Annotated in this window: 107 protein-coding genes and 1 riboswitch (1 of these 108 running past the window's edge); of the genes, 91 read left to right on the top strand and 16 right to left on the bottom strand. The window is 52.7% G+C overall.

From position 1 onward, the window contains the following. Positions 1-718, bottom strand: partial view of a metallophosphoesterase gene (locus tag HYD27_RS10940; protein WP_219214821.1) — the beginning only. 746 nt of this gene lie to the left of the window's left edge; only the first 718 of its 1,464 coding nucleotides appear in the window; the start codon lies at positions 716-718; its stop codon lies off the left edge, out of view. Positions 719-804: 86 nt separating this feature from the next. Continuing rightward, a complete protein-coding gene (locus HYD27_RS10935; RefSeq protein ID WP_219214818.1) occupies positions 805-1,368 on the bottom strand; it encodes a hypothetical protein in 564 nt (187 codons plus the stop codon). Between the two features lie 243 nt (positions 1,369-1,611). On the opposite strand from HYD27_RS10935, the gene HYD27_RS10930 reads away from it, so the two are divergent. The 4 genes from HYD27_RS10930 to HYD27_RS10915 all read left to right on the top strand — a co-directional run bounded on the left by HYD27_RS10930 (position 1,612) and on the right by HYD27_RS10915 (position 3,937). Then, on the top strand, positions 1,612-1,851 hold the full coding sequence (locus tag HYD27_RS10930) for a hypothetical protein (protein ID WP_255596447.1): 240 nt from the start codon (positions 1,612-1,614) through the stop codon (positions 1,849-1,851). Between the two features lie 221 nt (positions 1,852-2,072). Next, positions 2,073-2,735 (top strand): ribonuclease H, encoded by a 663-nt coding sequence (rnhA, locus tag HYD27_RS10925; RefSeq protein ID WP_219214816.1) that lies wholly within the window; start codon positions 2,073-2,075, stop codon positions 2,733-2,735. A gap of 39 nt (positions 2,736-2,774) precedes the next feature. Continuing rightward, positions 2,775-3,479, top strand: coding sequence for a uracil-DNA glycosylase (locus HYD27_RS10920; RefSeq protein WP_255596446.1), 705 nt, complete (start codon positions 2,775-2,777; stop codon positions 3,477-3,479). Between the two features lie 53 nt (positions 3,480-3,532). Further along, positions 3,533-3,937: a hypothetical protein gene (locus HYD27_RS10915; protein WP_219214811.1), complete on the top strand. Its 405-nt coding sequence runs from the start codon at positions 3,533-3,535 to the stop codon at positions 3,935-3,937. Between the two features lie 109 nt (positions 3,938-4,046). Here the strand turns inward: HYD27_RS10915 and HYD27_RS10910 are convergent, their stop codons facing one another. Beyond that, complete coding sequence (locus HYD27_RS10910; RefSeq protein ID WP_219214807.1) at positions 4,047-5,147, bottom strand: AI-2E family transporter; 1,101 nt, start codon at positions 5,145-5,147, stop codon at positions 4,047-4,049. Between the two features lie 163 nt (positions 5,148-5,310). Here HYD27_RS10910 and HYD27_RS10905 point away from each other — a divergent pair, with 163 nt between their 5' ends. After that, positions 5,311-5,784, top strand: coding sequence for a general stress protein (locus tag HYD27_RS10905; protein ID WP_219214805.1), 474 nt, complete (start codon positions 5,311-5,313; stop codon positions 5,782-5,784). Positions 5,785-5,803: 19 nt separating this feature from the next. On the opposite strand, the gene HYD27_RS10900 is transcribed toward HYD27_RS10905, so the two are convergent. Further along, positions 5,804-6,082: a hypothetical protein gene (locus tag HYD27_RS10900; protein WP_219214804.1), complete on the bottom strand. Its 279-nt coding sequence runs from the start codon at positions 6,080-6,082 to the stop codon at positions 5,804-5,806. 393 nt (positions 6,083-6,475) lie between these two features. Here HYD27_RS10900 and HYD27_RS10895 point away from each other — a divergent pair, with 393 nt between their 5' ends. The 6 genes from HYD27_RS10895 to HYD27_RS33070 all read left to right on the top strand — a co-directional run bounded on the left by HYD27_RS10895 (position 6,476) and on the right by HYD27_RS33070 (position 13,457). Beyond that, on the top strand, positions 6,476-7,240 hold the full coding sequence (locus HYD27_RS10895) for a DeoR/GlpR family DNA-binding transcription regulator (protein ID WP_309242048.1): 765 nt from the start codon (positions 6,476-6,478) through the stop codon (positions 7,238-7,240). 31 nt (positions 7,241-7,271) lie between these two features. After that, positions 7,272-8,183: a 1-phosphofructokinase gene (gene pfkB / locus HYD27_RS10890; protein WP_219214802.1), complete on the top strand. Its 912-nt coding sequence runs from the start codon at positions 7,272-7,274 to the stop codon at positions 8,181-8,183. A gap of 38 nt (positions 8,184-8,221) precedes the next feature. Further along, on the top strand, positions 8,222-10,183 hold the full coding sequence (locus HYD27_RS10885; protein WP_219214800.1) for a PTS fructose transporter subunit IIABC: 1,962 nt from the start codon (positions 8,222-8,224) through the stop codon (positions 10,181-10,183). Between the two features lie 734 nt (positions 10,184-10,917). Then, the gene (locus HYD27_RS10880; protein WP_219214798.1) at positions 10,918-11,589 is read left to right on the top strand and encodes a YitT family protein; all 672 of its coding nucleotides are present in this window, start codon (positions 10,918-10,920) and stop codon (positions 11,587-11,589) included. A gap of 784 nt (positions 11,590-12,373) precedes the next feature. After that, positions 12,374-13,165 carry a TIGR00266 family protein gene (locus HYD27_RS10875; RefSeq protein WP_219214797.1) on the top strand — a complete coding sequence of 264 codons (792 nt, stop codon included), beginning with the start codon at positions 12,374-12,376 and terminating at the stop codon, positions 13,163-13,165. Then, the gene (locus HYD27_RS33070) at positions 13,101-13,457 is read left to right on the top strand and encodes a hypothetical protein (protein ID WP_483874574.1); all 357 of its coding nucleotides are present in this window, start codon (positions 13,101-13,103) and stop codon (positions 13,455-13,457) included. The genes HYD27_RS10875 and HYD27_RS33070 overlap by 65 nt, the downstream gene beginning before the upstream one ends. 134 nt (positions 13,458-13,591) lie before the next feature. Here the strand turns inward: HYD27_RS33070 and HYD27_RS10870 are convergent, their stop codons facing one another. Then, positions 13,592-14,323, bottom strand: coding sequence for a class I SAM-dependent methyltransferase (locus HYD27_RS10870; RefSeq protein ID WP_219214795.1), 732 nt, complete (start codon positions 14,321-14,323; stop codon positions 13,592-13,594). Between the two features lie 481 nt (positions 14,324-14,804). Between HYD27_RS10870 and HYD27_RS10865 the strand changes: the two genes are divergently transcribed. Next, positions 14,805-15,509, top strand: coding sequence for a response regulator transcription factor (locus HYD27_RS10865; RefSeq protein WP_219214793.1), 705 nt, complete (start codon positions 14,805-14,807; stop codon positions 15,507-15,509). Continuing rightward, positions 15,506-16,525, top strand: coding sequence for a sensor histidine kinase (locus tag HYD27_RS10860; RefSeq protein ID WP_219214791.1), 1,020 nt, complete (start codon positions 15,506-15,508; stop codon positions 16,523-16,525). The genes HYD27_RS10865 and HYD27_RS10860 overlap by 4 nt, the downstream gene beginning before the upstream one ends. On the opposite strand, the gene HYD27_RS10855 is transcribed toward HYD27_RS10860, so the two are convergent. The 3 genes from HYD27_RS10855 to HYD27_RS10845 all read right to left on the bottom strand — a co-directional run bounded on the left by HYD27_RS10855 (position 16,470) and on the right by HYD27_RS10845 (position 18,526). Next, positions 16,470-16,754 (bottom strand): PQ-loop domain-containing transporter, encoded by a 285-nt coding sequence (locus HYD27_RS10855; RefSeq protein ID WP_219214789.1) that lies wholly within the window; start codon positions 16,752-16,754, stop codon positions 16,470-16,472. The genes HYD27_RS10860 and HYD27_RS10855 overlap by 56 nt on opposite strands. A gap of 147 nt (positions 16,755-16,901) precedes the next feature. Continuing rightward, entirely contained in the window at positions 16,902-17,336 is a 435-nt protein-coding gene (locus HYD27_RS10850) for a MarR family winged helix-turn-helix transcriptional regulator (RefSeq protein ID WP_219214788.1), read from the bottom strand. A gap of 152 nt (positions 17,337-17,488) precedes the next feature. Beyond that, the gene (locus tag HYD27_RS10845) at positions 17,489-18,526 is read right to left on the bottom strand and encodes an NADH:flavin oxidoreductase/NADH oxidase (RefSeq protein ID WP_219214786.1); all 1,038 of its coding nucleotides are present in this window, start codon (positions 18,524-18,526) and stop codon (positions 17,489-17,491) included. Between the two features lie 188 nt (positions 18,527-18,714). On the opposite strand from HYD27_RS10845, the gene HYD27_RS10840 reads away from it, so the two are divergent. The 5 genes from HYD27_RS10840 to metE all read left to right on the top strand — a co-directional run bounded on the left by HYD27_RS10840 (position 18,715) and on the right by metE (position 27,207). Beyond that, positions 18,715-19,485, top strand: a complete 771-nt coding sequence (locus tag HYD27_RS10840) for an ABC transporter ATP-binding protein (protein WP_220101581.1) — start codon at positions 18,715-18,717, stop codon at positions 19,483-19,485. Further along, positions 19,460-21,409 carry an FtsX-like permease family protein gene (locus HYD27_RS10835; RefSeq protein ID WP_219214784.1) on the top strand — a complete coding sequence of 650 codons (1,950 nt, stop codon included), beginning with the start codon at positions 19,460-19,462 and terminating at the stop codon, positions 21,407-21,409. The genes HYD27_RS10840 and HYD27_RS10835 overlap by 26 nt, the downstream gene beginning before the upstream one ends. 14 nt (positions 21,410-21,423) lie before the next feature. Next, positions 21,424-22,047 carry a DedA family protein gene (locus tag HYD27_RS10830; RefSeq protein WP_219214782.1) on the top strand — a complete coding sequence of 208 codons (624 nt, stop codon included), beginning with the start codon at positions 21,424-21,426 and terminating at the stop codon, positions 22,045-22,047. A 210-nt stretch (positions 22,048-22,257) separates the two neighbouring features. Next, complete coding sequence (locus HYD27_RS10825; RefSeq protein ID WP_219214780.1) at positions 22,258-23,118, top strand: undecaprenyl-diphosphate phosphatase; 861 nt, start codon at positions 22,258-22,260, stop codon at positions 23,116-23,118. Positions 23,119-24,459: 1,341 nt separating this feature from the next. Next, positions 24,460-24,669, top strand: a riboswitch (cobalamin riboswitch). 231 nt (positions 24,670-24,900) lie between these two features. Then, positions 24,901-27,207: a 5-methyltetrahydropteroyltriglutamate--homocysteine S-methyltransferase gene (metE, locus tag HYD27_RS10820; RefSeq protein ID WP_219214777.1), complete on the top strand. Its 2,307-nt coding sequence runs from the start codon at positions 24,901-24,903 to the stop codon at positions 27,205-27,207. A 53-nt stretch (positions 27,208-27,260) separates the two neighbouring features. Here metE and HYD27_RS10815 read toward each other — a convergent pair whose 3' ends face one another. Continuing rightward, positions 27,261-27,413 carry a DUF1540 domain-containing protein gene (locus HYD27_RS10815; RefSeq protein WP_219214774.1) on the bottom strand — a complete coding sequence of 51 codons (153 nt, stop codon included), beginning with the start codon at positions 27,411-27,413 and terminating at the stop codon, positions 27,261-27,263. Positions 27,414-27,762: 349 nt separating this feature from the next. On the opposite strand from HYD27_RS10815, the gene HYD27_RS10810 reads away from it, so the two are divergent. Continuing rightward, positions 27,763-28,911, top strand: coding sequence for a DUF4349 domain-containing protein (locus HYD27_RS10810; RefSeq protein ID WP_219214771.1), 1,149 nt, complete (start codon positions 27,763-27,765; stop codon positions 28,909-28,911). A gap of 506 nt (positions 28,912-29,417) precedes the next feature. Here the strand turns inward: HYD27_RS10810 and msrA are convergent. Continuing rightward, complete coding sequence (gene msrA / locus HYD27_RS10805; protein ID WP_219214768.1) at positions 29,418-30,404, bottom strand: peptide-methionine (S)-S-oxide reductase MsrA; 987 nt, start codon at positions 30,402-30,404, stop codon at positions 29,418-29,420. Between the two features lie 97 nt (positions 30,405-30,501). After that, a complete protein-coding gene (locus tag HYD27_RS10800) occupies positions 30,502-31,119 on the bottom strand; it encodes a TVP38/TMEM64 family protein (RefSeq protein ID WP_219214765.1) in 618 nt (205 codons plus the stop codon). A 149-nt stretch (positions 31,120-31,268) separates the two neighbouring features. Between HYD27_RS10800 and HYD27_RS10795 the strand changes: the two genes are divergently transcribed. The 6 genes from HYD27_RS10795 to HYD27_RS10770 all read left to right on the top strand — a co-directional run bounded on the left by HYD27_RS10795 (position 31,269) and on the right by HYD27_RS10770 (position 36,233). After that, a complete protein-coding gene (locus HYD27_RS10795; RefSeq protein WP_219214763.1) occupies positions 31,269-32,204 on the top strand; it encodes a Gfo/Idh/MocA family protein in 936 nt (311 codons plus the stop codon). Between the two features lie 25 nt (positions 32,205-32,229). Then, positions 32,230-32,553 carry a hypothetical protein gene (locus tag HYD27_RS10790; protein ID WP_219214760.1) on the top strand — a complete coding sequence of 108 codons (324 nt, stop codon included), beginning with the start codon at positions 32,230-32,232 and terminating at the stop codon, positions 32,551-32,553. A gap of 125 nt (positions 32,554-32,678) precedes the next feature. Then, positions 32,679-32,996 (top strand): winged helix-turn-helix transcriptional regulator, encoded by a 318-nt coding sequence (locus HYD27_RS10785; RefSeq protein WP_219214758.1) that lies wholly within the window; start codon positions 32,679-32,681, stop codon positions 32,994-32,996. 375 nt (positions 32,997-33,371) lie between these two features. Next, entirely contained in the window at positions 33,372-34,094 is a 723-nt protein-coding gene (locus tag HYD27_RS10780; protein WP_219214756.1) for a hypothetical protein, read from the top strand. A 943-nt stretch (positions 34,095-35,037) separates the two neighbouring features. Beyond that, positions 35,038-35,451, top strand: a complete 414-nt coding sequence (locus tag HYD27_RS10775; RefSeq protein WP_219214754.1) for a hypothetical protein — start codon at positions 35,038-35,040, stop codon at positions 35,449-35,451. Between the two features lie 80 nt (positions 35,452-35,531). After that, positions 35,532-36,233, top strand: a complete 702-nt coding sequence (locus tag HYD27_RS10770) for a hypothetical protein (protein ID WP_219214752.1) — start codon at positions 35,532-35,534, stop codon at positions 36,231-36,233. A gap of 121 nt (positions 36,234-36,354) precedes the next feature. Here the strand turns inward: HYD27_RS10770 and HYD27_RS10765 are convergent, their stop codons facing one another. Then, complete coding sequence (locus HYD27_RS10765; RefSeq protein ID WP_220101580.1) at positions 36,355-37,074, bottom strand: Crp/Fnr family transcriptional regulator; 720 nt, start codon at positions 37,072-37,074, stop codon at positions 36,355-36,357. A gap of 479 nt (positions 37,075-37,553) precedes the next feature. Here HYD27_RS10765 and HYD27_RS10760 point away from each other — a divergent pair, with 479 nt between their 5' ends. The 29 genes from HYD27_RS10760 (at position 37,554) to HYD27_RS10620 (ending at position 78,355) form a co-directional block, all read left to right on the top strand. Further along, on the top strand, positions 37,554-39,857 hold the full coding sequence (locus HYD27_RS10760) for a glycoside hydrolase family 65 protein (protein ID WP_219214751.1): 2,304 nt from the start codon (positions 37,554-37,556) through the stop codon (positions 39,855-39,857). After that, a complete protein-coding gene (locus HYD27_RS10755; protein WP_219214749.1) occupies positions 39,857-42,151 on the top strand; it encodes a glycosyl hydrolase family 65 domain-containing protein in 2,295 nt (764 codons plus the stop codon). Before HYD27_RS10760 ends, HYD27_RS10755 begins: the two co-directional genes overlap by 1 nt. A 66-nt stretch (positions 42,152-42,217) precedes the next feature. Beyond that, a complete protein-coding gene (pgmB, locus tag HYD27_RS10750; RefSeq protein ID WP_219214747.1) occupies positions 42,218-42,847 on the top strand; it encodes a beta-phosphoglucomutase in 630 nt (209 codons plus the stop codon). A gap of 86 nt (positions 42,848-42,933) precedes the next feature. Further along, positions 42,934-43,731 carry an alpha/beta hydrolase gene (locus HYD27_RS10745; protein ID WP_219214745.1) on the top strand — a complete coding sequence of 266 codons (798 nt, stop codon included), beginning with the start codon at positions 42,934-42,936 and terminating at the stop codon, positions 43,729-43,731. Positions 43,732-43,951: 220 nt separating this feature from the next. After that, complete coding sequence (locus HYD27_RS10740; RefSeq protein WP_219214740.1) at positions 43,952-44,554, top strand: hypothetical protein; 603 nt, start codon at positions 43,952-43,954, stop codon at positions 44,552-44,554. After that, positions 44,551-45,075 carry an accessory gene regulator ArgB-like protein gene (locus HYD27_RS10735; protein ID WP_219214736.1) on the top strand — a complete coding sequence of 175 codons (525 nt, stop codon included), beginning with the start codon at positions 44,551-44,553 and terminating at the stop codon, positions 45,073-45,075. The genes HYD27_RS10740 and HYD27_RS10735 overlap by 4 nt, the downstream gene beginning before the upstream one ends. Then, positions 45,072-45,182 carry a cyclic lactone autoinducer peptide gene (locus HYD27_RS10730; RefSeq protein ID WP_219214734.1) on the top strand — a complete coding sequence of 37 codons (111 nt, stop codon included), beginning with the start codon at positions 45,072-45,074 and terminating at the stop codon, positions 45,180-45,182. Before HYD27_RS10735 ends, HYD27_RS10730 begins: the two co-directional genes overlap by 4 nt. Before the next feature lie 13 nt (positions 45,183-45,195). Then, on the top strand, positions 45,196-45,588 hold the full coding sequence (locus HYD27_RS10725) for a LytTR family transcriptional regulator DNA-binding domain-containing protein (protein WP_219214732.1): 393 nt from the start codon (positions 45,196-45,198) through the stop codon (positions 45,586-45,588). 963 nt (positions 45,589-46,551) lie between these two features. Further along, positions 46,552-48,345 (top strand): cache domain-containing sensor histidine kinase, encoded by a 1,794-nt coding sequence (locus HYD27_RS10720; RefSeq protein WP_219214730.1) that lies wholly within the window; start codon positions 46,552-46,554, stop codon positions 48,343-48,345. Positions 48,346-48,362: 17 nt separating this feature from the next. Next, positions 48,363-49,691, top strand: a complete 1,329-nt coding sequence (locus HYD27_RS10715; protein WP_219214729.1) for a response regulator transcription factor — start codon at positions 48,363-48,365, stop codon at positions 49,689-49,691. 142 nt (positions 49,692-49,833) lie between these two features. Beyond that, positions 49,834-50,727 (top strand): carbohydrate ABC transporter permease, encoded by an 894-nt coding sequence (locus HYD27_RS10710; RefSeq protein WP_228745081.1) that lies wholly within the window; start codon positions 49,834-49,836, stop codon positions 50,725-50,727. 1 nt (position 50,728) lies between these two features. Further along, positions 50,729-51,601, top strand: a complete 873-nt coding sequence (locus HYD27_RS10705) for a carbohydrate ABC transporter permease (RefSeq protein WP_219214725.1) — start codon at positions 50,729-50,731, stop codon at positions 51,599-51,601. A 237-nt stretch (positions 51,602-51,838) separates the two neighbouring features. After that, positions 51,839-53,302 (top strand): ABC transporter substrate-binding protein, encoded by a 1,464-nt coding sequence (locus HYD27_RS10700; protein ID WP_219214723.1) that lies wholly within the window; start codon positions 51,839-51,841, stop codon positions 53,300-53,302. Positions 53,303-54,977: 1,675 nt separating this feature from the next. Further along, complete coding sequence (gene adhE, locus HYD27_RS10695; RefSeq protein WP_219214720.1) at positions 54,978-57,599, top strand: bifunctional acetaldehyde-CoA/alcohol dehydrogenase; 2,622 nt, start codon at positions 54,978-54,980, stop codon at positions 57,597-57,599. A gap of 262 nt (positions 57,600-57,861) precedes the next feature. Then, a complete protein-coding gene (pflB, locus tag HYD27_RS10690) occupies positions 57,862-60,123 on the top strand; it encodes a formate C-acetyltransferase (RefSeq protein WP_219214718.1) in 2,262 nt (753 codons plus the stop codon). Positions 60,124-60,256: 133 nt separating this feature from the next. After that, positions 60,257-60,994 (top strand): pyruvate formate-lyase-activating protein, encoded by a 738-nt coding sequence (gene pflA, locus HYD27_RS10685; protein ID WP_219214715.1) that lies wholly within the window; start codon positions 60,257-60,259, stop codon positions 60,992-60,994. A gap of 337 nt (positions 60,995-61,331) precedes the next feature. Continuing rightward, a complete protein-coding gene (locus HYD27_RS10680; protein ID WP_219214713.1) occupies positions 61,332-62,732 on the top strand; it encodes an extracellular solute-binding protein in 1,401 nt (466 codons plus the stop codon). Positions 62,733-62,829: 97 nt separating this feature from the next. After that, positions 62,830-63,714 (top strand): carbohydrate ABC transporter permease, encoded by an 885-nt coding sequence (locus tag HYD27_RS10675; RefSeq protein ID WP_219214711.1) that lies wholly within the window; start codon positions 62,830-62,832, stop codon positions 63,712-63,714. Then, on the top strand, positions 63,714-64,544 hold the full coding sequence (locus HYD27_RS10670; RefSeq protein ID WP_219214709.1) for a carbohydrate ABC transporter permease: 831 nt from the start codon (positions 63,714-63,716) through the stop codon (positions 64,542-64,544). The genes HYD27_RS10675 and HYD27_RS10670 overlap by 1 nt, the downstream gene beginning before the upstream one ends. Before the next feature lie 28 nt (positions 64,545-64,572). After that, entirely contained in the window at positions 64,573-66,435 is a 1,863-nt protein-coding gene (locus HYD27_RS10665) for a cache domain-containing sensor histidine kinase (protein WP_219214707.1), read from the top strand. After that, the gene (locus HYD27_RS10660) at positions 66,413-67,195 is read left to right on the top strand and encodes a response regulator transcription factor (RefSeq protein ID WP_219214706.1); all 783 of its coding nucleotides are present in this window, start codon (positions 66,413-66,415) and stop codon (positions 67,193-67,195) included. The genes HYD27_RS10665 and HYD27_RS10660 overlap by 23 nt, the downstream gene beginning before the upstream one ends. A 387-nt stretch (positions 67,196-67,582) precedes the next feature. Beyond that, a complete protein-coding gene (locus tag HYD27_RS10655; protein ID WP_219214704.1) occupies positions 67,583-69,829 on the top strand; it encodes a copper amine oxidase N-terminal domain-containing protein in 2,247 nt (748 codons plus the stop codon). A gap of 746 nt (positions 69,830-70,575) precedes the next feature. Then, positions 70,576-71,025: a Fur family transcriptional regulator gene (locus HYD27_RS10650; RefSeq protein ID WP_219214702.1), complete on the top strand. Its 450-nt coding sequence runs from the start codon at positions 70,576-70,578 to the stop codon at positions 71,023-71,025. 1 nt (position 71,026) lies between these two features. Next, the gene (gene yidD / locus HYD27_RS10645; protein WP_219214699.1) at positions 71,027-71,290 is read left to right on the top strand and encodes a membrane protein insertion efficiency factor YidD; all 264 of its coding nucleotides are present in this window, start codon (positions 71,027-71,029) and stop codon (positions 71,288-71,290) included. A 351-nt stretch (positions 71,291-71,641) separates the two neighbouring features. Next, positions 71,642-73,666, top strand: a complete 2,025-nt coding sequence (metG, locus tag HYD27_RS10640; protein ID WP_219214696.1) for a methionine--tRNA ligase — start codon at positions 71,642-71,644, stop codon at positions 73,664-73,666. A 323-nt stretch (positions 73,667-73,989) separates the two neighbouring features. Then, positions 73,990-74,970, top strand: coding sequence for a metal ABC transporter solute-binding protein, Zn/Mn family (locus HYD27_RS10635; protein ID WP_219214693.1), 981 nt, complete (start codon positions 73,990-73,992; stop codon positions 74,968-74,970). Between the two features lie 32 nt (positions 74,971-75,002). Beyond that, positions 75,003-75,752, top strand: a complete 750-nt coding sequence (locus HYD27_RS10630; RefSeq protein ID WP_219214691.1) for a metal ABC transporter ATP-binding protein — start codon at positions 75,003-75,005, stop codon at positions 75,750-75,752. 1,022 nt (positions 75,753-76,774) lie between these two features. Then, the gene (locus HYD27_RS10625) at positions 76,775-77,578 is read left to right on the top strand and encodes a metal ABC transporter permease (RefSeq protein ID WP_219214687.1); all 804 of its coding nucleotides are present in this window, start codon (positions 76,775-76,777) and stop codon (positions 77,576-77,578) included. A gap of 63 nt (positions 77,579-77,641) precedes the next feature. Then, positions 77,642-78,355 carry a cytochrome c biogenesis CcdA family protein gene (locus tag HYD27_RS10620; RefSeq protein ID WP_219214684.1) on the top strand — a complete coding sequence of 238 codons (714 nt, stop codon included), beginning with the start codon at positions 77,642-77,644 and terminating at the stop codon, positions 78,353-78,355. A gap of 33 nt (positions 78,356-78,388) precedes the next feature. Here the strand turns inward: HYD27_RS10620 and splB are convergent, their stop codons facing one another. Further along, positions 78,389-79,465 (bottom strand): spore photoproduct lyase, encoded by a 1,077-nt coding sequence (splB, locus tag HYD27_RS10615; protein ID WP_219214682.1) that lies wholly within the window; start codon positions 79,463-79,465, stop codon positions 78,389-78,391. 192 nt (positions 79,466-79,657) lie between these two features. On the opposite strand from splB, the gene mntR reads away from it, so the two are divergent. From mntR to HYD27_RS10600, 3 genes are all read left to right on the top strand, one after another. Continuing rightward, positions 79,658-80,083, top strand: a complete 426-nt coding sequence (gene mntR / locus HYD27_RS10610; protein WP_219214680.1) for a transcriptional regulator MntR — start codon at positions 79,658-79,660, stop codon at positions 80,081-80,083. A gap of 217 nt (positions 80,084-80,300) precedes the next feature. Then, a complete protein-coding gene (locus tag HYD27_RS10605; protein WP_219214677.1) occupies positions 80,301-81,956 on the top strand; it encodes a family 10 glycosylhydrolase in 1,656 nt (551 codons plus the stop codon). A gap of 58 nt (positions 81,957-82,014) precedes the next feature. Further along, complete coding sequence (locus HYD27_RS10600; RefSeq protein WP_219214675.1) at positions 82,015-82,962, top strand: patatin-like phospholipase family protein; 948 nt, start codon at positions 82,015-82,017, stop codon at positions 82,960-82,962. Between the two features lie 128 nt (positions 82,963-83,090). Here the strand turns inward: HYD27_RS10600 and HYD27_RS10595 are convergent, their stop codons facing one another. Beyond that, the gene (locus HYD27_RS10595) at positions 83,091-83,432 is read right to left on the bottom strand and encodes a hypothetical protein (protein WP_219214673.1); all 342 of its coding nucleotides are present in this window, start codon (positions 83,430-83,432) and stop codon (positions 83,091-83,093) included. 7 nt (positions 83,433-83,439) lie between these two features. Further along, positions 83,440-84,387, bottom strand: coding sequence for a DUF1385 domain-containing protein (locus HYD27_RS10590; protein WP_375373909.1), 948 nt, complete (start codon positions 84,385-84,387; stop codon positions 83,440-83,442). A 208-nt stretch (positions 84,388-84,595) separates the two neighbouring features. Between HYD27_RS10590 and HYD27_RS10585 the strand changes: the two genes are divergently transcribed. The 5 genes from HYD27_RS10585 to HYD27_RS10565 all read left to right on the top strand — a co-directional run bounded on the left by HYD27_RS10585 (position 84,596) and on the right by HYD27_RS10565 (position 90,083). Then, a complete protein-coding gene (locus HYD27_RS10585) occupies positions 84,596-85,087 on the top strand; it encodes a YqhR family membrane protein (protein WP_219214669.1) in 492 nt (163 codons plus the stop codon). Positions 85,088-85,161: 74 nt separating this feature from the next. After that, positions 85,162-86,229 carry a M24 family metallopeptidase gene (locus tag HYD27_RS10580; protein WP_219214667.1) on the top strand — a complete coding sequence of 356 codons (1,068 nt, stop codon included), beginning with the start codon at positions 85,162-85,164 and terminating at the stop codon, positions 86,227-86,229. A 39-nt stretch (positions 86,230-86,268) separates the two neighbouring features. Further along, positions 86,269-86,826: an elongation factor P gene (efp, locus tag HYD27_RS10575; protein WP_219214664.1), complete on the top strand. Its 558-nt coding sequence runs from the start codon at positions 86,269-86,271 to the stop codon at positions 86,824-86,826. Positions 86,827-87,327: 501 nt separating this feature from the next. Next, positions 87,328-88,581, top strand: coding sequence for an aspartate kinase (locus HYD27_RS10570; protein WP_219214661.1), 1,254 nt, complete (start codon positions 87,328-87,330; stop codon positions 88,579-88,581). A gap of 1,229 nt (positions 88,582-89,810) precedes the next feature. Next, positions 89,811-90,083 (top strand): hypothetical protein, encoded by a 273-nt coding sequence (locus tag HYD27_RS10565; RefSeq protein ID WP_219214659.1) that lies wholly within the window; start codon positions 89,811-89,813, stop codon positions 90,081-90,083. 83 nt (positions 90,084-90,166) lie between these two features. Here HYD27_RS10565 and HYD27_RS10560 read toward each other — a convergent pair whose 3' ends face one another. After that, entirely contained in the window at positions 90,167-90,958 is a 792-nt protein-coding gene (locus HYD27_RS10560; RefSeq protein ID WP_309242049.1) for a YitT family protein, read from the bottom strand. Positions 90,959-91,345: 387 nt separating this feature from the next. Between HYD27_RS10560 and HYD27_RS10555 the strand changes: the two genes are divergently transcribed. The 29 genes from HYD27_RS10555 to recN all read left to right on the top strand — a co-directional run bounded on the left by HYD27_RS10555 (position 91,346) and on the right by recN (position 115,276). Beyond that, positions 91,346-91,609 (top strand): YqhV family protein, encoded by a 264-nt coding sequence (locus HYD27_RS10555; protein WP_219214655.1) that lies wholly within the window; start codon positions 91,346-91,348, stop codon positions 91,607-91,609. Positions 91,610-91,692: 83 nt separating this feature from the next. Further along, entirely contained in the window at positions 91,693-92,697 is a 1,005-nt protein-coding gene (gene spoIIIAA / locus HYD27_RS10550) for a stage III sporulation protein AA (RefSeq protein WP_219214651.1), read from the top strand. Then, the gene (spoIIIAB, locus tag HYD27_RS10545; protein WP_219214648.1) at positions 92,690-93,208 is read left to right on the top strand and encodes a stage III sporulation protein SpoIIIAB; all 519 of its coding nucleotides are present in this window, start codon (positions 92,690-92,692) and stop codon (positions 93,206-93,208) included. Before spoIIIAA ends, spoIIIAB begins: the two co-directional genes overlap by 8 nt. Before the next feature lie 13 nt (positions 93,209-93,221). Then, positions 93,222-93,425 (top strand): stage III sporulation protein AC, encoded by a 204-nt coding sequence (spoIIIAC, locus tag HYD27_RS10540; protein WP_020426549.1) that lies wholly within the window; start codon positions 93,222-93,224, stop codon positions 93,423-93,425. Between the two features lie 9 nt (positions 93,426-93,434). Continuing rightward, positions 93,435-93,824, top strand: a complete 390-nt coding sequence (gene spoIIIAD / locus HYD27_RS10535) for a stage III sporulation protein AD (RefSeq protein ID WP_039875230.1) — start codon at positions 93,435-93,437, stop codon at positions 93,822-93,824. Positions 93,825-93,873: 49 nt separating this feature from the next. Beyond that, complete coding sequence (spoIIIAE, locus tag HYD27_RS10530; protein WP_219214645.1) at positions 93,874-95,121, top strand: stage III sporulation protein AE; 1,248 nt, start codon at positions 93,874-93,876, stop codon at positions 95,119-95,121. Positions 95,122-95,156: 35 nt separating this feature from the next. Next, positions 95,157-95,948 carry a stage III sporulation protein AF gene (gene spoIIIAF, locus HYD27_RS10525; RefSeq protein ID WP_219214642.1) on the top strand — a complete coding sequence of 264 codons (792 nt, stop codon included), beginning with the start codon at positions 95,157-95,159 and terminating at the stop codon, positions 95,946-95,948. A 36-nt stretch (positions 95,949-95,984) separates the two neighbouring features. Beyond that, positions 95,985-96,626, top strand: coding sequence for a stage III sporulation protein AG (gene spoIIIAG, locus HYD27_RS10520; RefSeq protein WP_219214639.1), 642 nt, complete (start codon positions 95,985-95,987; stop codon positions 96,624-96,626). Positions 96,627-96,768: 142 nt separating this feature from the next. Beyond that, positions 96,769-97,629 carry a SpoIIIAH-like family protein gene (locus HYD27_RS10515; protein ID WP_219214636.1) on the top strand — a complete coding sequence of 287 codons (861 nt, stop codon included), beginning with the start codon at positions 96,769-96,771 and terminating at the stop codon, positions 97,627-97,629. Positions 97,630-97,906: 277 nt separating this feature from the next. Next, entirely contained in the window at positions 97,907-98,413 is a 507-nt protein-coding gene (accB, locus tag HYD27_RS10510) for an acetyl-CoA carboxylase biotin carboxyl carrier protein (RefSeq protein WP_219214633.1), read from the top strand. A 57-nt stretch (positions 98,414-98,470) separates the two neighbouring features. After that, positions 98,471-99,814 (top strand): acetyl-CoA carboxylase biotin carboxylase subunit, encoded by a 1,344-nt coding sequence (gene accC, locus HYD27_RS10505; RefSeq protein WP_219214630.1) that lies wholly within the window; start codon positions 98,471-98,473, stop codon positions 99,812-99,814. Positions 99,815-99,931: 117 nt separating this feature from the next. Continuing rightward, the gene (locus HYD27_RS10500; RefSeq protein WP_219214626.1) at positions 99,932-100,348 is read left to right on the top strand and encodes an Asp23/Gls24 family envelope stress response protein; all 417 of its coding nucleotides are present in this window, start codon (positions 99,932-99,934) and stop codon (positions 100,346-100,348) included. A gap of 73 nt (positions 100,349-100,421) precedes the next feature. Continuing rightward, entirely contained in the window at positions 100,422-100,961 is a 540-nt protein-coding gene (gene amaP, locus HYD27_RS10495; protein ID WP_219214624.1) for an alkaline shock response membrane anchor protein AmaP, read from the top strand. Between the two features lie 15 nt (positions 100,962-100,976). Beyond that, on the top strand, positions 100,977-101,210 hold the full coding sequence (locus HYD27_RS10490; protein ID WP_219214621.1) for a DUF2273 domain-containing protein: 234 nt from the start codon (positions 100,977-100,979) through the stop codon (positions 101,208-101,210). 202 nt (positions 101,211-101,412) lie between these two features. Then, complete coding sequence (gene nusB / locus HYD27_RS10485; RefSeq protein WP_219214619.1) at positions 101,413-101,862, top strand: transcription antitermination factor NusB; 450 nt, start codon at positions 101,413-101,415, stop codon at positions 101,860-101,862. 81 nt (positions 101,863-101,943) lie between these two features. Continuing rightward, positions 101,944-102,807 (top strand): bifunctional methylenetetrahydrofolate dehydrogenase/methenyltetrahydrofolate cyclohydrolase FolD, encoded by an 864-nt coding sequence (folD, locus tag HYD27_RS10480; RefSeq protein ID WP_219214616.1) that lies wholly within the window; start codon positions 101,944-101,946, stop codon positions 102,805-102,807. A 9-nt stretch (positions 102,808-102,816) separates the two neighbouring features. Next, the gene (gene xseA, locus HYD27_RS10475) at positions 102,817-104,190 is read left to right on the top strand and encodes an exodeoxyribonuclease VII large subunit (protein WP_219214612.1); all 1,374 of its coding nucleotides are present in this window, start codon (positions 102,817-102,819) and stop codon (positions 104,188-104,190) included. Beyond that, entirely contained in the window at positions 104,174-104,431 is a 258-nt protein-coding gene (xseB, locus tag HYD27_RS10470) for an exodeoxyribonuclease VII small subunit (protein ID WP_019909676.1), read from the top strand. The genes xseA and xseB overlap by 17 nt, the downstream gene beginning before the upstream one ends. Beyond that, positions 104,418-105,365, top strand: a complete 948-nt coding sequence (locus HYD27_RS10465; protein WP_219214609.1) for a polyprenyl synthetase family protein — start codon at positions 104,418-104,420, stop codon at positions 105,363-105,365. The genes xseB and HYD27_RS10465 overlap by 14 nt, the downstream gene beginning before the upstream one ends. Before the next feature lie 96 nt (positions 105,366-105,461). Continuing rightward, positions 105,462-107,366, top strand: a complete 1,905-nt coding sequence (gene dxs / locus HYD27_RS10460; RefSeq protein ID WP_219214606.1) for a 1-deoxy-D-xylulose-5-phosphate synthase — start codon at positions 105,462-105,464, stop codon at positions 107,364-107,366. Between the two features lie 45 nt (positions 107,367-107,411). Next, complete coding sequence (locus HYD27_RS10455) at positions 107,412-108,308, top strand: TlyA family RNA methyltransferase (protein ID WP_219214603.1); 897 nt, start codon at positions 107,412-107,414, stop codon at positions 108,306-108,308. 509 nt (positions 108,309-108,817) lie between these two features. Then, positions 108,818-109,225, top strand: a complete 408-nt coding sequence (locus HYD27_RS10450; RefSeq protein WP_219214601.1) for a hypothetical protein — start codon at positions 108,818-108,820, stop codon at positions 109,223-109,225. Positions 109,226-109,354: 129 nt separating this feature from the next. Further along, complete coding sequence (locus tag HYD27_RS32925) at positions 109,355-109,600, top strand: S-Ena type endospore appendage (protein WP_375373907.1); 246 nt, start codon at positions 109,355-109,357, stop codon at positions 109,598-109,600. A 585-nt stretch (positions 109,601-110,185) separates the two neighbouring features. Continuing rightward, on the top strand, positions 110,186-110,323 hold the full coding sequence (locus tag HYD27_RS31995; RefSeq protein WP_228745078.1) for a hypothetical protein: 138 nt from the start codon (positions 110,186-110,188) through the stop codon (positions 110,321-110,323). A gap of 51 nt (positions 110,324-110,374) precedes the next feature. After that, positions 110,375-110,527 carry a hypothetical protein gene (locus HYD27_RS31990; RefSeq protein WP_228745077.1) on the top strand — a complete coding sequence of 51 codons (153 nt, stop codon included), beginning with the start codon at positions 110,375-110,377 and terminating at the stop codon, positions 110,525-110,527. Positions 110,528-110,596: 69 nt separating this feature from the next. Beyond that, a complete protein-coding gene (locus tag HYD27_RS32660; protein ID WP_309242047.1) occupies positions 110,597-110,818 on the top strand; it encodes a transposase in 222 nt (73 codons plus the stop codon). A gap of 1,660 nt (positions 110,819-112,478) precedes the next feature. Next, positions 112,479-113,003, top strand: a complete 525-nt coding sequence (locus tag HYD27_RS10440) for a hypothetical protein (protein WP_219214599.1) — start codon at positions 112,479-112,481, stop codon at positions 113,001-113,003. 29 nt (positions 113,004-113,032) lie between these two features. Further along, complete coding sequence (ahrC, locus tag HYD27_RS10435; protein ID WP_220101578.1) at positions 113,033-113,482, top strand: transcriptional regulator AhrC/ArgR; 450 nt, start codon at positions 113,033-113,035, stop codon at positions 113,480-113,482. Positions 113,483-113,548: 66 nt separating this feature from the next. Continuing rightward, complete coding sequence (gene recN / locus HYD27_RS10430; protein ID WP_219214598.1) at positions 113,549-115,276, top strand: DNA repair protein RecN; 1,728 nt, start codon at positions 113,549-113,551, stop codon at positions 115,274-115,276. The last annotated feature ends 67 nt before the right edge of the window (positions 115,277-115,343 follow it).

Genomic DNA, 115,343 nt, shown 5'->3' with positions numbered 1-115,343 from the left:
CAATCTGTGCTCCGCTGCTTGCCGCAAGATTGCCGCATTCATCTATCCATTGCAGTGTGCCGGGAGTAACCCTCCCTTCCAGCTGCGGGTGTCCCAGCGCCTTGTTGCCGGCGTATTGGCTGGTGTCAAGCATAAGCAGCCACAGCTCGTCGGAAGGAGCCGCCAGATAACTGAGGGAAGCATTGTCCTGAAGCAGCGCTTCGTTATAGCCGAAAGCATTATAGATGCTGCGGAATTCCTTCGGAGTGACATTATCCGTCTCATATTGCCGTTTCCCTTTGAATTTGCGGGCCCACGGATTCAGAATGTCGTGGTTGCCGGGAATGACATATACGCGCGTTCCGGTATCCTGTTCGATGGTCTTCAGATGCCGGGCCAAATCCCGGTGGCTGCGCTTTTCGCCGTTGTTGCTGAGATCCCCGCTGATGATGACTGCATCCGGCTTGCGGATGGCGATGTCATTGCCGAGTGCGCCGATCATATCCGCGCTGTAGCCCAGCTGCTTCCCGTCTCCGGCGGCAAGAAACTGATTGAAGGCCGGACCGAAGTCGGTCAGGCTCGGGGACAGATAATGCGGGTCTGTCGTAGTCAGGATTTCCAGATCTTGACCGGATTGAATCCGGTACTGCGGAGGCTGCTGTTCAGCCTCTTGCCCGCTGCATGAGCCCAAGGCCAGCAGCAAGGGGACGAACACAAACCTGCCGAATGAAATATGCATAATGGCATCTCTTTTCCTTAACTCTCAAAAGAGGTGCTTCCCCGGTATGGATGCCTTAAGGGAAACACCTTTTGCAGAGACTTGAATTATTTCTTAACCTCGGTTACACCGGTTACTTTTCCCTGGTCCGATGCACTGTAGGTAGCCTGGTATTTTTCATCGGAGAAGTAGACATTGCCTTCGATTGTGGCATTGACGACCTTGAAGCCGTCCGCCTCTACATACACGTCTCCCACAAAGGTGCCGCCCTGAATCTGGGCATTTTCACTTTTAATCGTGATTGTGGGAGCTGTCAATGTGAACGAGTTGGTGATATTGTGGTCCGCATCCTGAGTATACAGGGCAATTTTACGGGCAGGGGCATCCTTATTGGTGAATTGGCCATCGACGACAAGCTCCTCCGTGAAGGTCAAATCATTCAAAATAGCGGCAATCCAGGTGCCGTCTTTGCTGATCGCCTTCTTGAAGTCCTCCCCGTTGTCAACTACGGAAGCCGAGGTTACAGCGTCAGGGGCAGCGGTGGCGTTGCTGGCAGTACCGTTGTCCGCAGGCGTATTTGTGCCTGCCGTATTATTGTTGTTGGCTGAGTTTCCGCATCCGACAAGCAGAGTCAGAACGAATACTGCCGCTATAGCTGCAAGCTTTTTCATGTGAATATCCTCCTTGGGGGTATGGGACTGGACGCTAATCCTTCAAAATTAATATAGAATGATTAGTATGGAATAAATGTGCGGCAACTCATAATCCGGGTCAATATTTACCGAGCGTTCTGTAAATGGTAAAATGGACGCTGAAAGGAGCCTGATTATGGCTACGAGCAAAGAGTTCGATGCGGATCATGTGCTGGGCAAGGCCATGAATGTTTTTGGCAGCAGGGCTATGAGAAAACCTCCATGCAGGATCTGGTTGCCGGTATGGGTATTCATAAGCGGAGCATGTACGATACTTTTGGCGACAAGCATACCTTATACATAAAGGTGATAGAACGCTTTGCGGACGTTACCGCGGGCAAGATGGAAGGGCGCGTGGAAGGCGTGGACTCCGCCAAGGCAGCCATCCGGCTGCTGTTCGGCATGATCATCCACCGGACATGGCGTTATTTCTGCATAATGCGCTGGTCGGACTGCGCGTGATGATAAAAACCGCCCCATCCGGCCAGGCTTCAAACCATTATCGACACCACGCTTGCGGTGCTGGATTAATTCCCCTGGGTATATTATGATCCCGCAGCGGATTAATTATCCGCGTGAATTGCGGCGTCTAATGCGGTTCGGATATTGGACTTCTAACCCGCTGCGGTTTGAATTACAATATTCTTTTGACCAGCTATTGCGGCAGAAGGGGGCAGTGTTCGATGGCCAAACAGAAATTTTATGTGGTCTGGGAAGGCAAGAAGCCGGGAGTGTACAGGACCTGGGCGGAATGTCAGGCACAGACAGAGCATTATACGGGGGCGAAATATAAATCCTACGAATCCGGGGCTGAGGCGGAAGCCGCTTACAAGGCTGGCTGGAAGGGGAACTGGGGAACCGGGGCGGCGGCGCCCGGGACAGGCAAAAGCAAAGCGGCAAGCCCTTTTAAGCGCAGCGCTGCTGCAGAAGCTTCGTCAGAGATTGATTATGACAGTATTTCCGTTGATGTGGGTACCCGGGGCAATCCAGGTCCGGTGGAATACAAAGGAGTGGATACGCAGACAGGGGATATCATCTTTTCCTGCGGGCCCATCAAGAAAGGCACCAATAATTTGGGCGAGTTTCTGGCTATAGTCCACGCGCTGGCCCTGCTGAACAAAGAAGGCAGCAGACGGACTGTGTACAGCGATTCCGTAAATGCCATGAAATGGGTCAAGCAGAAGAAGGTGGCTACGACGCTGCCGCGCGATGCTTCGACAGAGGAAATCTGGACGCTGGTTGACCGTGCGGAACGCTGGCTGCAGACCCATACATACACCAACAAGGTATTGAAGTGGCAGACCAAGGAGTGGGGCGAGATCAAGGCTGATTACGGGCGTAAATAATCTGCCGGGAGCAGGCTATATTTTGGGTGATAACAGGCAATGAATAATACGCATGGGAGCAGGAGGATTAAGGACATGTTCGGCAATGATTGGGATGAGGTACTGCAGGAGGAAACACAGAAGCCCTATTTTCAGGAGCTTCGCTATGCGCTGGCACGGGAATACAAACAGCATAAGGTCTATCCGCCCAAGGAAGATTTGTTCTCGGCGCTCAAGCTGACGCCTTACAGCAAGACGCGGGCAGTTATTCTGGGGCAGGACCCCTACCATGGGGCAGGACAGGCACATGGACTCAGCTTCTCGGTCAAACCGGGGGTGCGGATACCGCCGTCCCTGCGCAATATTTACACCGAACTGCACACAGACACGGGGATGCCTGTTCCGAACCACGGCTCACTGCTGCACTGGGCGGAGGAAGGTGTGCTGCTGCTGAATGCGGTGCTCACCGTGCGGGAAGGGCAGCCGAATTCCCATAAGGGACTTGGCTGGGAGACCTTCACCGATGCGGTTATGGAGAAGCTGAACGAGCGTCAGGAGCCGATGGTCTTCATTCTGTGGGGCAGCCATGCCCAGCAGAAAGGGGCGTATATCGACCGAAGCCGCCACCTGGTGATCCAGTCTCCGCATCCGAGCCCGTTTTCTGCACACCGGGGATTTCTGGGCAGCCGTCCATTTTCCAAGGCTAACCGGTACCTCGAATCACACGGCTTGCAGGGGATAGATTGGTCCATACCGAATATATAAGCATTCAAGCCGCTCATCACAGACAGCTCGGACACAGCGAAGGGGGTGGAGCCATGAAGCATTGGGTAGGCAGACTCGTTATTATGTACTGTGGCGAAGAGCCATACACGGTCATGAAGGGTGTTTTGCGCAAATGGGACCCGGCGGCCTCAGTGGCCGTGATCGGCCACCAGGAAATTGTGGTGCCATTTCGGGATATTGTGTTCATCAAGGCTCTGGCCCCTAAGGAGAGAGCCTTTGCTCCGGCGCTGCATGCTGTCGGATATGTCATGAGAGAACGCCAGCAGTTCGACAATGCCGTCTACTTCAAATCGGCGGTAACCGTCTGGAAGGGCGATCAGCTGATTGCATACAATACTGCCATTATTTCGCATACCAAGGGCTCCGTCACATTGAAGGACGGGCAGAGTCTGCTAAAAGGCACCCATGTCTTTGTAGTACGCTCCCTCCGGGGCTGAACGGTGAAGAACAGAGAAAACGCAGGGTTCTCCATGGAGAGTCCTGCGTTTTCTTTTGAAACATATGCTTTGTGGCTGTTTCCGCTTGGATAAAAAGCTGCGCCATGCCCTAGAGCTGTTCTTCTTTGACTACTGCAGCCTCTTCCACCCTTTCGGCAATGATAATCTCGTAGATCCGCAGGAATATAATTTTGAGGATCATGTAGACCGGCAGCGCAATCAATACCCCGATGATGCCGAAGAAATCGCCGCCCACCAGCACCAGCACGACTGTAGTCAGCGGATGCACATCCAGTGATTTGCCGTAAATAATCGGAGACAGCACATTATCCTGAATCTGCTGGGCGATCACAACAATAACCAGTGACCAAATCGCCATCGTCGGGGATTCAATGAAGCCCACGATTACCACCGGAACCGCAGCCAGCAGCGAGCCTACATACGGAATGAAGTTAAGCGGGATCGAGATAACCGCCAGCAGCAGCGAATAAGGCAGGCCGATAATCAGGAAACCCACATAGAGCATGGCCCCCAGAATGACGTTCAGCAGCACGCGTGTAACGATGAAGCCGCTGAGCGCGCCGTCGATATCCAGCAGCATGTCCTGCCCTTCCTTGCGGAACTTTTTTGGAACCAGACTGAGCAGGATCGGCGAGAGCTTGTGGCCGTCCTTCAGCATGTAGTAGAGGATAATCGGGAAGGTGGCAATCACTACAACAATGCTGGAAACCACGCCGATCAGATTGGACATGGAATTGGTAACCCAGGTGATGGCATCGCTTAAATATCCGGAAATCCGTGCAGACAGGTCCGTATTCCCCGTGAAGAAGCGCGAGAAGGTAGGATCATTCTGCAGCTTGTTGAACTGATTCTGCAGTCCCTGTACCAGATAAGGCGTATTGTCGATGAAATTCTGGATTTGCTCGCGCAGAGTAGGCCAGACCAGCACCCAGAAGAGCACGAACAGCCCGATGAACACAAGATAGATCAGCAGGATTGAAATCGTGCGGTTCAGCTTCTTGGTCTCCAGGAAATTGACCAGCGGACGCAGCAGATAATACATGAAGCCGGAGAGCATCATCGGCACTAGAAGGAGATTAAAGATGGCCACCAGCGGTGTAATAAGAAAAATGACTTTGGAGCCCAGATACAGAATCGTCAAAAAAGCGATAATGGCCAGGCTTGTTCTGAAATATTTGCTTTGAAGCACAGCAGCACCCCCCAATTCTCTCAATTATAACACTATGTATTCATTCTATCTTTATAACCGAAATCCGGAAGATTGATTCAAGACCGGCCGCCGGAGATCAGTCGTGCTTGGGTTTGGGTTCCTGTTGCGGCGGTTAATATCGGATTAACAGGAGGGATGACAGGTGAAGATACTGGTGCTGGGGATTTTTGAACACCGGAGTGATGCAGCGCTTGCGATTGAGGACTTGCGTAAGGGAGGAATCAAGGCGAAGCAGATCTCGGCTGTAACCAAGCAAAAGAATACGCTGGATATGATCAGCCACGACACGGGGATTGGCCGGACGGAATCCGGTGCAGGCAATGAAGGCTTGTTCGGAACCGCCAGAGGACTCGGGGCAGGGCTGGATATGGTGCCGGAGACTGCGGTGGCAGCCGGCCCGGCTGCCAGCAAGCTGGCGGGAGCGGATCTGGATATCGATGGTCTTGCCGTCAGTCTGATCAGCATGGGAATTCCGCAGGAAGATGCGGAAAGCTACGCCAGACATGCTGACATGGAACATATTATTGTCATAGTCGCTTTAGAGGAAGAGCGGCGTAAGGAACAGATAAGCACCTTGTTTGAACAGCATCATGCCATTCCGCTGGGCTCTCCATGAAGCCTGTTAGAACAGCAGATTAACGCGGTGGACGGTTTTTCCGTTTCGCCGCTTTTTTTTTCCTGGATTGGACGAACAGAACCGGATCAACGCCGAGCTCACCTCCGGTTTCTTTGGTTAATTGCTTGGCTTTAACGAGAGACATGAAGGCGAAAATTTCACCCAAGGCCGCCAGCCCTGCAGCAATGATGGCGTAGTCTTCAGCATCCAGTTCCTCGGCTTCGATCGGGTTGCCGCTATCGTCATAAGCCTTATTCCCGTTATTTCCGTACCCCAAGTTATTTTTGTTGTAGGCCATCTCCTGTTCACCTGCTTTTCCCCATATGTAATATAAAATATGTAAAACTGCACCAAGATGAAATAGGCGAATGAGAGGATATTTCATGAATCGGATTTCGCTGTATTTTGCGGAAGAAAACGAGCATAAATGAGCAGTGGCCGGAAACGGAATTCATCCCTAACGCAATGGGGATTTTCGGTATATTAATGCTGCTCCCAGGGGGGATTAACTCTGGAAAAAGAACTTTACAGAAGATGAAAACGCTGTTACACTCATAAATGAGCACAAACGAGTATAAATGAGCAAAGGCGATCAGCGCAAGCCGGGATCATTTATACCCCATGCAACCGATTGATTTGCGCACATTCTCTTCCGGCAGCCTGTGCGCAGTCCGCAAAGGAGTGAGCCACAGTGTTGTTTGAAGAAGAGCGCAAGCACAGCATCATTCAGATTGTCGAGAGGCACGGGCGAGCATCGGTTCAGGAGCTTGGCCAGGAGCTCGGTGTTTCCGAATCGACAATTCGCAGAGATCTCAAGGAGCTTGAAGAAGCCCGGCTGCTGAAGCGTACGCATGGAGGAGCGGTTTCTCTGCAGAGTGTGAACTTTGAAGCGGCGTTTCCGGATAAAGCGGACAGATTTCTCGATGAGAAGCTGCGAATTGCCCTTAAGGCCGTAGAGATGATTGAGGATGGAGATGCCATACTCCTGGACGGAGGAACGACTACACTGCAGATGGCCAAGGAGCTGAAGAGGTTCTCGAACCTTAAAGTGATCACAAATTCCATGATTGCCCTGAACGAGCTCAAGGATTGCCGCAATATCGAGGTCTCGATAACGGGCGGGCTGCTGCGGCCGGATACGCTGGCTTTTGTGGGGCCAATGACAGAGCGTTCGCTGGATATGGTAAGAGTGGATAAAGCTTTCCTGGGTACCAACGGGCTGGACCTGCATGAGGGCATAACGACTCCGAATATGCTGGAGGCTGCAACCAAGCGCAAAATGATTGCCGTGGCGAAGCAGGTAATTCTGCTGGCGGACCACAGCAAAATCGGGCAGGTATCCTTCTGCCGGGTAGCTGATCTGCGGGAGATTGATCATTGCATTCTGGATAAGGAAACCCCTGAAGGCTTCCTGCACGGGCTTGAGGGTATAGAGGTCGACTATACTTTGGCGTAAAGACATTAAAACATATTAATGAGGGATAACAATGATATATACTGTCACGCTTAACCCTTCCATCGATTATATCGTGGAAGTTGAGGATATATTTCTCGGCGGCCTTAACCGCATGAAGCGGGATCTCAAGCTTCCGGGCGGCAAAGGCATAAATGTTTCGCGCGTGCTTGACCAGCTTGGGGTGAAGAACACGGCAACAGGTTTTTTGGGCGGCTTTACCGGGAGATATATTCAGGAGTGTCTGTCAGCTGATGGGCTATCGAGTGATTTCGTAACGGTAGCAGGCGATACCCGCATTAATATCAAGCTCAAATCCGCTGAAGAAACTGAGATTAACGGGGCAGGCCCGGAGATCCGTGCCGGGGAAGCCGAAGCTCTGCTTCATAAGCTGGAGGCTCTGGAGGCAGAGGATATTCTTGTTCTGTCCGGCAGCGCCCCGCCTTCACTCGGAGGGGACTTCTACAGCAGGCTGATTGCTGTATGCAAACGGAAGAAAGCCGAATTCGTGATCGATACCACAGGGCAGGCATTGAAAGACGCGCTGGCTCTGGAACCGCTGCTTGTGAAGCCCAATCATCATGAACTGGCCGAACTGTTTGATGCCAGCATCGGTACGAGAGACGAGATTATTACTTACGGCCGCAGACTGCTTGCGTCGGGTGCACGTTATGTTCTGGTCTCGATGGCCGGTGAGGGTGCGCTTTTCATCTCGGATCAAGGCGTGTATTATGCCAATGCGCCAGAGGGCCAGGTAAAGAACTCGGTTGGAGCGGGAGATTCCATGATTGCCGGGTTTGTCGGCACGCTGTCTCTTACCGGGGATGTGCTGGAGGCATTCCGCACAGGCGTGGCTTCAGGAAGCGCGACGGCATTCTCGGACGATCTGGCGGACAGGGCGCTTATCGAGCAGCTTCGGACACAGATTGAAATTGAGCAATTATAAGCTATGCAGCACACATGTGATTAAGGGAGTGGGTTGTAATGAAAATTACAGATCTGATGATAAAAGAAACCATGATCATGAATCTTCAGGCGGTGTCCAGGGAAGCGGCGATTGATGAATTGATCGCCAGCCTTGCGGCCAGCGGCCGGATTAATGATCCTGTATTGTTCAAAGAAAAAATTCTGGCGCGCGAAGCGCAGTCCAGCACCGGAATCGGCGGGGGAATCGCGATGCCGCATGCCAAGACCAGGGCTGTCAATGAAGCGACTGTGGTATTCGCCAAAAGCGCAGCGGGAGTGGATTTTGCCTCCCTGGATGAAGAGCCTGCGAAGCTGTTCTTCATGATTGCCGCGCCGGAGGGGGCTGGAAATATGCACCTTCGCACTCTGGCGGCATTGTCCAGGCTGCTCATTGAAAGCGAATTCATTGAAGCGCTGATGGATGCCCGGACTCCTGATGAGGTTACGGCTTTGTTCGATGCCAAACAAGCCCAAGCCCAAGCCGAAGCCGAAGCTGAAGCTGAAGCCGGGCCTAAGGCTGAGGAAAATAAGGCAAGCGGCGCTGGCGCAACGAAGCAGGAAGCCCCTGAACGTGTCATTGTGGGCAATCCGGATTCCCGAGGCTTCGTTGTTGCCGTTACCGCTTGTCCAACAGGGATTGCCCATACGTATATGGCGGAAGACGCGCTGAAGAAAAAAGCGAAGGAAATGGGCGTCAACATCCGCGTCGAGACGAATGGCTCCGAAGGAGCCCAGAATGTGCTGACGTCGGATGAAATTGCCCGGGCGAGCGGTGTAATCATCGCCGCCGACAAGAATGTGGAGATGGCCCGCTTCGCAGGCAAGCCGGTGCTGCAAAGACCGGTCAGCGACGGCATCCGGAAGCCCGAAGAGCTGATTACCAAAGCTCTGAAGGGTGAAGCTCCGGTCTACCGCAGCGGGGGACGCGGCGGTGATGAAGCTCCGGCAGAGAAATCCGGCAGTGTCGGCAGCAAAATATACAAGGATCTGATGAACGGCATCTCGCATATGCTGCCGTTCGTGGTCGGCGGGGGGATCCTGCTGGCGATCTCCTTCCTGTTCGAGCAGATGGCCGGTGCCGACAATCCGGTCTTCGAGCTGCTGCAGTCCATTGGCGGCGGCGATGGCGCCTTCCATTTCCTGATTCCGGTCCTGGCCGGCTTCATCGCGATCAGCATCGGCGACCGCCCTGCCCTGATGCCGGGCATGGTTGGAGGTTATATGGCGCTTAATTCCAACGCCGGATTTCTTGGCGGCCTGGCTGCCGGATTCCTGGCGGGGTATGTGGTCATCATGCTCCGCAAGACCTTCGCCGGTCTGCCCAAAACGCTGGACGGCCTGAAGCCGATCCTGCTCTATCCGGTGTTCGGCCTGCTGATTACCGGCGGGATTATGTTCTACCTGTTCGATCCGGTGTTCAGCTGGATCAATGAGGGCATGATCAGCGCCCTTAACAACCTTGGAACCGGCAATGCGGTCTTGCTTGGCCTGGTGCTTGGGGGAATGATGGCGATAGATATGGGCGGCCCGTTCAATAAAGCAGCTTATACGTTTGCGATTGGCGTATTTACCTCCAGCGGCAACACCAACGGACTGATGATGGCGGCAGTAATGGCCGGAGGGATGGTGCCTCCGCTCGCCATCGCGCTGGCTACTACCTTTTTCAAGCATAAATTCAGCGACCCGGAACGCAAATCCGGCCTGACGAACTATGTGCTGGGACTGTCATTCATTACGGAAGGGGCCATTCCCTTTGCCGCCGCCGACCCGATGCGTGTCCTGACCTCGTGTATCGTGGGTTCAGCCGTTGCAGGCGGTCTGACCCAGCTGTGGAAGCTTAACGTTCCTGCACCGCATGGCGGCATTTTTGTGGCGGCGCTCTCCAGCAATGCCCTGCTGTTCATCCTTGCCGTGCTGATCGGCTCCGTGATTTCCGGCCTGGCGCTTGGCCTCTGGAAGAAGCCGCTCAAGACCGGCTGAGCCTAGCAATATTCTTTAGAGCTGCCCCAAGTCATTGTTTGACGGGGCAGTTTTTTTGAAAGAATTTATATGTTTTGGGGTCCCCGCAAAGTACATGAATAATCATCGAAGCCAAGGCCCCACTTTGTGGGGTTATTTTATACATGCTGAGAATATAAAGTAGAGAGCGGGATGATCTTGCACAAAAGGAGAGGTTTTGTTCCGCCGGGGGACCCCTGTCAGAATCTGTTCCGTTTGAAGAGCGGACTTCAAGGCAACACGCTGCATAAAAACGTAAATGTAGTGCTGCTCAATCTCTTGTATCCCGGGGAAAGCGGTCCCCCACCATTTCACTCATTTCACCGAAGGAGGCGAGGCGTATGGAACGGCTGCGGCAATGATGAGAAGCGGGTTTTACAGAAATTTTACAGAGTTCATTATGCTTTTTAATGGAAATCTGTTTAGACCGGTACCTCCGCGTGGTATAATCAATTCAGAACACATCAAATTAGAGAAAGGATCAGGATACCATGTGTCCCCGAAGGACGATTCCCCAAAGGACGATTTGGAAACGTTATGATCTGTCTTATACTTAGCTTCCCTGTAGAAAGTGCGCGAATCGTTATTCATTGACGGAGCCGCCTCTGCGAGGGAAGGGAGTATTGTATGCGAAGGAGCAACACATCCTCCGGTCAGACCCGCCGTAGAGGCTTGGCAGACGTCTAAGCCGCCATTTACGATAAGGGGAGACCTGTATGAGGAAACAAGACAGCGGCATGCGATTGCCGCTAAGACTCACCGTTATTTTGTCCGGAACATTGCTGCTTGCATTTGCTTACTATCACATTAATTATCAGAATCACTTGACCGAGGGCGGATTCGTAGGTTTGTCGCTGCTCGGCAAATATGTACTAGGCATTTCGCCATCATTATCTATTCTAATCTTAGACATACCGGTACTCTTAATCGCAATGATCTTCAAAGGAAGAGCGTTCGTTATGAACACCTTCATCTCCGTAGGAGCCTTCACGGCATTCTACAGCTTGATGGAACGTTATTCCGGATGGGTGATCAACCTGCAGGATAACCTGCCGCTTGCGGCGCTGTTGTCCGGTGTACTGACAGGTCTGGGAGCGGGAATGGTCCTGCGCGGCGGCGGGGCGAGCGGCGGTGACGATATTTTGTTGCTGCTGATCAGTGAATGGAAGGGAATTAAGGTAGGAACCGTATTTATCCTGATGGATGTTATCGTTCTGGCATTATCGCTTTTCTATATGCCTCTCAAGGAAACGCTGTACACAGTGATGGCAGTAGTCGTAGCCGGCTACGTTATTACGTTTACAACCTCACTTGGCAGACCTAAGCTGAGCAAAGCACCGAAAATTCAACCCACACTAAGCAAGCCGCATGATGGTACCGTAATGTGAAGAGTTCAAAATCAGCCCCTGTTCAAGGGATAAGCGAAAGGTCAGCCGGAATCTCATTCGGGCTGGCCTTTTTTGAAAGAGAATTTATATGTATTGGGGTCCCCGCAAAGTACTGAGTCATCATCGAAGCCAAGGCCCCGCTTTGTGGGGTTATTTTGAAAGATAAGACTTTATATGTTGCACGCTATACATTAACCTTATCTTTCTCGCTGAAACGGATACCGTCCTTATAAGGACGGCGAAGCCGTTTCCACTTGTTGTGCGGGGAAATTATGCGAAGTAAAACAAATGTATAGTTCCCACAGCAAAATACACATAGCGCGAGTCCGCCCTGACGCTAGCCCGCCCTGAAAGGTGAAATGAGAGGCAAAAATGCTTTTGATTTCGGCGAAAACGGGCTATGTGGTGAAATGTGAGGTGAAAAGTGTCTTCCTGAAAGTTGGTGTGGATACTGAAACCAGCGGAGCCCACGGAGCGTATATATCTCAGCCGTACAGGCATAGGATTACATAGCTAACAGGAAAAAAGCTTTTGAAGCAGTTTTTGATACGCGGAGAATAGCCGCACGTTGAGGCCTCATATCAACTCAAAGCATATTGCTTGGAAGCCAAGACCAGTCTCGAAAAACGTTAATTAAAATTTAGCGGATTTTTCCGGGGCCGGTTTTGTACGAATTGAGTTCAGGAAGCAGAAGCTATCCAAACTTCGTTTATGCTTCCGGTACGGCTTGTATGAAGCGATGGCAGAAAGTAAAGACTGACAAAATTTTTAGGAGGAATGGCAAATGAGCGCTCATGAGATTGACTACGCGATTATGGGTGAGGAAATCCAGTGTGTCGAGGTGCAGCTTGATCCTGGTGAGAGTGTCGTTGCGGAGGCCGGAAGCTTCATGATGATGGACCCGGAGATCACCATGGAGACGGTCTTTGGTGACGGAACCGGGTCGCGCGGCGGCGGGCTGATGGGCAAGCTGATGGGTGCAGGCAAACGTCTGCTGACCGGGGAAAGCCTGTTCATGACCGTTTTTACGCACAGCGGAGCCTATGGGCGCAAGAGCGTAACCTTTGCCGCCCCGTATCCGGGCAAAATCATCCCGCTGGATCTGCAGCAGCACGGCGGCAAAATCATCTGCCAGAAGGACTCTTTTCTCTGCGCAGCCAAGGGTGTGTCGATCGGGATTGAGTTTCAGCGCAAGCTGGGTGCCGGCTTCTTCGGCGGTGAGGGCTTCATTATGCAAAAGCTTGAAGGAGACGGTCTCTCCTTCGTTCACTCGGGGGGCTATATCATTGAGCGTACGCTGCAGCCGGGTGAGACGATCAAGCTCGATACCGGCTGTCTTGTTGCGATGACCTCTTCCGTGGATTACAACATTGAGTTTGTAAAAGGTGTGAAGACCGCGCTGTTTGGCGGCGAAGGCCTGTTCTTCGCGACTCTTCGCGGTCCGGGCAAGGTATGGGTGCAGTCGCTGCCGTTCAGCCGGATGGCGGACCGCATTCTGTCGGCTGCCGGCAATGCCGGACGCAAGGAAGAAGGCAGCATTCTCGGCGGCCTGGGCAATCTGCTGGACGGCAGATAGGCCCAGCGCGCAGTGCAGCAACAACGGCATTTCTGCCGTTATTTCCGGGCAATCCGTCCAGGCGGGCTCGAACAACGGCATTTCTGCCGTTATTGCCAGGCCAAGCCGCTTGCCCGCTCCAAACAACGGCATTTCTGCCGTTATTTCCGGGCAATCCGTCCAGGCGGGCTCCAACAACGGCATTTCTGCCGTTATTGCCAGGCCAAGCCGCTTGTCCGCTCCAAACAACGGCATTTCTGCCGTTATTTCCGGGCCAAGTCTACTTCCCGTAAGTTCTTCCCCCCACTGTTAGAAGTGTAGTGATTTTGTCGTGGCCTACGGCGATAGGGGTTTCCACTCACTGTTTTGGGCTCCTATCGGCTCTCCGGCCACTTTTTCACCACGCTTCTTAGGCTGCGCTGTTTGCGGGTTCAGCTCGCAGCACGGCTAATTTCGGATGGCCGAAAGCAGCAGGAACATCGGACGGCGCAGCTCCTCCTGCCAGGCAGCGTTCGACTTCAGCATGCCCGGAGTCGGCTGAAGCTCGGAGAGCTTCGTTACCGTGAAGCCGGAGTCAATCAGCGTATTGAGATAGGACGCCACATTGCGGTGATATTTAATCACATCATCCTCCAGGAATCTGGCTTCGCGCGGGCCTTCGTCGTGGTAATGGTCCAGCGGCCAATGCAGCTTGGCCCCGTCCGGGCCGTAGTGCCAATCCTGTGCGGCGAGCGCGGTGTAGATCGGATGCTCCACGGAGAGCACAAAGGCACCGCCGGGACGCAGGCAATGCTGCACCTCACGGCAGAGGAGATCAAACCGCTCGACATAGTGGATCGCCAAAGAGCTGATCACCACATCGAATTCGCCCGCTGAGAAATGGATGTCCTCAATCGCACCCCGGCGGTATTCAATGCCGGGATCGGTCATCGACCTGGCCCGTTCCAGCATATTCCCGGAAAGGTCAATGCCAACCACTGACTCCGCCTGCTGCTCCCGGGCGTACCGGCAATGCCAGCCGCAGCCGCAGCCAAGGTCCAGCACCCTTTTCCCGCGCAAATCCGGAAGCAGGCTGCGGAAGGTGCCCCATTCCCCGGCAGCCTCCAGTCCGCTAATGGAACGGGGTATTGCGCTGTATTTGGCAAAGAAGCCTGAATCGTCGTATTTGTTCTGCTTCACCTTGCTCATACCTCCTGGCTTGAAAGTGCTATTGTGCAGAGCTTGCCTGTGCAGCTTCGAATATTCGAATAGATGTACATTCTGATTATGCAGTTCTATTCTTTAGACAGGATGCTCAATCTGTTGTACTTCGTGCAGCCGATAGCCTCTCAAATCAACCGCAACAAGGATCTGATGCATATTGTACAGCAGAAATCCGGCACTAGTACCTAAGCAGCCAATATTAAGAAAATCAACTGCAGAAAGTACAACCAAATCCGGTTAGCACCGTATGATGAACAATCTAATGCAGAAAGTACAATCATCATGCTCCAAATCCTCTACAATTATAAACAGACCGGAATCCGACCCTGAAGATTTCATGTGACCTATTTTATTGGTACAGTGGAAATTATACTCCATATTTGACTAGTCTGCAGGGAGTGTATATATTATGGGGCAAACCCCTTAGCAGGATTATGCCGCAAACCGGAGGCCTGATATGTTCAGAATTTTCATTATCGAAGACGACCGTGGACTGGTAACGCTGCTCCAGAATTATTTACATAAGTTTGGATATGAGACACAGGCGGCGCAGGATTTCGAAGCGGTGCGGACCGAGTTCGAGCGCTTTGCCCCCCATCTGGTGCTGCTGGATGTGAATTTGCCCAGGTTCGACGGGTACTACTGGTGCCGCCAGATCCGCGGGGTCTCGACCTGTCCGATCCTGTTCATCTCCGCCCGCGAGGGCAAGATGGATCAGGTGATGGCGCTGGACAACGGTGCCGATGATTATATTACGAAGCCGTTCGACTATGAGATTGCCCTTGCCAAAATCAAAAGCCAGCTCCGCCGGGCCTACGGCTCCTACGCCGGAGGCGGCAATGATCGCAGCCTGACGGTGTCGGGGCTGATCCTGGATGTGGAGCGCCTGATCCTGTCGCGGGGCAGCTCCAAAATCGATCTCAGCCACACCGAAGCCAAAATTCTCGATGAGCTGATGCAAAAAGCAGGTACCATCGTCACCCGCGACCGGCTGCTGGAGAAAATTTGGGATGAACAGGCTTTTGTCGACGACAATACACTGAATGTGTACGTAACCCGTGTGCGCAAAAAGCTGGCGGCATTGGGGCTTGCGGACGGTCTGCAGACCGTCCGCGGTCAAGGCTACAGGCTGTGCGGCAATTGGGGGGAAGCGAAAGCATGAAGCTGTTTTTGCGGGAACAAACGCCGCTCATAGTGATTTATCTTGCCCAGCTTCTGATGATCACACTGGTCTACCGGCTGGATGGGGGCAGCGGAGTGAACGTAAGCCTGTATGCGGGGCTGCTCAGCACCTGCCTGCTGCTGGCCTATCTGGCGTACCGGTATTTCTCCAACCGTTCCTTCTACGAACGTTTGCAGAATTTGCCCTCTTCGCTGGATGATTCCGGCGGCCCTGCCCAGAGCACTCCCCTGGCAGACAGCCTGCGCCTCCTGCTGGCCCATCAGTTCCGCCTGTACCAGAATGATTTGCACAGCTACCGCCACAAGCTGGAGGAGCATATTCATTTCATCAACCAGTGGGTGCATGGGATGAAAACTCCGCTGTCGGTGATTCATCTGATCATACAGGACAAGGACGGCCCCCCGTTTACGGCAATCGGAGATGAGCTGGACCGGCTAAAAAAAGGGCTGGACACCGTGCTCTACACCGCACGCCTCGATACGTTCGAGCATGACTTTTACGTGGAGCAGCTGGACCTGGCAGCCATTGTGCGGGGGGTAACCTCGGAGCAGAAACGGCTCTTCATCCGCAAGCGCGTGTTTCCGGCCATTTCGGTGGACGGCGGCATCAGCATCACCTCGGATGAGAAATGGCTGTCGTTTGTGCTGACCCAGTTAATTACGAACGCCCTGCGTTATACGGTGGAAGAAGGAAGGTTCGTGCATTTTCATGGCTATATACAAGAACAGGGCAAGGTGGTGCTGGAGGTTCGGGATGAAGGGGTAGGCATTCCTCCGGGTGATTTGCCAAGAGTGTTCGATGCCTATTTCACCGGTGTGAACGGGCGCAGCTTTCAGGAATCAACGGGGATGGGCCTTTATCTGGTGAAGCAGATTTGCGGCAAGCTGGGGCATGAGGTGGAGATTTCGTCCGAGGCGGGACAGGGTACGGCGGTACGGATTATTTTTTCGGGACACGCGGTGACCGGTAGCGCAGAATCAGGAGCACGACCGTAGCAACAACGGCCAGGGACATCGTATTCGTCACCAGAAAAGCCAATCCGGTCCCCTCCACAGCCAGGCTTACCGCGTAAGCCTCCATCAGCCCAATGCCCGGCAGCATCAGCAGATAGGCTTTGAGGCTCAGATCAGAGACGGATTGTGTCTTGACGATCCGGACAATTTGCGGAATCCATCCAACAGAAAGAACAATGCCGCCAATCAGCTGCATCAGCGAAAAGAGCATGCATACACCCCGCGGTTCGTTTATTACTGGTGTATGCACGGGGGGGATTGCAGGTGCTTTTTTCTGTCAAAATCCATCAAGAAATAACCCGCCCCCCCAAGATTGGGAGGCGGGTTATTTGCTGCAGGCCGCAGGGCCGCAAGTAGGCTATTGCTGTTTCAAACGCGCAAGCTGCTCCAGCAGCTGCGCGGCTTCGCCAGACGGAAAGGACTCCGCCAAAACCCCGTTTACGGTTGCCCTTGCCCGGTCTACCTTGTTCTGCCCGATCGCAGTCAGCGAAGTATAAATACTTCTGCGGTCATCGTCGCATGACTTGCGTTCGAGCGCCCCGCAGCTCTTCGCTTCGAAGCGGCTGACCAGCCGGGAGACGGCGCTCTGGCTAAGCCCGACCATCGCCTCCAGTTGCTGCAGCTTCAGCTTCTTCTCCGGCGCTTCGGAGAGAAAGAGCAGCAGGTAGAATTCCTTAAGAGTGAGCTGGTAGTTCTCCTGCAGCTTGGCTTCGAGCTCACCCGCTACATTCATTTGTATATAAGTCAGAGACAACCAGCTGGCAATCAGGTCACCCTCCAGATTATTCTTCATCTGCAAAATCCTCTCCCGGTGTATGCCGTCGCATGATATTCTAATCCATTATATCATCATCGCACCGTAAGTTGCGAGAAAAGAAGCCGTCCAGCATGAGGCTTGCATACACTTGCGCACCCTGCGGATCAGAACTGTGCCTGACATTGGGCTTAGCTTCTAACCCGAGGGAACCCGAATTCATATTGCTTCGGAACCCCGGCTTCTTTGCCGAGCTGCACTCCGGCTTCCAGAGTCCAGTACGGATTACGCAGCATGCCGCGTCCTACCGCTACCAGATCAGCCTCCCCGTTGCCGATTACCGCGTTGGCCAGCACCGCTTCATCCAAACGGCCTACGGCGATCACCGGAACATCCAGCTCCTGCTTGAACGCGCGGGCGAGCGGAACCTGATAGGCTGCATGTGTACCCGGTCTGCCCGCAGCGGCAATCTCACCCTCACCGCCTGCACTGATATGGAATATATCTGCGCCGGCTTCCTTGTAGGCTTTGCCGATCTCCACACTCTCGCGGATGCCATAGCCGCCTTCTACATATTCCTGCGCGGAAATCCGCATAATGAGCGGCATGCCCTCCGGCATGACACTTTTGGCGGCTTGAATTACTTCTTTGCCGAACAGCGTCAGATCTTTTCCGTATTCATCGGTCCGGTGGTTGGTGAGCGGCGAATGGAACTGGTGGATCAGATAGCCGTGTGCGCCGTGCAGCTCAATCACATCGAAGCCCGCCTGAATGGCCCGCTGCACGCCCGCCTTGTATTTCAGCACCATGGCTTTGACTTCTTCAGCAGCCAGCTCATGCGGCGTTTTGAATTCGGCATTAAAAGGAATTGCAGAAGGGGCGACAGGCACAGGGGCATCCTCGGCCTTGCGTCCGGCATGGGCAATCTGGATGCCTACCTTGGCGCCGTAAGAGTGGCACGCGTCAACGATTCTCGCCAGTGCGGGAATTTGTTCATCCGACCAGAGCCCAAGGTCATAATCGGTAATCCGGCCATCCGGATCGACATCGGTCATTTCAATAATGATTAATCCCGCACCGCCGACCGCACGGCTTACATAGTGGTTATAGTGCCAGTCTGTGGCAATGCCATCCTTGCCCGTAACCGAATATTGGCACATCGGCGGCATAACAACACGGTTCTTCAGCTTCAAATCCTGCAGCTCATAGGGCGTAAATAAGTCCTTCATAACAGATCTCTCCTCCAAAAAAATAAATGTATGCTCATGCATGTAAATATAGCCTGAATGATGATGAATGTCAAACAGAATCTCCGGCTTACAATACTGTAAGGCAGTTGTAAGTTTCAGAAATAGCTGCTGCTGTTTACAGTTTGTATAATGAAGGCAATCCACGGGAACGAAGGAGCGGAAGCATTTTGCCCATATTAGATGTCCACAATCTATCCAAAATATATGAAGGCAAGGTATCGATCCATGCACTCAGCCATATCCGCTTTGCTGTGGAGAAGGGGGAATTCGTAGGCATCATGGGGCCTTCGGGCAGCGGCAAAACCACACTGCTCAACGTGATTGCCACCATTGATGAACCGACCTCGGGCGAGGTTATGATTAATGGCCGGGACCCGAAGAGTCTGGGACGCAAGGAGAAGGCTCTGTTCCGCCGCAAAGAGCTTGGGTTTGTCTTTCAGCATTTCAACCTGCTCGATACGCTTACCGTGGAAGAGAACATAGTGCTGCCGCTCACGCTCGCCGGAGCATCCGTTAAGGAGATGGAGGCCAGGCTGGCAGAGGTGGCGGAGAGACTGGACATCCGCCCGCTTTTGCACAAGCGGACCTATGAAATCTCCGGAGGGCAGATGCAGCGGGTAGCCATCGCCCGGGCAATGATCCACAAGCCCGCGCTGATTCTGGCGGATGAGCCGACAGGCAGCCTGGACTCAAAAGCCGCAGGCGAGGTCATGAACCTGCTGGCGGGTGTGAATGAGGCGGAAGGGGCTACGGTGCTGATGGTCACGCATGACGCGGTAGCCGCCAGCTTTTGCCACCGGGTGATTTTTATCAAGGACGGGCGCTTCCACAGCGAAATGTACCGGGGCAGCAGCAGAGCCGCCTTCTTCCAGAACATTATTGACATGCTGTCGCTGCTGGGAGGAGCGGGCCATGAACTTCCGGCAGTTCGCTTATAGGAATGTAGCGCGCAGCAAACGCAAATATGCCGCTTACTTTGTCAGCAGCGCCTTTTCGGTCATGGTCTTCTTTCTGTGTGCGCTGTTCATTTACCATCCGGAAATTTCAGGCGACATGATCCTGGGCACGGCGGCGAGCACGATGCTGATGGCCGAGGGGATCATTTATGTATTTTGTTCCCTGTTCGTGCTGGTATCCGTTGGCTCCTTCCTGCAATCGCGCAAGCTGGAGTTCGGCATCCTGCTGATGCACGGCATGACGAAGCAGCAGCTGAACATGATGGTGTTCCTGGAAAATATGCTGATCGGCGGCTCCGCCATCCTCACCGGGACATTGCTGGGCCTGCTGCTGGGCAAGCTGTTCCTGATGATCGGGTCCGGCTTCCTGGGCATTCCGCCGCTGGAGTTCCAGCTTCCGTGGCAGGCTCCGGTGCTTACAATCTGCAGCTTCGTCCTGCTGTTCATGCTGATCTCGCTGTCCACCTTTGCCTTCATCGGCAATGAATCGCCGCACAGCCTGCTCCAGGGCGGACACAAAGGGGAGGCAGAGCCCAAGATATCAAGTGCGCTGGCGCTCGTATCCGGTCTGCTGCTGCTGGGCGGGTATGGGCTGGCGGTTGTGACAACAGCCACGACCGTAGAGATTATGATGTTTCCCGTGGTGCTGATCACCGTTGCCGGGACTTATCTTTTTTACACACAGCTCAGCCTTTATATCGTAGGGCTGCTGCGGAAGCTCCGCCGCTTCTACTGGAAGCACACCCATATTCTTATGTTTTCAAGCCTGTCCTACCGCTGGAGGGACAATGGCCGCATGTTTTTTATGGTCACCATTGTCTCGGCGGTCTCCTTCACATCGGTGGGGGTCTTCGCTTCGATCCATACGCTGTCGCGGGAGCTGGAGCTGGATTATCCGGCCGCAGTCGGCTATGTGGCCAAAGGGGGCGAACGCGCGTCCCCGGAAGAGCGCGACCTGCGGGGGATTACCGCCGAACTGGAGCAGCTGGGCCTGCCCTACGAAATGTTGCGGATTCCGCTTAAAGTTGCGGCGGTGGCCTCCCAGACCGGTCCGGACCATACGCAGCAGCTGCCGCTGATGTCTTACAGTAATTACAAGCTTGCGCTGCAGCATGCGGGCTTCAGCTCGGATGAGCCGCCGCTTGCGGGAAACGAAGGGCTTGTGATGATCGGCTCCCAGCGCGACCGCAGCCTGACCGCCGAACGGGTCAAAGCCGCATACACTCTGGAGCAAGGCGTGCAGATCCGGGAGATTGGCTATACGCAGCATGTGCCGGTTGCCGAATATCTGCTTCCGGAGCTGGACGGCAGAGGCGGCGGTGATTTCAGCGGGCTGGTGGTCAGCGACAGCCTCTACAGCGGAATTGTTCCGGTGCAGCAGGACTGGTACACCGGCTTCTATGTCGAGGATTTTGCCCGGACAGTGGGGGTAGCCTCAGAGCTTGCCGCCAAGGGAAAAGTGCCATATGAAGAGAAGGCCGCTTATGCCGTCGTAATCAGCGGCACCCTGTTCGAGATTCAGCGTACGCTTTACAGCACCATGCTGTTCGCTTCGCTGCTGGTCGGGACGGTCTTCTTCATCGCGGCGGGCAGCTTTCTTTATTTCCGGCTGTATACGGATCTGGACCATGACCGCCTGCAGTATTCTACCCTGTCCAAAATGGGCCTGACCGACCAGGAGCTGGACCGCATTGCCACGCTGCAGCTGGCGCTCATGTTTTTTGTTCCGGTGCTGCTGGCAATTCTGCACAGCCTGTTTGCTTTTATCGCGCTGCAACGGCTGTTCTACTTATCTATCGCTGCCGAGACAGGGGCTGTGCTGGCCGGTTATCTGGCTGCCCAGACGCTGTATTTCTTCTTCATCCGCAGCCGCTATTTGCGCAACCTCAAGAAGAATCTGGCTTAACCGGAGGGATACGAATGAAAACATGGATTACGGATATTATGGAGCAGTTCGGCTATGCCGGCATCTTTCTGATGCTGGCCCTGGAGAATATTTTTCCGCCCATCCCTTCAGAGGTCATCCTGCCCTTTGGCGGTTTTATGACCACAACCTCGGGGCTTACAATTCCCGGGGTGCTGATTGCCTCTACGGCGGGTTCGCTGCTGGGCGCGGTGATTCTGTACTGGATTGGCCGGCTGCTCGATGTCAGCAGAATGGAACGGATCGTGGACCGCTGGGGCAAGTGGATCCGGATCAAGAAAAGTGATATCCGCAAAGCGGATGCTTGGTTTGACAAATATGGCTATTGGACGGTGCTGTTCTGCCGGATGGTGCCGCTGGTCCGCAGCCTGATTTCGATTCCGGCGGGAATGTCGGGGATGAAATTCGGCCTGTTCATGCTGTTTACGACAATCGGGACGCTGGGCTGGAATACCTTGCTGATCCTGCTGGGTGCTGCGCTTGGGGAGTCCTGGGAGGACATTGGAGGCTACGTGGAGGCCTATTCCAGCGTGGTCTACATCCTGATTGCCGGAGGGATTCTCGTCCTGGGCCTGCTGTACTTGCGCAAACGCCGTACCGCCGGCAAAGCCCGCGGCTAACAAACACACTGATTAGCATGAACTGGAAATGGAGCGGATAAGCACCGGTCTCCTTGCTTGAACTGCAGGTTATCTACGGCCGAGGCTTGCGCTCAGGCTCCTACTGTATCGGGTGCAGCTACAGCGATCCATTATTGTGCCGGGAGGGGGAGGAAATACAATTATCCGCTGTGCAGGTTACGCTCACAAGACTTTTAAGGAGGAGATAACATGGAGCTGCTGGCCATTATTAAAGCCATCATTCTGGGAATCGTTGAAGGGCTGACTGAATTTGCTCCGGTATCCTCCACGGGCCATATGATTATTGTCGATGACATGTGGCTGAAATCGCAGGAATTTCTCGGAAAATACACAGCGAACACGTTCAAGGTGGTCATCCAGCTGGGCTCGATCCTGGCCGTGGTGGTGATCTTCCGCAACCGGTTCATTGATCTGCTGGGCCTGAAGCGGTTCAGCCGCAAGGAGCTGGCCGTGGTGCCGGATGGACAGCCTGCAGTGGAAACAACGGGACGGCTGAAGCTGGCGCAGGTCATTGTGGGGCTCATACCTGCCGGTGTGCTCGGCTTTCTGTTCGAGGATTATATCGATGAGCATTTATTCTCCACCTCAACGGTGCTGATCGGCCTGGTTATCGGCGCTGTTCTGATGATCTGTGCAGACCTGTTTGCCCCCAAAAAGATCAAGGCGGAGAGTGTCGATCAAATTACATACAGGCAGGCGCTATCGGTCGGTCTGATTCAGTGCGTCTCGCTCTGGCCGGGATTCTCCCGGTCCGGCTCGACGATCTCCGGCGGTGTCCTGCTGGGAATGAGCCACCGTGCCGCCTCCGACTTCACCTTCATAATGGCAGTGCCGATCATGGCCGGAGCCAGCCTGATTTCGCTGCTGAAGAACTGGGAGTATTTCACGCTGGATGCCCTGCCGTTCTTCATTGCCGGATTTATCAGCGCCTTTCTGTTTGCGATGCTGTCCATGCGCTTCTTTCTGAAGCTGATTAACCGCATCAAGCTGGTGCCGTTCGCGGTCTACCGGATTGTCCTGGCCGCAGTGGTCTACCTGGTTTGGTTCTAACTATATAGAAACAACAATTAGGCGGTGCCTTCATTTGAGGGTGCCGCCTTTTTGGAAAATAATTTATCCTGAATTTCGAAAGCAAGTATCCACAAATCATCTAAAAAGCTCTACACGAAGCGATGTCTTGCTAAAAACAGCTTGCACCCAATGGGTGAAGGAAAAGAGGGTTTATCCCTTGTCCGATCTGGATGGGTTCAATTCACTTTCGAAATTCAGGTTTATATGTTTCACGCAATACATTGGCCTTATCTTTCTCACAGAAACGGATACCCGTCCTTATCAGGACGGCGAAGCCGTTTGCACTTGAAAAATCAGAATGTATATGTTTTGGGGTCCCCGCAAAGTACCTGAGTCATCATCGAAGCCAAGGCCCCACTTTGTGGGGTTATTTTGCGTAGGATATACGCAGGCTATTGGAGTGGACGCTCCGTGAACGGAGCGTTGTCCGGGTCGCTGTGCTCTGCAGATTTATTTCATTCCCCTTAGGAGCTGCGAGGAAATGAGTACCCGCTTTTGTTGACAAAATCTCCACGGTTTTGGGGGCTTTGTCAACAATGTAGCGGTACTTTATTTCGTCGCAGTCTCTTAGCGGTAAAAATCCGGAGACCCGGGCGGCCGCTGCCGCTGTTCCGCGGGTCCGTCCGTCTGCTCCGCTGTTTAAGCGGGAGGCGGTGCTGTAATCTTTAAAAAACATAATAAAGAAACTTAATGTATATGAATGGAACCGGAGAACCTGAACAAGCTGATGGAACGCAAGGAAGAGATTCATAGAGAACGGAAGCGAAGTGTAAAAAGTAACACTAATGGGCTGGAATTCTGGCTTTAACGGGCTTTAGTGGGATTTTGTACTCTTAATAGAGGCCCGCTCCCCCCATATGGCTGATTTCAGCCGGATTAGTTGTACTTTTTCCCACTAGGGATGATCGAGAATCCGAATGCGCTACCTTAGTTATACTTTTTACCACTAAATGGCTGACCTTTGGAGGAATGGTTCAAGTTCATCTTAATGTAGGTATTCCTCTGCAGGGGAGAGAAACGGATCGATTAGGTATCCTTTTTTCCGCTAACACCTGCGAAAAAGCGGCTGTGGAAGTATGAAGTTACCGTTTGCACTTGGCTTCCCGCCTGGCTTCAGCAGCCAGCCTTACACCTGAAATGCAAACAGCTGCGCTGCCCGGTCAAGGACGGCGCAGCCGTTTCTGCTTGTAAGGACTGCAAAATCCTGCCTGCCGATACTTTGCTATAGAGAATGTGTATAGCCGGATTCCCGGGAATCTGTTGCGGATGGCGGAAGGGTTAGCGTATGATGGCATCAGATTAAAGGCTTGAAACACAATAAAAGCGATATTGGAGACAGGTGCCTGCCGGAGCATAGCGGCTTCCGGCAGGCTTAATGGGGAAGTTCGGCTGAGAAACCGACGCGGTCCCGCCACTGTAACGGATGAGTTCCCGGCAGCCCATGTCACTGGCAGAAGATTCTGCCGGGAAGACTTGCTGAAGGATGATGACCCCGCTAGCCAGGAGACCTGCCTGTCTCAACAGCACTGCAGTACCTACGGAAGATAGGGAGGTGTTAAGACGTTATTCCATTGAAATATGCATGGGCGTCTTTCCCTGCGGCTTATTCCGGGAGAGGCGTCTTTTTTAGATTATAATTTATAGGCTCCGTGCTATAAATTATCTTTCGAAATCTTGCTGGAGCGGTACCGTCCTTACGTAAGTTGCGGCGCGGCCGTTTCTGCTTGTACCCCTAAAGCGATAGACAGAGGAGCAGATCAAATGACCAATAAGATTACAACCAGCAATCTCGGCTACCCGAGAATCGGCAAGAACCGCGAATGGAAAAAGGCTCTGGAAGCCTGCTGGTCCGGCAAAATCAATGAGCAGGAGTTCCGCGCCGAAATGGCGGCCATTCAGCTTCAGCACCTGCAGGCGCAGCAGCAGGCCGGCATTGACCTGATCCCGGTCAATGACTTCACCTTCTACGATCATGTGCTGGACACTGCCGTAATGTTCGGCATTGTGCCGCCGCGTTATGAATATGACGGCGGTCCTGTACCGCTGGACCTGTATTTCGCCATGGCACGCGGCAATGCCGCCGCTCCGGCCTGCGAAATGACGAAATGGTTCAATACCAATTACCATTATATTGTGCCTGAAATCGGCAGCCTCACGCCCCGCTTGACCGAGAACAAGCCGCTTGCCGCCTACCGCTTCGCCAAAGCGCAGGCAGGCATTGAAGGCAAGCCCGTTATAGTCGGACTGTATACCTTCCTTAAGCTGTCCAAGGGATACCCGTCTGCGGAAATCCGGGAGGTTGCTGCCCGGTTCCTGCCCGTGTATATTCAGGTGCTGCAGGAGCTGCAGCAGGAGGGGGCCGCTTGGGTGCAGATCGACGAACCGGCGGTCGTGACCGGACTAACCTCTGCGGAAATTGCGCTGCTGAAGAAGATCTACGGCGAGATTTCCGCGGCAGTACCGGGGTTGAAGCTGATCCTGCAGACATACTTTGAAGCTGCCGAGCCGCTGGAGGCGCTGCTGGAATTGCCGGTGCAGGCCCTCGGCCTCGACTTCGTCCATGATGGAGGCGCCAACCTGGAGGCGCTCGGACGCCTCGGCTGGCCGGCTGACAAATGGCTGGGTGCAGGCATTATCGACGGGCGCAGCATCTGGCGCGCCGACCCGGATGCCAAGCTTGCGCTGATTCAGAAGCTGGCGGTTCATGTGCCGGTGGAGCGGCTGATTCTTCAGCCGTCCTCAAGCCTGCTCCATGTGCCGGTAACGGTTCAGAGCGAAGGCAAGCTGAAGCCTGCCGTGAAGCAGGCGCTGGCCTTCGCCGATGAGAAGCTGGCCGAGCTTGGGCTGCTCGCCGCAGCCGCCGGCGGCGATGACGCCGCAAGCAGCGGTCTGCTTGCGGAGAGCCGGGAAGCGCTGGCTGTCTTCCGCGCCCTTCCCGAGCGCGGAAGACAGGATGTGGCGGAGCAGGTCCGCCGCCTGGACGCTCTTCCGGACAGCCGCAGCCTGCCGTTTGCGGAGCGCTTGAAGCTGCAGCAGGAGAAATGGCGTCTGCCGCTGCTGCCAACCACCACCATCGGCAGCTTTCCGCAGACGGCCGAGGTTCGCCAGGCGCGCCTCAAATGGCGCAAGGGCGTATGGAATGAGGAGCGCTATGAAGGGTTTGTCCGCCGCCAAATCGCCGAAGCGGTTACGCTTCAGGAGGAGCTTGGCCTGGATGTGCTGGTGCACGGAGAGTTCGAGCGGACCGACATGGTTGAATTCTTCGGCGAGAAGCTGGACGGCTATCTGTTCACCCGCAGCGGCTGGGTGCAGTCTTACGGCTCGCGCTGTGTGAAGCCTCCGGTGATCTATGCGGACGTAGCTTATATTCAGCCCATGACCGTTAAGGAAAGCGTCTATGCCCAATCGCTTACGAAGCTGCCGGTAAAAGGCATGCTGACCGGACCGGTAACCATTCTGAACTGGTCGTTCGTCCGCGATGACCTCAGCCGTGAAGAGGTTGCCAAGCAGATTGCCCTTGCCCTCCGCCAGGAGGTGCAGGCGCTGGAGGATGCCGGAATCGAGATGATTCAGGTGGATGAGCCGGCGATCCGCGAAGGGCTGCCGCTGAAGGCGGAGGATCACGAGCATTATCTGAATTGGGCGGTACGCTCATTCCGCGTGGCTACGAATCATGTGAAGGATACAACCCAGGTTCATACCCATATGTGCTACAGCGAGTTTAACGATATGATCGGAGCCATCTCGGCTATGGATGCCGATGTTATTTCCATCGAGACTTCCCGGAGCCATGGGGAGCTGATTGCCGCTTTTGAAAACTATGATTATGATAAAGGGATTGGGCTGGGCGTCTATGATATCCATAGCCCCCGTGTTCCTGAGGTTGAGGAAATGACTCGGAATATTGAACGCGCACTGCGTGTGCTGGATGCCGGGCAATTCTGGATTAATCCGGACTGCGGGCTGAAGACACGGGGCTGGGAGGAGACGGAGGCTGCGCTGCGCAATATGGTGCTGGCTGCGGAAAAAATACGGCAAAAAACACTTGATAATAATTCTCATTCTTGATAGAATGGGTAAAGAAAAGAAGAGACCGTGGAGGGTCCCTTCTAAACCGTGACTTATTTGCTTTCGAAGGTTTTGCAGTCTGTTTCTTCAGCTTCTGAAGGCTGCTTGGAGCTGTGATAAGCAACGAAGATGGATTCGGCGTTGCATTTGTTTTCTGCAGCCCAGTAGGTACAGGAATTAACTGCACATTTTACGTCTTTTGCCATGAGGGTCTCACCTCCCCTTGTTGTTGTGAAATGCAGCAATCTGAAATGAATCATGATCTGATCGGCAAGGTGGAGCTTGTCCGAGCAGAGCCTAACCCTTATTCCTCGTGAATATAGGGTTATTGGTTTTTTTTTGTCTTTACAGACACCTCCATTGTAGCAAATTACGCCAGCCTTCGCAAACAGAGAAAACAGCCTGTCAACCGGAAAATTTTGTTCCTGCTGCAACCTTCCAGCATATGGAACGTCAAAGTAGTGAGGGAAAGAGACTAACAGATAAAAAGCTCTTTCACAGCAGCAGTCTGTACAAAAGAAGCGGAGCTTCCACTACACTTTTGGAGGAATGGGCATGCAAAAAAGGGGTCTGCAATATCTGTATTATGTATTGGGATTATTGATTATTGCTGCGGTTTTGGCGGGCTGCGGATCGGGAAGCAATAATGATGCTGCGAGTAATTTGGCTATGGGCACAGACACTGCCGGATCGGAGGAAAGCACGGACGGCGGTTCCGCCCAGAGCGCTTCATCATCAGAGGCGCTGGCGAAACCGGCTTCCGGAGAGGCTGCAGATCTCAATTCAACCCAGCCCGCTGAAGCCGGCGGCGGTAATGCATCCGTCAAAGGCCCGGACACGAATCAAGCGGCTGAAGGCGCAGCCGGGTTTACCGGAAGCGATGTTGTGGCCGGATTGAACAAGAAGCTGATTTATCATGCCAGCCTGACGATGGAAGTTCAGGACTATGGCGCAGCACAGACAGAGGTCAGGAATATGGTGACGCTTGCAAACGGCTATATCATTGAATTTTCGGAGAATACGTCTGATTATGAGCAGGGTGGAACCTTTATTCTGAAGGTGCCGGCTTCCGGATTTTCCTCCTTTCTGGACAGTCTGGAGCATATCAAATACGAAAAGCTTCAGCGCAGCATTCAGGGGCAGGATGTTTCGGAGGAGTATGTAGATCTGGAATCGCGCCTCAAAGCCAAGCAGCTCATGGAAAGCCAGTACATCGAGTTTATGAAAAATGCGACCAAATCCGCCGACCTTGTGGCTTTTGCCAATCAGCTGGGTGCCATTCAGGAGGAGATCGAGACCATCAAGGGCAGAATGCGCTATATTGACCAGAATGTATCTTTTTCAACCGTGGAGCTTCGCCTGTACCAGACAGATGAGAGTGTAGACCTCGCGAAGGCGAAAGAGCAAGGCCCGCTGCTGGGCAGGGCTTCGGATGCGCTTCAGAGCAGTCTGCATGCGCTGTCCGTAATGTTTCAATGGCTCTTTATATTCCTGGCCGGCGCATTTCCTGTCTTGATTGTAGCTGCGCTGGCTGTGGGCATCGTGCTATGGTTCCGCAGAAGAGCGAAGTTACGGAATGATGGACTGATCGGGCATATTCGCGGGACAAACCGCGGGCACAATCGCGAGCTGGCCCAGAAGGCGGCCGAAGAGCAGGTTACCGGCGACAGTGCCGGAGAAGCGCAGGATAAAAAGCCGGAATAATTTTGGCAGCAGAACTTCCGCCCCGAAGAGTTCTATTGCACTTTCTGCTGTAGAAATCCTCTGGATCCTTCTGCCGCTGATTCCCCCGTCAGCCGGCTTCGGCCGAAATCAAAGGTACTTCTGCCTTTGATTTCCGCTGCCTGCCCGCTGCGGCCAACGCAATCGCGCAGTTTGCCTGGCCGAAGTCCCGATTTATTCTTTCAGTTACAGCGCAGCCGTGAAATAACGGATAAGCTTCGCTTCCCCAAAACATATAAACCTGAATATCGAAAGTGAATTGAACCCATCCGGATAGGACAAGGGATAACCCCTCTTTTCCTTCACCCATTGGGTGCAAGCTGTTTGTAGCAAGACATCCCTTCGTGTAGAGCTTTTTAGATGATTTGTGGATACTTACTTTCGAAATTCAGGATAAATTCTGATCTTTTCAAAAAGCCTCCAACACCGCAGTTTGCTGTTGGAGGCTTTTATAAGTATGGCTTCACACTGCTTGGGGCATCGGTCAGTCAAGCATGCTGGAAGAGCACACGGTACTCGCCGTAGCCTTCTTTCTCCAGATCTTCTTTGGGCACGAAGCGCAGCGCCGCCGAGTTGATGCAGTAGCGCAGGCCGTCCGGACCGGGACCGTCGTTGAAGACATGCCCGAGATGGGAATCGGCTGTTTTGCTGCGGACCTCGGTCCGGACCATCAGGTGGCTGAGATCGGTTCTCTCCTTGACCGAATAGTCGCGGATCGGCCGGGTGAAGCTGGGCCAGCCGCAGTCGGAATCGAATTTGTCCCGGGAGCTGAACAGCGGCTCGCCGGAGACAATATCGACATAGATGCCATCCCCGTGATGATCCCAGAACTCGTTGCGGAAAGGGGATTCGGTCGCATTGTTCTGGGTCACTTCATATTGCAGCGGGGTCAGCCTTTCCTTCAGGCTCTGCTTATCCTCCCTGTGCTTCCAGTGATTCTCGATAAAAGCATCCCTGCCGGAGCCTTTGCGGTACCGTTTATAATGACCGGGGTTCTTGCGGTGGTAGCCCTGGTGGTACTCCTCGGCACGGTAAAACGGCTTGGCCGGAAGAATCGGCGTGACAATCGGAGCAGAGAAACGCCCGCTGGCCTGCAATGCCGCTTTGGAGGCTTCCGCCTCCTGCCGCTGCTCTTCGGAATGAGTGAAGATGGCCGTACCGTACGAAGTGCCGCGGTCATAAAACTGCCCTCCGGCATCGGTGGGGTCGATTTGCTGCCAGAACAGCTCCAGCAGCTTGCTGTATGGGAAAATATCGGGATCAAAGGTGATTTGCACCGCCTCCACATGGCCTGTGGTCTCCGAGCAAACCTCTTCGTAGGTGGGATTAACAGTATGCCCGCCCGTATACCCGGAGACGACCTCCACAATCCCCGGCAGCTCTTCAAAGGGGGATACCATACACCAGAAGCAGCCTCCCGCAAACGTTGCTTTTTCCGTTTTGTTGCCTATATCGTCAGATTGAATTCCACTCATAAATACCCTCCATTCATGGATTGCAATTAAATAGATCACAATGTAATTATAAATCAAAAAGACGCTCCCTGCCAGCAGACCGTCCGGGTCAGCGCCATCAGTCGTTCTTTGGACCGAAGGAGCGGGGGCGCAGCGATAATACAGCCAGAGCCAGCACGGCCACATAAACCAGGATGGCAATTCCCGCGCTCCGCGGATGCTTGAACAGCTGTCCGCCGAGAAAGGCGTACAGGGCGATGCCGGGGATCTTGCCCACTCCGGACGCAGCGAGATAGCTCCAGAAGGACAAACCGGCAGCTCCGGCATAGATGTTAACGGCCATCTGAGGAAAGACCGGGATCAGCCGGGCCAGCACTACTGCGGCAAACGGCCGCCGCTGCACAGCGGCTGTGAACTTATCCAGGGCGGGTACAGCGCTCAAATAAGCACTGGCTTTCTCCTGGAACATGTATTTGACGATACCGTATATGATCGCTCCTGCAAGCGTTGAGGCACTCCAGCAGAGTAACGCACCGGCCAGGCTTCCATAGGCATAGCCGTATAGCCCGATAATCAGCTTATAAGGCAACACCGGAAATATAGCCAGTAAAGTGGCGGCACCGAGACTAAGAAACAGATTATGATCCTCCCGCAGCCAGGCCAGAAGGTCATATCTGTAGATAAACGCGAGGGCTATCCCCGAAACATACAGCAGTACTGTCAGCCATTTTCTCATTCTACTATGCCCTTTCTTCCGCTCATTCATCTCATCATACTGAAAAAAATGGTTTTAATGAAGCAAAGATCATTTGTCGCCGCGGCTTGTCACGGTATAATACGTCTAAAAGGAAAAGGAAATACAAGCAGCCAAGGGAGATAACGCCTATGAAAATTACTGAACGCAAAAGAGTGGCCCTGGTCGGCATCGGCGATATTGCCCGGAAGGTCTATCTGCCGCTGCTCTCCGGGCATGATCAGGCGGAGGTGGCGGGAGTGCTCAGCCATTCCCCGGAAACGGTGCAGAGGGCGGTCCATTCCTACCGGTTCCCGCGCGGCACCACGGATCTGAACGAGCTGCTGTCCTGGGAGCCGGATGCGGTATTTGTGCATAGCCCAACCCCGACGCACTATGATATTGTTAAGCAATGCTTAAATCATGGCGTATCGGTATACGTGGACAAGCCGCTGTCCTATAATCTTGAAGAATCCCGGCGGCTGGCCGGATTGGCTGAAGACAAGGGGCTGCTGCTGGCAGTGGGCTTTAACCGCCGTTATGCGCCGATGTATATGGCCGCCAAAGCCTGGCTGGAGAAAGCGGGCGGCATCAGCGCCTGCCATGCGTTCAAGCACCGGACCAAGCTTCAATCCGGCAGCAGCCGTGAGACGGTGCATGACGACCTGATCCACATGCTGGATCTGCTGCTCTGGCTCTGCGGGGGCGATGCCGAATTGCTGCACGGCAATCTGAAATCGGACAATGCCGGACAGCTGCTGCAAGCTTCCGGTATGCTGGGCTGGGATCAGGGGGCGACCGGCATGTACAGCATGGTACGGGATGCCGGTGCAGATCTGGAGAAGCTGGAGCTGCACGGCAACGGCAGATCTGTAGAGGTTGTCGATATGGAGCGGGCAACGCTGTATGAGAAGGGCACACTGCCGCGCGCGCAGAGTTTTGGAAGCTGGGATACCCTGCTTGAGCGGAGAGGCTTCAGTGGTGTGGTAAATCATTTTTTAAACAGTATGGATACACCGGAGCAATGCGGCATTTCCGCTTCAGCCGTTATGGCCAGCCATGAGCTGGCAGCACAGCTTGCGGATTGACAGCGGGCAGAAAGGAGGAAGCAACATGGAGGATTACCGCAAATCAACGGAAGAGCAGATCATCGAGAGCTACAAGCGGGATGAAGAAATGATGATTCTGGTTTTTGCCCAGTGGTGTGTGAACAACAAGCTGGACCCGCATGCGCTGTATCTTCAGGCTTATCCGCAGCAGGAAGGCAATGCGGCGCTGAACCATGCATTGTCGCTGACGGTCCCCGGTGAGGAAGCCGGGTTTATTTCCGATGATACAGTGCTTGGTGTACTGTCCCTGTACAGCAACGATGACCTGGCTTATGCAGTCACAGAGGCAATCGCGGAGAGAAGGCCCCCGCAAGGCACAGAGGATTGACAACGGGGATATAATAGTAGTGGTCATTAAACTTTTTTTTGGCAAACGATGTTCATTGTGTTATAAATGTGTTAAAATTATATATACTAACTAATTGTAAGCTTCACAAGTGAGAGGTGAGAATAATGGAAAAACATCAGCTGACGATGTGCCCGCGATTCGAAACGGCCTTCTCCTTCTTAGGCAAACGTTGGAATGGACTTATTATTCAGACATTGATGAGCGGACCGAAGCGCTTCAAGGATATTTCCGCTCTGATCCCGTCCATGAGCGATAAGATGCTGTCCGAACGAATGAAGGACCTGGAATGTGAAGGGATTCTGGTGCGCCATGTATACCCGGAAACCCCCGTACGCATCGAGTATGAACTGACAACCAAAGGCCGCGCGCTTGAGCCGGTAATGCAGCAGATTCAGTCTTGGGCCGAGAGCTGGGTCGAGTAGTTCCCCCGCTTAACTGTCCTTTTGGAGCCCCTTTCTCTGATTGTGAGAGGGGCTTTTTCAAAAGATAAGAATTTATATGTTTCACGCTATAATGGCAAATAAAATTTGCACGCATGACGGCAGAATATAATATAATAGAAAAAACTGCTGCCCTGCCCCACTAAGCTGTATTTCTTACTGCACTGTGCATTTATAGGGTATCTGCGGATAATTATGGTAACGCTAGCAAAACACATTGTATGCTTTCGGAGCGAGTTTTGTACGGAGTGGATTCAGGATGCAATGCTGACAAAACTAAGCGTATGCTTCCGGAGCGAGTTTTGACGAAATGGTTCAGGATTGCAATGCCGACAAAACTTTTAGGAGGCGAGGAAGATGACAACCACCTTATTTTCCCGGGAAATAACCTATGGAAAAAAAGATGTTGCCGAACTGGAGAGCGCTTCGATCAGGGTGCAGCTAATTTATGACAAAGTGCTGTTCATGCTTCACGGCCATCTTCCCGATTCCTTATGGAACGCTTGGATTGGGGTGCCTTATGACATCATTTCCTCTTTATACAAAGGGGATAACGATAGCGGAAGCGTTTTTCAAAAGTGGATTCAGAGCAGTGCCGGCTGGAAATGCATCGGCTGTGAGCGTCATTGCCTTGAGCCTTCCGCCGGTCCGGTTATTCCAGCATCCGGCAAGCAGCGCAGCTTCACCTTCCATAATGGCATTCGGCAGAGCATGGTGCTTCAGGCCGTGATCTGGTCCATGTATGAGAATACGGTGCTTTTCCAGCCTTATTTGGGCGGAGAGGCTTTTCTGGATGAGGAGGATTTGGATACGATCTCCACGTATTTTGTACCTACCTATCTAAGCAAGCAGCGTCTGACCGAGAACGGCAAGCCCTGCAAAGAATATCAGGAGCAGAATATCCGGGTGTACCAGGAGCGGATCTCTGCACCGGATCTGGTGCTTCAGTGGAATGGAGGCCTCACCGAAGGCCGCTGGATGACCGGCGTCTACGTGGACCATTCGCGTTTTGCCGGGCTGGGGCCATACCTGAAGGATGACCAGGGAAAACGGACGTATATGCGGGCTACGGTGCAATAGAGAACCGGGCTTTAACATAGAAAACACCTCTTGAACAGGGGTGTTTTTTGATGTTTGAGAAATTAAACGATGACCAAAAATGCGGATAACTCCAAAGAAAAAAGCAGGGGAATGTTTTTTTTAAAGATAAGAATTTATATGTTTTGGGGGAAGCGTAGCTTATCCGTTATTTCACGGTTGCGCTGTAAATGAACGAATGGATCGGGACTTCGGCCAAGCAAACTGCGCGAATGCGTTGGCCGCAGCGGGGAGGTAGAGGGAATCAAAGGCAGAAGTGCCTCTGATTTCGCCCGAAGCCGGCTGGACGGTGGAATCAACGCGAAATGATTCTTCTCCTTCCCCACTGAAATGGCAACATTCTTAATATAGGACGCCGATAGGCGTCTTTCTTGAAAGATAAGATTTTAGAATTTCGAAAATAAGTATCCACAAACCATCTAAAAAGCTCTACACTAGGGGATTTCTTGCTACAAACAGCTTGCACCAAAGGGGTGAAGGAAAAAGAGGGGTTATCCCTTGTCCGATCTGGATGGGTTCCATTCACTTTCGGAATACAGGATGAATGGAACCGGAGAGCCTGAACAAGCGGATGAAAAGCAAGGAGGTTCATAAGGAACGAAAGCGAAGTGGAAAAAGTAACACTAATGGGCTGGAATTCTGGCTTTAACGGGCTTTAGTGGGATTTTGTACACCTAATGGAGGCCTGTTCACCCCATATGGCTGATTTCAGCCGGATTAGTTGTACTTTTTCCCACTAGGGATGATCCGGTATCCGAATGCGCTACCTTAGTTGTACTTTTTCCCACTAAAATGGCTGCCCTTTGGATGAATGGTTCAAGTACATCTTAATGCAGGCGTATTCCTCTGTAAGGGAGAGAAACGGATCGATTAGTGATCCTTTTTCCCGTTAACGCAAGCGAAAAAGCGGCCGGGGGAATATGAAGTGACCTTTTCCACTCGGCTTCCCGCCTGGCTTCAGCAGCCAGCCTTACACCTGAAATGCCAACAGCTGCGCTGCCCGGTCAGGGACGGCGCAGCCGTTTCCACTTGGAAGATAAGAATTTATCCTGAATTTCGGAAGCAAGTATCCACAAATCATCTAAAAACCTCTATACGAAGGGATTTCCTGCTAAAAACAGCTTGCACCCAATGGGTGAAGGAGAAAGAGGGTTTATCCCTTGTCCGATCTGGATTGGTTCCATTCACTTTTAAAATTCAGGTTTATATGTTTCAAGCTATCAACTATCCTTTTATTTTTGGAGAAACGGATACCGTCCTTATCAGGACGGCGAAGCCGTTTCCACTTGTGGCAGGCGCAGGAATATTTGAGAACGGCCTCCGTTTGCGTTATCCTTAAAAAAGACTATCTACATAATCATGACAAGCCTGAACAGCAGGATCGGGGCTGTGAACGGGCGGGGGAAGGCGGTGCCGGAAATGTCCGCGAAATGGATGTGGCGTATTTTGCTGGGAATAATTATTATCGCAACAGTTGGCGGCTGCTCTTCGGTTCTTGGCTCCATGACGGACGGAAGCAGCGCGGAAACTGGAAATACAGGACCGGCGTTCTCGGTGCTGGTGGGTGACAGTGAGCTTGCCGGAAGCTCCGGGAGGCAGCTTAGCGAAACCTACAAGCAGGGAAGCACGCTCATTGAGCTGCTTAAGAGCAGCGGAGCCGCTACATTTGCGGCTGACGGATATACTCTTCTGTCGGTGAATAAAGTATTCTTAAGTCCGGAATGGATCTGGGAAATTCAATTGAACGGCAAAAAAATAACCGATTGGAACAACAGTGTTGACCGTGAGGATGCCATCATCGTAACGGCGAAGCCCGCAGATAGTAAGGCTGAGCTGCAGCCGGTCATCTTCACCGTAAACGGCGGAAGCGAACAACCGGAGAAGACTCATTCCTATGTGCTGCCATATACGGAGGATTTGTCCGTCCGGGGGATGCTGAAGAGCAGTGGGATGGTGTTATTGTCTGAAGATAACAAGTCGGTAACCAGCGTTATGGATTACAAGCCGCTGAGCAATGAGGAATGGAAGCTGAGAGTCAATGGCAAGCAGCTGCTGGACAGCGGAATCGATATGAAGCTTAGACCCCAGGATACGCTGGAGGTAGTGCTTGTGCTGCGTTAATTCCAGATAGTATTAAAAAAAAGACGCCGTAAACGGCGCCTTTGACCACTCTATTATTTATGCAAATTTCAGGGTCATATATGTTTCAATGAGGAGAATAGAGGGTATTGGTATTAGGAAATTAAATGCGGCAAATTTCGTTGGGACATAATTCACAATGGCAGATGTCCTGGAGCATCGTAAGGTCCTTGATCACAATCATGCCGTTCTCATACTCCACAGCATCTTTTTTACGCAGATCGCTCAGCATCCGGTTGACGCTTTCGCGGGTAGCTCCAATCATGTTGGACAGATCCGTATGCGTAATTTTTTTGTTGATCAGAATGCTGTCCCCGGTCTTCTCGCCGTAGGTATTGCCCAATCGAATCAGCGTGGAGCATAGTGCGCCAGGCTTGCCGTACATCATCAGGTCACGGAATTTCGTCTGCGTGAGGCGGTGATGGATACCCATCCATTTCATAAAGTCGATGGCAAAATCACAATGCTGGCAGATCAGAATCTCCAGATCCTTCTGCTCAATAACGCCGACTTCACTTTCTTCAATCACTTCGGCAGTGAAGCTGTGCTTGGTGCTGAAGAACGGGTCTGCCTGACCTACCATGTCGCCGGCCTGATACATATACAGAATGAGTTCTTTGCCTTCGTCAGTAGATTTGGTGAGCTTCACACGTCCACGTTTGATATAAAACAATTTATCCGAGTAGTCGCCTTCCCAGAATAGATGAGAGCCCTCAGGGACCATGCGCTCTTTCATTGTGACCAGAAGCCGGTTAAAGTTCTGTTCGGAGAAACAGTTTGTATTGCCGTGGGCTTCGATAACATTGTAATGTTCCTTTATCATAATCGACATCCCCTTTATTCCCTCAGTTTTTCAGTAAATTTTAAATTAATTATACATTGAAATTCCTCTTTATGGGTAAAAATTTTCACATTAAAAGTGTCGAATTTTTAACATTGTGATAATTTTCACTTCAAAAGTGTGAGATTTAATATGATTTTGACCTGAAATAGGGATCATCAACAGAAAAACAGGTTAATTATAGCATTTGTCTCCTATTATGCACAGATGCTGGGGGACGCTGCTTTTTTTGACTTGCCGGGGCAGCGGACCCGTTTATTTTCACGTTGGCCTCAATAATTCGGCTTTTTAGATCATAACGCAGCCTGCACGTTTCTTTCAACTCCGTAAAAATGCACATAACTCCGTTATCGGCTGACATTGGCCTTCTCTCCCCGGGGAGCTACGCTGGAGATGGGCGTCCGGGGGTTCTGTGCTTCACGGAAGCCGGTGGACACAATTCGGGAGAAGGAGAGTTCAATATGGCAAAAGTAGCGGACAAATATCTGAAGGTCGATCCATGGGCCATTATCGAGGAAGGCTTCGACCCCGTTCGGAACCGGATCTCGGAATCGGTTTTTTCACTGGGCAATGAATATATGGGGGTGCGCGGCTATGCCGAGGAGGGCTATAGCGGGGATTCCCTGCTCGGCAGCTATTTCAACGGCCTTCATGAGCAGCTTGAGATCGGCAATCATTACAAGGGGATTATCCGCTCGCTGCGCTACATGGTAAATGCGGCGGACTGGCTTCATACGCGTCTTACGGTAGATGGAGAACAGCTTGATCTGGCACGCAGCAAAATAACCGGTTACAGCCGCATACTGGATTTCCGCAGCGGCACCTACCGCCGTGAGTTTATCTGGCTGCTGGAGAGCGGCAAGGAGCTGAAGCTCACTTTTACACGGCTGGTCAGTATGACGCATGCACATCTGGGCTTGCAGCAGGTTGCTTTTGAGCCGCTGAATTTCTCGGGTGAGGTGGAGATCTGCACCGGACTTGATTTCGGCATTATCCACGAGGAACGCGGGCAGAGTATGTGGAGAACTCTGCGCAGCGGGGTGGAAGGCGCTGTTACTGCAATTATGGCGAGTACTCTGACCACAGGCAATAAGCTGTTTTCCGGATTTGTCCTGCAATCCTCCCAGGAGCTGCACACAGTAAAGGTAGAACGGGACCGGTTTATCGGGCAGGCCTTCAAGCTGCAATTAACCCAAGGGAAAGCTGTTTCTTATACCAAGCTCGCCGCCAATTGTTCAGATCCTGATGCCTCCCGCCACGAAGACGCGCTCTGGGCCGAAGGGCTGGAGCTTGCGGCAGCCGCCTCGAAGCTGGATGAAGCCCAGGTGTTTGCAGCTCAATCGGCTTACTGGAATGGAGTCTGGGAGACGAGCGATATCCGTATTGAAGGCGATCCCGAGAACCAGCAGGGCATCCGTTTCTGTATCTTCCAGCTGCATCAGACGTATCATGGGGATCATCCCGGCTACAATATCGGTGCTAAAGGGCTGACGGGTGAAGCTTACAGAGGGCTGGCCTTCTGGGATACGGAATCGTACTGCCTGCCGTTCTATTTGTTCAACAACCCCAAGGCGGCCAAAAGCCTGCTGGAGTTCCGCTATAAAACACTGCCAGAGGCCATGGACCGCGCCAGGGACGTGGATTGCGAAGGGGCCTGTTACCCGATTGCCACAATTGATGGCACCGAGAGCTGCGATCTGTGGCAGCACTCCAACCTCCAGCTTCATGTCGGTACGGCGGTTTCCTATGGCATTTGGCATTATGTGAAAAATACAGGAGACAGGGATTTCCTGTACAGTAAAGGCGCTGAAATGCTGATTCAGATCAGCCGTTTCTATGCGTCCCGCGGACAGTGGGGGCAGCGCAGCGGGGAATATGGATATTTTGGCGTAATGGGTCCTGATGAATTCCAGCTGATGGTGAATAACAACTGCTATATTAATCTGATGGCGAAGAAATTATTCGAATTCACCCTGGAAGCTGTTGCCGGGATGAAGGAGCTGGTGCCGGAGGCCTACGCTGCATTAGCCCTGAAGACAAGGCTCCGGCCGGAGGAATTAACCGACTGGAGCAGCAAGGCGGAGCATATGCGGATTCCTCTTGACCATGAAAGCGGAGTGTATGAGGAGCATGACGGTTTTTTTGATATGCCGCATATCGATATTCATTCGATTCCGGTGACGGATTTCCCGCTGTATTCGAACTGGTCCTACGACAGATTATACCGCTATGACATGATCAAGCAGCCGGATGTGCTGATGTTTATGTTCTTATATAACGGGGATTTTTCCCGGGAAGCCAAGCTGGCCAACTACGAGTATTACGAACCGAGATGCATTCACGAATCCTCGCTCTCCCCGTCGATCCACTCCATTCTGGCAAATGAAATCGGCAAATACGAGGAAGCCTATCATTTCTTCGAGTTCGCCACCCGGCTTGATCTGGACAACTACAACCGCAATACCCGCGAAGGCCTGCATACCACTTCCATTGCCGCGGCATGGATGAATATTGTATACGGGTTCGGCGGCATGCGTTCGGACGGTGAGTGCTTATCCTTCCGGCCGACACTGCCGCAGCGCTGGAGTTCCTACAGCTTCCAGGTGATGTATGAGGGTGTGCTGCTGGGAATTGCAGTGGACAGAGAGAATGTAAGCTTCACAGCGCTCCGCGGCGGAACTGCCGGCATCAGGGTATACGGACAGCTGATCAAGGTGGATGCCGCCGGCACGAAGCTTCCGCTTGGCGAAGGGATGATGGCGTGATGGGCTGGACAGTCTCAGACGCAGGCTTCGACAAGAATCAGATGATTACAAACGGCAATAAATATATGACCGGCAACGGCTATATGGGCTTCCGGGGCACACTGGAGGAGTTCGGCAAGGATCAGCTGGCCGCGGTTACACTGGCCGGATTGTACGATCAGGTCCAGGATCAGTGGCGTGAGCCGGTAAATGCCCCGAACGGATTATTCACGCTGCTAAGCTGCAATGGGCAACGGCTCAGCGTGCTGGATACGGTGCCGCTGGATCATAAGCAGGAGCTGGATATCCGCAGTGCCGTTCACCGCAGAGTGACTGTGTATAGTATACCGGAAGGCGGGGAGCTGGCCTACACGGCTGAACGTTTTGCCAGCATGGATCAGCTGCACCTGCTGGCAAGCAGGCAATCGGTCCGGGCCACAGCGGACTGCCGGATTATGATTGAGACGGGGATCGACAGTGAGGTATGGGATATCAACGGCCCCCATCTGCATAATAGGCAGGAACTGTTCAAGGCCGGTGTGCTGCTGTCTTCTGCAATTACCGGAGAGCTGAAGCTCCCGGTTGTTGCAGGAGAGCTGTCCGTGTTCGGCTTTGGCAGGCAACAGCAGAACACGGCGGGTGCGCTGCGGAGGATCACTTTTGATGCCAAGGCCGGAGAGACCTATGAATGGTTCAAATATGTGTCTGTGTACAGCGGTCTGGATACGGCTGACGATCCTGAAGCATTGGCGATTCGAGCAGTCCTTGAAGCAGCAGAGCAGGGCTACGCAGGACTGCTGCAGGCCCACCGCAGGGTGTGGGAGGAGCGCTGGTCACGCAGCGACTGCATCATTGCGGGTGACGAAGCTGCGCAGTTTGCTCTCAGATACAGCATGTACCAGCTAATGATTATTGCACCTACCGTATCGGAGAGGGTATCCATTCCGGCCAGGGGCTTATCCGGCCAGGTCTACAAGGGGGCGGTGTTCTGGGATACGGAAATGTTCATGCTGCCTTTTTTTCTGCACAGTGATCCCGGCGTTGCCCGCAACCTGATGATGTACCGCATCCACACCCTGGACGGCGCCCGGCGCAAAGCTGCTGAATACGGGTATCTCGGGGCATTTTATGCCTGGGAGAGCCAGGATTCGGGAGATGACGCCTGCACGCTGTTCAATGTGAACGATGTTTTTACGGGCCGCCCCATGCGTACGTATTTCCGCGACAAGCAGGTTCATATCAGCGCGGACGTGGTCCACGGCATATGGCAGTACCTTCTGTTTACCGGAGACGACAGCCTGATCTTGGACGGCGGGGCCGAGGTTATCTGGGAATGTGCGCGTTTCTTCTATTCTTATGCTTATTACAATCCGCTAAAAGAGCGCTATGAAATTCTGGATGTCACCGGTCCGGATGAATACCATGAGCGCGTGAACAATAACGCTTTTACCAATGCTTTGGTCAAAGAAACCCTGGAAATTGCTTTGCGCTGCGCAGAACTGCTGCAGAGCAGATACCCGGATGCTTGCCGCAAGTTGTGCGCGCAGTTTGCCGGAGGGCCATTCCTGAACGAATTCCAGGCCATGCTGGAGCGGCTTTACATTCCGCAGCCGGACCCGGACACGCTGATCATCGAGCAATTTGACCGCTATTTCAAGCTCGAAGAGGTCGGCCTTCCTGAACTGAAGTCGCGGGTGATCAACCTCAATGAATATTGGGGCGGCGGCAACGGGCTTGCCACCACCACGAGAATATTGAAGCAGGCGGATGTGGTCCTGATGCTGAACCTGTTCAAGTCTGCTTTTACCAAGGAAGTGAAGCAGGCGAACTGGGAATTCTATGAGCCGCGCACCGAGCACGGCTCCAGCCTCAGCCCGTGCATCTATGCGCTGGCTGCCGCCGATATCGGCTCGCCGGATTGGGGCTATCCGTATTTTATGCGGACAGCAACGGTTGATCTGACCGGGAAATCGAAGCAATATGTCGGGGATCTCTATATTGGAGGAACGCACCCGGCAGCGAATGGCGGCGCGTGGATGGCTGCGGTGCTTGGCTTCGCGGGTGTACAGTTCGATGGGGAAACAGTCCGCCTGAATCCGTCGCTGCCGGAGCATTGGCGGTCCATAGAACTGCCGGCTGCGCTGCGCGGCGGTCATTACAGGCTGCGGATCAGCCGCAATGAGGTTACGGTTACAGCGGCTGAGGGCAACTGCGAAGCTTTGGCCTTTGCCGGCTTCGGCGGCGCAGCTGAGCTGTGCGGGCCGGGGGACCAGCTGCATCTGCAGGCTGCGGGGACGGCGGCGGTTCCGGAATAGCTGTGGCATAACAAGCTGCCGGGCGGCTTGAAGAGATCAAGATCTAAACGGAGAGGATAGATAACCATGCTGGAGCATATGAAAGGCGCGATCTTTGATTTGGATGGTGTGATTGTAGACACGGCCAAATATCATTTCCTTGCCTGGCGGTCACTTGCCGAGGAACTCGGCTTTGAGTTCACGGAGGCGCATAACGAAAGGCTGAAGGGAGTCAGCCGTATGAGATCGCTGGATATTCTGCTGGAGATTGGCGGCTTGGAGTTCGGCGAAGCGGAGAAGCTGGAGATGGCCGAGCGGAAGAATCGGCTCTATGTACAATACATCTCCCGGCTGGAGGAGTCGGAGCTGCTGCCGGGGGTGCTTGATTATCTCAGCAGCCTTAAGAAGCGGGGGGTAGGCATTGCCCTCGGCTCAGCCAGCAAGAATGCCGCATTCATCCTGGATAAGCTGAAGATCGCCGGACTGTTCGACATCATAGTCGACGGCAACACCGTGTCCCGCGCGAAGCCGGACCCCGAGGTCTTTCAGACTGCCTGCCGCAGGCTCGGCTTGCAGCCTGCAGACTGCGTGGTTTTTGAGGATGCGGAAGCAGGCGTTGCCGCTGCTGTGGCAGCAGGGATGCGGGTGGTCGGCATAGGCCGGCCTGAGGTGCTGAAATCCGCCGGTATTGTCGTGGCAGGATTGCATGAACTGTAAGACCTTGATAGACTTGTTAGAGGGAAAGAAAGCGATCTCCTGCGGGTAATGATTCTATCAATAGAAGGAAAGCTTGAGGGATGAAGATGGAAACATTGTTGTTATGGCCGGAAGGGGCACCCGGGGCACTGGGGGCAAGCGGCGAGGATTGTCCGGCGATTACGCCTTATCTGGTGGAAGGTGGGAAGAATGCCGCTGTGATTGTCTGCCCGGGCGGCGGCTATGGCATGCGGGCGGACCACGAAGGCGGCCCGGTTGCCGAATGGCTGAATACACTGGGAATATCGGCTTTTGTGCTGCGCTACCGTGTAGCTCCTTACGGATATCCCCACGCGCTGCTGGATGCCCAGCGGGCACTGCGCACGGTTCGCCATCGCGCAGATGAGTATGGGATTGATCCCGGCAGACTAGGAATACTGGGATTTTCGGCAGGAGGACACTTAGCTTCAGCCGCCGGCGTTCTGTTCGATCACGGGAATAGAGAAGCTGCCGAGCCTCTTGAGCGCGAGTCCAGCCGCCCGGATCTGCTGATTCTGTGTTATCCGGTCATATCCATGACCGAGGGTGTGACACATCAGGGCTCCAAAGAGAACCAGCTCGGGAAGAATCCCGATCCGAAGCTCGTGGAACGTCTCAGCAGCGAGCTTCAGGTAACGGCAGCTACGCCTCCTGCCTTCCTGTGGCATACCTCGGATGATGGATCAGTGCCGGTGGAGAACAGCCTGCAATTCGCGGCCGCGCTAAGCCGCCATCATGTTCCGTTTGATCTTCATGTCTACGCCCACGGCAAGCATGGTCTTGGTCTTGCGGGCGAAGAGCCGCATACCCGGAGCTGGACAGAGGCCTGCGCTTCCTGGCTGGCGTTGAACGGCTATACCAAATAGCTGTGCAAGAAGCCTCTCATGGGCTGTGCGCCCGATGGGAGGCTTTTTTTGTACTCTCTGGAATGAATACGGATAATCTATACATGTCTTGTGTACTAGAATATGTTATTGTTTGCAAAAATTTAACTATACTGCCGGTTGGAGATACAATATAATGTAAATGTTACATGAAAAAAATGTCAGGCGGTGATGCCTTTTGTCATGGGAGCCGGCGGGGTTTATGATTTTCTCGACCATTGAGGGGGTGGGGATGTTCGCCATGATGTTGTCGTTCTTCAGGCTGAAGGCGACGGATTACATCTGGCCTGCACTGTCCGCAATCTTGCTGATGAACTTGCAGAGCTATGTGCTGCGTGACGACTTTTCACTGCCTATCCTGGTTCCAATCATCAATGCTTTCCTGTTCATTATTTTATTGGCAGCCGTTGTGAAAATTCCGGTTGTTTGGGCGGGTATCGTGACGGTTTCCGGCTATTTGGCATTTGCTTTTATTCAAACGATGCTGGTTCTTATCGTTTTTGGCTCTTTATCCAACGCCCAGTCCTCAGCATTCAATATGTTTTCCGGACAAGCGATGTCGGGATTGATAAGTACAGCTGTCGCCTGGCTGCTATATAAATTTGGAATTGGGTTCATGTTCGACTTTGAAAGACTGCGTTTGCGTTGGGAAGGGGCGTTCGTGGTCACGCTTAGTTTGGCGGCAATTATGTTGTTCTCCTTTATCGTTTACAAGAATGATATCAGATTGTATGCGATATTTTTACCTGCCTCACTTGTAATCCTGCTCTATTACGCGGTTAGAAAGGAGCGAATGAATGATTGATTGAGAACCTTGCCTTGAAAATGGCGGTGTCACTAAAAAAATCTGTACCCAATCATCCGTCTTCTGTTGAAATCTTTAAATTCGCCATTGCTTTGCTGCTGAATGTGGCCTTTATTGTCGCCGCAACACTTGGAATATCATTGATTTCTGGCCGCACTCGTGAAGCTGCCGTGATTTTGCTGTCCTTTGCTGTTCTGCGGCAGTTGACCGGAGGCGTGCATCTGAAGACAAACATGCAGTGCGTAATTTATTCCACCGTTATTTTTACAACGATCTCGTTGATTGATCTCGGCAAGGGTGTCACCATTGCGGCCACAATTCTCGCGTTCGGGCTGGTTCTTATTCTTGCTCCTGTTGGAATTGACAAGCAGTCACGGATACCCGCCGCCTATTATCCATTTATGAAGCTGGCTGCATTGCTCCTGATTGCCTCGAATGCATTCTTTCTTTCACAGCCGGCTTCGCTTAGCATGCTGATTCAGGGGATTACATTAATTCTGGGAAGGGAGGTGGAGAAATGAACCTGATTGCCAATTTGTTGACTGGCTTCGCAAATCTTACGGTGAGTACAAACAGCTTCGTAATGTTCTATAAAGGAGAGATTCCGGCCGAATTGCTCAAAAAATAATCGAGAAAGCAGGTTGATTCCACTGAAAGCTCTATCCGTTACCGAAACAGCTGACGGATCTGCCGGGATCATCTCTGTTGACTTCCAACACATCTTGTTTCTTAAGTGCAATACCAACGAATCACAGTCTATCCTGGTACATACGAGGGCCGGCGTTTACTACATCATGGGACCCTTGCGGTACTGGGTGAACGCGCTTAACTGCACCGGATGCCATTTCAGCATCGTAGATCGGGGAACGGCGGTCAACATTGATAACGTGGCACGTCTGGACAGGACCTTTAAGGTTGCTTATTTTGATGAGGTGAGCGGCCAGGGCTCTCTTAGCTGCACGATTGCCTATCATCGTTACAGACTTGTTGAACAAGAACTGACCCGGATGAATCCGGACATCATGGTTTGCTAAATGCTTGAGCAAGGAGCTGTCAGCTGACAGTTTCTTTTTTTTGAAAGATAAGAATTTATATGCTTTGGGGTCCCCGCAAAGTACCTGAGTAAATCAATGGAACCGGCGAACCTGAACAAACGGATGGAACGCAAGGGAGAGATTCATAGGGGACTGAAGCGAAGTGGAAAAAGTAACACTAATGGGCTGGAATTTTGGCTTGAACGGGTTTTAGTGGGATTTTGTACACTTCATGGAGGCCCGCTCCCCCCATACGGCTGATTTCAGCCAGATTAGTTGTACTTTTTCCCACTAGGGATGATCCGGAATCCGAATGCGCTACTTTAGTTGTCATTTTTACCACTAAAATGGCTGTCCTTTGGATGAATGTTTCAAGTTCATCTTAATGTAAGCGTATTCCTCTGTAAGGGAGAGAAACGGACCGATGGGTATCCTTTCTCCCACTAACACTTGCGGAAAAGGGGATGAGGGCAAATTTAAGCACCCTTTTTCCAATTGTGCTTCCTGCCGGGTCTCAGCGGCCGGGAGAAGGAAGACACGCTTTCGAAATTCAGGCTTATATATTTTACCTGAAAGCGATATGGAGTCCACGCTGCTTCGGAAGCATATGCTCCTGTTGAGGGCAGCGCAGCCGTTTCCGCTTGTTTTCTCCCTCCCGCGCCTGCATTTTTTCGGTTTTCAGGTTTTGGGAGAGGCGAAGGAGTCGTGGAGTGGGAATTTGGAACTGGAGGAGCGGTAGCGACCGCCTTAGTCTGCGGATTTCCACCGCGAACAGCGGTATATATCAAGAAATCTGCAGACAACAGCGGCCGGAAGTCCAAATCTTCCACGGAGTGACTCCCCGCCACCTCTCCCCGCCTGCAAACCAAAAAAATGCATACGAATGAGCATCATTTCCTTAAAAATAAACATATGTAAGCGCTTATCGTTTTGATATATTATTGAAACTGGAGGTGTATCCAGATGTTGTCTGCTTTTATTAAGCCTATCGTCAGGCTGAACGTCAAGCAGCAGCTGATCCTGCTGTTTCTGATTATGATCTCGCCCATATTGATCCTGAACAGCTACGGCAATTACAAGGCGGAGGAAATCCTGAAGCGCCATGTGACCAATGCTTATGTGGAGCTGAACAAGCAGAACTTTGCGATCATCAACAGAGATATCGATACGGTAAGCAAAATCACCACCACGGTTATCCAGAATCCGATTCTGCAGCAGCTGAATATAAGCGGCGGCGAGCCGGTATTGGAGCGGGTCGAGCGCTATGAAACGATAGAAAAGCTGCTGGGCAGCTATTCACAGGGAGCCGAGCGGGGCGACGGAATTTATTACTCTCTGTACGTGTATGACCCGGACAATTATTATTTTTTTGCCCCCAATTTTCCGCAGGTGAAGAAGGCGGGGGTGTATTTTTTCTCCAAGGGAGAGAAGCCTTACTGGTTTGACCAGGTGGTGCAGCAAAAGGGCCGGGGCTATTTGATGTTCACGGAGAAGCTGAGCCCGCAGGCCGAGAATCTGAAGACACTGGCCTATGTCCGGGCGGTCAACAATATTTACAGGGGGGGAGGAACCATCGGCGTGCTGGTTGTCACCAAGATGGAATCCAAAATCGGCGAGTCGCTGAAATCCATTTCCCTCCCCGAAGGCGAGATATACTTGACAGATATGAACAACCGCGTGCTGGCTTCGACCGCCAATTCTACGGGTGAAGTCATTGAGCTGCCGGAGGGCGCCGAACCCGGCGATCCCGAGGGGACCGAGGATATCATCACGGATGACTTCATCTATGTGGTGAACAACAACCATGCCTTTGTACAGAAGCTGGTCTACAAGGTCCCGGTAAAAGCGCTGCTCCAGCAGCAGAAGGAAATGAAGCGGGTCATTCAATACATAACCGTAGCCTATGCGCTTTTCGGGCTGATCATCATTACTTACTTCTGGCGCTCTTTGATGACACCGCTGCAGAAGCTGGCTTTTTTTGTGCGCAAATTCGAGCCGGGCAACAGGGTTCCCGAGACTCCGCGCAGAGGGACGAGCGATGAAGTCAGTGTGCTGATCGCCTCCACCTATGATATGGCCCGCAGGCTGAACAGTCTCATTATGTACAAATACCAGATGGAGCTGAAGCAGAAGGAATCACAGCTGCAGCTGCTCTATCAGCAGATTAACCCGCATCTATTGTATAACACCCTGGAGAGCATCTATTGGAAAAGCTCGCTGGAAGGCAATGTGGAATCCGCGGAAATGATCAAGGAATTATCGAAGCTGATGAAAATCAGCCTAAGCCGGGGGCGGGAGCTGATTACGCTGGAGGAGGAGCTGGAGCATGCCGGCGCATACATCAAGCTGCAGCAGCACCGGTATGATTATACGTTCAGGGTCATCTGGAATATTGCCCCGGAGACCAAGACCAATCTCATTCCCAAGATCACCCTCCAGCCCCTTATTGAAAATGCCATTATCCACGGTGTCAAAAATATGGATGAGGACGGGGAGATCATCATCACCTCGGTCCTGCAGCAGGCTGATATTCTGGTCACCATTGAGGATAACGGCTACAAACAGGCCGATTACAAGGCCATTGAACAGGTGCTGAATGATGAGAGCCCGAATCCGGTCAGCGGCTATGGAATCCGCAATATCAATCAGCGCGTGCATTTGCATTTTGGCCCCGGCTACGGGATCAGCTATGCGCCGCGCCGCAGCGGAGGGACCGTTGTCACGCTCAAGCTCCCCAAGTCGGAAAATCAAGAATAGAAAGGCGGGCCTGCCGTATGTTTAGTGTACTGATTGTTGACGATGAGCCGCTGATTTGCAAAGGTCTGAGCAGCCTGCTGGCGTCCTCGGGACTTGAGCTTGACCATATTTATACCGCGAACAGCGGCTTTGAAGCACTGGACTGTATCCGCATGGAGGAGGTGGATCTGCTGGTGACGGATATTCAGATGGGAGCGATGAGCGGGATTGAACTGATGCAGCACGCGAAGCTGGCCAAACCATGGGTGCAGACGATCGTAATCTCGGCGCATGAGACGTTTCAATATGCCCAGATGGCCGTCCGGCTGGGGGCGAAGGATTATTTGATCAAGCCGCTGAACAGCGAGCAGTTTCTTGATTCTGTACGGAATGTGCTGCTCAAAATGGATAAGCCCTCGCCGGAGCTCGCCACCTTCATGGCCGGGATCGGGGAGAGCTTCCGTCTGGAGGAGCCGCTGCCCGAATACAGCACGCTGCTGAATGCGCTTATTGCCGAGCCCGCCTCTGTGCTGGGCGAAGAGGAGAAGCTGCGCAAGCTGGATGAGCTGAAGCTGCACGGGCCGTTCTTCTCGGTGATCAAGATCAGGCTGCCGTTGCCGGAAGAGAACAAGGAGAAGTGCTATACCTCCCGGGACCGTGAGCTGCTGCGCTATGCCGCGCTAAATATTGCCAAAGAGCTGCTGGATCAGGAGTGGAGCACGGTGGCCTTTTATTCCCCTGAGGAAGAGATCACCGTCATTGTCCAGTGGGATGAGAAGACCTATGAGGAGTCGGCAACAGGCCAGATCAACCGGCTGGATGTGCTTGGCCGCAGCCTGCATTCGAATATTCAAAAGTATCTGCACCTGAACGCTGTCATCGGCATCAGCCAGATTCTCAAAGGCCTGTCCTTCATGGATGTGCTGAACCGCCAGTCCTCGAAGGCCATTCATTGGAGCAAGGAGCACTCGGATCATTATGTATTCTACTATGGGGATTTCAATTGGAACAGCTATACCGCTGATCCATCGGCCGAGGAGCTGCATAAGCACAGCAACCTGATTGTGCAGAAGGCCAAGGAGTATATCGACGGAAATTATTCGCAGAAGGGCTTGACGATCCATGAGGTAGCCAAAAAAAACCATGTCAGCCCCAACTACTTAAGCTACCTGTTCAAAAAAAACACAGGCCACAACCTGTGGGAATACGTCATCAAGCTGCGGATGGAGGAGAGCCGGGAGATGATTCTGCATACCGATTTGCGGCGTTACGAGATCGCCGAGCGGGTCGGCTATGAATCCCCGGAGCATTTCAGCAAAATTTTCAAAAAATATTACGGCGTCAGCCCCAGCGAGCTGAAGAAGTAAGAACGCTTACGATTGCGGTAGATATAGACATGTTCAGCCCCCGGCTCCTTTTCTACAATTAACGTAGGCAGCGCTTGGTGAAAGTGCTGAAAGACGAAAGGAATGAGGGAGCCAGATGAACCAAACCACTGCGGTCAACGAGATGCCGGCGAAGCTTGAGAGTACACCGTATAAACAGAACCGCTGGAAAAAAAACTTTTGGGGATATATGTTCCTTGTGCCCGCGATCATCATTTTTATTTTGTTCATGTGGGTACCCATATTTAAAGGCTTTATGTACAGCTTCTACACTGTCGATTTCGTTAAAGGCAACACCTTTGCCGGCCTGGACAATTACGCGCGGGCCCTTACGGACCCGGATGTGCTGATAGCCGTGAAGAACACGCTGTATTACATGGTGCTCTGTCTCGTGATCGGCTTTTGGGTGCCGATTGCCTTTGCCATCGCCATTTCCGAGCTGCGGAAATTCGGCGGCTTTGTGCGCGTGGCGGCCTATCTGCCATTTGTGCTGCCGGCTGTGGTGCTGTACGGCCTGTGGAGGTGGCTGTATGATCCGGTTGGACCGATCAATGCCTTGCTGGGCACGATGGGGGCGGAGCAAATTGCGTTTTTGACGGACAGCAGGTGGTCGATGCTCTCGCTTGTTTTTATGGAAACCTGGCAGCAGTTCGGCTCCGGGATGCTGATCTACCTGGCGGCGGTGCTGAGTATCCCGCGCGATTGGTATGAAGCCGCTGAAATTGACGGTGCCGGCGTCTGGGCCCGCATCCGCCATATCACATTGCCGTCTCTGCGCAACCTGATTGTCCTGATGCTGATCCTGCAGATTATCGCCACCTCGCAGGGGTACCAGTCGCAGCTCGCCTTGCTCGACGGCGGTCCGAACAATACCACATTGACTTATGCGCTGCTGATTGTGAAGTATGCTTTTACCAGACTCGATTATGGAACGGCGACGGCGCTCGGCATGCTGATGTTCGTGGTACTGGGCGGTTTGGGCATTGTACAGTTCAAGCTGAACAGGGAGGACAACTGACATGAAGAGCGCAGACAGAGGCATTCTCTCCGAACATGATTTGAAGCAAACAAGCAACCGGATTGTGTACGGCATTATGGTATTCTTCATTCTGGTCATGATCTTCACCATGCTCTATCCGATCCTGATGACGATGTTCAACGGACTCAAATCCAATACCGAGGTCAATTCGTTTCCGCCGCATTTCTTCCCGCAGGAGTGGCATTTCGGCAATCTTAAGGACGCGCTGAATTATATTGATCTGCTGATGTTCCTGAGGAACACCTTGTATATTTTTGCGGGAAATATGGTCGTGACCCTGGTTGTGCTGGGCCTCGCTTCCTTCAGTATTTCTCGGATGAACGTTCCTTACCGCAGGGTCTTTTATTTCTTTTTCCTGATGACCCTGTTCATCCCGGCGACCAGCTACATGATTCCGAACTTTGTGAACCTGAAGCAGCTTGGGCTGCTGAACCAATATGCGGCCTTCTGGCTGCCTGCGGGGGCCAACACGTTCTACTTCCTGCTGCTGAAGAATTTTTTCGACGGAATCCATCCGGAGATATTTGAAGCCGCACGGATTGACGGAGCCTCGGAGCCTCGCAGCTTTTTCTCAATCGCCGTGCCGCTGTCCATTCCGATCTTCGCCACACTGGCGATCTTCATCTTCTCAACCGCCTGGAATGACTGGTTCTGGCCGTCTCTGGTCATGCACAGCGAAGATAAATATACGCTCGCCACAGCGATCTATAAATATGTAATCGCCGTCAAGGCGCTCAATACCAACATCAAATTCGCCATTCTGTTCCTGGTTTCTTTGCCGCCGATCCTGGTGTTCCTCGTATTCCAGAAGTTCATTATGCGCGGGGTGGCTCTGTCGGCAGTGAAGGGCTGAGCAGGGGTTCTGCGGATACCGGGCGTTATATAGAGTGAGCTTGAGCATCTAAACGGATAATCTTGGTGAAGCCCCTGGCCACAAGGAATTCACCGGCCGGCTTGCCATAATTTTTAAGCTCAGCTTATATCATCGTAAACCTGCACATCAAAGGAATATAAATACACCTCGTTTGCAACCGTTTTCTCTCTTAAGATGAAATTGTAAGCTAACTATGAATGGAAAAGGGGAGTTTCAATGCGTAAATTTTCCAGCGTCCTAGCCTGTCTCCTGGTGACAGGATCGTTGTTATCCGCCTGCGGCGGCAACAATAACAACAATAACGCCCAGGGAACGAATGGGGGAGAAACGTCGCCGTCCGCTGCGGATACAGCTGCAGATAACGGCAGTGCAACGAATGCGCCGGCAGATGACATCACCCAGCGTAAAGTAACGATTAAGATCCACTATCCTACGCCGGACCTGACCGAAGTGCGGGCCCAGGAGGATGACAAAATCAAGCGGTTCCAGGCCGAATACCCGAACGTAGAGATCGTCAAAGACGACTGGCAGTACAATGTAAGTGAAATCGGTGTGAAAATGGCTGCCAACGAAGCGCCGACCTTCTTCAATACTTATGCTACCGAAGCCAAATTCCTGGTCGAAAAAGGCTGGGTTGCCGACATTACCGACCTGTGGAGCAATTACGAATACAAGGACCAGATCAACCCCGTGCTGCAAAACCAGTTCATTATTGACGGCAAGGTATTTGGCATCACGCAAAAGGGCTATGTCACCACCACCATGATCAATAAGAAAATGCTGGACGACAAAGGCGTGGCTGTTCCGGCCATGGACTGGACCTGGGATGATATGCTGAACACCGCCAAGGGTGTGGCTGATGCCAAAAAAGGGATTTCCGGCATTGCCCCAATGGGCAAAGGCAATGAAGCGGGCTGGAACTGGACCAACTTCCTGTTCGAAGCGGGCGGGGAGATCCAAAAGATTGACGGCGGCAAAGTCGTGGCCACCTTTAATTCCGATGCCGGTGTGAAGGCGCTGGACTTCTATAAGAAGCTGAGATGGGAAGCAAACGCCATTCCCCAGGATTGGGCGCTGGGCTGGGGCGACGCTGTAGGCGCATTCCAGCAAGGACGCACAGCGATGGTTATGGCCGGTTCGGACGGCGTTATCGAGCAAGCCCTGAACCAGGGCGGCCTGAAGCCGGAGGATGTGCTGACATATCCGATGCCTGCTGCCGAAAAGGGCGGCAAGCACACCGGTGTGCTCGGCGGCGATTATCTGGTCATCAACCCGAACGCTACAAAAGACGAGCAGGAGATGGCCTTCCGCTATATTACCTTCGATTACTTCTCTGACAAAGGCCTGGAGGCGCTGGATGCCATTCTGCAGCAGCGCAAAGCCGACGGCAAATACTTCATCCCGCCGCTTCTGGACTATTATGCCGCTGATTCCGATTTTGGCAATAAAACCAAAGCCGTATACGACAAGTACGATATTGTATATCAGTACAATCCTGACATCATGGATCTGCTGGACGGAAAGCCTGAGGCGCAATACAATACGCAGGATTACTATGCAACGTTGTCCAATGTAATCCAGGAGCTGTTCTCCAAAGACGGCACCGACTCCAAAGCCCAGCTGGATGCCGCAGCCAAGACCGTACAGGAGAAATTCTTCGATACGATTACGGTGGAATAGCCCGGAATATGACAAGAACATCTGTGGAATAAGATGAAGGCCGGGGAGGTGGACTCCCGGCCTTTTTTTGAAAAAATTTATCTGTTTCACGCTATACATTAGCCTATCCGTTTCCACTTGTTGTTTAGGAAATTATGCTTCTCGCCAATTGTGGATAGGGTAGGAATGAAGTTAGGGAAAAATTATAATGCGTCTTAATCGTGCTGAATTGTGCAGAGTCTGCTGAGCCGTGCAGAGTCTGCAGAGTTTGCTGAATGGTGCTGAGTCTCCTGAGCCTGCTGAGTCTGCGGGTTCTATGTTTTGCAGGAGAAAGCGCGGAATAGAGCGGGTCCAACCGAGGCCGCTACCGGGGCAGGGGCGTGGAATGGAGTGAATGAAGTGGAATTCGTAAGAATTAGTATACTTATACGGACGGATATTCGGACGGAAAAGTCTTAAAGGAATCGCAGGAAAAATATGAAAACATCTAAATTCAACCAGTAATCTTATTCCAATCAGGAAACCGGGCTTTAGCAGGGGCCGGAAGAACCCTTAGACCCGCGGCGGACTTCATTCACATCGTCAACCGCTGATTTTGATTTTGAGCCAAAAAGGTAATTTAATGTATATGAATGGAACCAGCGTATCTGAAAACTCTGATGAAACGCTGATGAAACGCTGATGAAACGCTGATGAAACGCTGATGGAACGCTGATGGAACGCTGATGGAACGCAAGGAGGTTCATAGGGAACGGAAGCGAAGTGGAAAAAGTAACACTAATGGGCTGGAATTTTGGGTTTAACGGGTTTTAGTGGGATTTTGTACACTTAATAGAGGCCCACTCCCTCCCATAAGGCTGATTTCAGCCGGATTAGTTGTACTTTTTCCCACTAGGGATGATCCAGTCTCCGAAGGCGGTGGATTAGTTATCCTTTTTACCACTAAAATGGCTTCCCTTTTGATTAATTGTTCAGGTTCATCTTAAATTAGACGTATTCCTCTGCAAGGGAGAGAAACGGATCGGTTAGGTCTCCTTTTTCCGCTAACGCAAGCGAAAAAGGGAATGTGGGGATTAAGTTTACTTTTTCAGACGGTTGAGAAAGTAGCTTTTTTGAGGAGATCGGAATAATAAACCTTTGATTTATAAAGCGTTATCTAATCGTAATCATTAAAAATCGGGTTTCTCAACAGTCTGACTTTTTCCACTTGGGCGTAGCGGGTCTGAGCAGGAAGGTGTGGAGGGATCGGGGAGGAAGAGCTTCAGCCGGCCAGGGGAACCGGAGAGCCGGGGAACCGCAGCCGGGCTTACACCTGGAATCCAAACAGCCAGGCTGTCAAGCGAGGAACGGCATAGCCGTTTGGTCCCTGTTATTCCAATGCAGCATGAAGCTTGGAAAGCTCGGGTTTTGTTGAGCAGCAAGGTGTGTTTCAGCGAAAGAGAGGTTAGAAAGAGAGGATTTGAGGATAAAACATGTCAAGTGAAATATTTCACGTTCGCAAAAAAGACAAAAATAAAGCAAAATTTAAACATTAAATGGAATTAAACCCTGAATATGATCGAATGAAAGCGCTTTGAAAACAGATCAAAAAAAACTTTATACTTTGTGAAAGATTTCACTATACATGCCGAAATCGATGTGATAAGATAAATGTGTAGAGATAAACAACCTAAAAATTGACAGGAGGACGAGGGAGATGGCAGTTAAGAACGAAGTCGCCGCCCAAGTGAAACAAACCACCGCTGAAGAGTATATTCAGACTTTGGTGGATAAAGCAAAGAAAGCCCAAGATGCTTATATGGAGCTTGACCAGGAGCAGGTTAACACAATCGTTCATGCAATGGCGTTGGCCGGACTCGACAAGCATATGTATCTGGCAAAGCTGGCTGTAGAAGAAACAGGCCGCGGAGTCTATGAAGACAAAATCACGAAGAACATCTTCGCCACAGAATATATCTGGCACGGCATTAAATATGATAAAACAGTAGGCGTAGTAGAAGACAATCAATATGACAGTTTCCAAAAAATTGCCGAGCCGGTCGGAATCGTTATGGGTATCACACCGGTAACCAACCCAACATCCACCACGATGTTTAAAGCATTGATCGCCGCCAAGACACGTAACCCTATTATATTCGGTTTTCATCCATCTGCGCAAGAGTGTAGTGCCGCAGCAGCCAAAATTCTTCATGACGCCGCTGTAAAGGCAGGCGCTCCTGAGAACTGCATCCAATGGATTGAGCTGCCTACGATGGACAAGACAAACGCACTGATGAACAATCCGGACGTTGCGCTGATCCTGGCAACAGGCGGTTCGGCAATGGTTAAGGCAGCTTACAGCTGCGGCAAACCGGCTCTTGGCGTAGGCCCCGGCAACGTGCCTGCCTTCATTGAAAAGAGCGCCGATATTGATCAGGCCGTAACGGACATCATCCTGTCCAAAACCTTCGACCATGGCATGATCTGCGCTTCCGAGCAGGCGGTTATCATTGAAGAAGCCATCTTTGACCAAGTGAAGAAGAAAATGATTGCCAACGGCTGCTACTTTGTCAATAAAGAAGAAGCCGCCAAACTGACAAACGGCGCAATGAACGTGGAAAAATGCGCGGTAAATCCGGCCATTGTAGGCCAATCCGCAGTGAAGATTGCAGAAATGTGCGGAATTCAGGTTCCTGCCGGCACGAAGATTCTGGTAGCTGAGCTTGAAGGCGTAGGCACCAAATATCCGCTGTCAGCTGAGAAATTGAGCCCGGTTCTTGCCTGCTACAAGGTTAAGAATGCAGACCAGGGCATCGAACGTGCAGCACAGGTCGTTGAATTCGGCGGCATGGGCCACAGCTCGGCAATCCACTCCAACAATGAAGAAGTAATCATGAAGTTCTCGCACCGTCTGCAAACCGGACGTATTCTCGTCAACTCGCCTTCCACACATGGCGCAATAGGCGATATCTACAATACGAATATCCCTTCACTGACTCTGGGCTGCGGATCTTACGGCCGCAACTCTGTATCGCAGAACGTAACTGCCATTAATCTGATTAACGTGAAAAGGGTGAACCGCCGTACCGTGAATATGCAATGGTTTAAAGTACCTGACAAAATCTATTTCGAAAAAGGGGCTACCCAGTACCTTGCCAAAATGCCTGACATCACACGGGTTGCCATTATCACCGACCCAATGATGGTTAAACTGGGCTATGTGGAAAGAGTTGAGCATTACCTGCGCCAACGCCAGACTCCTGTAGCGATTGAAGTGTTCTCGGAGGTTGAACCGGACCCATCGACAACCACTGTAGAAAAAGGTACGGCTATGATGAACAGATTCCAGCCGGACTGCATCATCGCACTCGGCGGCGGTTCCCCGATGGATGCTGCCAAAGGCATGTGGTTGTTCTATGAACAGCCGGACGCCGACTTTAACGGCCTGAAGCAGAAGTTCCTGGATATCCGCAAACGCGTATACAAATTCCCTAAGCTTGGAAACAAGGCCAAATTCGTAGCGATTCCAACAACTTCGGGTACAGGCTCGGAAGTAACCTCTTTCGCGGTTATCACTGACAAAACAACGGCTAACAACACCAAATATCCATTGGCTGACTACGAGCTGACTCCGGACGTAGCAATCATCGACCCTGAGTTTGTATACAGCCTGCCAAAAACTGCTGTTGCCGATACAGGCATGGACGTATTGACTCATGCTATCGAAGCGTATGTTTCGGTAATGGCAAGCGACTACTCCGATGGTCTGGCTATCAAGGCGATTCAGCTGGTGTTCCAATACCTTGAGAAGTCGGCACTGCAAGGCGACAAGCTTGCCCGCGAAAAAATGCATAACGCATCTACGCTGGCCGGTATGGCTTTTGCCAATGCCTTCCTGGGCATCAACCACAGCTTGGCGCACAAATGGGGAGGACAGTACCACACCGCCCATGGCCGCACCAATGCAATCCTGATGCCGCACGTTATCCGCTACAATGCCAAAAAGCCTACAAAGTTCGCTTCGTTCCCTAAATATTCGCACTTTGTGGCTGACGAACGCTATGCCGAAATCGCCCGCATTCTGGGATTGCCTGCGCGCACTACTGAAGAAGGTGTAACCAGCCTGATCAATGCAATCCGCGATATGAACAAAAAGCTCGGCATTGAGGAGTCCTTCTCAGCGCTCGGCTTTGATCCCAAGGATTTTGAATCCCGCGTAGACTACTTGGCTGACCGCGCGTTTGAAGACCAATGCACAACGGCCAACCCGAAACTGCCGCTGGTTTCTGAACTTGCCGATGTATACCGCAATGCATTTTACGGCAATTTCGATAACTAATTAACAACGGTTTGGCAAAGAATAAGATTATAGGTTAAACTGTATATGGATGAAAGTGACAAATATCACCGAAAGAGTGATATTTGTCACAGTTCTTTTTCAGAAAATAAACTAAAATGTTTATATAAACAACGGTCCCAGTTATGAAGATACAATTGTGAATTTTATAACAACCAGAGCTTTTTGGGATCACGAGACACGGGATTAACCTTCAAGCCCGCGATCTCTACAAATATAATAAATATAAATGGAGGGATTTAGCATGTCGGTGATTGAAAAAGATGTACAAGAGGTTAAGTCTGGATGGCGCGGTTTTGCAAAAGGCAAATGGTCCAGAAAAGTAAATGTGAATGATTTTATTGAAAAGAACATCAAGCCTTATCTGGGCAAGGAAGACTTCCTTGCAGGTCCTACTTACAACACTACTGAGCTCTGGAAGATCGTCTCCGAAATGACCAAGCAAGAAATTGCCAACGGAGGCGTACTGGACGTGGATGTCAATACAGTATCCACGATCGTATCCCACAAGCCTGGCTACATTGATAAAGACAAGGAGCAAATTGTCGGCGTTCAGACAGACGCGCCTTTCAAGCGTTCCATTCAACCTTTCGGCGGAATCAAGATGATGATCGATGCCACCAAAGCCTATGGCTTCGAGCTTCCGCAAAACATTGTTGAAATGTTCACGAACATCCGCAAAACGCATAACCAAGGCGTATTTGATGCATATACCTCTGAAATGAGAGCTGTGCGTAAAGCAGGCATCATCACTGGTCTTCCTGATGCTTACGGCCGTGGCCGCATTATCGGTGACTACCGTCGTATTGCCCTTTACGGTATTGACTTTCTGATCAAAGATAAGAAGCAGGAGCTTGCCAACCTCGAAGTGGATTCCATGACTGATGATGTGATTCGTCTTCGTGAAGAAATTTCCGAACAGATTCGTGCACTTGGAGAACTGAAGACAATGGCTGAAATGCACGGGATGGATATCTCCAAGCCCGCAAACAACGCCAAAGAAGCTTTCCAATGGGTGTACTTCGGCTATCTGGCAGCTATCAAGGAACAAAACGGTGCGGCAATGTCCCTTGGACGTGTATCCTCTTTCCTTGATATTTATGTGGAACGTGACCTTGCAGAAGGTACACTGACTGAAGAGCAGGCACAGGAATTGACTGACCACTTCATCATGAAGCTGCGTATTGTGAAGTTCCTGCGTACTCCTGACTACAACGAACTGTTCAGCGGAGACCCAACCTGGGTTACTGAATCCATTGGCGGTATGTCTGTAGACGGAACTACCCGCGTAACTAAGAACAGCTTCCGCTTCCTGCACACCCTGTACAACTTGGGACCTGCACCTGAACCAAACCTGACTGTACTGTGGTCTGAGAAATTGCCTGAAGGCTTCAAGAAATACTGTGCGAAGGTTTCCATCGAAACCAGCTCGATCCAGTATGAAAACGACGATTTGATGCGTCCAATCTACGGAGACGATTACGGTATCGCTTGCTGCGTATCCGCAATGCGTATCGGTAAACAAATGCAATTCTTCGGAGCCCGCGCCAACCTGGCAAAAGCTTTGCTGTATGCCATCAATGGCGGTGTGGATGAAAAATCCGGCGTACAGGTTGGACCGGAACTGCCGCGCATCACTTCCGATGTGCTGGATTATGCAGAAGTTATGAAACGCTTCAAACCAATGATGGAATGGCTGGCTAAGACTTACATGAACACGCTGAATGTCATCCACTACATGCACGATAAATATTCTTACGAACGTATTGAAATGGCTCTGCATGACCGCGATATTCTGCGGACCATGGCTTGCGGTATCGCCGGTCTGTCCGTTGCGACTGACTCCCTGAGCGCCATCAAATACGCTAAGGTTAAACCGATCCGCAACGAAGAAGGCATTGCAATCGACTTCGAAATCGAAGGCGAATTCCCTTGCTACGGCAACAATGATGATTCCGTCGACAGCATTGCTGTAGACCTGGTTGAATCTTTCATGACGATGATCCGCAAACACCACGCTTACCGTGATGCTCTGCCGACTCAATCGATCCTGACGATCACTTCGAACGTTGTATACGGCAAGAAAACTGGTACTACTCCTGATGGACGCAAAAAAGGCGAACCATTTGCTCCGGGTGCCAACCCTATGCACGGACGCGACAAGAAAGGCGCTTTGGCTTCCCTGAGCTCCGTAGCCAAGCTGCCGTACGAAGATAGCCTGGATGGGATTTCCAACACCTTCTCCATCGTGCCGAAAGCACTGGGCAAAGAAGAAGAAGGACGTAAATCCAACCTGGTATCGATGCTTGACGGATACTTCGCAAGCAAAGGCCATCACCTGAATGTTAACGTATTTGCCCGCGAACAATTGCTGGATGCTATGGAGCACCCAGAGAACTACCCGCAATTGACCATCCGCGTATCCGGCTATGCTGTTAACTTCATCAAGCTGACCCGCGAACAACAAATGGATGTTATTAACCGTACATTCCACGGTGCAATGTAATACGCGAGCATTTGGCTTGAGTTCTAGGTATACAGTGTAATAGCTGCAAGGTGATACCGCCCTTGTCTCAAGGGCGGTAATATCTTGTTCAAAAATGATTAAAATTTTAAATTTTTCGAAAGGATGACCTCATATGGCTAATGGACATATACACTCCTTAGAAACCTTTGGAACTGTTGACGGACCAGGTATTCGTTTTGTCTTGTTCATGCAGGGCTGTCTCTTGAAATGCCAGTATTGCCATAATCCCGACACCTGGGGTTTAAATGAAGGCAGGGAAATGAGTATCGATGAGGTGCTTGCTGAAATTGAGCCTTACCTGAATTACTACCGCTCATCCGGTGGCGGGTTGACCGTTTCAGGCGGAGAGCCGACCCTGCAGGCGCACTTTGTGAAACAGCTGTTTGCGGAAGTGAAGAAGCGCTGGAATCTGCACACTACACTCGATACCAATGGATATAATGAAGGCGATAAAATTACCGATCTGCTTGAATTAACGGATCTGGTGCTGCTTGATTTGAAGCATATTGATGATGAAGCGCATATCAAGCTTACCGGCAAATCCAATGACCGCACGCTGAAGCTGGCCCGCTGGCTGTCAGACCATGACCGCAAGATGTGGGTCCGCCATGTGTACGTGCCAGGCATCCATGACCGCGAGGAGGACCTGCTGAACCTGGGGCGGTTCATCGGCACCCTGAATGGCGTGGAGAAATTTGAAATCCTCCCTTATCATCAGATGGGTATCTATAAATGGGAAGTCCTTGGCAGACCCTATGAGCTTGAGGGTGTGCCATCGCCAGCCGAAGAAGAAGTACAGCGCGCCTACCGGCTGGTTGAAGAAGGCCGCAAGCAGACTGCGCTGGTCTAATCCAAGAATTAATAGAAAAGCCGTTCCAATAGTGCAATTACTGTTGGGACGGCTTTTTCTAAAAATAGAAGAATTTATATGCTTCACGCTATATATCATCCTTCTATTTCCCGCTGAAAATTATGAGGATATGCGCTTATTGGAAATCAGTGGCTGGTGTAACAGGTGAATATTGAGTCAGGTAATCTAACCTAACGTGTTATATGGTTTATATGGTTCCGCTTACATTAGAGGTTTTTATCCCTATTGTAGATGAATCTTAACCTTACGCTTACAAACCTTGTTTTCTATAATAAGAGATGTAAGGGAAATCAACATATAGGGAGGGTCACCCGTAATGAAGAAAAGCGTAACATTGCTATTGTCCCTGCTGTTCGTAAGCTCGGCGGTAATGGCCGGCTGCGGCAACAACAATTCAGGCGGCAGCAACGGCGGGGCAGCAGCGACCAACGCTGCGAATGCTACGGATGCGCCTGCAACGGAAGAGCCGGCCAGCAGCGAACCTTTTGAAATGACGATCCGTCATACGCAGGTGGGCGCCGACAAACAGAAACGCCTGGCTATTCTGGAGGATGTTGTAGGGAAAGTGCAGGCTGAAGTGCCGGGACTCACTTTTAAGCTGGATGGTGTGGACTCCGATGTGAACCGCAAGGAGAAGCTGCGCGGTGAAATGGCAGCCGGCAATCCGCCGGAAATTTTTGACCTCTTCGGCAGTCCTGACTCCAAAATATATGCCAAGGAAGGCAAGCTGCTTGATCTGACACCGATTCTTGAAGAGCTGGGCATCAAAGACAAGTTCTCAAATCTTGATCCGTTTACGTATGAAGGTAAAGTCTACGGGCTGCCGATTGGCGGGTCCGGTGAAGGCTTCTTCTACAATAAAGAATACTACGCCGGCAAAGGCTGGCAGGCTCCGGCAACCTTTGCCGAACTGGAACAGCAGCTGGCGGATATCAAAGCGGACGGCAAGGTGCCGCTGGCAGGCGCTTCCAAGGCAGGCTGGGTGCCATTAATGCTGGCCAACCATCTATGGTCGCGTTATGCCGGACCGGATGTTACGGCTAAGTTCGCTACGGGTGAAGCGAAGTGGAGTGACCCAAACGTGGTTAAAGGTTTTGCCAAATACAAGGAATGGGTGGATAAAGGCTACTTCAAAAAAGGCGAGCTTGGTTTCGAATATGCGGAATACACCACCCAGTTCACCAGCGGTGAAGCGATTCTGATGTATGACGGGACCTGGAAGTCCTCCGTATTCAAAACCGGTCAATCGGGCGAAGGGCTGATCGGCAAGGTTGGCTTCTTCAACATTCCGCCGGTTGACGGGGGCGTGGGCGATCAGACGGCCTTGATGCGCGACGTGAACAACGGTTACGGGTTCTCTGCTTCCGCAGGTGAGGACGAACGCCAGCTCGCTGCAGTGAAGTCCTTTATCAACAATATGTACAACGAAGAAATGCAGCTGCGCGGCTTGGTTGAAGATGGCGTGCTGCCGGCGATGAAGATTGATCAGTCTGTGCTGAGTGAAAATATCACTGACGATTTAATGAGTGGAATTGTGGCTGTACTGAATACCTCCGAGTCTTCATTCCCGGCCTTTGACTCCCTGGTGCAAGCGGATGTCACTACCGAAATCAGCAATATTCAGATTCAAAAGCTGATCGGCGGACAGACCACACCGGAGAAAATGGGCGAAGCCCTGCAAAAAGTTCAAGAAGAAGCCAATGCAGCAGTGGAATAAGGAACGGTGAACTGAATGTGCCCTGGTGCTTGCTCCGGGGTGCATTTTTACAATCTGCCCTTAAACTCCCTGATTCCCAGGCAATCGGAGGAAAGCCATGAATAAATCACTCAGAAATCCACTGGTGTTCACGTTGTTTGTAATCCCTGCGTTAATCCTGTTTTTGATGTTCTTTATTTATCCGATCTTCAGCTCGATTTACTACAGCCTGACCAGCTGGAACGGTGTTTCGGACACCGTCAAATACACAGGAATGAGCAATTTCAAGAAGGCCCTGGGCGATGAGCGCTTCTGGGTTTCCGTTAAAAATAACGGCTGGTTTATTTTATTCTCCGTCTTCATCCAGGTTCCCCTGATTGTTCTCTTCTCCCTGCTGATTGCCAATGTCAAAAAGCTGAAGGGGCTTTATAAGACAGCGGTTTTTATGCCATCGATTATGTCTACAGCGGTTATCGGCATCCTGTGGGGGTTCATTTATGAGCCGAATATCGGGCTGTTCAACAAGCTGCTGGGGGTCATAGGCATTGAGCCGGTGTACTGGCTGTCGGATGAACGGTTCGCCATGCTGTCCATTCTCATTACGAACGCCTGGCAGTGGACCGGATTCTACATTGTAATGGTGCTGGCGGCGATTCTGTCCATTCCCGGTGAGCTGGATGAGGCAGCGGCGATTGACGGCGCTACGGGCTTCCAGCGCGCCACACGCATCACGCTGCCGCTGATTGTGCCGATCATTTCCGTGGTGATTATGCTGTCTATTGCCGGAGCGATGAAGGCTGCGGATATCGTCATCGTCATGACAAAGGGCGGGCCGGCCGGTTCGACCGAGGTGATGGCTACCTACATGATTAAGTATGCCATCACCAACTTCAAATATGGATACGGGAACGCCATTGCCGTTCTGATCTTTATGTTCACGCTCGTGGTCACGGCACTCTACCAGCTGCTGTTCGCCCGGCGTAATGAAAGGATTGAATACTGATGGCGCGTTCACTCAAAAAAAGCATCCCCCATGCTGCCCTGCTGGGTTATCTCTTAGTTGTGCTGTTTCCGTTCCTGTTCGTGCTGTTCTCCTCGGTGAAGAAGGACAACAACGCGATCGCGCTCAATCCGTTCGGCATCCCGGAGGAGTTTGTGTTTAACAATTATGTCGAAGCGTGGGTGAATGCCAAGATCAGCACGTACTTTTTTAACAGCTTATATATTTCCGTGCTGTCTTCGGTGGTATCGATTCTGCTGGCCTCCATGTTCGCCTTCGCGGTTACGCGGATGCGCCAGGGCAAGTGGAATCTAATTCTGTTCTCGCTCGTGCTCATCGGGATGCTGATCCCGAACAATGCGCTGATGCTGCCGATTTATACGATTGTGCGCAAGCTGCAAATCCTGAATACGCACTGGGCGCTGATCATCCCCTATATCGCCAATGCGATTCCGTTTACGATAATTATTTTGGCGGCGTTTATGCGGTCCTTGCCCAGTGAAATAGAGGAAGCGGCAGTGATGGACGGCTTGAAGGCCCCGGGCATCTTTGCTAGAATTATTGTACCTTTGACGGTTCCCGCCATGGTTACAGTATTCATTGTTAATTTCCTGGGGAATTGGAATGAGTTTTTGCTGGCCAACTATTTTCTTTCGAATGACGAGCTGCGCACGCTTCCGGTGGGAATGGTCCAATTCCGTGATCAGTATCAGATGAATTATGCGCAGATGTCCGCGGGCATTGTCTACAGTGTGCTTCCGGTCGTGATTATTTACGCCATTTTGCAGGAGAAGATTATTGAAGGCGTAACAGCGGGCAGCGTAAAAGGATAATCCTATCCACAGTCAGGGGCACTAGCCGATGAATTTGCGCTATAAATTATTTACGGCGTTTCTGGGCCTGATTATCATTCCTCTGTTTATTCTTGGCATGATTATGTTCATCGTAACTTATAATTCCATTGAGAAGAAGTACAGCCAGCAATCCGAGTATTCGCTCAAAGCGATCAGCTACAGCATCTCCGGCGTCTTCAAGGATATGAACAACGTGACCGATAACGGAATTGCCACCTCGGTGTTTCATATGGCGCTTAGCGCGGAAGATCCCTCCGAGCAGGACTTGACCGATGCCGAGCAGCTTAGTCTGAACGCGAGCCAGCGCAATTTCCGCAGTCTGCTGTACAACCATCCTTCGATCAGCTACGCTTTTCTCTACAATTTCAACGGGAAGGGCAGCTCGGAGATCGTCTCGGTATTCAACAAGGAAAATTTCCGCACCCTTCCTTACGACAAGTTCAAGGGGAGCGAGCTGTACCAGGAAGTGATGGAGCTTAATGGAGTGCCGAAATGGGTTGCGCCGCATGAATATCCGGAGCTGACCGGGACGGAGCCTGTATTTACACAAATCCGTCTGGTCAAGGAGCTAAGCTTCTTTCAGAACATCGGCATTCTGGTGGTGCAGATCAAGAACTGGGAGTTCGAATCGATCTTCCGCAATCTCAAAATCGGGGACAGCGACCAGAAGGTTTCCTTCATGCTGGTGAATGATGACGGAATGATTCTGTTCGATCCGGACCGCAAGCTGGACGGCCGGGATTTCCATTCGTTTACGACGAAGAGCTTCGCTTTTCAAGAGGGGTTCCAGAGCTTCAAAACGGAGTTCGACGGGGAGAAAAGCATCCTGTCGGTCTATCATCTCAAGGATTATCCGTGGAGCCTTGTCTCCATTACGTCTTGGGATTCCCTGTCCCGTGAAGTGACTGTGTTTGCCCGCTGGTTCGTGGTTGTGATCTTCCTGTGCCTGCTCGGCGCAGTGCTCTTCAATCTCTTCTTCATGAACCGGATTACGGGCGGCATTGCCGTGATTGTCCGGTTTATGCGCCGGGTCGAGGATGGGGATCTCACCACCCGGGTGGAAGAGAAGGGCAGCGACGAAATGACCCTGCTGGCCAAGGGCTTCAATGATCTTATGGACAAAATCAACAGCCTGTTCAACCGGATCCATGTGGAGCAGCGGCGGAAAAACCAGGCGGAGATGCGGGTGCTGCAGGCACAGATCAAGCCGCATTTTCTGTTCAACACGCTGGAATCGATCAATGTGCTGGCGGTGCAGAATGAAGGGCTCAAGGTCAGTGAGATGGTCTACAGGCTGGCCAGCATTTTGCGGATCAGCATTCAGGACAGAGATGAAATTACTCTGGAAGAGGAAGTCACGCATCTGCGCAATTATCTGGATATTCAAAAATTCCGCTTCGAGGATGTATTCGATTACGAAATTGAGATTCCCGGGGAGCTGCTGGGCTGCGGAATTCTCAAGCTTACACTGCAGCCGCTGGTCGAGAACAGTATCCAGCACGGCTTCGAGGGAATTGGCTACAAGGGCCTGGTCAGCATAAAAGCCTGGGAAGAGCGGGGCAATCTGGTTCTGCGGATCGAGGATAACGGGATTGGGATGACTTCGGACCAGCTCGGCATGTTCCAGTATATGGTGAGTGACCCGGGCGACTCTTCCGAGCTTGCGGCCATGGGCCAACCGGAGCATGGCATTCATCAGGAGCGGAGAGGGCTTGGCCTGCGCAGCGTAGCTGACCGCATCCGCATAGAATATGGCGACAGGTATGGAATCTTCATCTGCGCCGGCCCCGGTGAAGGCACGATCATCCAATGCGTCATACCTAAATACGGGCAGGGGGAAGATCATTATGCTAAAAGTATTATTGGTTGACGATGAAGCTCCTATTTTGGGAAATCTGAAGCGTGTGCTGCCCTGGCAGGAGATGGGGATGGAAATCGCCGGCATGGCCCGCAGCGGTATGGAGGCGCTTCGCATTGCGGAGGAGCAGGCTCCGGATCTTGTGCTCTGTGACATCCGCATGCCCGTTATGGACGGCTTGACGTTCATCGGCAAGCTGCGGGAAATGGGGCTGGAGAGCGAGGTGCTGCTGCTCAGCGGATATCAGGAATTTGATTATGCGCGGGAAGCAATCCGCCTGGGGGTTAAGGAATATATTTGCAAGCCGATTCATTATGAGGAGCTCGGCAACAAGGTGCGGGAAATCGGCACGCGAATCCGCAGCAAGCAGTATAAGGATAAGCTGTACAACAGCATTCCGCTCTTCCAGGAGCTGCCTGCGGAAGAGGATTCCGTGCGGAAAACACCCGACCAGCTGATGAATCAGGCTGCCCAATATATTTCGGAGCGGCTGAATTATGACCTCGGGATCGAGGAAGTGGCGAATAAAATCGGCATCAGCAGCAGCTATTTTTGCCTGCTGTTCAAGAACCGTTTTGCCATGACCTTTGTGGAATATGTGACCCTGCAGCGGATGGAGGCGGCGAAGTTCATGCTGGCAAGCAGCGGCAAAAGCATTGCCGCGATCAGCTCCGGGGTCGGGTATCAGGAGCGCCGTTATTTTACCAAGGTGTTCCAGAAGCAGACGGGAATGACTCCCAAGGAATACCGCGATCAGCATAAGGCAACCTGAATATCAAGTCAGCAGACCCGGCTTGCATGTGAAGAGGCGAGACCTTGTTCCCCAAGGTTACCGCCTCTTTTTTTGTGGGAAGCTCGGAAATCGCGAAAATAGTCAGAATGAAATGGCGATAATAAGTAACGAAGTACGGAACCGGGCAAAATGTAGGACGATGTTTATTGATGTGTTAAAAATGGAATTTGTTTTTGCTCTTTTCTTTACATTTAATGAAACTTTTTAGGGCGGCATGCGTCTAATACTATGTTTTGTAAAATGAACGTGGCAAAAATCATAGTGCCGTCCCTTTGGGCGGCTGCGTTTTTTGCAGGGAATATAAGGAAATCAGAGAGAAGCTAAACTTCCTTATATACTACTAACAGGAGCAGAAGGAGTCATACCATGAATTTGAAAAAACTATCTTTAGTTGCCGTCCTGGCTGTTTCGCAGGCTGCAGCGGCAGTGCCGGCTTTTGCCGTACCTGCAAGCACAACAACAATATCCGGCACAGTGGTTCAAGCAGCAGAGGCTACCCCTGCGCCTGTGACGGTGTCAGAGCCTGAAGCGACAGACCCTTTGCCGCCTCTGGTTTCACCGGGAACCGCAGCACCTGCTCCGACGCCGACACCTGTACCGGCCGAGTCAACTATTCCGGCTGCAACTGCTGATCCCACGGCGACTCCGCTGCCTGCAGAATCAGCACTTCCGGCTGCAACCGAGGGAACGGCCGCACCCTTAAGCAATACAGGGGGACAGATTCTCCAGGCAACTGGAACGAACCAGCTTATTCTGCTGATGAACAGCAACAAGATGTACAAGAACGGCACAGAGTATTTGGCGAATCAGCCAATGGCGGTCAAGAACGGGGTATCCTACGTTTCGATTCGTGCCATGGTGGAAATGGTTGGCGTTAATTATATCTATGATGCCAAAACCAAAGAAGTAATTGTAACCAAAGGCGACAGCATTATGCGTTTTAAGACGGACAGCAAGATTTATACCGTAAATGGCACCCAGGTGACTATGAAAGGGCCTGCCTACCAGTTCAAGGGCACGTTCATGGTTCCCTTAACCTCGATTACCGGAGCGCTTGCTATTCCATATACGGTCGACAATGTGCAGAAGCGCGTCATTCTCACGCTGAACACGAAGCCGACGGCTTCTTTTACCGTACAGCCAACGGAGATCTATGCCGGTCAGACCTACGTGAATTTTGTAACCAAGAGCTCATCGCCTAACGGCACTGCGATTGTAGATGAGCGTTGGGAAGGCAACAAAATGGATATTTATGACCAGCCGGGATATTATACAGTATCCTATTCGGTAATGGATGCTTCCGGACAATGGAGCAATCCTTATTCTGTGACCATTCAGGTACTGCAGCCGAACCAGCCGCCTGTAGCCAGCTTCACTACCGATAAAGAGGAATACAAGATGGGTGAGCCGGTAACTCTTACCGACCTCAGCTACGACCCGGAAGGTGAAGAGCTGACTGCCGAATGGACCAACCGGGCGCTGGCATTCTTTAACCCGGGACCTGTTTCAATCCAGCTGAAGGTTACGGACAAGCACGGCTTGAGCAGCACGTTCGAGAAGACCGTCAACATCACAAGCGAGCAGCTGTATACTCAAGACGAAGTTGCGAAGCTGTTCACGGTTCCGGGCGATATTCTGTCCATGGACGGGGGAATGGTTCCGGGGCTGCCGAACCTGCAATACAATCTTTCTTCCGAGCCTTACACGCTCATCCGCAGCAACAGCCCTGAGACTGTCAATGCCGAGGGTGTGCTGTACCGCGAAAATTCAGTGGGGCTTACCCGTTTCCTGGTCCACCACATGAACAATATGTCCACCAGACAGAAGCTGTATGTCATTGCAACTAACAACAATCTGTATCCAACGACGATAACGACCCAGTATTTGGGGATAGCCGGTCCGGTCACATCGCCGGAATACACAGGCAAAATTTCGATCCAGAAATATTATAATTCGATGATCACGAGCTCAAGCTACAGCTCAATCACGCTTCAGCCGGGGCAAAGTGTGCCGATTATGACCGATATCAACAAAATCGCCATGAAACCGGGTGAAGTGCTCTCACTGAGCGCTGACCTGTTCAGTGATTTGACAGTGCAGTATGACGTGGTAATGGTTGAGCAGACCAAGGACCCGGTAGCACTTCTGGCGACACTGCCTCTGCTGGACCGGGACGGGGTGCATAACCGGGGAACCTACCCTGATTCTACCCGTGTCATCAGTGTGTTCGATCTGGTGGGAGCGACGCAAGCCAAGCTGGTGCTTGGCGATAATAAAAATGACCTGAATCTGCTCGGAGTTGATCCGATGAGCGGAACTGCGGCTTCGAACTCGGGCAACTTCGGCGTGCTCTACAAAATCAGGCTTGAACGTGTCGCGAAGAACACGCTCATTACGTTCAACCCGCGCGGTGGCAATTATCTGGGTTCGGTAATGGTTAACGGAACGATTGTCAATCTGCCGAACAAAGGGAATTTGTCCAGCTCAGATATGAATGCGGTGGTTTACCGTTCCGGAGACTATGAAGGTCCGGTGGACATTGTGTTCTCGGTAGCTTCCGGCAGCAATCTTCCGGTAAACTTTGTCTTTACGCCGCTTCCGGCCAGAAAATAAACCGGAAGGACTCATCCAAAGGCCCGCCAGCATTTCCTTATGGGAACGGCTGACGGGCTTTTTGCAAAGCTAAGAATTTATCCTGAATTTCGAAAGCGAATTGAACCCATCCAGATCGGACAAGGGATAAACCCTCTTTTTCCTTCACCCATTGGGTGCAGGCTGTTTTTAGCAAGAAATCCCTTCGTGTAGAGCTTTTTAGGTGATTTGTGGATACTTACTTTCGAAATTCAGGTTTATTTATATGAATGGAACCGGCGAACCTGAACAAGCGGATGGAACGCAAGGAAGAGATTCATAGGGGACTGAAGCGAAGTGGAAAAAGTAACACTAATGGGCTGGAATCCTGGCTTTAACGGGCTTTAGTGGGATTTTGTACACTTAATAGAGGCCCGCCCCCTCCAAATGGCTGATTTCAGCCGGATTAGTTGTACTTTTTCCCACTAGGGATGATCCAGGAAAAGAATCGGATGAATTAGGTATCCTTTTTACCACTAAAGTGGCTGCCCTTTGGATGAATGGTTCAAGTTCATCTTAATGTCGGCGTCTTTCTTGAAAGATAAGAATTTATATGTTTGACGCTATACATTAGCCTTATCTTTCTCGCTGAAACGGATACCGTCCTTAAAAGGACGGCGAAGCCGTTTCCACTTGCCTGCTGCAAAGCGGCTTCATTGACGGGGCTTTTGTTTTGGGGCATTATTAAGAGAGTGCAATTCAAAGACCATGTTATGGGAGATGAGCGAATGCTGTCGACAGATCAAATACTGGAAGCCATGTCGGGGCAGGGACTGCGAATCACCGATCAGCGCAAAACGCTTGCCAAGCTATTCGGCGAGAATACGGGATATTTATCCGCTAAGGATGTTTATGAGCATATGGGCCGCAAATACAGCGGACTCAGCTTCGATACCGTGTACCGCAATCTGCGGGTCATGGAGGAATTGGGTGTGCTTGAGCAGGTGGTGTTTGAGGACGGCGTCAAGTTCAAGGGCAGCTGCAATCAGGATCATCACCATCATCATATGATTTGTCTTCAATGCATGAAGACCTATCCGATTAATTTCTGCCCGATGAATCTAACGGATACCCCCGACCAGTTCCGGGTGGTCAAGCATAAATTTGAGGTGTTCGGCTACTGCAAGGATTGTGAGCAAGAAACGGCCGTTGCCGATCGCGTCAAAGAAGGCCATTGACATGAGTGTGGGACGCAGAACGATCCAGGCGCCAATCCGTGTCTACCGCAGGTTCATTTCTCCGATCAAACCGGCTACCTGCCGCTTCTACCCTACCTGCTCGGCCTATGCGCTGGAAGCGATCGAGGTCCATGGTCCGCTGAAGGGCTCGTGGCTTGCGGCCAAGCGGATCGCCAGATGCCATCCCTTCCATCCGGGAGGACTTGACCCGGTGCCGCCGCGAGGGGAACGGCCATCCGGTGAAGAATCTGCGAAGGCAACTTGACATGGCGGTTTCATATGGGTATATTTTGGATAATACGGATGAATTCCAAGGAACGGATAAGTAGATCGGGACGACCATCACAGAGAGCCGGAAAGAGCTGGGAACCGGTATGGCACGTGGATTGAAAATGGTCCGGGAGGAACTGTGTTCGAGCGGCAGGCCGTGATGTTGGCGGTTTGCGTAAGGCCACGGCGTGATCCAGCGTTAATGGACAGTTCCCGGACGGGAACTGGCGAAGCCTGTGCTCTGCGAAGAGCCGGGGAATTTTGGGTGGTACCGCGTGAGTAATTCTCTCGCCCCATATTGGGGCGGGAGTTTTTTGTGTTTGCCAAGACGAAAGGATGACAAGCAATGAGTGACAAGAAAACATTTTATCTGACAACCCCAATCTATTATCCGAGCGACAAGCTGCATATCGGCCATGCCTACTCGACGGTGGCGGGGGATGCAATGGCCCGCTACAAGCGGCTGCGCGGCTATGAGGTGCGTTATCTGACCGGCACGGATGAGCATGGGCAGAAGATTGAAGAAAAGGCTGCGAAGGCCGGCAAGTCGCCGCAGGCGTTCGTGGACGATATCGTCGCAGGCATCAAGGAGCTGTGGCGGAAGCTGGATATCTCCAATGACGATTTCATCCGCACGACCGAGGAACGCCATAAAAAAGTGGTGGCGGATATTTTTGACCGGCTGCTGAAGCAAGGAGATATTTACAAAGGAGAATATGAGGGCTGGTATTGTATCTCCGATGAGACCTTTTACACCGAGACGCAGCTGGTGGATGTCGAACGTGATGCAGAAGGCAAGGTCATCGGGGGCAATAGCCCGGACAGCGGACATCCGGTGCAGCTGGTGAAGGAAGAAAGCTATTTCTTCCGGATGAGCAAGTACGTCGACCGGCTGCTGCAGTATTACGAGGAGAATCCGGATTTCATTCAACCGGAATCGCGCAAGAACGAAATGATCAACAACTTCATCAAGCCGGGGCTGGAGGATCTTGCCGTATCCCGTACAACCTTTGATTGGGGCGTTAAGGTCAAAGGCGACGACAAGCATGTGGTCTATGTATGGATCGATGCGCTGACCAATTATATAACAGCCCTGGGGTATGGCTCTGAGGACCGCACCCTGTATGATAAATTCTGGCCGGCGGATGTTCATATTATGAGTAAGGAAATTGTACGATTCCATACGATCTATTGGCCGATCATTCTGATGGCGCTTGGGGAGCCGCTGCCGAAGAAGGTGTTCGCACACGGCTGGCTGCTGATGAAGGACGGCAAAATGTCCAAGTCCAAGGGGAATGTGGTAGACCCTGTGACGCTGATCGACCGTTACGGCCTGGATGCGCTGCGCTATTATCTGCTGCGTGAGGTTCCGTTCGGTTCGGATGGCACCTTTACACCGGAGAGCTTCGTCGACCGTGTCAACTATGATCTGGCCAATGACCTCGGGAACCTGCTGAACCGCACGGGCGCGATGGTGGAGAAGTATTTCGCAGGTGTGCTTCCAGCCTATGCAGGCAATGTGACGGCATTTGACGGTGAGCTTGAGTCTGCGGCCAAGAGCACTTATGCCAAGGTGGAAGAGGCTATGGAAAAAATGGAGTTCTCGGTTGCGCTCACCGCGATTGGCGCGTTCATCAGCCGGACGAACAAATATATTGATGAGACCCAGCCCTGGGTGCTGGCAAAGGATGAGGGCAGAACCGGCGAGCTGGCTTCGGTGATGAGGCATCTCGCTGAAGGCTTGCGCACAGCGTCAATCCTGCTGCAGCCGTTCCTGACTGAAGCGCCCGCCAAGATCTGGCGGCAGCTCGGCATTGAGCCGGGCGAGCTGACCACCTGGGACAGCGGCAAGTCCTTCGGCCGGATTCCGGCCGGAACGAAGCTGGCGAAGGGCGACCCGATCTTCCCGCGCCTGGATGTGGCGCAGGAGGTGGCCTACATCGCGGAGGCGATGGGCGCCGGCAAGCCGGCAGCGGCGGAAGCTGCGCCTGCTCCTGAGGCCGGAGCCGCCCCTGCAGCCGCGACGGAGCCGGAGGAGGAGCACAAGGAAGAAATCGGCATCGACGATTTCGCCAAAGCCGAGCTGCGCGTGGCCCAGGTCATCGCTGCCGAGCCGGTGAAGAAGGCGGACAAGCTGCTGAAGCTGCAGCTTGATCTCGGCTATGAGCAGCGCCAGGTCGTCTCCGGCATTGCCAAGTTCTACACACCGGAGGAGCTGGTGGGACGCAAGGTGATCTGCATCGTCAACCTGAAGCCGGTGAAGCTGCGCGGCGAGCTGTCGCAGGGCATGATCCTGGCCGCTTCCAAGGGCGACCAGTTGACCATTGCCACGGTGCCGGACAGCATGCCGAACGGCGCGGTTGTGAAATAGGCTGAGCTTGAGGATTACCAGGTCCAGCTGTGGGGAATTAGAGGGGAAGGCCTTGACGCCTATAGTGGCGGCGGGGCCTTCCCCTCTCAGTTTTCCGCCGAAACGGGAATACTGCCCTGCGAGAGGAGGAAGCGGCTTCCGTCTGGAAGTAAGGATTGGCTTGAGATTCTGCAACCGACTGAAATTCTTTAAGGGCTAAGCCGCTGAACGGCAGCAGGCAGGACCGGGTGAGGCTTTTTTGCGTTACAGGAGTTGACTTATCGTAACCATTACTATTATAATTCAAATAGTAAAATTTACGATTTGAGGAGTCGATTCATAAGATGTTATCCAAGAGCCTGCACAGGAGCGTGCTGCTTACGCTGACTTTGCTGGTATTTTTGCTGCTTGCAGCCTGTGGTCCGAAGAGCAGCGGGAGTATCGTGGAAGGTAAAGTAAATGTGATTACTACGTTTTATCCTATATATGAATTTGCCAGTGAGATTGGCGGGGATGATGTTAATGCCATCAATCTGCTGCCGGTGGGCGTGGAGCCGCATGATTGGACGCCGCGCAGCCAGGATATTATTAATACCTCCAAAGCACAGCTGTTTCTGTACAACGGAGCAGGCCTGGAAGGCTGGGTGCCGAATTTCCTCAAGAGCCTGGACAGTGACAGCGAAGCCCGAGCTGTAGAGGTCAGCCAGGGCGTGGATTACATCATGACCGATGAAGAGGACGGACACGACCATGGTGCAGAAGACGACGATAACCAAAGTGAGGAAGGAAGTACAGACAGCCTGCATACTGATCCCCATACTTGGGTGAGTCCGAAATCAGCGCTCATTATGGCTAACAATATCAAGGAAAGCCTGCAGTCGGTTGATCCTGCGCATAAGGACGGCTACGAGGAGCGTTACGGCAGGCTTGCCGAGCGGTTGCAGGCACTGGACAGCAGATTCACCGCGGAGCTTGCCAAGCTGCCGAACCATGAGATTGTGGTTTCCCATCAGGCTTTTGCTTATTTGGCCCGGGACTACGGCTTGACCCAGCACGCCATTATGGGCTTGTCGGCCGACGCGGAGCCGCGCAGCCAGGACCTGCTGAAGCTTGCGGAGCTGGTGAAGGAGGAGGGCATCCGCTATATCTTTTTCGAGGAGCTGGTGTCTGACAAGCTGGCCAAAACCCTTGCAGCTGAAGCGGGGGTATCCACCATGGTGCTTAATCCGGTAGAGGGATTGACAGAGGCGCAGGAGAAGAATGGGGACAACTATTTCACATTGATGGAGAAAAATTTGCAAAATCTGATTCTGGCCTTACAATAATAAGGAAAGTATAAGTGAAAGGCGGTACTCACATGCAACCGGTATCCCTGGACTGCCATCAGCATATGATCGAAATACAGGATTTATCCTTCTCCTACGGAGAGCAGAAGGTGATTACAGACCTTAATTATACTGTCAAGGAACGGGATTTCCTGGGCATCATCGGTTCGAACGGAGCCGGCAAAACCACGCTGCTGAAGATGATTGTCGGCCTCCTGCCCGCAACCAGCGGCGAAATCAAGCTGTTCGGCCAGCCGGTCCGCAAGTTTAAGGATTGGGAGCGCATCGGCTATGTGCCGCAAAAGAATGCTTTTAACCCCTTGTTCCCGGCGACGGTGCGCGAGGTGGTCATGTCCGGTCTGTACAACAACAAGAACCTGATCCGCCGTGTCTCCAAGGCGCAGCAGCGGAAATGCGAGGATGCGCTGGAGGTTATGCGGATTCAGGATATCGCGGAGAAAAGAGTCGGCCAGCTGTCCGGTGGCCAGCAGCAGCGCGTCTTTCTGGCCCGGGCGCTGATTAATCATCCCGATCTGCTCATTCTGGACGAACCTACCGTCGGCATTGACGCCGAGACGCAGGCCGGATTCTTCGAGCTGATCATGCATATGCATGCGCATCACCACATGACGTTCCTGATGGTGTCGCATGACATTGACATGATCAAGAGCTATCTGGGCAAGGAGCCGGTGCAAAAGAACGGCAAAATCAATTTCTACTGCCGCCATTCCCACGACGCCCAGGACTGCGCAGCAGATAACCTCCAGCACACGCTTTCCTAAGCCGGACAGGTACTGAATTAACTGTACGGCTCATTGGCTGCATGCAAAGGCATACTTTATAAAGCCGCAAATGATAAAGATCTGCTGCCAGCCCCGGTGCTGCAGCGATCCCATTGCACGAAACCCCTGTTCACCCAATCGGCGTCCCTTATATCGCTAAAGTTAGTTTAGATGTACTTTGTGCAGTTAAAAACTAACTTTTTCGTGCGTCTAAGGAGCTAATTGTACTCGTACACTAAGTTTAGCGGATTGTTGCTTGATTTTTCCAGGCTGTAAGTATGCGAGGTACATTTACAACCGGCGCACGCCCTTTCGGGCGCCCAATCATTGCAGCAATACACCTGCCGCGTCTGCGCCTCCTGCTGCTGCCCGATCAGCCTACATACAAAGTAATATTATTCACCTGCGATTTACTTTACTGAACTTGTGCTGTAGCCTGCCTTGATCTTCTGTTGCACTTTGTACAGCTGATTGGGTTTCTTTCCGCTCTGCAACGGAATTTTGGGAAAAATCGGTTGGATGTGGGTGTTTTTGTTTTCCGGGGTCGTCCATAGTACAACATAGGACGACCTTGCTTTAGTCCTTATCACTAGAGCTTGCCCTTTATCCTTTGATCTTGTTCTTTATCCTTTGATCTTGTTCTTTATCCTTTGATCTTGTTCTTTATCCTTTGATCTTGTTTTTTATCCTTTGATCTTGTTCTTTATTTTTATGTAACGCATTTACGCTATGTTAAAATTACGTAACAACGTCATTTCATCTGCTGTTTTGATCCTGAAAAGACGGACCTAAATCCCGTATCCGTTAAGCGTGTCCCGTTCAGGGACGAAAAGCGTTCCTTCCTCCGCCGCACTAAGCACCATCTATCCTTCCTCCCACGCCAGTTGCACTTAACCGGGTGTCCAGAGGGCAGAGCCCTTGGGGCCCTCCCTTGGAAGGGAGGGTTTGGGAGGGATCGAAAAAGGTTTACCGAAAAAGGTTTACCGAAAAAGGTTTTATTTGACTCAGAGGAGACACTAATCTTGGAAATTCTATTCAGTGATTTTTTTCAGCGGGCGCTTGCGGGCGGGCTGATGATTGGCATTACCGCGCCGCTGATCGGCGTGTTTCTGGTGCTGCGCCGCCTGTCCATGATCGGCGATACGCTGGCGCATGTGACGATCGCCGGGGTGGCGCTCGGCTTTCTGACCGGCTTCTATCCGCTGGGAGCCGGGCTGATCTTCGCGGTGGCGGCGTCCTTTGCCATCGAGAAGCTGCGCAAGGCGTACAAAAGCTACGCCGAGCTGTCCATCGCCATCATTATGTCGGGCGGCGTGGCGCTGGCCTCGCTTTTTTTCACCCTGGGCAAAGGGTATAATGCGGATGTGATGAGCTACTTGTTCGGCAGCATCTATACGCTTAATAATACTGATCTCATAGTCGTCGGCATTGTAACTGTTGCGGTGGTGGCTGTGGTGACGATGTTCTTCAAGGAGTTTTTCCTGCTCAGCTTCGAGGAGGATGCCGCCAGCGTGAGCGGATTGCCTGTGAGGCTGCTGAATATGCTCATTACCGTGCTGACGGCGCTTGTAATCAGCACAGCGATCAAAATCGTCGGCTCCCTGCTGGTGTCTGCGCTGCTGACCATTCCTGTGGCCATCAGCCTGCTGCTGTCGCGCAGCTTCAAATCCTCGGTGGTGCTGTCCGTCATTATCGCCGAAATTGCCGTGGTGGGCGGGCTTGTAGTGGCAGGAATCTGGAATCTGGCCCCCGGCGCCACGATTGTTCTGCTGCTGATCGCACTGCTGGCTCTGACACTGATCGGCAAAAAGGGCCTGCCTGCATAAGCTTGAACGTTAATGTATTCCGTAATGCGAAGTGACCCCGAACCCGGAAGGAGAGAAGCCACTTTGTCCAGCCTGAATGCAGGAATTGCTTTTGCCGCCGGAGTCGCGTCTTTCATATCGCCTTGCTGCCTGCCGCTGTATCCGTCGTACCTGTCTTATATCACCGGTTTGTCCGTTCAGGAATTGAAGGCGGGCAGCAATACAAATAAGGCCCGTTTCCGGACCCTCAGCCATACGCTGGCTTTTATTCTTGGATTGTCTGCGGTTTTTTACACGATCGGCTTTGGCGCCGGGCTGTTCGGAGAGGTGTTCCAGGAGCAGCGGGATCTGATCCGCCAATTGTCGGCCATCCTGGTTATGGCAATGGGCCTGTTCCTGCTCGGCATCTTTCAGCCCAGGTTTCTGCTCCGTGAACATAAGCTCCATTTGAAATGGAGACCCGCAGGTTACCTGGGCTCATTCATTCTGGGAATCGGCTTCTCGGCGGGCTGGTCTCCCTGCATCGGGCCTATCCTGACTCCGATCATTGCGCTCTCGGCGAGCGACCAGGGGGCCTGGTTCACGCTGATTACGGCCTACTGCACCGGTTTTGCCCTTCCGTTCTTCGTGCTGGCCTTCTTCCTCGGAGGAGCCAGACGCATTCTCAAATATTCCAACCTGCTGATGAAGGTGGGCGGAGGGCTTATGGTTTTCATGGGCCTTCTGCTGTTCACGGATCAGATGTTCCGCATCACCATTTGGCTGCAGGGAATCACGCCGGAGTGGCTGAAGTTCTAACTTGTTCCGCCCGCTCCCGTCTCTGCTTCCGTTTTAGGTAAAATAATCGATTCCCGCTTCCGGGAAATGCTCAAAGATCCGCTCTGTGATGAATTCGCGCAGGGCGGTTTGCTGTTCATCGGGATAGACGTATTTGTGCTGGCCCCAGCGTCCCCATTTCTTTTTGCGCTTCTCGATGTCCATTTCGAGCTTGGATTTCGGATACCGCTTCTCAATTACCGTCTTGGCGGTCTTGGTGAACCGGTGCTGGATCATCTCAAAGGTAAGGCCTTTGCCTGCCTCCGGCGGCAGAGCCTGCGCAAGCTTCGCCAGCAGCTCGGCATAGCCTTCCTCCCAGCCGTCATGCCAGATAATCGGGGCGATGATGAAGCCGAGCGGATACCCGGCACGGGCGATTTGTCCGGCGGCCTCAATCCGCTCCTCGAAGCGCGAGGTGGCCGGCTCGAAATTCCGGATCACATAATCGGCGTTTACACTGAAGCGAATCCGGGTGTGGCCGTTGTGCTTCAGATGGAGCAGAGGCTCGACATGCTGGTATTTGGTGACAAAGCGCAGCCGCCCCAGCGGCTCGTCAGCCATGAAGGTGATCAGCTCTGCAAGGGAACCGGTAATATGCTCAAGCCCTAGCGGGTCCGAGGTACAGGCTGCTTCAAAGGAAGTGATTTCCGGCGCGCGTTCCCCAATATATTTTTTGGCCGCATCAATGACATCGCCGGTGTTCACATATACCCGGATATACGGCTTGGCGCCGAGTGTCGTCTGCAGATAACAATAATGGCAGTGCCCCATACAGCCGGTCGCAATGGGAATGGCATAGTCGGCAGAGGGCTTGGACTGGTCAAAGGTCAGGGTTTTGCGGATTCCCACCACAAGGGTCCGCTTGGCGATTTTATATTGCTCGACCTCGGTTTCTCCCGGCAGATTGGTGATCCGGTTGTGGGAGGTGGTCATGCGGTATGGAATGTTCTGTGCTTTTACCCATTCCATAATCCGCTCGCCCTTGGGATAGTTGAGCGCCTCCGGCTCAAAAAAAACAAGCTCGGGAATAAACAGTCCTGTAGGCTTTCTTGCTTTCTTGGAAGAAGGGCGTTCAGGCGTAGCTAAGGTCATGAAATCACGCTCCTTATGAATGAGGATATAGCTATTGTGCCGATTTAGGGCCGCCGGAAACCATGGTAAACATCGCTAACGGTTGAGCGAACTGCGCTGTGGGACTTGCCAAGGGGCGGCAGAAACATGTATCATTGTTAGAGCAAGGTCGGCCCCCGCGCTACGCTCATTATAGAAAAGAGGTAAAGTTTAATGCCAACACCCAGCATGGAGGATTATTTGGAGCGCATATACAAGCTCATCGATGAGAAGGGTTATGCGCGGGTCTCGGATATTGCCGAGGGACTGGAAGTACACCCCTCCTCTGTGACCAAGATGATCCAAAAACTGGATAAGGACGAATATCTCATCTATGAGAAATATCGTGGGCTTGTCCTAACAAGCAAAGGAAAAAAAGTGGGAAAACGTCTCGTTGACCGTCACCAGCTGCTGGAGGAATTCCTCGGCCTGATCGGAGTGCAGCAGGAACATATTTATAAGGATGTCGAAGGAATTGAGCATCATTTGAGCTGGGACTCCATTACGCGGATTGAGACGCTGGTGGAGTATTTTCGCCGTGATGAAGCGCGTCTGCAGACCTTATACGATATTCATCTTGAACTTATCAGCGATTCATAAATGAAGAAACGGCACCGTCCTTGTTAGTGGACGGAAAGTCGTTTCTGCTTGCGTTTACCGCAACTTTTCCAGTTTTTTTACGTCATAACGGGTATCGTTCTTTTTTTATGTTCAGGACTCCGTTTGACAAGTGAAACGGCCGTCTCCCTTTAACAAGGACGAGAGGGCCGTTTTTCTTTGCGCATGCAACCATTAATTTTTTATCCGGGGAGGAACTATGAATTACCGTAAATGGATGTTAGGACTGCTGGTGCTGCTGTTGTGCCTGCCATTCGGGGCAGCGGGCATCCGGGCGGCTGCCGTTCAGATTACGGTCGAGCTGGATGGCGAGACCATAAGCAGTGATGTGCCGCCTTACATTACGCCGGCGAATGTAACGATGGTGCCGGCGGGTGTGGTCAGCAAAGGCTTAGGCGCGTCGGTGGAATGGAATCAGAGCAGCAAGACAGCGACAATCAGCAAAGGGGGCAATGTGCTGAAGCTGACGAGCGGCAGGAAGACGGCAGTCGTCGGCGAAACGACTGTGGCGCTGGAGACGTCCGTGCAGATCGTGCAGGGCCGGATTATGGTGCCGCTGCGCTTTGTGAGCGAGCAGCTTGGGCTGCAGGTGGTGTGGAATCAGGCGACCAGGCACATTGCACTGTATTCGAACGCCGAAATTGGCGGACCGGCCGCACCGTCTGCTCCTGCAGTTCCACCAGTGCCCGGGGTACCCGCACCCAGCGTACCGACACCAGCGGTTCCTTCCATTCCGGGCGTGAAGGCCTCCAAAGAGATGAAGGGCGCCTGGATTTCCACGGTGTTCAATCTGGACTGGCCTTCCACGGCCTCTGCAGGCAACGAAACCAAGCAGAAAAAGGAATTCGACACCTTGCTGGACAAGCTGCAAAGCGCCGGCTTCAATGCCGTATTCGTGCAGGTCAGACCCTCAGGCGACAGCCTGTACCCTTCGGTGCTGGTTCCCTGGTCCAAGGTGCTGACCGGCACGCAAGGCAAGAATCCGGGCTATGACCCGCTGGAATATATGGTCAGCGCCGCGCACAGCCGCGGCATGCAGTTCCATGCCTGGTTCAATCCCTTCCGCGCTGCCACGGATGCCGGCACGACTGGCCTTGCCAGCAACCATGTGGCAAAGGCACACCCGGAATGGATTGTTAAAGCGGACAGCAAGCTGTACATAAATCCGGGCATTCCCGAGGCGCGCCAGCATATTATCAATACGGTCATGGAAGTGGTGAAAGGCTACGACATTGACGGCGTGCATCTGGACGATTATTTTTACCCTTCCGGAGTAGCCTTTGCCGACGATGCGGCGTTCAAGGCCTACAATGCCAAGTCGATCAGCTCGAAGGCAGATTGGCGGCGGGACAATATCAACAATTTCATCAGCCAATTGGGCCAAGCGATTCATGGCGTGAAATCCGATGTGTCCTTTGGGGTCAGCCCGTTCGGCGTATGGCGCAATAAGAAGAACGACAGCACGGGTTCCGACACCACGGCGGGTGTAACTGCCTATGACGACATGTACGCGGATACGCGGACCTGGATACGCAGCGGCTGGATCGATTATATTGCACCGCAAATTTACTGGAGCCTTTCCTTCAGTGCCGCCCGGTACGATAAGCTGGTGGATTGGTGGGTGAACGAGGTCGGGGACACGGGAGTTAAGCTCTACATTGGCCAGGCTGCGTACAAGGTAGGTGCAAGCGATCAACAAGCGGAATGGCAAAGCGGCGAGCAGATTATCAACCAGCTGAAATATAATGAGAAATACGACAAGGTAGCCGGCAGCATCATGTTCAGGGCGAACGATATAGTGAGCCGTGATCCGTTTGGACTGTACAGCCTGCTGACCTTTTATTTCAAGTCATGAAAATCCCCCCGCAGTCATAGATAAGCTATAGGATCTATGGAACGGGGGATGGCAGTCTATGGAGATCAATGCCGTGTTTGAAGGCGGCGGTGTGAAGGGGATTTCGCTTGCGGGCGCGGTTCAGGCCTCAGAGCAGGCGGGAACGCGTTTTAAGCGGGTGGCCGGAACCTCATCGGGCTCTATTATCGCCTCGCTGCTTGCAGCGGGTTATGACGGTGAGGCGATGAGCCGGATTATCAAGGCCACCTCCTTTACAGCTTTTTTGAAACGGGGATTTATTTACAATACGGCTTATATCGGACCGGCACTGCGGGTATTGATCAAAAAAGGGCTGTATTCCGGCGAGGCGCTGGAATCGTGGATAGGCGGGATCTTGAAGGAGAGGGGCATTGTCAACTTCGGGGACCTGCCGCATGGCAAGCTGTCGATCATCGCCTCCGATATTACGAATGGCCGGCTCGTGGTGCTGCCCGCTGACCTGGAGCAGTACGGGATTTCACCGGAGAGGTTCGAGGTCGCGAGGGCGGTGCGGATGAGCTGCAGCATTCCGTATTTTTTTGATCCGGTGATGCTGCGCTTAAGCGGCGAAGCGGCCAAGGGAAAGTCTTTTGCCGAGCAGTTTGTCTATATGGTGGACGGCGGCTTGCTGAGCAATTTCCCGCTGTGGCTGTTCGATGAAAAAGAAGCGGGCTTCAAAAGTCCCGGGCGCAGAATTCCAACGGTAGGCTATCAGATGATCGGTAAAACAGAGCCGCAGCCGCACCGGATTACCGGTCCCTTCAGCATGCTGCAGGCCATGGTGGGCACGATGCTGTCCGCCCATGACGAACGTTACATCGAGACGGAAAAGTTCGTGCGGACCGTCAAGATTCCGACCCTGGGCATCTCGATGACGCAGTTTCATATTTCGCCGGAGAGAAGTGATGAGCTGTACGCGGCAGGCTATCAGGCAGGGGAGGAATTCTTCAAAAATTGGCGGCCGCTTCCAAAGCCCACGATATTCTGAGCCCGCAAGCGGTTCAGCGCAAAAAAGCGGGATAATTACAGCGCAAACGCACGCAAAGCGCATGAATTCAAAAAAAGGCCTCACCACACCCGCTAACGGTGTGGGAGGCCTTTTGCAATAAAAGCGAACTAATGATATTTGGGCAGCTGCTCGTCATTCTTGCCCTTGCTGCCCTCAATCACCTGAAAGGGATAGCTTTTGCGTTTGCCGGGGGACGGTGTCTGGGTCTTGCGCAAGCTGGCAACCTTGGCCATGGTTTTTTGTGAAGGCTTGACTTTGGTTTTTGATCTGCCCGGCCCCCGTACGGAACTGAATCTTGAGGAACGGTAGGCATAGAATACAATCCCGAGAATCAGCACCGGGATAATCAAAGATGTCAGTGCCCGGAAGCCTTCCAGCATAAACTGTGTAACCAAACCCAGTACCGCAAGCAATACCGTTGTCCAGAAAATCAAAGCATGCCTGATCATAGACCACTCATCCTTTCGCAGGATCCAATATTCCGCCTGTCACACTTGCTTCAGTATATGCCCCTGCTTCGATTGCGGCATCCAGCTCCCGCATCCGGTTGAACGAGGCGATGGAGACTTCGACCATTTCATCTTTGGGCTCCTTGGTGGTAAGCAGCTGCAGCCACAGTCCGGGGTAGCCCAGGTATTTGAGTCCCGGAATATCTCTTACGGCATTGGTTCCCTTCAGCACCTCGAACGAGATGCCAATGACAACCGGCAGCAGCACAATGCGCTGTACGACACGCTCCACCAGGTTATCCCAAGGAAACACCGAGTAGATAATGACGCCGAGGATAATCGTCAGCATCATGAAGCTGCTTCCGCAGCGGTAATGCAGACGGCTGTACTTCTGTACATTCGCTACCGTCAGCTCTTCTCCGGCCTCAAAAGCGCTGATGACCTTATGCTCGGCTCCGTGGTACTGGAACAGCCGCTTGATCACCGGGGTCTGGGAGATCGCCCACAGATAGACAAGCAATAGAACCAGCTTAATTCCGCCTTCTACGAGGTTGTGCAGAATGTAGCCATCAAATGCATTCTTGAACAGGAAATTTTCAACAAATACAGGAACAAGGGTGAAGATCAGCTTGCCGAATAGGAAGGATAGAATACCCATAAGCGCTACGCCAAAAATCATCCCCAGGCTCCAGCCCTCATCCTTCTTCTGGGCTTCCTCCTGCTGCTTGGCCTGATCCTCCGGCTCCGTCTCATCCTCGGCATAGGATTCCGCCGAATAATTCAGATGCTTGGAGCCTTTGGCGCTGGAATCTATAATACTGACAAGGCCGCGAAGCAGCGGAATCTTGCGCAGTTTGACGACCCAGCTCTTATCGCTTCTCGGCACCTCCAAAAAAGTAATTTCCTGATTCTTCCTTCTTACGGCAGTTACGTTGATATGCTTGCCGCCGAACATAACGCCTTCAATGACGGCTTGGCCGCCGTAACTTGGAGTTTCCTGGGACAACCAATTCACCTTCCCGTGTATTAATGTGATTTATATAATACATTGTAACTAATTTATGCCTACATTGCTAGTTGGATTGCCTTTTGCTGTACATACTAGGAAGAGGGAGAGGAAGAGCCGGTCAGGTTTTCCATCTATATGAAAGCGAGGCAGCAGAATGAGCAAATCCCATAAGCAAAAATCGGAACACACCAACCCCTGGTCTTTCGCCTTGGAGCTTGGTTTTTTCGCCGGACTGATCTGGGGCGGGGCACGCTGGCTGATGTACGCCATGCATTTCACGAAGGTGATCCCGGGATTTTTGGCCGAGCCTTTTTTTAAGCATGATTTTTTGACGACACCGGCGGGACATTTGCTCGGGTATCTCTCTTTTATTGTCTTTTCGGTGATAGCTTCCCTGCTCTATGTGCTGATCTTCCGCAAGCTGAAGGGGCCTTGGCCGGGAATGATATACGGTATGCTGTGCTGGTCGGGAGTCTTCCTTGCCGGGTCAAGGCTATTCCTGCAGCAGCCGCCGTTCCGGCTGCCGTGGAACTCGGTGATCAGCGAGTTTTGCATCTTTTTGCTCTGGGGATTGTTCATTGGATATACGGCAGCGATTGAATATACGGATGAACGAAAACGCGAGCAGCAGACAAAGCTGGCCTGACAGCCCGAAAAAACTTCTCAAGGGCATGACCCTATGTTAAAATACAATGTGGCTATTTCGAGAGGAGAATGAAAATGGGCAACAAGCGTATCTCCAAGCTGCGCAAGGTTTTGCAGGAACAGGGATTGGATGCGATTCTTATAACCAGCGGCATTAACCGCCGCTATTTGAGCGGATTCACCGGTTCTTCCGGTTATGTCATGGTCACCGGCGATGACAGCTATCTGCTGACTGACTTCAGGTATATGACGCAGGCGGCGGAACAGGTAACAGGCCTGAAGGTTGTACAGCATGCTCCGAAGTTCATTGATACTGTCCGCGAGCTGCTGCAGGGCGCAAATGTCCGTGTCGGCTTCGAGCAGGATGATGTGACCTTCAGCGCGTATACGGCCTATGCGGCTGCACTGCAGCCGGCGGTGCTGGTTCCGGTCTCCAGGGCTGTTGAGAACCTGCGGGCATTCAAGGATGAAGACGAGCTTGCGGTTATGCAGCGCGCCGCCGATCTGGCGGATGCCGCCTTCAGCCATATCCTGAACGTGATCAAGCCCGGCATGACCGAACGTGACGTGGACCTGGAAATGGAATTCTATATGCGCACCCACGGCGCAACCTCATCTTCGTTCGATACGATCATCGCTTCCGGCGAACGGTCTGCGATGCCGCACGGTGTGGCAAGCAGCAAGGTCATCGCGAACAATGAATTCGTAACCTTCGATTTCGGTGCGCTGCTGGACGGCTACTGCTCGGACGTAACCCGGACGATAGCTCTGGGGGCTCCGGACCCCAAGCTGAAAGAAATTTACGATGTTGTGCTTGAAGCGCAGCTCCATACGCTGGCCTATATCAAGCCGGGCATGACCGGACGTGAATGCGACGCCCTGGCGCGCGATATTATCACCCGCTACGGCTACGGAGAATATTTCGGACACAGCACCGGGCACGGGCTGGGCATGGAGGTTCATGAGAACCCTCGTCTGTCCAAGGCGGCGGACGAAATTATGCAGCCGGGCATGGTCGTCACTGTAGAGCCGGGAATTTACTTGTCCGGTCTTGGGGGCGTGCGGATTGAAGATGATATCGTAATCACCGAGAGCGGCATTTCGCTGCTGACACACTCTTCAAAGGATTATTTGGTATTGTAGCTAATCAGGTAAATTTATTGATTCCAGGAGGGGTTTTTAGTGATTTCAGTTAACGATTTCAAAACAGGCTTGACCGTAGAAGTAGAGGGGGATATTTTTACCGTCCTCGATTTCCAGCATGTTAAGCCGGGCAAAGGCGCCGCATTCGTGCGTTCCAAGCTCAAAAACCTGCGCAACGGCAACACCGTTGAGCGTACCTTCCGTGCCGGCGAAACCATTGGCCGCGCCATCATCGAGAACCGCGGTGTGCAATACCTGTATGCGAGCGGCTCGGATCATGTATTCATGGACAACGAAACCTATGACCAATTTGAGCTGTCCGCCAAGCAATTGGAATGGGAGCTCAACTTCCTCAGAGAAAACATGACCGTGAATATTATCAGCTACCAGGGCGAAATTCTCGGGATTAACCTGCCTACCAGCGTGGAGCTGAAGGTTACCGAAACAGAGCCGGGCGTTAAAGGGAACACAGCCCAAGGCGCAACCAAAGCGGCGACGCTGGAAACCGGCCATACGGTTCAGGTTCCGCTCTTTATCAATGAGGGCGATATTCTCCTGATCGATACCCGTGAAGGCAAATACATCTCCCGCGCGTAGGAACCGGTCAGCTTCGCAGCGGCCTGACCATTCGCACCAGCCTCTCCGCATTTTGCGGCGGGGTTTTTTCGAAATATAATTTATATGCTAGGCACACTAATTTATCCTTCTATTTCTCGCAGAAGCGGCTACCCTCCTCATAAGGACGGTAGCCGTTTCTGCTTGGTTAATCCGCAAAATCCGTAAAAAGCGTGGGGAGCAGATCCGGTTTGGCAGGCTGTCTTTGCAAAACAGAGACCGATGCCGTTCTTCCGCAGCACTTCAGGGCGGGGAATTCCGGGGAAGAGCCTCGGGCGATGCTTCCGTAGTTCGGGGCATCCCCAACAATGCCTTCAGTTCAGGCGTCGTTATTTTAGGGAAAGTCAAAATTTGTTTTCAGAAAATAGGCGAATTTTTTTGTGAAACCATTAACGCTTGAGACGTTTTTCGTATTATACTGGTTTAAAGCACGAAACCATATCTATGCTGTTACATAGACCGAAATAGGGAGTGAAATGGACTTTGTCACTTTATGTCATGAAATTCGGAGGCAGCTCCGTTGGCGACATTGAAAGAATGAAACGCGTTGCGGGGCGCATCGCAGACAAACAGGATGAGGGTCACCGCTGCGTTGTGGTTGTATCCGCCATGGGAGATACCACGGATGAATTGATCGATCAGGCCAGGCAGCTGAACGGGCAGCCGCCTGCACGCGAAATGGATATGCTCATGACCACCGGCGAACAAATCTCGGTTGCCCTGCTCTCCATCGCCCTGCATGGGATTGGCCGCAGCGCCGTATCCTATACAGGCTGGCAGGCCGGCTTCCGTACCGACGAGACGCATGGCCGGGCACGGATCAATGAAATCGTTCCCCGCCGCGTTCTGGAGTCTCTGGAGCGCGGGCAGATCGTAATTGTCGCCGGTTTTCAGGGCATGACCCTGGCCGGAGAGATTACTACACTGGGCCGCGGCGGCTCGGATACAACAGCGGTTGCGCTGGCCGCAGCCATCAAAGCGGATGTCTGCGAGATCTATACCGATGTGGACGGCATTTATTCCACGGATCCGCGCATTGTGAAGACTGCGCGCAAGCTGAAGGAAATCTCCTATGACGAGATGCTGGAGCTGGCTAATCTGGGGGCGGCTGTGCTGCATCCGCGGGCTGTGGAATACGCCAAACGATATCAGGTGAAGCTGGTCGTCAGATCGAGCTTTAATCATAATGAAGGTACTGTTGTGAAGGAGGAAGCAAGCATGGAGCAGGGTGTGGCAGTTAGCGGAATCGCCTATGACAAGAACGTGGCGCGGATCAGTATTTTGGGAGTGCCAGATGTGCCGGGCGTGCTGGCCCAGGTCTTCGGCAAGCTGGCCGAAGAGGGTGTGGACGTCGATATTATCGTACAGAGCGGTGTGCAGAATGAGAAGGCTGACTTCTCGTTCACTGTGGCACTGAGCGAGCTGGCGCATGCCAAAGAAGTGATCGAGGGGCTGCACAGCGCGCTGCCTTACCGCGAGGTTACCTCCGAGGATAATCTGGTCAAGGTATCGATTGTCGGCGCGGGCATGGTCAGCCATCCCGGCGTAGCGGCACAAATGTTCGAAGTGATCTCCAGGGAGGGCGTAAGCATCAAGATGGTCAGCACCTCCGAGATCAAGGTGTCATGCGTCATTGATTCCGGCAATCTGCAAACGATCATCCAGGCGCTTCACACCGCCTACAAGCTGGATACAGAAGAGCAGGCCTTTGTCGGAGGACCCAAGGACCGCCGCTAGAAGCCCGCTTGCTGTATGAAATGTCCTGAAGCCTATTTGGCGGATGGGCATTTTTTTGTTGCAGGGGAAATTATGAATTACTTTTGCTGCGGATTAGGCGTGTATAAATTTGGGGATAAGCTAAAATGCGTGGCAGTCGTGCTGCACCTGCGGGTTCTATGTTTTGCAGGAGGAAGCGCGAAACTTAGAGGGCTAGCCGAGATCACTACCGGGGCAGGAACGTGAATGGAATGAAGTGAAGTGGAAAAAGTGAAACTAAATGGACTAAAAAGCTTGCGGGAGAGGGAATAGTGGGAAAAAGGTAACTTATTTTAAGCATATTTCCCTTTATAAGGGGGGAACGGATGGATTAGGGTTCCTTTTTCCCACTAACGCTGGCGAAAAAGGAAGTGTGGGGAGAAATAAGTGCACTTTTTCCACTTGGTTGGACTTCCCTCCGGGTTTCGGCAGGGGCAGCCTTACACCTGAATTCCCAAACAGCTGCGCTGTCCAGTGGGGGACGGCATAGCCGTTTTGTTCAAAGATAAGAATGTATATGTTTCACGCTATAAATTAGCCTTCTCTTTCCCGCTGAAACGGATACCGTCCTTATAAATACGGCGAAGCCGTTTCCACTTGAAAGATAAGAATTTATCCTGAATTTCGAAAGTAAGTATCCACAAATCATCTAAAAAGCTCTGCACTAGGGGATTTCTTGCTAAAAACAGCTTGCACCACATGGGTGAAGGAAAAAGAGGGTCTATCCCTTGTCCGATCTGGATTGGTTCAATTCACTTTCGAAATTCAGGTTTATATGTTTTGGGGTCCCCGCAAAGTACCTGAGTCATCATCGAAGCCAAGGCCCCACTTTGTGGGGTTATTTTGTGGCTGCGGCCGCCGCAGCTTGTTATGAAACACCGGGGCAGGCTGAACTGGACGGACGCCAGCAACGAATTTCCAAGGATGGCCGGCAAGGAATACATAGGGCACGCCGGAGCCGCAGCAAGGCGAATGGCGGGTTAGCGGCTATATGGATCACTTTTAAAGGAGAGATTGAAGGACATTTAGTTGCTCCAGGGCTTGCGTGCATATAAAAAAACGATATACAAACCCACATGACGCTATGGCGTCACCCCTTAGAATGAAAATAGGTATACCATGGGTGTACGTTGCTTTCGTATAAAAGTCCCACCCGCCACTTTTGGCGGGGATGGGATTTTGTTGGTTTATGTGGGAGGGCGCAGCCACTCTTGGGATTAGTCCAGTTGGCCAAAGAATCCGCAAACAACGGCAGAAATGCCGTTAATTTGGCTGCCGCCGCCAAAAACACTGCGAACAACGGCAGAAATGCCGTTAATTTGGCCGCCGCCGCCAAAAACACTGCGAACAACGGCAGAAATGCCGTTAATTTGGCCGCCGCCGCCAAAATCACTGCAAACAACGGCAGAAATGCCGTTAATTTGGCTGCCGCCGCCAAAATCACTGCGAACAACGGCAGAAATGCCGTTGTTGCATCACCCTAAGCAAAGTCTGCCAGACTCAGCGCATTCGGCTAAGCTGATGCCATGGCCACCAGCCACATACCGGCTGCAATAAGCCCGGCAGCTTAACTCAGCCGTCTGAACCGGCCGAGAATCTCTACGGTCTCCAGCACGTTGACGAACGATTTGGGGTCGGTTTCGAGGATCGTTTTGCGCAGCTCAGCCAGCTCGTAGCGGGTGGTGACGGTCATGAGCATGGTGTTGCCTTCATGGCTGTACCCGCCCTCCGCATTGACCACGGTAACGCCGTGGGGCAGGCAGGTGAGGCGGTTCAGCATCTTTTCGCGCTCCCTGGTGACAATGAAGCAGGTCAGCTTGATGTGGCGGATATGGATCATATCGACCACACGGCTTTTGACAAAGATACAGAGCATGGCGTACAGGGCGGAGTCCCAGCTTTTGAAGAAGCCCAGGCTCAGAATGACCAGCCCATCCATTACAAACAGTACAGTGCCCATCGGAATATCGCGCTTGCGTGTAATGATGGAGCCCAGAATATCAAATCCCCCGGAGGACCCCCCTGCGCGAAGGGAGAAGCCCACGCCGCCTGCGATGATGACTCCCCCGAAAATACTGGCCAGGATAGGGTCCTTGGTCAGCTTGACCAGGGGAATCACGTTCAGAAACCATGTGGTCGCTACGACCGACAGCAGGCTATAGCAGATGTATTTTTTCCCGACGGCCACAAATCCCCAGATCAGGATCGGCAGATTGATTCCGAAATAATACAGCGAAATGTACTTAGGATCGGTTAGATAGCCGATGACGGAGGCCGTTCCCGCCACCCCGCCGCTGAGCAGCTGATGCGGAATGAGGAACAGGCGCAGCCCGCCCGCTACCAGAAAGGCCGAAAAAATAATGATGGCGACTTCTTTTACCTGCTTGGCTACCGGCCCCTAAACGAGCGGCATTACAACATTACGAACTTGCATGACATGGATCCCCTCTTCTTCCGTTGTCTACATCTGCATTTTTGGATGCGCTTGAAAAGATAAGGAGGTCTTAGTCTATCCAACAACCGGCTCTTATATTTTCCAGGTTAGCCTGTTTAAATGCGCAAAATTTATTTTATCATACCGATGATATTTTTTTATAGAGGGGTTCACTATGATTTCTTTCACAATTCTATTGGTATAATCGCCCATTTCTTCTTGTCTAAAGTGGGCCCGTCCCGCATATCCATGGATAACAGCATGAAAAACAGCGGAATTACGGCAATAGACTGGTAAAAGGAGTGGAGCAAAATGGACAAGTATGTGAGCTGGATGGCGGGGCTGAGGCTGCTCTCGGGGAGTGTGGAGATCATGGCAGCCCTGATTATGCTGAAGCTGAACCAGGTGGACAAGGCGCTGGCGGTCAATTCCGGACTGGCTCTCGTAGGACCGACAATTCTGATTCTGACCACAGCGGTCGGGCTGACGGGGATGGCGCAGGATTTGTCCTGGGGCAGGCTGGGCTGGATCGGCTGCGGGGTGGCTTTTCTCTTAATCGGAATTCTAAAAAAATGATAGATGATAGTCATAAAGCACGCGTACAAGCATAAGTATGGATTAAAGCTATTCAAGTAGAGGACAGCTTGGGGGTACTCTGTATGGCTAATGACTGGCTGCTATTGTTTCCTGAAAAAGTAAGGGCGCTGCTGGGAGGCCTGCCTGCTGCGCTGCTCGAAAAGGTGGAGGAGATCCGCGTCCGCGAAGGGCGCCCGCTGGAGATTAATTATTCCGGAGGCAAATATCATTTTGTTGGTGCAGCCGGCAGCCTGACCCTCATTCCCGAAGAGGCGTACAAGCCGGACCGGGAGGATGCGCACCGGCTGCTTGACCTGATCAGCAATCATTCGCTCTATACGATGGAAGAAGAACTGCGCAAAGGATTTATTACGATTCCCGGAGGGCACCGGATTGGACTTGCCGGGCGGACAGTGCTGAGCGGCGGCGCAGTGGAGCATTTGCGCGACATTACCGGCTTCAATGTGCGGATTGCCCGCGAGGTGCCCGGCATTGCCGACGGCGTGCTGCCTTACCTGCTCGACAAGGGGCGTCAGCGGATAATGCATACGCTGATTCTCTCGCCGCCGCAGCATGGCAAAACCACGCTGCTGCGCGATCTTGCCCGCCAGATTTCGGCGGGCGGCAACAGCGGGCGGGAGGGCAGCCGGCCCGGCCTGAAGGTCGGCATCGTCGATGAGCGCTCCGAAATCGCGGGCAGCCGCCGCGGAATTCCCGCCTTTGATGTCGGCCCGCGGACGGACATTCTCGACGGATGCCCCAAAGCGGAAGGCATGATGATGATGATCCGCTCACTCTCGCCCGATGTGCTGATCGCCGATGAGATCGGCCGTCCTGAGGATGCCGAAGCGGTGACCGAAGCGCTGCATGCCGGCATCTCGGTTATCGCATCGGCCCATGGCAAGGAAGTGTCCGAGCTGGCCCGCCGGCCCGGCCTTGGCGGACTGCTGGAGCACCGGATGTTCGAGCGCTATGTTATCCTGCACCGCTCTGAGGCGGGGCTGTCCTTCCGCATTCTGGACGGCCAGAGGCGCAGCCTGCTGCTGGTCCCGCCCGGTGAACGGCAGGGCGGTGAACGCCATGCTTAAGCTCTTCGGAGCGGTGCTGATTGTCCTGGCAGGCACGCTGGCCGGTTTCACGCGGGCCGCCCAGTATGCTGACAGGCCGAGGCATATCAGAGGCCTGATCGCAGCCCTGCAGCGGCTGGAGACGGAGATTCAGTACGGCTATACGCCGCTGCCGGAGGCGCTGCGCCGGATCGGGATGCAGTCGAAGGAGCCGCTGAAGGCTTTTTTCACCACAGCGGCCGCGGAGATGAGCCCCCCGCTGGACTGCAGCGCCGAGGAAGCCATCCAAAAGGCGATGGAGGAGCACTGGAAGGCGGCTTCACTGAAGGGGACGGAGAAGGAAATTCTCCGGCAGCTTAGCTGTACGCTGGGCACCAGCGACCGGCCGAATCAGAGCACGCACATTGCGCTGGCCTTGCAGCAGCTCAAGCAAGAGGAGAAAGTGGCCAGAGAAGATCAGGGCAAATATGAAAAAATGAGCAAAAGCCTGGGTCTGCTGCTTGGAGCATTGATCGTCATATTGATCTTTTAGCGAGGTGCCAGGAATGAATATTGAAGTCAACGCGATCTTCCAGATAGCCGGCATCGGCATCATTATCGCCATGATCCACACGGTGCTTAAGCAGATGGGCAAGGAAGACATCGCCCACTGGGTAACCATTGTCGGCTTTATCATCGTGCTGTTCATGGTCATCCGCATGCTGGACGGCCTGCTCCAGGAAATCAAAACGATTTTTCTTTTTCAATAGGCAAGGCTTATGGAAATCATTCAAGTGGTGGGAATTGGGCTCTTGTCGACGGTCCTTATACTCGTGCTGAAGGAACAAAAGCCGATGTTCGCCTTCCTGCTGACTACCGCTGCAGGCATTCTGATCTTCCTGTTCCTGATCGGCAAGATAGGGACGATTCTGGGGACGCTGGAGCGGGTGGCGGAGTCCTCGGGAATGGAAATGATCTACATTAAAACCGTGTTCAAAATTATCGGAATTTCCTATATCGCGGAGTTCGGGGCGCAGATTGTGCGCGATGCCGGACAGGAATCGATCGCTTCCAAGATAGAGCTGGCAGGCAAGGTTCTGATTATGGTGCTGGCCGTGCCGATTATCAGCATTATTATCGAAACGGTGATGAAGCTTCTGCCGGCGTGACAAGCGAAGGCCCGGAGAAGAAGCAAGAAGACAGGCGGGGGGAACGGGGATGCGGGCTCGCAGTGTTTTTCGGCCACCAAAACTACAAATAATCCTGCTGCTCCTGCCCTTCCTGCTGCTGCTCAGTGCAGGAACAGCCTCCGCTGTCAGCGCAGCCCAGGCGCCTTCACCGCAGCCCTCAAGCCAGGGAGACTCCGCTTCCCCTGTAGACCAGTGGGTAAAGGGGCAGGTGCAGGCCCTGCCTACAGGGGAGGTGGAATCGTATTGGGAGCAGCTGATGAAGGACTACGGGGGATTTTTTCCGGAGGGGCGGACGCCGTCGCTGATGGATATGCTGCTGCCGGGCGACAATGGCCTGAGCTTCAAAAGCGTGCTGTCCGGGCTGACCTCCTTCATGTGGCATGAGGTGCTCTACAACGGCAAGCTGCTGGTGACGATCGTAATGATCAGTGTGCTCAGCATGATTCTGGAGACGCTGCAGACCGCTTTTGAACGCAAAACGGTCAGCAAAATCGCCTACATGCTCTGCTATATGGTAGTGCTGGTCATTGCCGTCAACAGCTTCAATATAGCGATAGGATATGCGAAGGATGCTATTGACCGCATGACCGATTTCATGATGGCAATGATCCCGCTGCTGTTCGCGCTGCTGGCTTCGATGGGCAATATCGTCACTGTATCGGTTACCCATCCGCTGATTGTGTTCATGATCCATACGGTGAGCACACTGATTCACACCGTGGTCTTCCCGCTGCTGTTCTTCTCGGCGGTGCTGCACCTGGTGAGTGCGATATCGGAAAAATACAAGCTGACCCAGCTCGCCAATCTGCTGCGCAATATCGGTGCGGGACTGCTGGGTGTGCTGCTGACCGTCTTCCTCGGAGTGATCTCCGTCAGGGGAATTACCAGCTCGGTGACCGATGGAGTGACTATCCGCGCCGCCAAGTACATCACAGGGAATTTCGTGCCCGTCATCGGCAAAATGTTCGCGGATGCCACCGATACGGTGATCTCGGCTTCACTTCTCGTGAAGAACGCCATCGGGCTTTCGGGCGTCATTATCATTTTGTTCCTGTGCGCTTTTCCGGCCGTTAAAATACTGGTGCTCGCCCTGATCTACAATGTGGCCGCCGCCGTAATGCAGCCGCTGGGCGAGACGCCGATTGTAATCTGCCTGCAGACGATCGGCAAAAGCATGATCTACGTGTTCGCAGCCCTGGCCGCCGTATCGCTGATGTTCTTCCTGGCCGTCACGATCATGCTGACCGCGGGGAATGTCACCGTCATGATGAGGTGAAGCGTATTTTATCAAGTCCTTTTGGGAGGTAGACGATGACCTGGTTGGGCGAATGGCTGCGGGAGCTGATTCTGGTGGTGCTGATGGCCGCTTTTGTGGAGATGCTGCTGCCGAGCAAATCCATGGAGCGGTATGCCAGACTGGTGCTCAGCCTGCTGGTTCTGCTGACCATGCTGAGCCCTATTGTATCCATGCTGAAGGGCGATGCCGCCGGGGAGCTTAGCCTGGCGATGGATCAGCAGGAGAAGGAGGGCGGTTTGTTGTCGGGAGCCGGGGAAGGGGCCGGCTCCCTGGAGAAGATTCTGGCAGACGGCCGCATGCTGGCGGCCGGGGCGCAGGAGCAGAGCCTGAAGCTCGCCGCCGAAGAGGTGGCAGGGCAGATGCGCGACCAAATCGCCGGCAGCACCGGTGTGCAGGGGGCAAAGGTTACGGTGACGCTGGGCATGGGAAAAGCGGCCGGAAGCCTTGGCGGCGAGGCGGTGCCGGTGATCTCCTCGGTGTCGGTTGCCTTGCCGGCGGCTGCCCCGGCTGGCGGCACCGAAGGCAAGGCGGCGGAGGGTACCGCAGCAGGCCCAGCCCCGGAGCCGATTGTAATCACACCTGTGGAGCCGGTGCAGGTCAGCCTGGGTTCCGGTGAAGGAGAGGCTGCCCCCGAAGCACCGGCAACCTCTTCGGCTGAAGCGCCCGATGGCAGCAGTGCAGCTGCGGGGGGCGGGACAGCCGAAGCTGAAGCTGAGTCGATCATCAGGCTGCTGGAGCAGAATTGGAATTTGAGCCGGGAAGTCATTGAGGTGCAGAGCAGCGGCGCCGGAGCAGCGAAATTATAAATATAACCTAACATGCAACCGCAGGAGGGATAAGAGATGGGCAACTGGCTGAAAAAACTGGAGCAATGGGCAGGCGGCGGGTCCGGCAGTCCGAAGCGGAGCCATACCTTCCGCTGGCTGATCATTCTCGGGCTGCTTGGCGCGGCGATTATGCTGTTCAACTCCTTCGTGAATGTGAAGAAGCTGGACAGCGAGAATACAGGGCGTGAGCCGCCCCAGGCCGAAAGCACGCAGGCGGCCCTGCAGCAGGGAGATGGCGCCGGGTCCGATTCTTTTAACAGCATTGAACAGGCAATGGAGAACCGCACCAAAGAAATTCTGGAGAAAATCGTCGGCGTCGGCACGGTGGATATCATGGTCACAGTGGACTCTACAGAAGAAATCGTTGTGCAGCGCAATATGAACGATTCCCAGCAGCAGAGCGAGGAAACCGACGCCAGCGGCGGCAAGCGCCACACCACACAGTACACAAGGGATGGCGAAATCGTCACCTACAGCCAGTCGGGCGACGAAACCCCGATAATAACCAAGCGGATCAAGCCTCAGGTGCGCGGCGTGCTCGTCGTCGCCAAAGGGGCGGAGAACAAAGTCGTCCGCGGGCTGATTGAAGAGGCTGTCGAGAAAGGCCTGAACGTGCCGAGCTACCGTATCTCCGTAGTGCCGCGCAAGCAGGAGTAGCAGATTGATGGTTTATCTTCAAAAACAAAGCGTATGCTTCCGAAGCAGATGCCAGCAAAACAAAGCGTATGCTTTCGATGCCAGCTTTGCCGCAGCGAATCAAAGAAGTACATGCTAACAAAACTCTGAGGAGGAATTAAAAATGAAGGGCAAACGACAAACGATTTGGTTGGTTTCCATGCTCAGCTTGATGGTGGTTCTCTCCGCCTATTATTTGTTCACAGAGGACTCCGGGGCTTCCGTTCCCAAGGAAACCGCAGGCAGCATTCAGGTGGACAACATAAAGAGCGGAGCCGACGGGGCGCAGTCACCCGCTCTCGACAGCGGACTGGTGATCAACGAAGTCACTGCGCAAGACGTTGACACGGGTTCCGGCAATGCCGCAGCGAATGACGGCAGCAGCACTGCCGCCGTTACGGATGACAAGGCGGCCGCCACGGATGACAAGGCTGCTGCGGCAGCAACAGGCGAAGACAGCTCCGCCGCCGGTGCGGTTGCGGCCGATACCGGCAGCGATGCGGACAAATCGCCGGATACCTCCCAAACAGCCACGGATGACACGGACACCGCAGCGGCCGATACAGAGCAAGCTCCAGCCAAAGACGATGCCGCAATTCTGGATGAAGTGGCTTCGCAGAGTGTGTCGGCCAGCAGCCTGTTCAACAACTATCTCTATGAACGCGAGCAGAAGAACCTGAAGGATCAGAACGATCTGCTCGCCGTGATCAACGACATGGCCAAGACTCCTTCCGAGAGTGCAGTAGCCACGGAGCAGCTGAACAAGCTGGAGGAAAAGGAGTCCAAAATCACCGGCATCGAAGAACAGCTGCAGCAGAAGTACGGTGAAGCCATCGTCAAAGAGGAAGCAGGCGAGACGTATACGGTTGTTGTGCTGAGCGACAAGCTTGATGTGAAGCAGGCGGTTGGGATTGTAGATCTCGTAATGAAGGAGCTTAGCATCACTCAGGACAAAATCCGAGTCCAATACGTATCCGAGCAATAATTCTTGGAAAAAAACAGCGGAAAATGACGAAAGAGCTCGGGTTATCCCGGGCTCTTTCCATTTCTAGCGTTTGTGATATAATACATAAAGTTATCTTGGAATATAAGAAGAATAAGTGACATTTGAGTTTTCTTCTTAATATTTCTTGCAAGAAGCGGATATCTGAAAGCGTTTCTGGTAAAATTGCAGGTAATTTGAAGCATATGCTTCCTGAGAAGAACGGAGAAGCCTTTTTTGCTTGTGGCTTCAAGAGAAAGCTGAAGGAGTGAACTATTGAATGTTCAAGTTAAGCGAGATTAAGGAATTGATTAAATTGCTGGACCAAACCTCCTCCGTACACGAACTGGAGATTGAAAGCGAAGGAATGAAGCTGGCTATCCGCAAACCGGACCGCACTGAAGCTGAGGGAATGGCAATTCAGGCGGCTCCTTATGCCTATCCCTTTACGCCAGCTCCGCAGCCGCACAGTCCGCAGCATACTGCACCTGCTGTTGCTGCCGAAATTCCGGCAGCGCCCCAGCAGCCGGCTTCCACTGAAGGCGCATTGCATAAAATTGTCTCTCCTATGGTAGGAACCTTTTATACTGCCGCTTCGCCGGAAACCCCATCCTTTGTCAATGTAGGCGACCGGGTCAGCGAGAAGTCAACGGTCTGCATCATTGAAGCCATGAAGCTGATGAATGAGCTGGAAGCGGAAGTGAGAGGCGAAATCGTGTCCGTACTCGCGGAAAATGGCCAGCTTGTGGAATATGGCCAGCCGCTGTTTCTGGTAAAGCCGGAATAAGCAGCCGCGAGAATCATGAGGAGCTAGCAAGCTTCGTTAAACTTTGGGAGGAAACGCATGAACATTCAAAAAGTGTTGATTGCCAACCGCGGCGAAATCGCGGTCCGCATTATCAGAGCCTGCCGTGAACTGGGCATAGCAACCGTCGCGGTATACTCGGAGCCGGACCGGGACTCATTGCATGTCCGGCTGGCTGATGAAGCGTACTGCATCGGCCCGATGCCCGCCAAGGACAGCTATCTGAACTTTACCAATATTATGAGTGTGGCCACTTTGACGGAATGCGACGCCGTTCATCCCGGTTACGGATTTTTGGCCGAGAATGCGGATTTCGCAGAGATTTGCGAATCCTGCAATATTACCTTTATCGGACCTTCGCCGGACGCCATCACCCGCATGGGCGACAAGGCGGTTGCCAAGGAAACCATGAAGCAGGCCGGCGTCCCGATCATCCCGGGCTCTGACGGGCTTGTGGGCGATGTGGAGGAGGCTGTCATGCTGGGCCGCGAAATCGGCTACCCGATTATCGTGAAGGCTACTGCAGGCGGCGGAGGCAAGGGCATCCGCATTGCCGAGGATGAGGAGTCCCTGGTGAAGCAGATTACCGCAGCCCAGCAGGAAGCACAGAAGGCTTTTGGCAACGCCGGGGTGTACCTGGAGAAATTCCTGACCGGAATGAAGCATGTGGAGATTCAGATTATTGCCGACAGCCACGGCAATGTGGTCCATCTGGGGGAACGGGACTGCTCCGTGCAGCGCCGCCGCCAGAAGCTTATTGAAGAAGCTCCGTGCTCCGTGCTGACCCCGGATATCCGCGAAGCCATGGGCCAGGCGGCGGTCCGTGCCGCACAGGCCGTGAATTACTCCGGCGCGGGCACGCTGGAATTCCTGCTTGGACCGGACGGGCAGTTTTATTTCATGGAAATGAACACCCGCATCCAGGTCGAGCATCCGGTAACGGAGATGGTAACGGGCGTTGACCTGATCAAGGAGATGATTTCTGTCGCGGAGGGCAATCCGTTGTCCTTTGCCCAGGAAGATATCGTGATCAACGGCTGGTCCATTGAATGCCGCATCAATGCGGAAGATCCGGAGCGGAATTTCATGCCGTCGCCGGGCAAGATCGGCTTTTATCTGCCGCCGGGCGGGCTTGGCGTGCGGGTGGACAGCGCTGCATATCCAGGGTATACGATCTCCCCTTTTTATGACTCGATGATTGCCAAGCTGATTGTATGGGCTCCGACCCGCCAGGAGGCTATAGCCAAGATGAAACGGGCGCTCTCGGAATTTGCTGTGGAAGGCATACATACTACGATTTCCTTCCACCAGAAGCTGCTGGAGCATCCGGTGTTTTTGGACGGAGATTTTGACATTAAATTCCTGGAGGAATATGAAATTTAGGACGACTTCGCATTGTTTGTCATAAAGTTCGCCAAATGATATAGTATGTTTAATAAGAGACGTGCTTTGCGTTTGAAATATTGAACAACTTTTTCTCTGAAAGGTGTGAAGTCCACAATGAGTACATTGCCGACAGAATACGAACGTACGGAAATCGGTGAAATCCAGATCGCTCCCGAAGTGATTGAGGTTATCGCAGGCTTGGCAACCGTGGAAGTGAAAGGCGTGGCAGGCATGAGCGGCGGATTTGCCGGCGGCATTGTTGAGCTCCTCGGCCGCAAGAACCTCTCCAAAGGCGTGAAGGTGGAGGTTGGACAACGCGAGGCTGCGGTGGATGTGTCCGTAATTATCGAGTACGGCAACCGCCTCCCTGAAGTGGCCGCGGAAATTCAGCGCAACGTAAAGCGTTCAATCGAGACGATGACCGGCCTGACTGTGGTTGAAGTGAATGTGAATATCCATGATGTGCAGTTCCGCAGCACCGCTGCCGCTGACAAGAGCGAAGAAACGGATGCAGTTCTCCGAGTGAAATAAAGGCAGCGTGCTTCCATAAACCCCCGACAGCACCGTCGAGGGTTTACTCTAATTTAAGGAGGTTATGAGACTCGTGGCAAAAATTTTGGACAGGCTTTTGCTGTTCGTCTACAGCTTATGCATCGGAATACTATCTGTAATTGCCATCCTCCTGTTAAGCGGTGCCATTCCGGACTCTTTTGACGCGCTGGACAGACCTGAGGTGTACATAGCTGCCATCGCAGTGGCCGTTATTCTGTTCCTGCTCAGCATCCGTTTCTTCTACATTTCGCTGCGCCGTGACCGCGCTTCCCAGCCTTCGGTCGATCAGCGCACGGAATACGGGGATATTCAAATCTCCATGGAAACGATTGAGAACCTGAGCCTGAAGGCCGCCGGCAAAGTCAAAGGAATCAGAGATCTCAAGTCGCGCATCCGCGTCTCCCAGGCCGGTCTTGAGATCATGATCCGCGCAGTTGTGGACGGGGAGGCCTCCCTGCCGCTGCTGACTAACGAGGTTCAGCGCCAGGTGCATGATTTTGTGCAGGAAACGACCGGAATTCCGGTAGCGGACGTCTCTGTATACATTGCTAACCTCACACAGTCTCCAAGCTTCAAAAGTCGAGTGGAATAGAGGTGAGTTTCCCTTATGTGGTGGAAAGCGGCATGGGAAAGTCACGGGGGTAGAATTGCCGGAGTCACCTTCGGTGTCGTTCTCGGGCTGATTTATTTGATTAGCGGATTTTGGGATATGCTGTTCTTTGCACTGGTAGTGTTCATAGGATATACGCTTGGCAAAAGAAAGGACACCGCCCGGCCCCCGCTGTTTCAGTGGCAGGAGCTGGCTCAGCGGCTGTCCGGCCGCTGGCGTCCCTTCAAATGAACCGCGATAGCTTTTCTTCCGGAGCCTGGAACCCGTACGTATGAGTTGCCTGATGCCGGCAGAAGGGCTGCGCGGTTTTTTTTGAAAGTCTCCTTTCGGAAGCATTGGCAGTCTGGAATAAAAAAGCACAAGCCCAGTTTTTCCGACAGGAAAAAATGGAACACCAATACAAGCATGCGAGGTAAGCTCGTAGGAGGAATACATGAAAAGACGTTTAGCTAGAGAAATTATTGTCCAAAGCCTGTACCAGATGGAAATGAATGAAGTGGAAAGCGCGGAAGCGGTAGAGATGCTGATTGCCGAAGCTTCGGAAGAGAATGAGACGGATCATGTCATTACAGACGAAATCGAGCTGAAAGCCTATGTAGTAGCGCATGTGAACGGCGTGTGGGAGCACAAGGCGGCGATCGACGATATGCTGGAGCATTACCTGAAGGGCTGGCAGATGAGCCGTCTCTCGCGGGTGGACCGCCAGATTCTGCGTCTTGCAACCTTCGAAATGGTTTTTGCGGATGACGTTCCGGCCAAGGTTGCGGTCAATGAAGCCATCGATCTGGCCAAGCATTTCGGCACCGATGACTCCGGCAAGTTCGTCAACGGTGTGCTCGGCAAGATGATCCAGGAGATTGATACGCTTAAGGCAGATCTGTAAGAATTGCTTTTTTCGCACGCCCATGGCTTGGCTTACCAGCCTCGGTCCAATTTTCAAGCAGATAAAAGGGGAGAGAATTACATGACAGCAGCAATCATCAGCGGTAAACAAGTATCTGACGAAATTCGTACCGGCATTGCCGGGGAAGTTGCCTTACTTGCGGAACGGGGCGTGAAGCCCGGTCTTGCTGTTGTACTGGTCGGTGAAGACCCTGCTTCGCAGGTCTACGTGCGCAACAAAGAGAAATCGAGCACCGGGCTTGGCTTCCATTCTGAAGTGCACAGACTGGATGCTGCGGCAAGCCAGGAAGAGCTTCTGGCCCTTGTGGCAGAGCTGAACCGCCGGGATGAAATCGACGGCATTCTGGTTCAGCTTCCGCTTCCGAAGCACATTGACGAGAAGGCTGTAATTAATGCCATTGCCGTAGAGAAGGACGTTGACGGCTTCCATCCGATCAATGTGGGCAATCTGGTTATCGGAGATGACAGCCTGCTGCCCTGCACGCCTGCCGGCGTGATCGAGCTGATCAAGCGTACCGGCACCGGAATGTCCGGCAAGCACGCTGTCGTGATCGGACGCAGCAACATTGTCGGCAAACCGGTATCCCTTCTGCTCCAGCGGGAGAATGCGACGGTTACCATGTGCCATTCGCGTACCGCGAATATGGCTGAGCTAAGCCGCCAGGCGGATATTCTCGTTGTTGCGATCGGGCGGGCCAACTTTATTGACGGCTCTTTTGTGAAGCCGGGCGCCGTCGTAATCGATGTCGGGATGAACCGGCTGGATAACGGCAAGCTGGCCGGGGATGTGGATTATGACAGCGCGAAGGAAGTTGCCGGATACATCACACCGGTACCGGGCGGTGTGGGACCGATGACAATTACTATGCTGATGGGCAACACGCTGGTTGCGGCCAAACGACGCCGCGGCCTGGAACGGGATTAGGCAGCAATCATGGCGGCAGAGCGGCAGGTCTACTCGATAAAAGAGCTTAACCGTTATATCCGCATGAAGCTGGATTCGGATGTGGTTCTCTCCGATGTGTGGGTCCGCGGGGAAATCTCGAATTTCACCCACCATGGCAGCGGTCATATGTATTTCACGCTGAAGGACGAGAGCAGCCGGATCAAGTCGATCATGTTCGCCTCGCACAATCAGCGGCTGCCTTTTGTTCCGAAGGAGGGCACCAAGGTCATTGCGAGAGGCAATGTGACGGTGTACGAGCGGGACGGGCAGTACCAGTTCTATGCAACACACATGCAGCCCGACGGGATAGGAAGCTTATACCTGGCATATGAGCAGCTGAAGAACAAGCTGGAGCTGGAAGGGCTGTTCGCGGCGGCGCGCAAGCGGCCGCTCCCGCGCTTTCCGCGCTGCATCGGGGTCGTGACCTCCCCGACGGGCGCGGCCGTGCGGGATATTATCATCACGCTGCAGCGGCGCTTCCCGCAGGTGGCGGTGGTGCTCTATCCCGTACTGGTGCAGGGCAAAGGTGCGGGGCCTTCCATTGTGAAGGCCATCCACAACCTGAACGCCATGGGCGAAGCCGATGTGCTCATCGTCGGCCGCGGAGGCGGCTCCCTGGAGGAGCTGTGGGCCTTCAATGAGGAGGCCGTCGCCCGGGCGATTGCGGCCTCCGGCATTCCGGTCATCTCGGCCGTGGGCCACGAGACCGACTTCACGATCGCCGACTTCGCCGCCGATCTCCGGGCGGCGACCCCGACGGCGGCGGCCGAGCTGGCCGTGCCGCACGCCGCCGAGCTGGCGGCGCAGCTCCGCACGGCGCAGCAGCGCCTGCGCCAAGGGCTGCTGCGCCGCTCGCAGCGCGGCGGCGAGCGCCTTGCCTCGCTGCAGCGCTCGCTGGCGCTGGCCGGCCCCCGCCGCCAGCTGGCCCAGCACGCGCAGCGGCTGGACATGCTGCGCGCAGGGCTGCTCCGCGCAGCGAGAGAGCGGCACGGCCGCGCGCGGGAGCGCCGGGCCGTGCTGCATCACAGCCTGCAGCGCTTCCACCCGCAGGCGAGTGTCAGCGCAGCGCGGCGGCGCACCGAGAGCGTCACCCGCGAGCTTGCGGGTGCGATGCAGGTGCGCCTGCAGGAGAAGCGCTCGCGCTTCGCCGCCGAGCTGCGGCATCTTGATGCGCTCAGCCCGCTGAAGGTGATGTCGCGGGGATACAGCCTCGTATATGACGAGAAGGAAGAGCATTTAATCAAATCGCTGAAGGAAGTTGAGCTGGGCGATGTGGTCAACATAAAGCTGAATGACGGACAGCTAAACTGCCAGGTATGGGGAATGAAGGAGGATGGGAAAACGGATGGCGAAGGAAGCTGAATTGGATTTTGAAGGGGCCATGGAGCGGCTGGAAGAAATCGTGCGTGAGCTTGAGCACGGCGACGTTCCCCTGGAGAAGGCTATCGATTTGTTTCAGCAGGGCATGAAGCTCTCGCAGCTGTGCGGCAGCAAGCTGGAGCAGGTGGAGCGCAAGATCGAGATGATCACCGAGATGGACGGCGAGCTGCGCAAAAAGCCATTCGGAGCACGTCTGGAAGGTGACAGCGATGAGCCGCTTTGAACAGAAGCAGCAAGCGGAGCCGGCAGAGAGCGCTCCGCGGCAGCCGCTGAACGAATACATTGCCGAGATCGGCAGGCTGGTCGCGCAGGAGTTGGAGGAAACCATGCCGGCAGAATGGAACGTTCCCGCCAATCTTAAGGAGGCGATGAACTACTCGCTCCGTGCCGGGGGGAAGCGCTTGCGTCCGCTGCTGGTCATCGCCGCCTGCGAGGCGCTGGGGGGCAGCCGTGAGGCGGCCCTGCCCGTAGCCGCTGCCATTGAGATGGTGCATACCTACTCGCTGATCCATGATGATCTGCCGGCCATGGATAACGACGATTACCGGCGCGGCAAGCTGACCAATCATAAGGTGTTCGGCGAAGCTGCGGCTATCCTGGCCGGGGATGCACTGCTGACCCATGCGTTCTACAGTGTGGTGCAAGCCTCCAGGAAGCATGGTGTTTCCGCGGACAACGCGCTCTCCGTTGTGGAGGATCTGGCGGAAATGGCGGGTCCGCGCGGAATGGTCGGAGGGCAGATCGCCGATATGGAGGGCGAGCAGGGGCTTACCGACCTGCAGCAGCTACAGTACATCCACCGCCACAAGACGGGCGATCTGATTATTTTTTCCCTTATGGCCGGCGGACGCATCGCCGGGGCGGACAGCAGACAGCAGGAAGCGCTGCGCGATTTCGGGACGAATATCGGACTGGCCTTCCAGATTCAGGACGATATCCTTGATCTGGTCGGCGACGAAGGCAAGCTGGGCAAAAAAACCGGCAGCGACATTAAGCAGCAGAAGGTTACCTACCCGTATTTTATCGGGCTGGATGCGTCCCGCAAAGAAGTGGAGCGGCTGACGGAAGCTGCCCGCAGATCGGTGCTTGAAGGCGGTTTTCAGGACAATACGCGCCTGCTGGACATTGCGGATTATCTTATGAAGCGGGATCATTAACACATATTCCGGAGCGGCTGTGTTTCGACAGCCGTTTCGTTTGTGTTATAATGGGTTTTATATATTTTACAACATCTAGGAAAGCGGGGAATACTCGTGCTGCTTCCACAAATAAATGATCCTCAGCAACTTAAATCATTGTCGAACCAGGAGCTTTCAACCCTTGCGGAGGAGATCCGCCGGTTTCTGATCGAGAAGCTTACTGCAACCGGAGGGCATCTCGGCTCCAATCTGGGGGTGGTGGAACTCACGCTGGCCCTGCACTACTGCTACGACAGTCCCCGGGACAAAATGATATACGACGTAGGGCACCAGGCTTATGTCCACAAGATACTGACGGGCCGCCAGGACCGTTTTGACTCGCTGCGCAAGAAGGATGGATTGTGCGGCTTTGTGAAGCGTTCGGAGAGCGAGCATGATGTCTGGGAAGCCGGACACAGCAGCACCTCCCTGTCGGCCGCAATGGGAATGGCGATGGCCCGCGACCTGAAGGGCGGGGACAACAAGGTTATCGCTGTAATCGGGGACGGGGCGCTTACCGGGGGGATGGCGTTTGAAGCGCTTAACCACATCGGCCATGAACGGCGCAAGCTGATGGTCATTCTGAATGACAACGAAATGTCCATAGCTCCGAACGTGGGGGCCATGCACAATTATTTGAGCAAAATCCGTTCGGACCGCCATTATCTGCGCGCCAAGGACGAAGTTGAAGGACTGCTGAAGAAAATTCCCGCCATCGGGGGAAGGCTCGCCAGAACGGCCCAGAATGTCAAGGACAGTCTCAAATATATGATGGTGCCCGGTGTACTGTTCGAGGAGCTGGGCTTCACTTACCTCGGTCCGGTGGACGGCCATGATGTGGAGAAGCTGATTGACACCTTCCATCAGGCGGATAATGTGTCCGGCCCTGTGCTCGTGCATGTCCTGACCACCAAAGGCAAGGGCTACAAACCGGCTGAAACCGATTTCTATAAATCACATGCCATTTCTCCTTACAAAATTGAATCCGGCCAGTCCCTGAAGGCTGTCGGCAATCCGATGTACACCGAAGTGTTCGGCCAGACGCTGATTGAGCTTGGCCGTGAGGACAAACGGCTGATAGCCGTGACTCCGGCAATGCCCGGCGGCTCCGGCCTGTTCCCGTTCGCCAAGGAATTTCCCGACCGGATGATCGATGTCGGCATTGCCGAGCAGCATGCGGCGACGCTCTGCGCGGCACTGGCCATGGAGGGAATGAAGCCGGTATATGCCGTTTATTCCACCTTTATGCAGCGTGCCTACGATCAGATCGTGCATGACATCTGCCGGCATAACGCCAATGTCATGTTCGCCATCGACCGTGCCGGCTTCGTCGGCGCGGACGGCGAGACGCATCAAGGAGTATACGATATCGCTTTTATGCGCCATATTCCGAATATGGTAATGATGATGCCCAAGGACGAGAATGAGCTGCGCCATATGATGAAGACGGCGCTTGAATATAATGACGGACCGATTGCCTACCGGTATCCGCGCATCGACGGCACGGGAGTGGACCTGGACGCCGAGCTTCGGAGTCTTCCGATCGGCTCCTGGGAGCGGCTGCGTCCGGGCGATGACTACGCCGTGCTGGCCTGCGGGCCAATGGTTCAGGTGGCTGAGGAAGCGGCGGAGCAGCTGAAGCGTGAAGGCATTCAGGCCGGCGTGGTCAATGCCAGATTCCTGAAGCCGCTGGACAGCTCCATGCTGCTGGAGCTGGCTCATGCGGGATGCGGCATGATCGTGCTCGAAGAGGCCAGCCAGGCCGGAAGCCTGGGCAGTGCTGTGCTTGAATATTATGCGGAGCATGAGATTTATGATGCCCGTGTCCATTTGATGGGCGTGCCGGATATCTTTGTGGAGCATGGCTCAATCAGGGAGCAGCGCCAGCAGACGGGACTGACCGCAGAAGCGGTAGCCGGGCGGATCAAGGCAATGAAGGCATCCAGCACTTTTGCTTATAAGACGACTTCAACCTCCTGAAGAGGACAGCCGAAGCGGTAACCCAAAGAACAACGGGAGATGACCATGGAACACCCAAAGGAACGGATTGATGTACTGTTAGTGGAACAAGCTTTTTTTGAGAGCCGCGAGAAGGCCAAGGCCGCCATTATGGCCGGGCTGGTGCTTGCGGATGAGGAACGGATCGAGAAGCCCGGCATGAAGGTGCCCCGCAGTGCCTCCCTCAGGGTCAAAGGTGCTGTACACCCTTATGTCAGCCGTGGAGGCCTGAAGCTGGAGAAGGCGCTGCGCCAGTTCGGCATTGACCTGAAGGGGCGCATTATGCTGGATATCGGCTCTTCTACAGGAGGCTTCACCGATTGCGCCCTCCAGAACGGAGCGAGCCATGTCTATGCGGTTGATGTCGGCTATAACCAGCTGGACTGGAGGCTCCGCAATGATGAGCGGGTAAGTGTGATGGAGCAGACGAATTTCCGTTACATGACCCCGCCCGATTTGCAGGGGCCGGTTCCCGACTTTGCCAGCATAGATGTATCTTTTATTTCTTTGAAGATTATTTTGCCGCCGCTTAAGGCGCTGCTTGTGCGTCCGGCCGATATTGCCGCGCTGATCAAGCCGCAATTCGAAGCCGGACGGGAAAAGGTGGGCAAATCCGGCGTAGTCCGTGAGCCGGCCGTCCACAAAGAGGTGCTGATGAATGTGCTGGGCATGGCTGCGGGACTGGGCTACCGGCTGGAAGGCCTGACCTTTTCTCCGATTACCGGCGGGGAGGGCAACATCGAGTTTTTGGCCCATTGGAAGCTGCTTCCTGAAGCAGCCGGGACAGCGGCGGGTCAACAGCAGCCGGAGCCTTCCTCTCACCAGCATAATGCGGAAGACTTTGCGGCGCTTGCCGATGCGGTAATCAGGGAAGCGGCAGCGACCTTCAAAGTCAGCAATCCGGGAAACTCATCGAAGCGATGAGTTTCTTTTGCTGATATATCAGGCGTTTGAGGCACTTTTCCCCACAAGTTCCCCACAGTTTACAGCACAAGAACCCCACCTACAATAAACCTTTTTCTGCTGGCGTTAGAATCACTGAGCAAACAGCAAGGATGTACTCAAGCAGGCGGTTACAGTTTATACTTGATGAATTAATTTGTTACCGTGTAGGAGTGATTATTGGAGTACTACATACAAAGTCCTGGAGAGCGATACAGACTTCCTGACGCCGCCCTATCACGGTCTAGGGTATCTTGCAAGGTTTCAGCCTAAGGACGATCCAACAAGGCGGATTAATGGACTATGGTGGTATCGTGGAAGAGTATCCCCCAGAGAGCTTGAAGATAGCTGGCGGCCGTTTAATCCGGGAGAGATCTGAATTTAGAGCATACATAAAATAATGTATTAATCACACCATGCAATGCATCCAATCAGTTTCTTTATTTTTACATAATATGTAAAAATGGTACAAGAGAGGAGGTGGAGTGATCATGGCGCAAATCATAGATGTAGGAAGAAGTACAGCCTCAACTGGAAGCCAAACCTTATCCATCCCGATTCTCTCACCAGCTCAAAATTTAATGTTGGCTGAATTTGGATTGGCGACTGTATTGAATGGGGATGTGCTGCTGAATGCAACCATTGGTTTTCAGACGACAGTAGGTATCCCGAGTGTAGTCTTCACCATTTACCGCGATGGACAACCTATTTTTAACGTAGGGTCCAGTGGCCTTGCCGTTCTAGCCATTCAGCCAATTACGATTTCATTTTTGGATTTGAATGTACCAGTTGGATATCATGCATATACTTTAGGCGTAGCTAATAACAGTTTGAATATCTTGCTGAATGCAGCTAGTGTTACCGGGCCTGTTACGTTTTCAGGAGTGTCTACAGGCTAAACGATATTGAAACAAACCCGCCGGGCGTATGCCTGACGGGTTATTTTGTGCAGTGCTCCTAGGAAAAAACATAAAACGAATATCTGTAAATAAATGCAATAAGGATTGACGGTGCAGGGGGTTTGATTAATGGAGAGTGGTCTCCCTGAAAGTACGATTTGTGGAAATTTTAAATTTACTCCTGAACAGGAAGTGAGCGCATTAACCGTGTGGTCTTCTGCCTTATCGCTAAATGTATTTGGTTCAGTGTGCATATACAATGATAAAAGCAGTGGCGCCCCAGTAATCATGCGCATTATACATAAGGATGGAACGGCAATATACCTATTTACTCTGGAAATACAAGTATCCTTTTCGCTGAACTACAGGTTTTAGCTTGGGCAGCAACACGACGGAGGGAATGCGGATTAATCGAAGTATTATTGAGGTTGGCAAATTCCCAAAAGCTTGGGTTTATGAAAAGCCCTGCTGGCCGTTATTATTGGTCAGCAGGACTTTTTTCTTTAATCGGACCATAGTAAACTTTAAGAAAAAAAATAGATTTGAATTTTGTGAATTGATTTTACAAGAAACATTTATAGCTTCAAAAAAATGTTGAAAAAGAAACATACATTCGTATATAATTCTTTATACAGCATATGGAAAGGCGATGCAAATGGGAGCTGTGCCTGGAAGCAAGAACTATTTAAAGGTGAAATCATTGAACTGATCGGACAAACCCAGCGAATACACATTCGTCGAGGCTATGACGACATAGTGAAAGTGCAGTTTAAAGATATGCTGAAAGTGGACGGCCCGGGGGAGCAATCCCGGGTTTTTCCTTCGCGGGTTTCCCCGCACATTCCCAACAGTGAACATTGTTTTATTCGATTTTGATTGTGTTTATTGTGCTATTTGTAATGTTATTATAGTGTTATACAGGGCATTAAGATTCATCGAAGCGATGAGTTTCTTTTTGGAATGAAAAAGGTACTGGAAGGAGGAAATATCAAACTCTCGTCGGTGGCCTCCAATGTACTTGGCGTGCCTGGACGAAACATGCTGGAAGCGATGCTTCAAGGCGAAAGCGATCCATCTGTGCTGGCAGAGTTTGCGTAAAAGAAACTGAAGGCGAAGAAAAAGCAATTAAAACTGGCGCTGGAGGGAAGCTTGGGTCCGCATCAGTTACTGATGCTGGAAAAACAGTTGGGGCATATGGATCAACTGAATGAACTCATCACGAAACTGGATGAGGAAGTGGAGCGGCCAATGACCCCTTTCGCGGAGGATCTGAAGTTATTGGATACCATTCCCGGTGTGTAAGCGAACTGCGGAGCAAATTCTGGAAGAAATCGGAACGGACCAGACACGGTTTCCGACGGCGGGGCACTTGTGCTCACGGGCTGGAATGACCCCCCAGGTCACGATGAAAGTGCGGAGAAGAAGCGATCGGCGAAGACGCGAAAGGGAAATAAAAAACTGCGAAGTGCACTCGTAGAATCAGCGAGGGCGGCAGGGGGGAAAAAGAACACCTACCTGTCGGCACAGTATCACCGGATTGCAGGCAGGCGAGGAAAAACAGAGCGGCGGTGGCGGTCGGACACAGTATTTTAGGGATCGTCTATATCTTGTTAACGCGAAAGCAAAAATATAAAGAACCGGGATTTAATTACTTTGACCAGCGAAACCGCGAGATGGCGGTGAACCGATTCATTAAACGCCTGGAGTCGCTAGGGTATCAAGTAAACCTGAGTGAACAATCAGCTTGACAGCTGATTTCAAAAAAATAAAAAGATGAGGTTTGTTTTGGTGTTCCATAGTAACTTGTAAGGACGGCGTAGCCGTTTCTGCTTGAAAGATCAGAATTTATAGGTTTGGGGGAAGCGAAGCTTATCCGTTATTTCACGGCTGCGCTGTAAATGAAAGAATGGATCGGGACTTCGGCCAGGCTAACTGCGGTATTGCGTTGGCCGCAGCGGGCAGGGGGAGGGAATCACAGGCAGAAGTGCCTTTGAATTCGTCCGAAGTCGGCAGGACGGTGGAATCAGCACGAAATGATTCTTCTCCTCCCCACTGAAATGGCAGCATTCTTACATAGGACGCCGATAGGCGTCTTTCTTGTCATTTAGGAAATTATGCTTCTCGTCAATTGTGGATAAGGCAGGTATGAAGTTAGGTGAAAATTATAATGCGTCTTAGTCGTGCTGAATGGTGCTGAGTTTGCTGAGTTTGCTGAGTTGCTGGGTCGTGCTGAGTTTGTTGAATGGTGCTGAGTTTGTTGAATGGTGCTGAGTTTGCTGAGCCGTGCGGAGTCTGCGGGTTCTATGTTTTGCACGCGGAATAGAGCGGGTCCGACCAAGGCCGCTACCGGGGCAGGAACGGAAGTGGAAGGGAGTGAATGAAGTGGAATTCGCAAGAATTAGTACACTTACACGGACGGAAATACGGAAAAGTCTTAAAGGAATCGCGGGAAAAAGCTGGCTCCATCTAAATTCAACCTGTAATCTTATTCCAATCAGGAAACCGGGCTTTAACAGCGGCCGGAAGAACCCTCTGAACCCGCAGCGGACTTCGTTCACATCGTCAACCGCTGATTTTGGTTTTGAGCCAAAAAGGTAATTTAATAAAAAGGTAATTTAATGTATAGGAATGGAACCGGAGAACCTGAACACGCTGATGAAACGCAAGGAGATTCATGGGGAACGGAAGCGAAGTGTAAAAAGTAACACTAATGGGCTGGAATTCTGGCTTGAACGGGTTTTAGTGGGATTTTGTACACTTAATAGAGGCCTACTCCCTCCAAATGGCTGATTTCAGCCGGATTAGTTGTACTTTTTCCCACTAGGGATGATCCGGAATCCGAATGCGCTACCTTAGTGTTCCTTTTTACCACTAAAATGGCTGCCCTTTGGATGAATGGTTCAAGCAAGTTCATATTAATGTAGGCGTATTCCACTGTAAGGGGGCGAAACGGATGGATTAGGCATCCTTTTTCCAACTAACACTTTCGAAACAGGGAAGGCGGGAAGAATGAAGTTCACTTTTTCCATTTGGGCTTGCCGCCGCCCGTCCCGGCAGCCAACCTTAAATTTGAAATCTCAAACGGCTGCTGGCCAGTTAAGGACGGCATAACCGTTTTGTTACTGCACGAGGTATACGGAACAGAAATCGTGCCCAGGCTTTTTTTGCATTCTCATAAGGAATACGTTAGTCTATCCTTATCTTTCCTGCTGAGGCCCTCTTGCCGCCATGCGTTCCGGTCCGGATTTCGGCTGTGGAAGCAGGATTTCACCGGGCCTCACGCGAATTAATCACCGAGGTGATGGAATTGGCGAGCTCTGATAAGGCCGTAATGGCGTTAATTGGACTGGCGGCCGCAATATTTGTCATATACCGGATTTACATATGGCTGCAAAACTCCCCGCATTCGTTCATCAGGGACCGGCTGCCGCTTAATCAGGATATTTTGCCTCACCCCTCCATCAATTTGCTGGAAGCTGCAGGCTACGAAGTGATTGGCGGCAAACTGAAGATACCGCTGTCCTTTACAGTAGACGGGGCCTCCATGTACAGCAGGCTGTTCATTGATTATGTTGCGAGCAAGGAAGAGGACTCGTTCTATTTGGTGATTCTCTCCCGGCCGCGCAAGACATTGGAATTTACCGGAAGCAGCCTCCGGGATTCACTTTTACCCTATCTGCTGATTTATCCGGACTGCAGCGGAGTGCTGTATGTCAACACCGTCACGTCTGTTATTCATGAGATCAGGCTGGGCAAGGACGACGGCGAGTCCACTTAGAATTTAACCTTAAAATACAGGAGGCAATAATGAAGGGTCACAGGCATATCAAGATACGTGAGATCATTACCCAGCAGGAAATCGAGACACAGGACGATTTGGTCGAAGCACTGCGCGAGGCCGGTTTTCAGGTTACCCAGGCTACCGTGTCGCGGGATATTAAGGAGCTTTTGCTGATTAAGGTTCCCATGGACGACGGCAGATATAAATATTCCCTTCCGACGGATCAGCGCTACAATCCAACACAGAAGCTGAAGCGTGTACTGGTGGACAATTTTGTGCATATCGATTTCTCCGCCAACCTTGTGGTGATGAAATGTCTTCCCGGAACGGCGAACTCGGTCGCTGCGCTGATCGACAATATCGATTGGCCGCAGATTATGGGCACTATTTCCGGTGACGATACGATTCTGATTATCTGCCGCCAGCCGGAGGACAGCCAGAACGTCATTTCACAAATTATGGGATATATTTCCTAGCAGGCCTGCAATTGAACGCGAATTGAAGCATAGTTCTGCAATCATCTTTTCGGGGGTGCTGTACTCGTGTTAGATACATTGTCGATCCGCAATCTTGCCGTTGTTGAAGCGGTGGATGTGCATTTTCATTCCGGGTTTCATGTGCTTACCGGGGAGACCGGTGCAGGTAAATCGATTATTATAGATGCACTGGGGCTGGTTGCAGGGGGCCGCGGCTCGGCGGATTCCATCCGCTACGGCACGGACAAAGCAGAGATGGAAGCGCTTTTCAGCCTGCCTGCTTCGCATCCCGTCTGGGAGACGCTGGAGCGTCTTGGCATCACGGCAGATCCGGAGGAGCATCTGATTATCCGCCGGGAGATCACCTCCCAAGGCAAAAGCACCTCACGCGTCAACGGCCAGATGGTCAACCTGAGCATGCTGCGGGAAATCGGCGAGCAGCTGGTCAATATTCACGGGCAGCACGAACACCAGAATCTGCTGAAGGCAGAACGCCATCTGGGACTGCTGGATACTTACGGCGACGCCGTTATCGGACCGCTTAAGGCCGGTTATCAAGAGAAATATACTGCCTTTGCCAAGGTGGAAAAAGAACTCCGCGAGCTGCAGGAAACGAGCCAGAAGGCTTATCAAATGCTTGATTTGTACCGTTTTCAGCTGGAGGAAATTTCTTCCGCAGGACTAAAACCTGGGGAAGATGAATTACTTGCCGAAGAAAGGGTCAAACTATCCCACAGCGAGAAAATGATGGATTCCGTATCCGGCGCGTATGAGCTGCTGTATGACAGACAGGGCCTGGAATCCATCGGCAATGTGATCTCCCGGCTGGAGGATGCGGTGCGGTATGACGAGAAGGGGCTGAAGGGCGTGCTGGACCAGCTTCAGTCTTCTTATTACCAGCTGGAGGATGCCGCCTTCCAGCTTCGGGATTACCGGGAGGAGATTGAATTCAATCCGGCCCGGCTGGAGGATATTGAGAACCGTCTGGACCTGATCTCCGGGCTGCGGCGCAAATACGGCGACAGCGTGGAGCAGATTCTGGCTTATTATGAACAAATTCGCCGGGAGACCGATCTGCTGGAGAATAAGGATGAGTATATCGGGAAACTGACCGTGAAGCGCGATGGTCTTCTGAGTACATTAATGGAAGCAGCCGAAGCGCTCACTCTTGCCCGGAGGCAGTGTGCAGCAGATCTGGCCACTCAGGTTGAAGGGGAGCTGAAGGATCTGCAGATGGAGCGGACCTCGCTTCAGGTCAAAATGGATCTTCTTGAGGACCCGCGCGGTGTGGAATACCATGGCCGCCGTTACCGGCTGACCCGGCAAGGGATCGACAGTGCGGAGTTCATGATTTCCCCGAATCCCGGCGAACCGCTGCGCCCTTTAGGCAAAATTGCCTCCGGCGGCGAGCTGTCGCGGATTATGCTGGCGATGAAGAGCATTTTTGCCCGGCATGATGCGATTCCTGTGCTGATTTTTGATGAAGTGGATACCGGTGTCAGCGGCCGGGCCGCACAATCCATTGCGGACAAGCTGTACAAGCTTTCGTCCACCTGCCAGGTGTTCTCCATCACCCATCTGCCGCAGGTGGCATGCATGGCCGACCACCAGTATCTGATTCGCAAAAAGGTCGAAGACGGGCGCACGATGACCGAAGTCGAGTCATTGTCTTTGGAGGGACGGGTGATGGAGCTGGCCCGAATGCTGGGCGGTGTGGAAATTACCGAAAAAACCTTGCACCACGCACAGGAAATGCTCGGTCTGGCTGAGGCCAGCAAGGCGGCTGCAGGGTAAGCGGGACAATGATTGACAGTAATAAAAGCCTGGGGGCAAGGTTATCTTATAGGTACGCAATTGGCGA

It is taken from the genome of Paenibacillus sp. S150 (genome assembly GCF_019352175.1).
GTDB lineage: Bacteria > Bacillota > Bacilli > Paenibacillales > Paenibacillaceae > Paenibacillus_AQ.
Note: the sequence above shows the minus strand (reverse complement) of the source record. Positions and strands in the feature narration are given on the sequence as shown.

What these genes read in the sequence shown, in the direction of transcription:
- adhE (WP_219214720.1), top strand. Translation starts at nt 54,978, where the DNA reads ATGGCAGTTAAGAACGAAGTCGCCGCCCAAGTGAAACAAACCACCGCT.
- HYD27_RS10680 (WP_219214713.1), top strand. Translation starts at nt 61,332, where the DNA reads ATGAAGAAAAGCGTAACATTGCTATTGTCCCTGCTGTTCGTAAGCTCG.
- accB (WP_219214633.1), top strand. Translation starts at nt 97,907, where the DNA reads ATGTTCAAGTTAAGCGAGATTAAGGAATTGATTAAATTGCTGGACCAA.
- HYD27_RS10585 (WP_219214669.1), top strand. Translation starts at nt 84,596, where the DNA reads ATGAGCAAATCCCATAAGCAAAAATCGGAACACACCAACCCCTGGTCT.
- ahrC (WP_220101578.1), top strand. Translation starts at nt 113,033, where the DNA reads ATGAAGGGTCACAGGCATATCAAGATACGTGAGATCATTACCCAGCAG.
- HYD27_RS10700 (WP_219214723.1), top strand. Translation starts at nt 51,839, where the DNA reads ATGCGTAAATTTTCCAGCGTCCTAGCCTGTCTCCTGGTGACAGGATCG.
- spoIIIAG (WP_219214639.1), top strand. Translation starts at nt 95,985, where the DNA reads ATGGGCAACTGGCTGAAAAAACTGGAGCAATGGGCAGGCGGCGGGTCC.
- spoIIIAD (WP_039875230.1), top strand. Translation starts at nt 93,435, where the DNA reads ATGGAAATCATTCAAGTGGTGGGAATTGGGCTCTTGTCGACGGTCCTT.
- HYD27_RS10590 (WP_375373909.1), bottom strand. Translation starts at nt 84,387, where the DNA reads ATGTTCGGCGGCAAGCATATCAACGTAACTGCCGTAAGAAGGAAGAAT.
- HYD27_RS10665 (WP_219214707.1), top strand. Translation starts at nt 64,573, where the DNA reads ATGAATTTGCGCTATAAATTATTTACGGCGTTTCTGGGCCTGATTATC.
- HYD27_RS10715 (WP_219214729.1), top strand. Translation starts at nt 48,363, where the DNA reads ATGTTTAGTGTACTGATTGTTGACGATGAGCCGCTGATTTGCAAAGGT.
- HYD27_RS10795 (WP_219214763.1), top strand. Translation starts at nt 31,269, where the DNA reads ATGAAAATTACTGAACGCAAAAGAGTGGCCCTGGTCGGCATCGGCGAT.
- pflB (WP_219214718.1), top strand. Translation starts at nt 57,862, where the DNA reads ATGTCGGTGATTGAAAAAGATGTACAAGAGGTTAAGTCTGGATGGCGC.
- pgmB (WP_219214747.1), top strand. Translation starts at nt 42,218, where the DNA reads ATGCTGGAGCATATGAAAGGCGCGATCTTTGATTTGGATGGTGTGATT.
- HYD27_RS10790 (WP_219214760.1), top strand. Translation starts at nt 32,230, where the DNA reads ATGGAGGATTACCGCAAATCAACGGAAGAGCAGATCATCGAGAGCTAC.
- HYD27_RS10770 (WP_219214752.1), top strand. Translation starts at nt 35,532, where the DNA reads ATGTCCGCGAAATGGATGTGGCGTATTTTGCTGGGAATAATTATTATC.
- HYD27_RS32925 (WP_375373907.1), top strand. Translation starts at nt 109,355, where the DNA reads ATGGAGAGTGGTCTCCCTGAAAGTACGATTTGTGGAAATTTTAAATTT.
- HYD27_RS10920 (WP_255596446.1), top strand. Translation starts at nt 2,775, where the DNA reads ATGAATAATACGCATGGGAGCAGGAGGATTAAGGACATGTTCGGCAAT.
- HYD27_RS10650 (WP_219214702.1), top strand. Translation starts at nt 70,576, where the DNA reads ATGCTGTCGACAGATCAAATACTGGAAGCCATGTCGGGGCAGGGACTG.
- HYD27_RS10755 (WP_219214749.1), top strand. Translation starts at nt 39,857, where the DNA reads ATGGGCTGGACAGTCTCAGACGCAGGCTTCGACAAGAATCAGATGATT.
- HYD27_RS33070 (WP_483874574.1), top strand. Translation starts at nt 13,101, where the DNA reads ATGCCGGACGCAAGGAAGAAGGCAGCATTCTCGGCGGCCTGGGCAATC.
- yidD (WP_219214699.1), top strand. Translation starts at nt 71,027, where the DNA reads ATGAGTGTGGGACGCAGAACGATCCAGGCGCCAATCCGTGTCTACCGC.
- HYD27_RS10800 (WP_219214765.1), bottom strand. Translation starts at nt 31,119, where the DNA reads ATGAGAAAATGGCTGACAGTACTGCTGTATGTTTCGGGGATAGCCCTC.
- HYD27_RS10455 (WP_219214603.1), top strand. Translation starts at nt 107,412, where the DNA reads ATGGAACACCCAAAGGAACGGATTGATGTACTGTTAGTGGAACAAGCT.
- HYD27_RS10595 (WP_219214673.1), bottom strand. Translation starts at nt 83,432, where the DNA reads ATGATCAGGCATGCTTTGATTTTCTGGACAACGGTATTGCTTGCGGTA.
- HYD27_RS10900 (WP_219214804.1), bottom strand. Translation starts at nt 6,082, where the DNA reads ATGGCCTACAACAAAAATAACTTGGGGTACGGAAATAACGGGAATAAG.
- accC (WP_219214630.1), top strand. Translation starts at nt 98,471, where the DNA reads ATGAACATTCAAAAAGTGTTGATTGCCAACCGCGGCGAAATCGCGGTC.
- HYD27_RS10500 (WP_219214626.1), top strand. Translation starts at nt 99,932, where the DNA reads ATGAGTACATTGCCGACAGAATACGAACGTACGGAAATCGGTGAAATC.
- pfkB (WP_219214802.1), top strand. Translation starts at nt 7,272, where the DNA reads ATGATATATACTGTCACGCTTAACCCTTCCATCGATTATATCGTGGAA.
- HYD27_RS10915 (WP_219214811.1), top strand. Translation starts at nt 3,533, where the DNA reads ATGAAGCATTGGGTAGGCAGACTCGTTATTATGTACTGTGGCGAAGAG.
- HYD27_RS10935 (WP_219214818.1), bottom strand. Translation starts at nt 1,368, where the DNA reads ATGAAAAAGCTTGCAGCTATAGCGGCAGTATTCGTTCTGACTCTGCTT.
- HYD27_RS10660 (WP_219214706.1), top strand. Translation starts at nt 66,413, where the DNA reads ATGCTAAAAGTATTATTGGTTGACGATGAAGCTCCTATTTTGGGAAAT.
- splB (WP_219214682.1), bottom strand. Translation starts at nt 79,465, where the DNA reads ATGACCTTAGCTACGCCTGAACGCCCTTCTTCCAAGAAAGCAAGAAAG.
- HYD27_RS10675 (WP_219214711.1), top strand. Translation starts at nt 62,830, where the DNA reads ATGAATAAATCACTCAGAAATCCACTGGTGTTCACGTTGTTTGTAATC.
- msrA (WP_219214768.1), bottom strand. Translation starts at nt 30,404, where the DNA reads ATGAGTGGAATTCAATCTGACGATATAGGCAACAAAACGGAAAAAGCA.
- folD (WP_219214616.1), top strand. Translation starts at nt 101,944, where the DNA reads ATGACAGCAGCAATCATCAGCGGTAAACAAGTATCTGACGAAATTCGT.
- HYD27_RS10760 (WP_219214751.1), top strand. Translation starts at nt 37,554, where the DNA reads ATGGCAAAAGTAGCGGACAAATATCTGAAGGTCGATCCATGGGCCATT.
- HYD27_RS10765 (WP_220101580.1), bottom strand. Translation starts at nt 37,074, where the DNA reads ATGATAAAGGAACATTACAATGTTATCGAAGCCCACGGCAATACAAAC.
- pflA (WP_219214715.1), top strand. Translation starts at nt 60,257, where the DNA reads ATGGCTAATGGACATATACACTCCTTAGAAACCTTTGGAACTGTTGAC.
- HYD27_RS10705 (WP_219214725.1), top strand. Translation starts at nt 50,729, where the DNA reads ATGAAGAGCGCAGACAGAGGCATTCTCTCCGAACATGATTTGAAGCAA.
- HYD27_RS10655 (WP_219214704.1), top strand. Translation starts at nt 67,583, where the DNA reads ATGAATTTGAAAAAACTATCTTTAGTTGCCGTCCTGGCTGTTTCGCAG.
- HYD27_RS10780 (WP_219214756.1), top strand. Translation starts at nt 33,372, where the DNA reads ATGACAACCACCTTATTTTCCCGGGAAATAACCTATGGAAAAAAAGAT.
- HYD27_RS10740 (WP_219214740.1), top strand. Translation starts at nt 43,952, where the DNA reads ATGATTTTCTCGACCATTGAGGGGGTGGGGATGTTCGCCATGATGTTG.
- HYD27_RS10670 (WP_219214709.1), top strand. Translation starts at nt 63,714, where the DNA reads ATGGCGCGTTCACTCAAAAAAAGCATCCCCCATGCTGCCCTGCTGGGT.
- HYD27_RS10865 (WP_219214793.1), top strand. Translation starts at nt 14,805, where the DNA reads ATGTTCAGAATTTTCATTATCGAAGACGACCGTGGACTGGTAACGCTG.
- HYD27_RS10815 (WP_219214774.1), bottom strand. Translation starts at nt 27,413, where the DNA reads ATGGCAAAAGACGTAAAATGTGCAGTTAATTCCTGTACCTACTGGGCT.
- HYD27_RS10835 (WP_219214784.1), top strand. Translation starts at nt 19,460, where the DNA reads ATGAACTTCCGGCAGTTCGCTTATAGGAATGTAGCGCGCAGCAAACGC.
- HYD27_RS10605 (WP_219214677.1), top strand. Translation starts at nt 80,301, where the DNA reads ATGAATTACCGTAAATGGATGTTAGGACTGCTGGTGCTGCTGTTGTGC.
- HYD27_RS10580 (WP_219214667.1), top strand. Translation starts at nt 85,162, where the DNA reads ATGGGCAACAAGCGTATCTCCAAGCTGCGCAAGGTTTTGCAGGAACAG.
- HYD27_RS10860 (WP_219214791.1), top strand. Translation starts at nt 15,506, where the DNA reads ATGAAGCTGTTTTTGCGGGAACAAACGCCGCTCATAGTGATTTATCTT.
- HYD27_RS10845 (WP_219214786.1), bottom strand. Translation starts at nt 18,526, where the DNA reads ATGAAGGACTTATTTACGCCCTATGAGCTGCAGGATTTGAAGCTGAAG.
- HYD27_RS10730 (WP_219214734.1), top strand. Translation starts at nt 45,072, where the DNA reads ATGAACCTGATTGCCAATTTGTTGACTGGCTTCGCAAATCTTACGGTG.
- xseB (WP_019909676.1), top strand. Translation starts at nt 104,174, where the DNA reads ATGGCGAAGGAAGCTGAATTGGATTTTGAAGGGGCCATGGAGCGGCTG.
- HYD27_RS10850 (WP_219214788.1), bottom strand. Translation starts at nt 17,336, where the DNA reads ATGAAGAATAATCTGGAGGGTGACCTGATTGCCAGCTGGTTGTCTCTG.
- spoIIIAC (WP_020426549.1), top strand. Translation starts at nt 93,222, where the DNA reads ATGAATATTGAAGTCAACGCGATCTTCCAGATAGCCGGCATCGGCATC.
- HYD27_RS10600 (WP_219214675.1), top strand. Translation starts at nt 82,015, where the DNA reads ATGGAGATCAATGCCGTGTTTGAAGGCGGCGGTGTGAAGGGGATTTCG.
- HYD27_RS10885 (WP_219214800.1), top strand. Translation starts at nt 8,222, where the DNA reads ATGAAAATTACAGATCTGATGATAAAAGAAACCATGATCATGAATCTT.
- HYD27_RS10810 (WP_219214771.1), top strand. Translation starts at nt 27,763, where the DNA reads ATGCAAAAAAGGGGTCTGCAATATCTGTATTATGTATTGGGATTATTG.
- rnhA (WP_219214816.1), top strand. Translation starts at nt 2,073, where the DNA reads ATGGCCAAACAGAAATTTTATGTGGTCTGGGAAGGCAAGAAGCCGGGA.
- HYD27_RS10825 (WP_219214780.1), top strand. Translation starts at nt 22,258, where the DNA reads ATGGAGCTGCTGGCCATTATTAAAGCCATCATTCTGGGAATCGTTGAA.
- spoIIIAB (WP_219214648.1), top strand. Translation starts at nt 92,690, where the DNA reads ATGCTTAAGCTCTTCGGAGCGGTGCTGATTGTCCTGGCAGGCACGCTG.
- spoIIIAF (WP_219214642.1), top strand. Translation starts at nt 95,157, where the DNA reads ATGACCTGGTTGGGCGAATGGCTGCGGGAGCTGATTCTGGTGGTGCTG.
- HYD27_RS31995 (WP_228745078.1), top strand. Translation starts at nt 110,186, where the DNA reads ATGAAAAAGGTACTGGAAGGAGGAAATATCAAACTCTCGTCGGTGGCC.
- xseA (WP_219214612.1), top strand. Translation starts at nt 102,817, where the DNA reads ATGGCGGCAGAGCGGCAGGTCTACTCGATAAAAGAGCTTAACCGTTAT.
- HYD27_RS10490 (WP_219214621.1), top strand. Translation starts at nt 100,977, where the DNA reads ATGTGGTGGAAAGCGGCATGGGAAAGTCACGGGGGTAGAATTGCCGGA.
- HYD27_RS10745 (WP_219214745.1), top strand. Translation starts at nt 42,934, where the DNA reads ATGGAAACATTGTTGTTATGGCCGGAAGGGGCACCCGGGGCACTGGGG.
- HYD27_RS10785 (WP_219214758.1), top strand. Translation starts at nt 32,679, where the DNA reads ATGGAAAAACATCAGCTGACGATGTGCCCGCGATTCGAAACGGCCTTC.
- HYD27_RS10555 (WP_219214655.1), top strand. Translation starts at nt 91,346, where the DNA reads ATGGACAAGTATGTGAGCTGGATGGCGGGGCTGAGGCTGCTCTCGGGG.
- HYD27_RS10930 (WP_255596447.1), top strand. Translation starts at nt 1,612, where the DNA reads ATGCAGGATCTGGTTGCCGGTATGGGTATTCATAAGCGGAGCATGTAC.
- HYD27_RS10855 (WP_219214789.1), bottom strand. Translation starts at nt 16,754, where the DNA reads ATGCTCTTTTCGCTGATGCAGCTGATTGGCGGCATTGTTCTTTCTGTT.
- HYD27_RS10720 (WP_219214730.1), top strand. Translation starts at nt 46,552, where the DNA reads ATGTTGTCTGCTTTTATTAAGCCTATCGTCAGGCTGAACGTCAAGCAG.
- HYD27_RS10450 (WP_219214601.1), top strand. Translation starts at nt 108,818, where the DNA reads ATGGCGCAAATCATAGATGTAGGAAGAAGTACAGCCTCAACTGGAAGC.
- mntR (WP_219214680.1), top strand. Translation starts at nt 79,658, where the DNA reads ATGCCAACACCCAGCATGGAGGATTATTTGGAGCGCATATACAAGCTC.
- HYD27_RS10635 (WP_219214693.1), top strand. Translation starts at nt 73,990, where the DNA reads ATGTTATCCAAGAGCCTGCACAGGAGCGTGCTGCTTACGCTGACTTTG.
- HYD27_RS10710 (WP_228745081.1), top strand. Translation starts at nt 49,834, where the DNA reads ATGCCGGCGAAGCTTGAGAGTACACCGTATAAACAGAACCGCTGGAAA.
- spoIIIAA (WP_219214651.1), top strand. Translation starts at nt 91,693, where the DNA reads ATGGCTAATGACTGGCTGCTATTGTTTCCTGAAAAAGTAAGGGCGCTG.
- HYD27_RS10465 (WP_219214609.1), top strand. Translation starts at nt 104,418, where the DNA reads ATGAGCCGCTTTGAACAGAAGCAGCAAGCGGAGCCGGCAGAGAGCGCT.
- nusB (WP_219214619.1), top strand. Translation starts at nt 101,413, where the DNA reads ATGAAAAGACGTTTAGCTAGAGAAATTATTGTCCAAAGCCTGTACCAG.
- metE (WP_219214777.1), top strand. Translation starts at nt 24,901, where the DNA reads ATGACCAATAAGATTACAACCAGCAATCTCGGCTACCCGAGAATCGGC.
- HYD27_RS10830 (WP_219214782.1), top strand. Translation starts at nt 21,424, where the DNA reads ATGAAAACATGGATTACGGATATTATGGAGCAGTTCGGCTATGCCGGC.
- metG (WP_219214696.1), top strand. Translation starts at nt 71,642, where the DNA reads ATGAGTGACAAGAAAACATTTTATCTGACAACCCCAATCTATTATCCG.
- HYD27_RS10880 (WP_219214798.1), top strand. Translation starts at nt 10,918, where the DNA reads ATGAGGAAACAAGACAGCGGCATGCGATTGCCGCTAAGACTCACCGTT.
- spoIIIAE (WP_219214645.1), top strand. Translation starts at nt 93,874, where the DNA reads ATGCGGGCTCGCAGTGTTTTTCGGCCACCAAAACTACAAATAATCCTG.
- HYD27_RS10515 (WP_219214636.1), top strand. Translation starts at nt 96,769, where the DNA reads ATGAAGGGCAAACGACAAACGATTTGGTTGGTTTCCATGCTCAGCTTG.
- HYD27_RS10875 (WP_219214797.1), top strand. Translation starts at nt 12,374, where the DNA reads ATGAGCGCTCATGAGATTGACTACGCGATTATGGGTGAGGAAATCCAG.
- HYD27_RS10630 (WP_219214691.1), top strand. Translation starts at nt 75,003, where the DNA reads ATGCAACCGGTATCCCTGGACTGCCATCAGCATATGATCGAAATACAG.